We start from the raw sequence: 114,529 nt of genomic DNA, 5'->3' as shown, positions 1-114,529 counted from the left end.
GTTCTTATGCCTCCGCCGTGTCTTGTGCCGGTGCCGAAACCGCCGGTGACGTCTTCTTCGTCCAGTCCGTACAGCAGGAGTGACTATGTCAATTTCCGACCATGCTCACGATCGGATTGTCCTGCCTCCCGGGTTGGAATGGGAAAGGGTGCGCGCGCTGCTGGCCGGCGGCCTCGGTGACCGGGTATTCCGGCTGACGGTGACCCTTCGCGGGCGCAGGGCCGTGCTGGAAGGCGCGGTGTTCTCCGAAGAGGTGAAGGCCGATATCGGGCATCTCGTCGTGCTCAACACGTTCGTGGACGGAATCGACAATCTTCTCGAGGTGACGTCGCCGCTCTATTCCGCCGGTGACGACTTCGACGCTCCGCCGCAACCCGCAACGCTCCCGGAAACCTCCACGGTGACGCGTTACCCCGATATCAGAACCACCGAGGGGACCCCGCTGGCCGGCGACAGTATCGATATCGTCGCCGATCTTCTCGTCTCGGCGTCGAAGACGACCGAAGCGGAGCCGATGGAGTTGGGCTTTCGATCCGACCAGCCGCACCTGGACATCGACGTCGAAATCCATTCCTCACAACTGGATATCCCGGAAGCGCAACGGTTCGCCATCATCAGGGTCCGTCGCGACGGACCCTCGATGCCGGCCTTGTTTTCAGGCCGGGTACGAGAGGACGCGGTCGAGATCGAGGTCAGGTTGATCTTCTCGTTCGCCGGACGTTACAGCGGTTCCGCGACACGAACGATTCCGGTGGGCCGGGCACCGGAAATCAACGGAGAGGAACGTTCCTATACTGTCGGCGGATCGGGTCTTTCGGTCGACAGGTCGGCAAGGCCACCGTCCCTGACGGTCAGGATATTTAACAACGGATCCGCCGACGGCAACTGCGTCTGGTCGTTCGACACGGCGCCCCATCTCCGCCACCTCGGCGTGTCGAACCGGGTTTGCACAAGCGTCCTGGGCCAATCGCCCAAGGATTATTTCACAACCAAGTTCCGCCAATGCCCGATACTCCCTGCCGGAACGCACCAAGGCACCCTAAGAGGTCTCGGCGAGACAATCTGGGGTGCCGTGCCCCAGCAGTTTTCCGAAATCTACAGGCTGGTGCGCGGCGCGGAAGGACCGGAATTCCCGATACAGATCCTGACCGACGAACCTCACGTTCCGTGGGAGCTGATGTTCGTCGGATCCGCGGCGTCGGATGTCGAAGGACATTTGGCGTTGATGCACCCCGTCGCCCGCTGGTCGCTGAACGAAAACGCCGCGCCGGCGAGTTATCGATTCGGCCGGCGCGTATCCTTCGTGCCGCAATATGCCCGTGGAGCGACCCTTCCCGCAGCAGAGGCGGAAGGTCAGTGGCTGGCGACCGAGGTTGACGCCGAGCGAGGCGCTCCCGACTTCGCTTCCTTCATGGGGTTGCTGACCGGCACGTCGGGACATGCGGTCCAACTGGTGCATTTTGCCGGGCATGGCGCGGCGGAAGGCGCACCGAACGAGATCGGCCTTCGCATGCAAGATCATTGGGTACCCGTCGAGCAAATCAACGGGAGCGTGCGCCTGGGAAAGCGTGATGCCCCCCTGTTCGTTCTGAACGCGTGCCAAGTGGGCAACGCCGACCGCGCGTTGGGGGCGGTCACCGGCTGGCCGGCGGCATTGGCCCGGCAAGGATTCGGCGGCGTCGTCGCGCCTCTGTGGTCGATCCAGGATGAGAGCGCCGCCAGTTTTGTCCGCTCCCTATTGACCGGTATCCTGAAGGAAGGCCTGTCGATCGGTGCCGCTTCGCTTGCGGCAAAGAAGGCTAACGCTGCAGCGTCTCCCAGTGCCTACGCCTATGTCATGTACGGGGATGTGATGGCCATTGCGGAAACCTCGCCTACACCTCGATAATGACGGGCTGTTCCACAAGAATTTTCGCTTTTTCGGCCGCGATCCGCGTCTCCGTGAAGAGGTCCGTGCCGGCAGGCGCTTTGAGGCTCACGATCAGGCTGAAAGGCACCTTGCGATCGTAGCGCTTGGCGGCGCCGATTTCGGCCCACCAACCCTTGACCGGGCCGACTGCTATGCCGTCGCGCTCGGCCAATTGGTACGCCGGGCCGCGCCAGATGTCCTGATGAAGGGAGCCCCGGCCGCGTTGACCGGCCCCCATGTCCCACCCGTCGTCGGACGCGCCCGGATCACTGTCCTCCGCCGCGTTGAACCGGGACTGGGCGCTCGAGTGGTCTTCGTTGAACCGCCTCACGTCAAATCGCAGGCGGTGAGAGGCGTATCGATCGTACCGATCCCGCGCGAACGCGTGGGGCTCGGGTTCGATGAAATACGACAAGGTGACCTTGAGCTCAACCTGGGTCTGTCCCAATGCCCTCAGCACACCGATCGGCCAAGGGAGGGTGAAATATTTCATTTCCTTGAGCTTGAGCGATCCGTCGTTCTGGAACGGCTGGAGCTCGTCCTCGATCACCAAAGTCATTTCGTTGTCGGCGCTGGCATAGAGCCGGGGCTGGTTCGGCACGCCCCAACCGTACCGGCCCATGAAGATCGCCTTGGCGGTCGCTTTCTTCGTCTTTGCGGCGAGGGCCTGGTATTGTCGGTTCATGGCTTCGGTCCACTCGGCGCTATGAACCAGCAACCCCCTATAGGATTGCGGCGTAAGCCGTGGATAGTACGACATCAGCCTGGCAAGCAGCCCCGATGCGGCCGCGGTCGCCGCGCTCGTTTCGCCCGTCAGTCCGAGTGGCTGGACCGAGAAATCCTTCGCCGTCGTCAGGACCAGATTGGGGCGAGACGGGTGCGCGAAATACCCGGCGCCTTCCATCGAAAAATTGCCGCCTTCCATTACGATATCGGGCTTGAACGGATGTGGGTCGGGCCAACTTTCGGCGCTTCGTGACGTCGGCGCCATGTCACCGCTCGGCGACACGAGGTCCGGGCCGTCGGTCTTGGTAGTCATGGCCCCCACAGTAATCACGTTGAAGGCCTGTCCGGGCGCCTCGATGGCGAAACGCCGGTTTCGATCCAAATAATCGCCGACCTGATAAGGATGCGTCGGGGTCCTCGGCACATTGCCGGCCGCGACACAGAATAAGCGCGGCTTGCCGTCGTTGTAGGCAAGTTTGTCGATGGTGGCGGATGTCGCGGTGCCGCGCCCGGTGGTCAATTCGCCCCGGGCCGTTTGCGCAAGGCAGAATACGCGCCTGGCCCTCTGCTGCTCCGCCAAGGCGACGCCCCTCTCGATCGCGTCGTGCGCCGGCAACGGAGGCTTGCCTGTGGGAGCCTGAACCACGACCGACTCCAGCCGGGTCCATTGGCCGATCTTGCCCGTGTCGTACATCGGGTGCCCGAGATCGAGGAACTGCGCCACCCCGGCCATCTTAGTGCCGTGCCCGTCATGATCGCCGGTCGCCCAGCTCGCATCAGCCGCGTAAAGCGCACCGGGAGCCACGGAATTCTTCAAGAGGGGGTGGTTGGCATTGAAGCCCGTGTCGAGAATGGTGATGCGAGGGGCATCGGTATCAGGTGGAGCGAGGCGGCCGGCAATATCGTCCACGGCCGCCGCCCGAGCCGGCGGATCCATGTCCAGAAAATCTGAGGAAAGGGCGGAAGCGCTTCTGAGCTCGACGACCGAAGCGCTGGCCTCGATGAGGGACTGGATCTGCTCGGGCGTACCAATCACGTTCTGGACCGCCACCTCGAGGAAGCTCGTCGGATTGCCGTCGAGGACCACTCCCGCGATTTCTGCCGCGGCCGCGAAGTATGCCTGCTGGTCGACCCTGACCCAGACCTCCCACCGAGCCTTGTCCCTTGTCGCCGGTAGCCGGTCGAGTGTGTCGGTCCAATAATCCCTGATGGTCGACGCCCGGATTGTAGCGGCAGTCTCGAACAGCCAGAAATTGTTCGGCTTGTCTCCGTCCTCGTCCCCGTCGTTGTCCCGCCGTTGCCTCGGCTGACCCCTGTCGACCCAGTTTCCGTAGTCTTCCAACTGACTACGGAAGGTTTTCAGGTTCGTCTTGGTCAGGAAGTAGGTCGCGACGTCAGGCCCGACCTTACCGTCCTCTTGAAGCGGTCCTCGTTTGACCGACAGCAGCTTCGAGACCGCAGACGTGGGACGGGAATTGCCAGCAAGAATATCGAAGCCCTCGCGAGCCTCGATGGTGATAGCCGTACCGCGCCGGTTCGCTTGAACTTTGGCGCGGGCTTGCGCCGCTTCGATTTCCACCAATCTGGCGGTGCCGACGTTAAGCGCGGAGGAGAGCTCCTGGGCGTGCAGGTATCTGTTTTGGATCGACGTGATCCTCTCGGGCCCGAAACCACGGGGCGCCTCGAACTTCGCGGGAGCAACACCCAGCCGATGAATATGCAAATGCTTGAAACGACTCATGTCACCCGAACCGAAGTATCCGAGCAACTTTATCGCCAATTGAAAGGATTCGCGTCAATCAGGATGGATAGACTGACGGTCTTCCAGCGCCTGCTTCAACAACTTGGTGCTCAATTCGGCACCATGATCGAGAACTGCGTCGCGCGCTGCGTCGCTGGCGGCCGCCACGAGATCAGCCTGGCTAAGGTCGGCAAGGGCGCCATCGAGCGATTGCCAGTCGATTTTCGCGAGATCGAATTGAAGCAGGTGATTCCGCAATACGCGCCGGGCTTCGTCGACGCTGGGCTTGGCGTAAACGAATGCCGCGTCGAAGCGGCGAAATATAGCCGGGTCGAGAAGCGCCTTGTGATTGGTGGCGGCAATAATGACGCTGCCCGAGTCGTCATCTTCGAGAAATTGCAAAAACGAATTGAGCATGCGGCGCGCTTCGCCGACATCGTTCTCGGCGCCGCGGCGTCCGGCAAGCGCATCAACCTCGTCGAAGAAATACACCCCGCGAGACGTGGACATGGCGTCGAAGATCAGTCGCAGCTTGGAGGCGGTCTCTCCCATGAACTTGGTGATGACGCCATCGAGAAGGATGGTAAACAGCGGTAAGCCAAGCTCAGTGGCCATGGCCGCGGCGGTCATGCCCTTGCCCGTTCCGGGAGGGCCGGAGAAAAGGAACTTGCGCCGAGGTGCCAGGTTCTTCGCTTCCAGGGCTTCATGTTCCCGATGCTCACGCACCGCCCGGGTCAAGCGTCGCGATTGGTCGGCATTAAAAACGAGGTCCGACATCTGTATTTCGGGATACGACGCCCGCACGAGACCGGCGAGCTCGCCGCGCGGTGCAGTGATGGGTGTCGGCTTGGCAGGACGCCCGCGTTCCGCTGCCCTAGCGGCGCTGATGACGGTTTGCAGGTCGCCAGCAACCTTTTTCTTGCCCGAACTCGCGGCGTCGCTCGCGATATGCTCCGCGATCGAAAGAAAGCGGTCGCTGTCGCCCGCGGCATGGCTGCGGATCATGGCGATTAATTGGCTGGTCGAGGTCATGCGCGTCCCCCTATTCCCGAGGCCCGGGCCGGTCAAGCAACAAGTCTAACGCTTGCTGGATTTCCGGAAGCTTTATGGCAAATTCTTGCAATAAATGCAATGCTGCAAGTTTTTCTGCGGACGGGTTGAGCAGCCTCCTAGCGCGCCTCTCCGCATCCTCGGAAAAGCATTGACTTGTCATACTTCTGCTAAGCGTGGACGCACTGATACCGATCATTCCTGCCATTTCGGCAAGCGTGATGCGGTGATCCAGCTTGAACTCGTTGAGCTGACCGACAAGGGATGCGTTCTTGATGTTCTTGGGACGACCGCGCATATGCATTTATTGCATTTAATGGGGTGCGTGCAATCGAAATACGATGACAGGAAAAGAGGCCGAGAAGGGGAAACCCATATTTACGGCGCCGCGTACACACCGAAGTGCCCGGGCGGCAGGTAGACACGAGACGGATGGATTCTTGCCATACGATCAACCGTCTTTAATCACAGTTCACAATGTCCTGCTGGTGAAGGCCGGCGACGATACCTAATAGGGCTGCCGGTTCGGGTATTAAATACCGGTGGGTTCGTTCCTGAGGATACAGAGCTGGCACCACGCTCGTCAGCGCGGCCTATGACCTTCCGCCCGGTTGTCGCTTCGCCCTCGACCCGAGGTCCTGCGGAACTTCACCGGTAAATACCCCAATACGGTGTTCCGGCCCATCGAACTCGACACTGCCGTACCCGTCCGCGTCGCGATGGATCACGACCCCTTCAGTGTTGAGCATGTTGGCGACATCCGGCATCCCGTTCCCCTCAGTGGTGGTCAAGTTCGTTGGCCTCGTGCCAAAGTAGATAAAATCGGGGACGCGGTTCAACATCTGCCTTGGGCACGCCTGTTCCACTAGGGCAGACGACGATACCGAGACTACCGGACCTTCCAGTGGGCACGCTTTTAAGGCGGGTTTAGTGGTGAGACGGCCGACGAAAGTAGCACGCGGACCAAAATCGCATGTCGGCCCATGGGAGCGCGACATGATTTTTGATCGACTGGGTTTGACCGCCACGCACATGGTTAACTCTTACGGGGTCTGCCTTCACGTGCCCCATCGGGTTCCCGCTCACGGCGTCATTTTAGTGGCGTCAGACAGGTCAGTTGCTGTCCTCATCGCGCCCATGTGCGCCATTGAGGATCCGCGTCTGGCGCCTTGGCTGTCTTTGCACGGGATCTACAGGATCGAGGATCCCAGCGGCTCGATCGCCCGGATAGGGGAGGGAAAAGTCATCGACCGGCTCCGCCGACACAGGGCTGCGCCAATGCTCCTGCCGGCCCGCGTCGTGGCGGCGTTTTCGGCCCAAGGTGAGTGGACCGTGCAGGAACGGAAATTTCTTGAGGCCGAATTTGCCCATGCCTGGGTGGCCGAAGGCAACGCCCTGGCGAGCACGACTTTTGACCGCCACCCATACTTCAGGATGAGCCCCGACCAGCGCCATGACCTCTCGCGCGCAGTCGACAGAATACGCGAGCTGGTCTTTCTTGGCGAAATGGTGCTCGACGGCGACGCGGATTTCCGCCCTCTGGCAGCCGATGCGACCGAATGGCCGATCGCGCCGGTCTCTATCCCCGGACCGGCGGACGAGGTGCTCGGCCCGGCGGTCGTCCTGGACCTGGCGCGCGAAGCCCACAATTTCCGGCGTTTCGAGCCCGGCTCGCGCCTGCGCTATGCCGACGGAAGGATAGCCGCCCTCGCAACGGTGCGGGACGGGACCGTCGTGTTGCACCAAGGCTCCAGCGTCTATCTGCAGACATCTCCCGCCGTCGGACAGCGCTACCGGTCGGCGCATGCCCGCTTCCTCGAGGTGGCCAGGGTCGTCGGCAATGCGGAGGTGGGCTTCACCCGCGTTGCTATTGCCGGCAGGACCGCAGCTTCCCTCATCAAAATGGTCACCGCCGGACGCACTCACGTGGCGTCCCGCTGGAGCATCAGCTGACCTGGCGTCCAGGACAGCGCTCCCGAGACAATGGAGATCACCATGGCAAGGCTATCTGACGGTGTCGTCGCTGCCGGTCTACGCGAGTTGGTCAGATTGCGCAGCGGACACATGCCGACCGACCGCGACCTGGAAAACGCGCCGCATCTCTCCGGCTGGGTATTCGGCGAGATGGACGATGGCCATCGGCGCCTTGGTGGCGTCGTGACCGGACATCCAAGGCTTCCGGCGGGTTGGTGTTGGACAAGTATCGTACTCTTCGTCTCGCCGGATCTGCGCTGGGCGCGAACGATCAGCAGGTACTATCGCCTCGGTGAGCCGATGGCCCTCAACAAGGATTAGATGCCCACCTATCCCACCTTGCCGTCGGGGTCCTCGGTACGCGAGCACTCTGGCTTCTCGAGGAAGCGCGGTATCTTGGAAACTGCTGCCAACATCACCTCTGGCCAGGCAGTCCCGTAGGTCTGCCCGACGGTTTTGCTGGCATGGCCATCGATCCGGTCGATGATCTGCTCCTGGACTTCTGCCGCGAGCAAGAAGGACCTGAACAGGTGCCGCCAGGCGTGATTTGGGCGCACTGATTTATCTTTGATACCGACGACCTTGCGTACCCACTCCGCGAGGCGCGAACCGGCCTTTGCATACTGGGGGTTCTCCGCATTCGGGTTGCGAGCCCTTCCCGGATCGTAAAAGAGCGGCTTTCCCTTTCGGCTTTTGACGTATCTCAGGAAACCCATTTCGATCACATGAGGATGAAGAGCGACCTCGCGTGCTTCATTCGTCTTGGTGGAACCGGCCTCAGGCGTAATGCGGATGACCCAGACAAGCTTTCCGTTTCGCGATTTCCTTTCATAGACATCCTCCGACCGCGCCTGAGTGACTTCGTTTACGCGCGCACCGCTATATGCGCACAGCCAAGGAACCCAACGGCGCGCGGCGGCGCCTTCTTCGGTCATACGGGTGCTGACCGGGTCTAGCGTGGCCTTCAGGATCAGCTCGGACTCTTCGAGCGTGAACTCCTTGTCGCGCAGCTGCTTCTTGTTGATTGCCGGTGCATCGATGTCGTCGAAGGGACGGCCGGAAATATAGTCGTTCTTCCGCGCCCAATTCAGTAGGGTACGCGGGTGGGCGATGTCGGCTTGCCAGACCGTCTGCGGTGCGATGCCATCGGCCAGCCGGTGCCTCATCCAGCTCAAAGCGTCGGCACGCGTGACGCGCGAGGGATCGTCGTGGCCCACGAACGTGAAGAAGGCCGAGAGAACGCCTTTTTGGCGCTTGATGGTCTTGGCTGCCGGCGTCTTCGCCAGGAGATAGGCGGCATAGGTTTTGCGCCAATCCGTCCCATTTTCATCCGCAGGCGCCTTCCAGATCGGAAACCTGTCGACTTGGGGATCGGCGCTGAAGTCGCCTTCGGCCCGACGCGCGAGAACGGTATAGGCCTGTGCCTGCGCGATGGCGACTTCGATGTAGAGACGCGTCAGGCTTTCGTGGTCGGTGACGATACCTCTCGCATCGAGAACCTCGCGCACCTGCCCACCGACCATTCGGGCTGCTTGTTGAGCCGGACCGAATGCCCAGCCCGGAATTCGCTTCCGACCCGGCTTGAGGAGACGGTCGGGCAAGGCGGTCTGTATACGATCGAGTTTCTCGCGCCATAGTTTGGCCGGGCCCGGGTCGGCACCATGTTCGGTCATGAGGCCGCGATAGAATTCGCCGGCCAGCGCTATGATGCGCTCCAGCGTCATCGGCTGCTCCCTTGCCGGCTCGGGGACGCTCGGCCGCTTTTGCAGAGCCTCCCAACGGGCCTCGACTTCGGCCGCCGCTTGGGCAAACAGCCGCTTTGCTTCCTTCGGATCCTTGGTGTGGAGGGAAAACTTCTCCTCCTTCTTGCCCAGGATTGCCTGAAGGTGCTCCGGCACTGCCTTGCGGAAATAGTAGACCTTGGACTTGGGGTGCAGAAACGGTGTCGCCATGCGAACGACCATAGCCAACCTCTCCTGAACAAGCCGTAAGTGCCCGGGCACGAGGGTTAGCGCGATCCGACGACGGGTGACAGGCAACCGATGCCGTCCCTTGCGGCGGGCGACGGCGATTCCGCACGTGCCGGAACGTTTCGCCCGCTTCGGCCGAGCGTCTCGATCAAGCCCCCGGCACCGGCTCGGCCGATATCCTGCGCGGGAGAGGGATGCACGCTACGAACGCTGTCTCCCCCATCGGACGGGATACGCGTTTCCTCCGGGCGTACCGACCCGCACTCGTCGCCCGGCCCGAATCGTTCCCCCCGCGAATGGACCGCACCCCTCTGCTACCCAGCATTTCGCCAAGATTTCGCCACATTTTGGCAGCTTGGAAATCCTGTTGCGGCACCGGGTGCAAATGGGCAGGCGGCAAAGCCGTGCCGGAGCTATGCCAACCCACGGGCCAACCCGGAGCGGATCGCGCAAAAAAAACTAGCGTTTCCCGACACTTGGGCGTTGATCGGGCTACTCTTGGCTGCGGCCGGCAGGGTCGCATGGCGACCCGATCGCCGCCAGCCGATGTGGATCGAATGGTCTTTCTTCCTTGTTCGTAGAATTTCGTTCCGCTGCTCCCCGCTGTCCAGCCAGCTGCCGACCCCCGCTCCGCCGGGCCTCTCCTACGCGCCCAAAAGGATTAACAAGGATTCCATCCCGTTCCGTATAATCCTTACTTTCCGGTACGGCTTACCCTTTGTTATCCTTCAACAATCCTTCCGACGGCACCGTTTGCAAACGCCGGATTTCCCGTTGCCGACCCGTACCCGTCCGCCCATGCTTGGGACGAACGAGAAAGGCACGAGGACCAACATGCCCGAACTCCGCATCCCCCGCACGCGCAAGCGCGCCGACGGCACACTCGCACACGTGGCCGATTACATCCCGGCCGACGGCCAGCGCCGCCAGACCGACCAGCAGACCCCCGAGGCAGCCCGTCTCGAAAGCGAGCGCTTCGACAGCCGCGTGCGCCCCGACATCTCGCTCGCAGGCTACCTGCTTCACTATGCCGAAACCCTCCCCGGACACCTCCATCCGGTGACCAGGGACCTCAACAAGCGGCGCCTCGAGCGCTGCGCGCACTTCGCGCCCGCGGTGGCGCTGGCGCACGCAGACAGCAATCACGTCGCGGCAATGGAGCGGGCCATGCGCAAGGCGGGCCTCAGTCGCAGGACCGCGATCGGTTACATCGACACCGCAGGTCCCGCTCTTGAACGGGCACTGGTCGAACGGCGGGTCGAAACCAACATCGTGAAGCGCTATTTCGAGGTGCCCGGCCGCAGCAAAAAGCCTCTCGAGCGCACGCTCGATCCTGTTCCCCACCCCGTCATCGCGCTCGTCGAGCCCGAACTTTGCCCTTACCTACGCCCCGGATTGCTATTGGCAAGGGGCGCCGGACTGTCGTCCCGCGAGGCGGTGGCCCTCAGGCGCACCGACATCGACCTCAAAGCTAGGCAGATCGCGGTGCGCCGCACCATTGTCGTCAATCGCGCCGCTGCCCCTCTCAATCCGGCGACCGTTCGCAACATATACGGTCTTGATCGCGACCTGCTTGAGGAAGTCCTCGCCGCCCCGCAACTCCCAGGCGAACCGGACTGGGTCATCCAGTTGCCGGGCCGATACGGTCCGCGGCAAAGGTGCAGCGTCTACGAGGCGCTCTTACGCGCGGTCAAGACGGCCCAGACGGAGATCGGCGTCGCCAGCCTCGAGACGGAGACGGCTTACCGGTTCGATGACTTCCGCGATCGCTGGGTGGTCGACCGGCTGGGCCAGGATAGTGTCGTCGTCGTCATGGCGATGGCCGGCTATGCGTGGTTTCCGTACTTCGCGCAGCGTTACCGGTCCGCCTTCGTCGATCCCGAAAGCCACCTGCAGATGGAGATGGCGACTGCCGGCATCAACCTTCTGGCCAGCCTCGGGGGAACCCCATGAAAGGCGCCGCTTCGGTCGGCTCCGCAAGTGCCTTGAACAAACCCATGCGCGGCAAGCGCGCCAAACCCTACCCCGCCAACACGGTGGACCCCGAAACCGGCAAGCGGCAACGCATATTCCATGGCACGCGCCAGCAGGCGCGGGTCCGGGCCGCGCGCGACCTCGCCCGTCGTGCGATGCTCGAGGAGAAGCTCGGTGACGTGACGATCGCTTGCGTGGCGGCGGAAATGCGCGCGGGGTATCTCGAGGACGAAGAGGCTCGCCTTATCTACAAGATCGACCGTGCAATGAAACGGATCGGACCGCTCTGCGGCGATATCCTCCTGCGCCGGCTGGACAGGCATGGGGTCAAGAAGTTGGCGGACAAGCTCGAGCTGGCGGCACCGCATCCCGAGACCTTCGCATTTTTTGTGGGCTGGCTCTGCCGCATCATCCGTCACGGTTTCGGCGATCTCGAGCCACCGGTCAGGACGCCGGGCGACATTCCCGGGCGCCGGGTGCGTGGTCCCTATGGCTTGCGCGGGCCCCAGTTCAACGACAAGCCGATCCCCTACGGCCCCGAGATCACCGATCGCCTCGAGAAGTCGTCCGGCGTGCTGCGCATCCTCTTGCATATCCTGCTCCGCTGCGGCCTGCGCATCGGCGAGGCGCTGGCCCTGCGCCGGTGCGATGTCGTCTTCGTCGATGCCGAGGGCAAGGGATGGCTGCACGTGCGCAAGTCCCTCAACGCCGAAGGGAACCGCAAGGACACCAAGACCAAGGCCGGCAAGCGCGACATCCCGCTGCCTGCCGTGCTCGCCGCCGAGCTCAAGGCCTGGTTCGAGGCCTTTCCGGCCGGGCCCATGGACCAGGCGATCACCGACGCGCCCGGGCGCAGGATAGCGCACCGAGAGGCCCGTACGATTCACGACCGCTTCCAGAAAACGCTCGCCGGCCGTATGTTCGGCTTTCATCGCTATCGGGCCGGATGCGTCACCGCCTGGCTCGTGTCCGGCGTCCGGTTGCAGAACATCCAGACCTGGATCGGCCACTCCAGCATCGAGATCACCGTGATGATCTATGCGTCTTCGCTCGCCTTCGCCGACGAGCTGTGGTGGCGCGTACACGAAAAGGGTAAGTATGCGAACTCGCCCGGAGAGCGTGTCCGTCTGAGCCTCGTCATCGGCGGTAAGCCCGAAGCCGACGAAACGGACTATGCTCCGCGCCGGTCCGCGCCGCGCCTCAAGGAGGCGGCCTGACGGACCGGGTTGCCACGCTTTCCGACGATCCATGATGCAGCAGGCGGATGCAGGCGCTGATCCGGGCTTGGCGCCGCGGATATGCACCGCGGTAATCCGACCGGTCGGCGCCGTGACCGAGGCAAGTGGAGCGTAGCGCCCGTGCCGGGATCCAAAAGTCCTCGCAGCTAAAATGTTATCTGCCGCAAAGGCCGGGGACCGTTCCAACGCCGCAGTGCGCACTGAAAATGCTGGTGGGCAAGCGAAAAAGCGACACTCGAGCGCACTAACCATGGCGAGGCGGAACCGCGGGTCTTCGCGCTGGTGACACCCTTTGCTATCGCACCTCGACACGATCGGCAGGTGCGATAATGGCGGACAACAGTGAGTATGAGAGCGATTTTGAGGTCCTCCTTGTGTCGCCAACTGCCAATGGTGTCGATTTCGAGGATCCGAGGTTGGCACTGGCACGTGGTTGCGTCGTACGCTCCATGTCGTCTCGCCAAGCAGCCAAAATACGCGCGACGCCCAATTGCGTCGTCGTGTTTGAGGTCAGGTCGTCCTGGGAAACTTGGATCGGCAAGGCCCTGGCGGAATTGTTCCCCGGTCGCCAGTTGTTTGTCCCGACCATGAATCGAAAGGGCAAGTCCAGTACCGATGATCCCAAACGCCTGGCCGAGGCAATCGCCAAGCGCAGGGGCATCTTCGCCATTGTGCCGGAGGGCATGACCTTTCCCGAGCGCATGGCTCACCTTCCCGATCACCGCATCACCATCATTCCGCCGAACCTGCCGGTGCTGAGAGAGGTTGCAAGGCGATGCCTGATCGGTGACTCGCGGCGCATCAGATGTGTGCCGCCTGAGACCGACCTCGATGCCCTTGCCGCTTGTTTTTCGCCTGGAAGCCCAGTCCGATCAGCGCTAGCGCGGCTCGGGCGCCTGCAGCGGCAGGGCACCGCTCCCAACGAAACAGTGCCGCCGCTTTCATCTGTGCTCGGCCTCGAAGCGGCCAAGGCCTGGGGCATGGATCTCAAGTCCGATATCGCCTCATACCGTGCTGGCGAATTGCCTTTTACGGCGGTCGACGCCGGTGCGGTTCTGGTCGGGCCGCCTGGAGTCGGCAAGACGATGGTCGCTCGGATCATTGCGGTCGAGTGCAAGCTGACCTTCGTCGGGACCTCGATTGGCGAGTTGTTCGCAACCAGCGACGGCGATCTCGGTGCAGTGATCAAGCGGTCGCGGCAAGTGTTTTCGCACGCCCTTGACGTGGCACCATCATTGCTGTTCATCGATGAACTCGATGCGCTGCCAAGTCGTTCGACCCTCAGCGCACGCAACAGGGACTGGTGGACGCCGGTTATTACGGAATTCCTGACCCAACTGGACTCGTCGCTGACCCATCGAGAGGGTGTCGTTGTGCTGGGCGCAACCAACCGCTACGGAGATCTCGACCCGGCATTGGTGCGTCCCGGTCGACTTTCGCGCCTGCTCGAGATTACTGCTCCCTCAACCGAAGACCTCGCCGGCATTTTCCGATACCATCTCGGTCCTGATCTTTTGGACGTGGACCTGCTGCAATTGGCACGCGAAGTCGCCGGCGCGTCGGGCGCGCAAGCGGCCGATTGGGTCAACACCGCCCGCCGCGCCGCGCGAAACGCTGGCCGCACCCTGGCGCACGACGATCTTTGGAACGTGGTCATTGGCCTCGATACAAGGTCACCGGAACATTTGAGGCGGATCGCGGTCCACGAAGCGGGCCATTGTGTTGTCGGCCACCTCATTGGACTGACGCCCGACCATGTCACGATCCGGCGTCGTGGCGACAGGGGCGGAACCACGAGTTTTCTGCCGGCCGAGCCGCCGATGACCCATGCCGATGTCGAGAAAATGGTCATCATGCTGTTGGCCGGCGCCGCGGCCGAAACCGTCCTCTTGGGGGAGCGGTTTCGTTCTCTGGGTTGGGGCGGACCAAGAGGTTCGGACCTTCATCGCGCGACCGAATTGATCACGATTGGTCACGTTGCCCACGGCGCCGGAGAAGCCCTGCTTTGGCGGGCAGCGCCGGACGAGGCGACCGCGCTACTGTCTTCGGACCCGGTTCTGCGGCGGAAGGTCGAGGCAGACCTGCAACGTCTGGCAAAAGCGGCCGAGCATTGGGTGAATTTTCACAAATCCCGCTGCGAACGCCTCGCTGCGCTTCTGCTGGCGGAATGGTCGCTATCGCGGGCAGAACTGGCGCGCATGCTGGATGGAGACGAAGCGTGATTCCCCAATATTCCGCAGCAGCTCTATTTTCCCGCCTCCGGCGCAACTCACCCGGCGTTTCAGTTCAACGTCACCGAGCAGTAGTTTATGGAAATGTAAAGTATTCATCGTTTTCTATAGGTGTTTGCTTACCCTAACTGGTCGGCCTCTTTGCCGTTGGCGCGGCGATGGCCGACCTTCCGCCACCGAGGAGATCGCAAAAAATGTCCATTCCAAGCATTTAGACCAGGCCTAAGCCCGTCATCTCGCTCTGAGCCGGAGCCACCGGCGGAGAGCGCCCGACCTCTTGTTGCTCATGGCTCCGCCCCTGGGAGCAAGGGTCGCCGGCTTGGCATCAGATGCCCGCCGGACAGACGGGACCTGGGTGACGTCACCACAAATCCAATAGTTGGCTCACGGTTGCCGCGTTAGCAGCCGGGCCCTTCTACGCGCGACCCTTTCAGGTGGTCGGCGCATGCGAAAGCACAGGAGTGACCAAATGGACGAACAATACGACCTGGCATCCGATGTTATATGGGGTGCAGCCGCTATCGGGCGCACCCTCGGGATGACCCGCCGCCAAGTTTACCATGCCTGCGACCAGCAGTACCTGCCATTCTTCAAAGTCGGGTCGACAGTGGTCTGTCGGAGGTCGACGATCATGGCCTACATCACCGCCCGCGAGGAAAAGAACGCTTCCATAAAACGCGGGCTATAGCACCTCCGTTTTCCGCACCATGCCGGTTGGCAAGCAACATCCGCCGCCAACCGGTTTATCCTTTCATTTCGAAGGTCAATCCTTGACGGCCAGTTGGTTCGGGCGGCTAATCCTTGGCAGCCCGCGCCGTCGGATCGATCTCCTGGCGAGGCGGGTCAGGCCGTTCCGCAACGCCAATTGCCGGAACGGCCGCTCGAAACGGGTCATCAACACTGCCGCAGGTGCGGCTCCATGGCCCGGCCCTACGACGCCCACGCCGGGACGCACGCTGGGCAGTACTTCGCCAGCCAGGCGCAGCACTTCCCCGTCAAAGATCTGCAAGCGGATTGGATCGAGAACGTTCTGCAGAATGCCCCAGAAGATATTCGGGAAATTCAGGGGCGGTAGGCCGCCCCTCTTGCCTGCTGCTGCGCCGCGATTCTGTGCTTTGACGCAATTCGCCAGTCTTGGAATCGGACACCCACAGCATCACCACGCCGCCAGCTCGATAGGTGACCTGGATCGTGCCATCGACCGTTAGCGCCGAAAGGACGTTGGCGCTGGGCGGAACACTCACACTGGCGGCACATCGACGTGGAGTTGGCCCTTCAGGTACCGGCCAGCACGAAGGGCAGTTGGATGGGCGGCGCTACAGCGCGAATGCCTTCATCTGGGCGACGCCTGGGCCAGCCCTGACGCAAACTTGGTTCTTCAAGCTACAGGCAGCCGTTGCGAGCGGGGCAGTCGCCTCGCTCGCAATTTCTCTTGGGATCGCCCCGGCCTCAACCGTTGTCCCATCGCTGGACCAGAACTCGTCCGAGACATCCTGCCCGACGCCCTGGTCCCTCGAAAACTATGACCTTCGATCCATCCTGCTGAGGACGGCGGGCGTAGTCCTTCAGGAACAACCACCGAGCAGCTTACGCCTCGCGCCATAGAGTTGTCCAAGGGCGCTACTCCACGTGCGTAGCAATCGCCCCAGCGGTAGGTTCGACACCAGCCAGCCAATGCTCTTTGGCGTCTTCGGCTAGCCTGCTGACAGGTTTGGCTAGTCACAGCCACCGTGCAATCGAACACGATCGCCTTCCGCGTCATTGTGCCGCGTGCGTGACCTCAACAAAGAAGAGATGGCAATGGTGACGATCAGAGTGAATGAAACTGATCATACGATCGACGCTGACGAAGGCATGCCGCTGCTGTGGGCCATCCGCGACATCCTTGGTATGACTGGTACCAAGTACGGCTGCGGTATCGGCATGTGCGGCGCTTGCACTGTGCTGATCGACGGTCAGCCGACGCGTTCGTGCGTGACGCCCGCCGACAGTGTTGAAGGGCTTGCGATAACGACCATCGAAGCAATCGAGAACGATCCCGTGGGCCATCGCGTCGTTGAAGCCTGGGTTACAAGCCAGGTGCCGCAGTGCGGCTATTGCCAGTCTGGCCAAGTGATGGCGGCCACCGCCTTGATCAAGCAGATCCCACAGCCGACTGACGAAGACATCATTGCCACGATGACCAACCTTTGCCGCTGTGGGACGTACAACGCAATCGCCGCCGCAGTGCGGCTGGCTGCCAATGGGGCAGCCTGATGAATGCGATCAAGCGGCACATGATCGGCCTCGCGCAGGCGGCTACACGGGTACCAGTCAATCTGTCCCGTCGTGGCTTTCTCGGTGCGTCCATAGGTGCACTAGTGTTGGGTGTTGCATTGCCCGTCCGAGTGACACGCGGCCAAGATGCCCAGGCAATCGAGCCCGGCAAGCGCGTGTCCGCCTTCATTGAGATCCGCGCAGACAACACCGTTCGGCTACAGAGCCCCTACATTGAAGGTGGCCAGGGCATCTACACCGCTCTGGCACAAATCGTTGGCGAGGAACTCGACGTGGATCCGGCAAACTTCGTCGTTGAATCTGCCCCTCCCGGCCCCGACTATCAACTGGGTGGCTTCCGCCTCACTGGAGGCAGTAGCTCGATTCGGTCGAGTTATCAGGCGATGCGAGGCCTTGGCGCGGCAGCGCGCCAGATGCTCCTGCAAGTCGCAGCCGCACGTCTGGACGTGCAGATGGAGGATTTGGCCACGGAGCCGGGCCGGGTACTTCACCGCGCCTCCGGCCGTACTTTCACATACGGGGAACTCATCCCGGATGCTGCTGATCTGCCAGTGCCGGAAAATGTGGCACTTCGCGCCGAATCGGATTTCCGCTGGATCCGCAAGCCAGTGCCCCGCCTCGACGTGCGTGACAAGTCAACGGGCAAAGCCATCTATACCATCGACGTGAAGGTAGATGGCATGCTGTACGCGGCAGTGCAGCATGCCCCCAGGCTCGGCGGGGAGCCTGGCACGATAGCTAACCAGGCCGACGTGGCGGCGATGCCAGGCGTGCATTCCATCCATCGTCTGCCCGGAGCGGTGGCAGTCGTCGCCGATCTTTGGTGGCGTGCTCGTCAAGCGGTTGAGGCGCTGCAAGTCACCTGGACGGAGCCTGCTCCCGACAGGCCGGATGCAATGCCTGCGGACTTTTCAACCGACGGGCTGCGTGGAAGACTTGCTGCCGCGCCCGGGCCGGGTCTGGAAGCTGAGTCCCACGGCGACCCCGCCACAGCTTTAGAAGGTGCTGCGCGGATCGTGGAAGCCACCTACGATGCACCCCTTCTCGCCCATGGCCAGCTCGAACCGCCCACAACGATCGCCCGCTGGAACGAGGACGATACCCTTGATCTTTGGTTGCCAAACCAGATGCCGGATGTGTTCCAGCAGGTGGCAGCAAATGTTGCAGGGATTGCCCAAGAAAACGTTCGGATCCATTCACCCATGCTGGGAGGCTTTTTTGGGCGGCACTTTCTCTACAACAGTGCGAACCCGTTTTCGCAGGCAATCCTCCTCGCCAGGGCCGTCGGGCGTCCGATCAAGCTTATCTGGAGCAGGGAGGAAGAGTTCCTGCGCGACGCGATGCGCCCGCTGGTCGTGGCACGCTTCCGTGCCGGACTCAACAATGCGGACCTGCCCATCGCCATTGACATCGAGGCCATAGGCGACGGTCCGGGGTTTGAGCCGCCGGAAGCGCCAAGAACGTCGGTGTTCGAGGGCTTGGCTGAGAAGCCCTACGCCATCCCCAATCGCCGCGTAGCTCATGTCCGCGTGGCCTACCCGGTTACGCTCGGTTATTGGCGCTCCGTCGGCCATTCTATGAACGGCTTCTTCTACGAGGGCTTCCTCGACGAGTTGGCTGATGCCGGTGGGCGGGATCCCTACGAGATGCGCCTGCAGCTCCTGGCCGAAAGCCCCCGACACCGCTCGCTGCTGGAGGCGGTTGCGGAGCTGTCGGGCGGTTGGACGCGAGGGCCGTTCACCGCAGAAGATGGCAGCCGTCGCGCGCGTGGCGTGGCCATGGCTTCGCCGTTTGGAACAGAGGTAGCCACTATTGCGGAAGCCTCGATCGTGAATGGCGAGGTGATGGTGCACGACGTCTGGGTGGCGATCGACCCGGGCAATATCGTGAACCCTGCGGTTATTGAGGCGCAGGTCACATCATCAGTGGCGATGGGCCTGTCTACGGCGTTGCTGGAAGAGGTGACCTACATCGACGGCATGCCGCAGGCTCGCAATTTCGATCTATATCCGTTCCTCGCGCGCGACCGGATGCCGCGCGTACACGTCCGCATCATCGAGAGTGGCGCGCCCATGGGTGGCATTGGCGAACCCGCAGTTTCCGGCGTGCCGCCAGCAGTCGTCAACGCGGTCGCGGCGCTCACCGGACAACGGATCCGCAGTCTACCACTCTCGAAAGCCCAGTTCGAAGGAACCCTCTAGATGAAACGCTCGTGTTCGACGGCCATGTTGTTGGCCTGCCTCCTGATCAACCCGGCACTGGCCCAGGAAGGCGACGCAGAGAGCGGAAATGCCGTGTACAGGCGGCAATGCGCATCCTGCCATCAGGTAGCCCAGCCGCGAAATGGGGTTGGACCGAACCTGCAAGGCATCATCGGCCGACCGGCAGGAAGTGTCGAAGGATTCAATTACTCGGCCGCCATGCGGGACTCGGGCATCACATGGACGCCCGAAACTCTCGATACCTTCTTGGCGGACCCCAGGGCAATGGTCGCTGGCACGCGCATGATGTTGCGGGTTGCTGACGAGCAGCAACGTCTCGACATAGTCGCGTTTCTGGCCACTCAGGTGGTGCCACAATGAGCTAAGAGGCCGCCCGTCAAACCTGCTTAAACTCTCCGGACAACGGGCCCGATTTGGAGCTGAGCTCAGCATCCCACGCCTGCTGCCGCCACCGCGCTGGGGTCGTGCCTTCCCACGAACGGAAAGCGCGATAGAACGAGTTGGAATCCTCAAACCCCAACAAATAGGCCACCTCGACGATGTCAACGTTAGGCTCCAGCAGCAGCTGGCGCCCGAGCTCCAGCCGAGCCTCCGACAGGAGCTGCCGCAGTGTCCTACCCTCCTCCGCGATACGCCTTTGCAAGGTGCGTTCGCCCATCCCGAGTTCGCGTGCAACATCTCTAAGCTCAGGCCGGCCGCTGGGCAGCAATCTCTTCAGCACGGCCTTGACCTGATCGCTGATCGCGCTCTGGGCCGTGAGTTCAGCGAGTGCCCGATGGAGCGCAGGGCTTAGCATTTCGAGCAGTTCCGGATTGTGGCCCTGGAAGGGGCGGTTCAGATCCTCTCCTTTGATTACCAGGACGCTGCGCGGCGCATCGTAAAGTATCGGACAACCAAGATAGTCCTCACGGATGCCGCTGCCGTCGTCCGGTCGCGCGAGTTCGACGCGCCGGGGAACGATCCGGACGCCGGTGCCTCTGCGGCCAAGCTCCATAAGAGCCGTAAAGGTTATGTCGGTCAGCATGGGCGGCTCGCCCTCGATGGCGTAGAACCAATCAATGGACAGAGCCCAATCGCCGCTATCCTCGAGAATATTCAGCCGCTTCGGGCCGAACAGCGACTTATAGCGGGCGGTTCGCACCAGCCCATCGCGGTAGTCTCGAGCATAATGTGGAGCGAGATTGGATGGCGGGAGCAGCGCGGGGTCGTTTCGAAGGACGGCAATCAACCCTGCCGCCGGCTCCGCGCACAGGTCTTCCGCTGCACGCATCAGTGCGAAGTACTGCGCTGTAGTAACCAGACTTTCCTGGCTGAGGTGCAGCGTTGCCGGCAGCCCTGCCTTGCGCAGTACGACAGCGGGAGAAAGGCCCATGACTTCCATGCCTCTCCAGCTGATACGCAGAACCTTGAACTTGTCTGGAGGAATGCGGACGGGGGTCTGTGACTGTTTGTGCCAAAAAACCAACTCGCACCTCAATATGTTCGCCAGCGAGGTCGAACCGATCGTCAGACCCTCTCGCCCACTTAGACCACTGTGCCGCGCTCAAGGAAAGAAATCAGCCGGTACATCGTAATCTCGAACGACTTCCCCCGCCGCGGGCAATATGGCAGCGGCGGCCAATAGGTGCCTAGCGCCATAATCCCCCGAAAGTTGGACAAGCCCGGCAAGGGCGTGTGCACCGATCGCGATAGGCGGGCCGCGGAGTCCGTCTGCTTCGGTGGCCACGTTGCGGTCCAAGCGCGCAAGCGCCAGAAGGCCCTGTAGGTGGGATGCCGGAATGTGCGGCATGTCCGCCAGGCAGACAAGAAGAGCGTCGGCCCCAGCAGCCAAGGCATGCTGCGCGGCGAGCGCCAGAGAGGTGCCCATGCCCCTCCCGGGCTGCGGGTTGTCGAGCAAGACAAATCCTCGGCTGGAGTAGATCTGCCTGCGCGCGGCCGTGCCCAGCGGGCAGACGGCAATTCGTTGCAGGAGCGGCAGGTTCGCCAGTTCAATCGCGATATGGGCGCCAAGCGGCTGACCATGAAGCGGCTGAAGCAGTTTGTCGGCGCCAAAGCGCCGCGAGCGGCCCGCCGCAAGGACCACACCAATGGTTCTGCTAACCTCGATCAAGTTCAATCCGTGCCATCGCGACTTCGCTCAGGACCGAAAGAGCCAGGACACTGGGGTCCCGTGCATGACCAATCAACCCGATGGGTCCTTTGATGCGGTTAACCTGTTCCTGATCAAGTCCCATAGCCGCAAGCCTATTACGGCGGGTAGCGTGGGACCGGGCGCTTCCCAGCGCTCCCACGTAGAACCCTTCCGCTGTTGCGGCACGCGCCAAAATGGTGTCCTCCCACTCATGTTCGTGGAACAGCAGTACCGTAGCGGTCCAAGCGTCCATGGGCAAATCCCAAGGGTCGTCCGGAGCGGTCAGCAGGTGAGTTCTCGCCCGCAAATGCGACAGCGCTTGCAAGCTGTCTGTGTCGGGCGATGCCAGTACGAGATCGAATTCACCGGCCTCTGCCACCCGGGCCATGACCTCAAACTCGGAACCGCGCCCCACGAGCAAGAGGCGCGTACGGGGGCGGTATGGTCGCAGATAGCGCCCTTCCGACCAGCCACCTTGGACTGGACCCGTGACGATGCTGGCGTGGGAACTGGCTGGGTCGAAGGCGAGAGTGAACGCCTGGCGCCGCTGCAGACACGAAAGCGCATCGCGCAGAAGGAAGGCTTCGGGCCTGACATGTATCAGTAGTTCAACGCCGCCCCCGCAGGGGAAGCGGATGTCGATGAAGCGCGAGCCTCGACCGAATCGCAGAATTGCATCGCGCCGAGCCGCTATTGTTTCCACAACTTCGCTGGCTATGGCTGCCTCAACGCATCCGCCAGAGACATAGCCGACATATCGACCATCCTCGAGGACTGCCATCTGGGTGCCTAATGGCTTGGGTGCGCTACCATCGACGGCGCAAATGGTAACTAATGCCCCCTGAATGCCCTGCTCCTTTGCTTGTGCGAGGAAGGCAAACGGCTCGGCTTCCCGTGACAACTCGAATAGTGAGGCAAACGAAGGACCCGAGCCACCCCTTCCGGTCTGGTACTCCGAGATTGGGCGATGTCGCCTGGGCCAGACGGGGCCCCTTTTGGCCACTATGTCGCTGGTATCCAGTCGCATCGGCAGCCTCCTTGCGCCTACCTGGCGTTTCGTCAGCTTTACAACATGACGCCCTGGCGTGTTGTTGTGACTAGCTGGAGGCGCCAATCAAGCCTGCCGATCGCGACAATCCGCCTCGAAGACCCTTACCGGCTCAAAACGACCTAATGATTGGATATGACTGACATAGAGAAGAGACCATTGCGCGTTGCGCTGTGAGGTGCTCGCGCAGGCGTAGTGCATCGAACTTCCCGATGGCGTCTACTTCACCGATTTCCTTCGCCGTGCGGCCGGAATAGAGCACCAACAGAATTGCGAACCCCGAACGATCATCGCATCGCTCTCTCCACGAAAAATCCGGACGGTCTGACCATTGTCGCGCCGCGCTTCGGCCACCAGCCAAACCTGCGAAACCCAGCCATGCACCCCATTCCCTGGCAACTCTTCAGCCTGAGTGAGCCTGGGCAGGCCATGGCCCAGCTCAATCAGGTAGCGGTATCGACCCTCCCAATCGTCGCGGACGGTTAGGTTTTTAGAAATGTCCCGGAAGACCGTCGGGTCGCTCATGCCGGAATAATCACCCGAGGCTGTCTCCTATCACAGCGCTCTTGAGCCATATTCATCGCGCGCCTCGCAGATCGCACGGTGATGCTCATCCGCCCACCCCACCAGGGTCTTCAAGGGGATGAGAAAAGAGCGTCCCATGTCCGTCAGCGCGTACTCGACGCGCGGGGGCACTTCTGGGTAGAGGGTTCGACGGATAAGGCCATCCTCTTCGAGGTGCTTCAGCGTCCTTGAGAGCATCTGCTTTGAAACGTCGCCAATCGCTCGAGCAAGCTCGCTGAAACGCATCGTTCCATCGGAAAGCGCCGCCAGAACAAGCATACTCCATCGGTCGCCGATGCGATCAAGCACGTCCCTGATTGGGCACGGTTGATCGAACCCATACGGCTCTGGCTTGGCAATTATCTCAGACATTCAGATTCCTTCACCTAGCTGCGAGGTCAATCCCAAGTGACCTGGTAAGGCCACGATGACGTCTTGCGGGTCCCATCCACCTAACATAGCTAGGTCTATAGGTCCACATTGTAGACCTGATCACAATACTGGACCGACGCTGATTTATGCGACGCATTTCGCCGACACCGAATGGGGCCTGACCGGCTCCTGCAGCTCTTTTCGAGCGCTGCCATCGTCGACGAGATCGAAGACTCAAAGCACACGGCCAGCGCCATACCGTGCCCACTGATTTCAAATCAAAAGGAGAAATTCATGTTGAATACTACGAAACTGATCGCCCCCGCAGCCATTGCACTTACCTTGCTAGCGGCTGCCCCCACTTTGGCCGAAACCGGATCGCGCAATCTCGCCGCTGAGGAAGCAAATCGCCAGCTCGTCGTCGATTTTTACACCCAGGTCTTCAATGAGCATGACGTGGTAGGCGCGAGCGAAGTCATCGCTGATGACTACATTCAGCACAATCCGACGGTGGCAACCGGCAAGGCGGCGTTTGTGGAGTTTGCCTCGGGGCTGCTGGCCGCAACCCCTGACGCCAGCGGCCGCATAGTTCGCAGCGCCGCTGAGGGCAACCTCGTCTGGCTGCATGTTCATGCGGCTGGTAACGAGGACGGCACCGGAGGGTTGGCCATCATCGACATCTTCCGTGTGGAAGACGGCAAAATTGCCGAGCATTGGGATGTCTTGCAGCCTGTTCCCGCCGAGGCGGCCAACCAGAACACCATGTTCTGATCCAAATCCAAAATAAGGAACAACAACAATGATCGACGGCCGCACGGCTCCCTACGCCGCTCTAATTATGCGCGTCTGCCTAGGGATATTGTTTCTCATGCATGGCGGACAGAAGTTGTTCGTCTTTGGGCCGGCGGGTACCGCCGGATTTTTCGGTTCGCTGGGGCTACCAGCAGTGTTGGCCTATCTAGTCATTGCGCTGGAAATATCAGCTGGGACCGCGCTGATCCTCGGCGTTTACGCTCGGTTAGCAGCGCTAGCCGGAATTCCCGTACTTCTCGGGGCTATCTTCCTCGTTCATGCACCTTTGGGGTTCTTCTTCTCCAACCCGGGCGGCGGCTGGGAGTTTCCCGCGTTCTGGGCAATCACTTGTCTGGTGCAAGCACTTCTTGGTGACGGCCTTTATGCGCTCAAGCCGACACCAGTGCGCGGACGTTAAGTCAGCCGCTATCAGCATACTGCATTAGCGGGCACAGCCAGGGCGAATTCTCGTCACACCTCGCGCTTTCGCGACGAGGCTCCGCCTTTGTCCGTCGACGCCATCATGGATTCAACGCGGAGATCGTTCTCCCGATTGAAGTCTTAAGCTCGGGTCGCATAGTGCTGAGAACCGGGATTAGTGTCGCTTTGGGTTGCCAGAAGCCGCCGGTCTGCTCTGCGCCTCATTCGGCCGTTCGGTAAGCCCTCGCGAATTCCCGAAAACGGACATTGCCGCACGACCCAACCGACCACCTGATCGGATCGCAGTCGGAAGTCGACCGTCCGCCAGTGGGAAGCGATTCAGAAGTCCCGTGCGACTAACCGCCGCCCCGGCGGATCGGAAGGTTGCGTCGGGCGAGATCGATTTGAATGTTCTACCAGGTCACCCGTGTTAGGAGCGCTGGCGCGCCTTGACCTCTTCAGGCCCGAGGAATGCCAAGACATTGCGCTGGTGGATGGCCTGCGTGTCGGCCGCGTTCAGATTCAACTGGTCGATGCCGCGCAGGGTCTCGCGCACCATGAAGGCGCCGCCTTCGGCGTCGAACGGAAAGTCGCTCGCGAACATGACGTGCGGCACCTTGAAGAATTCCAGGCCGCAGGCCATGGCGGGCACGTCGCCGGACAGCGCGGTGTCCGCGTAGAAATTGCGGAAATACTCGATGGGCGGACGCTTGAGCTGGACGGGCAACAGGTCGGCCTCCTGCCCCCCGGTGCGTGTGCCCATCTGCGCTCCCAGACCTTGGCTGATGCGGCCGGCAAAATAGGGCACCATGCCCCCCATATGATGGGTGAAGACGCGCAGATTGGGGTAACGGTCGAACAGTCCGCTAAAGACGAGGCGCGACATTGCCGCGGTGCTCTCGTAAGGCCAACCGAAACACCACCAGATCTCGAAACGCGACTGCTTCTCGCTGGTGTAGTCGGGGGCATCGGCAGTCCGGGTGGGGTGGAGCCAGATCGCGAGGCCCGTTTTGGCGATAGCTTCGAAGACGGCTTCGAAATCGGGATGGTCGAGCGGGCGGCCCAGAATATTGGTCGGAATCTGAAATCCCCTCGCGCCCAGTTTGACGGCCCGCTCCACCTCGGCGACGGCGGTCTTAGTGTCGAGCATCGACAAAGCCGCGACAAAGCCGACGAACCGGTCAGGGTGCCTGGCCACCAGATCGGCAAGCCCGTCATTGGCAACGCGCGCCGCGTCGGCAGCATCCTTGGGCGCAAAGAGTTCCTCGATCGGGGGAAACGACAAGGTGAGAACCTGACGATATCCGTCGAAACGGTCCATCAGCCAAAACCGTGCGTCGAGATCGTGCAGCGTAGTCAGCGTCAGCCAGCGTTTCATCCGGCCGGTTTCAGAGTGCCCGGCGCGCAGCAAGGCCAGATAGGCGGGCGGCATGATATGGGTCCACGCGTCGATCACTTCATTCATGGTCAAGTCTCTCGAATGCCTTGCACCAGTCGGCGCAGGAAGGGCGGGTTACGGGGCCGGCAGTGCTTGCCGATGGGTCGCGATCAAGCTGCGCCGCGTTCGCTTTTGGGAAGCCAGCTGGTCAGGCGGCGCTCGATGAATTGCACGAGCCCGATGACCAGCAGCGCCACCGCCACGATCACCACGATGACGGCGAGGACGCTCGTGGCGTCGAACCGTCCGCCGGCCTCGGTCACGATCCGGCCGAGCCCGACGACAGCGATGAACATCTCGCCGTTGATCATGCCCGTGACGGCGCGGCTGGCCCCCAGGCGTATGCCGGCCATGATGCCGGGGAGCGCCGCGGGGATCACGATGCGGAAGAGTGCGGTGGTCGGCGATGCACCGAAGGAGCGCGCCATCTCGACCAGGCTCGGCGACACCGCCTTTATCGAGTCGGTCGTCGTGATCATGATAGCGAACGTCGAGTACATGACGATAACGCCGATAATCGACTCCCGCCCGTCCCCGAAGACGGAGAAAAAGACCGGAGCGAACACTAGCGAGGGGGATGTCAGTAAGGCGTAGACATAGACGCTGAACGCGGACTCGACCCGGTGGTACCACCCCATCAGGCCGCCAACGACAAGACCGAGGGTCAGGGACAGGCCGAACCCCAATGCTAGGTTCACGAGGCTCGAGCCGAGGCTATTCAGAATCAGCCCGTCCCCAACCATCTCCCATAGACGCGCCATCACCTTGCTTGCCGGAGGCAGGGAGGCCGCCTCGAAAACACGACCGAGGATTTCCCACACGATCAGGCCGACGGCGAGGCTTACGGCGGTGTCGAGGAGCGGCAGCCGTCGGAACCAGGATAGGCGTTTTCGCTCCACCGCTTGCAGTGCATGGATAGCGGTGTTCTGGTCGGCGGAACCGGCACGGGAAGGAGGCGCGACGGTCATAGGGCATGCTCCCTGGTTGCGACCGAGCGTTCCTCATGCATGGACCGGAGCCGGTTCCAGAGATGCGCAGAGATATCGACATATTCCTTGGACCGCTCGAGCGCGTCGAAGTCCCGTGAGCGCGGACGCGCGATGGGAACGTCGATGATCTCGGCGATACGACCGGGGCGCGCGCTCATCAGGACCACGCGATCGCCAAGCAGCACCGCCTCTTCCATGCTGTGGGTGATGAAAACCACGGTGAGTTCGGTGCGCTCCCAGATGCCGAGAAGCTCTTCCTGGAGCAACCGCCGGGTCTGCTCGTCGACCGCCCCGAAGGGCTCGTCCATAAGGAGCACCTTGGGCTCGACTGCGAGCGCGCGGGCGATCCCGACGCGCTGCTGCATGCCGCCGGAGAGCTCTGCGGGCCGCTTGTTCTCGAAGCCCTTGAGGCCCACCATCTCGATCAGCTCATGCGCTCGCCCCTCACGGTCCCGCTTAGGAACATGGCGCATCTCCAGGCCGAAAGTGACATTCTTCAGGACCGTAGCCCAGGGTAGCAGCGCAAAGTTCTGGAACACCATGGCCCGATCAGGACCCGGCCCCCGCACGGGCTCGCCGGCGACCTCGATGTCGCCCCCGTCCCAGGGGATGAGCCCGGCGATGGCTTTCAGCATCGTCGTCTTGCCGCATCCGCTGGGCCCGAGGACAGTAACGAACTCGCCGGCGCCAATCGTCAGATCGACCGAGTCAAGTGCGTGGACTGTACTGCCGTCAAGGCTGGTGAAGGTCTTGGTCAGTTTGTCGATCGTAATCATCGGGATGCTCCTCGAGCGGTGTGTGTCGACGGGCTGAGCCGCCTTTCGAGCCAGGCCATGAGGTTGACGAGCAACACCGCTTCCAGGACCACGATAATGATCACGGCGTAGAGCGCGCCTGGCTGAAAGAAGCCCCGGAACTTTAGAATGAGTCCGCCAATGCCGACGGACACCATCAGAAGTTCGACGATCACCATGGCCTGGACGGCGCGACCGAGGCCGAGCCGGAGCCCGGTCATGATCGAAGGCATGGCGCCGGGAACGAGCACCCGCTGCCAGATGCGGCGCTCGTCGGCGCCGAAGGAGCGGGCCATCTGGATCAGCGAGGGATCGACCTGGCGGACCCCGGCACGAGCGCTGACGATGATCATTACCACGGCAAAGAGCGTGACCAGGATGACGCGCGAGAGAAGACCAAACCCGACCGAGATGACCAGCAATGGAATGATCGCGGCGAGCGGGGTGACCAGAAGAATGCTCAGGTAGACGTCGAGATAACGCTCAGCCCGGCGGAACCGCCCAAGCAGCAGTCCTACCGGCACGCCAATGACGACGGCGATCGCAAACCCGATGACCATGGCCTGATTGCTGATCCAAAGCGCTTCCCACAGCTCACGCGTAAACAATAGCCGACCGAGATCGACCATCGTTTCGGTAAAGGTTGGGATCAGTAGTCCCTTCGCGAACGTGCCGTAGATCTGCCAGACGGTAGCAAAGACCACGAGGGTAAGCGCGCTGTAGACGACGGGTTGATCCAGGGCGCGGATGAGTGACGCGGAGGGATGATCCGCCCCGGTCCGATCCGCATCGCGGATCGGACCGCTCTGCCAACCGGTGCGCATGGCTTAGCGACCGGTTGAGGCGTTTTGCGAGAAGGTCAAGTCCGCCGCGTCGGCGGCCGACATACCCTCACTGATGACGCCGGCCTCGACAAAGAAGTCGATCGTGTACTGCACGTTCTCCTCGGTGAGCGCCGTCACGTCGAACAGGCCTGCCTCGACGTACTTCTGGGCGGTGCCCGGAAGCGAGGGGGTGACGCTATCGGGGAGGTACTTTTCTACCAGGCCGACCAGATAGGCTGGATCGGCATTGATGCGTTCATGCTCCCCGGCAACCGCGTCGATGAATGCCTGGGCAGCGCCGGGCGATGCCGCGAGGAATTCCGAATTCGCGTAAATCGTCTGCGGGTGGAGATCAGGCAGATCCTTGCTGAAGTCCGCGAGCGGCTCACCGAGGGGCGTTCCGGCCGCCTCAAGGGCGGCGACGTCAGCGAGTTCGAGTGCGGTGGCCGTGATCTCGCCCGCCTGCAGCGCCTGTGCCCGGACGTCCGAGCCCCCAATTACGAGGAACTGGGGCCGCGCCGACCCGCAATTCTCCGCGATCCAGGTTCGGATCATCGCGGTCGCCACCGCGCCCTCACTGAAGATGCCCACCGGCTTGCCGTCGAGGTCCTCACAGCTTTCTATGCCGTCCTGGGCGTAGAAGCCCCATTGGTTACCGACCACGTCCCCGATCAGCACGATTGGGGCACCGCGCTCATGGGCAATGAGAGCAGGACTGGTGCTTTCCGCAGAGATGGCATAGCGCCCCAGGGCCAGGCCCTCGATGGCAAGTTCCGGTTCGGCCAGTTCCACGATCGCGATGTCGTTGCCCGCCTCGCGCATCGCGTCTATGGCGGCGAGCAGCGGAACGGTCGTGATGTCGGGCTCGACCAAGGCCACAGTGAACGTGGCCAGAGCGCTACCCGCCTCCTGTGCCGTCGCGGTGCCTGTCACTATGGAACCTGCCAGCACCATGCCGGCAATCAGGTTATTGCAGTTATTCATAATTTCCTCCCAGATGCGAACGTTTGGTTTGCGGATAGAGATGGATGACCATCTCGACTGGATTCATTTTGCGGCGGCATCGCGCGTCCTCCCCGACGCAGCGAAATCACAGCGCGATACGTACACTCCCGCTCATTTGAATCGCCCGGCCGATATCGGCGGCCGCGGCTGCCGCAGGCCCGATCAGTCGGCTTCTAAAGTCTTCATCGCTGGCACGTGATGCCGGTGCGACGAGGCTGATCGCCGCTAGCGGGTGCCCGTCGCTGTCGCAAACCGGCACGGCTAAAACGCGCAACCCGAGCGTAAAGATGGATTCGCGCAATACGTAGCCGTCCCGGCGCGCCGCCTGGAGCCGAACCGAGAGCTCAGATCGGCTGATGGTGACATCAGAGGCCGCACCGGGACGCGACGGCGCGTTGAAGACCCGCTCAACATCCTGATCCGACATGAATGCAAGCATTGCCTGGCCGATCGCACTCGACGCTGCCGGCACCGTAGTGCCGATTCGGATATCAACGCCGAGTCGCGATATCCCAGCGCGAACGCGTTCGACATAGATGACATCGCCGCCATCGATGACCCCGAGGCTAGCCGCCTCCAGAGTTTCGCCCACCAACTCTCTGAGGATTGGCCGCGCGATATCGCGCAGGTCGGAGCGGGCAATAGCATGAAATCCCAGATCCGCGACCTTGAGAGTCAGCCGAAACATCTTCTCCCGGCGCGAGAGGTATCCCGCAGCCATCAGCGTATTCAGCATCCTGAACGCGGTCCCCGCATCGAGCCCCGTGGCCACCGCAACCTGAGATATTGTCAGTTCTGGGTTTTCTGCCGTGAAGACCTCGAGAACGCGCAGCCCCTTGATCAGCGAAGCGACCAAACTTTTGGATTCTGCGGCTTCGCTCAACATGGTAACTGGCTCCCAATTTTCGGATACCGAAATATTTTTCGTTCTTTAGAATGAGACTCGCTGTGCAGGAATGTCAAGGCGCGACTCGCGCCTATTCGCTACACTGCAGTGGCACGGCGACTTTCGGTGTGCTCCACTAGGAAACCTTCGCGTTCTATATCGAAGATTCGGTGGGCTAATAGATGAGGAAGCCTTTGTGCGCCGAAGCGAGTGGGTGCCGTATTCTTCTGGCGGCACTTCAAAGGCCGTTACCCACTCGACGACCGGACGCGCATACTAGGGATGCTGAGATGCCCGGCAGGATTGCAAAGCCGTCTACGGTGCCGCGCCTGGTCGTTCCAGCAGCCCCTCTAATCCGCATGGTGGTTACTACATGTCGCTCAACATTGCGGCCGGTCTGGCTTTGGCGGCAATAAAAGCTACCCCGATCTGTTACAGCCGTATGGCGGGTTTCAGATGGCGCGCGCGTTGAGAACGGCTACGCCAATATGTCCGGGCATTCATGACCGTCCTCGACCCGCATGTCTCACACGCGGCGAGATGGGGCACGTTGTTCTGACGGTGCTGGCCATGGTGGCGCAGATGGAGCGACGGTTCATCAAGGAGCGGCAACGCGAGAGCATACAACAGGCCAAGGCTCTCGGTCGGTACGCCGGTGGCAAACGAAAGCTAGACCGCAATAGAGGCCGTGAACTGCATGCCGAAGGGATTGGTCCCTCCGAGATCGCTTAACAGATGGGTTGCTCGCGAATGCAGGCCTGTCGCATTCTCGCCGAGACCTGAGTGATCGCCGCTAGACCCAAGCGGCCTAATTGAGAGGGCGACCGAAGAACGGCGGACCGTCCTCCTTCCCAAGGGGCAGGGGCCGCTAGACAATGCAGGCGCGACAGCTCGGTTGCCGGGATCAGCCCTAGAAAGCTGACAAAACCCTCGCGCTCGGTACCGGTGGCTTTCGCGCAGCTAAGTGGGGGATGCCCCGTCCCGAACTGTAGAGGGGACAACCCCATTGTTGACTTATTGGTAGCTGGTTTGACCCGGCTCTAGCGGCGCATCGGGAATTGCGCCAGGGCCCGAGAACGTGGTTTGGCCCGGCTCGGGTGGTGCATCATATGTAGGGGAAGTACTGCTGCAACCGGCAATTACAAAGGCGGAAATTGCCGCGAATGTGAGTAGGCGAAGGTTCTTTTGCATTGAAAAAGGCCTCTTTCTATAAGCATTCCGTACCCCGCTAGTCGTTCAAGCAAATGTGTCAACTGAGGGGCCGTATGCCCTTCGATTGACATTTTACGCGCCGAGCGCCTGGCTATTCGTCGTCCTCAGCGCTGGCGGCGAGACTTGCAAAGCAAGCAGAGAGGTCTGCCGGGGCGCCCAACGTTTCGGCCCATTTTGCAGTTTCGGGTTGCTCTGAAATGGTGGCGAGGCCGCCCCACACATCCTTAAATTGCTTCTTCCCGTCAGCTTCTTCGAAGAACATATAGCCGGGTTCCACCTCAGCAGGTGTGACATAGGCCACACTCCACCGGCCGCTCTGCAAAACGGTGTTGACCTCGATCTGGTCCGGAGTTTCCCCGCCGGCCAACGCGGCAGCGGCGAGGGTCGCATATTCCCGTTTGAGAGCCTCGGTCATCGGCTGCTCGATATTCGCGCAAGCGTCCTGCGCCACAGCCGCTCCGGTGGCCAGGAGGATGGACAAAATCGCCAGACAGGACCGCGACCTGAGAACGATATTTGAACTGAGCATCTCGTCTTCTCCCAATATTTTTGTTATCCCACAGTGGGATAAGCCAAGCCTAAGTTGCTCTTTAACTCTCTTGCAATGCGGGTAATCCCCCAGTGGTGAAGGAAACCCTTCACGCATTGAGCGACAGTTGCACTCGGCATAGTGCGAAATGCCGCAATGCACAAAGATCAGCGTGAATCCGCTAACAGGCGACGAGAGCGAGCAATGTGTTCTCGGCTGCGCTGGCGGTCCTTCGCCAAGGCAGTTTCAAACTCATTGGAGCGATCCATACGCGCTTCCGTGCTTGATCAGAGTTGTGCGCTTTGTACTGTAACGCTCGTAACGTCCAGGCATCTTGGACGGGATGAACGTGGGTATCGGTCATGGCGTGCCTGGCTTGGCTCCGCCCTTGATGCGAGCGGCTTCTCGTTTTTTGTCCTGTCGCTCAGCGACCGTCAGGACGGGATGATGTCGTCTCGGCTGCCGGGACGCGGCTCGATCGCCTCGGTTCCTGCGTCATGCCCCGACCTTGCCGTCAAGCTCGTCCCAGGCACGCAGCTGGTTTTCCGCAAGGCTGACCAGACGCTCACGGTCGAAACTCGGGTCATGCCCGGCATGGACGGTTCTTGCCGGAATCGTCAGGAGACGCTGCAGGGTCCGGCGGTACGCCGCGACATCCGAATGGTGCAGGTTCGAGATGAGCGGGCCATCGTAGAGCGCGTCGCCGGAAAACAGCGTCTGCGTCCGCTCTTCGAACAGGCCGATCGATCCAGGCGAATGGCCCGGGAGATGAAGTATCCGGAACGCCCGGTCCCCGAGATCCACCACGTCGCCGTCCTCGACAGGGACGACCTTCTTGGAAGGACGGATGCAGAAGGATTCGATGTCGAAGTCCGCCGAAGGGATCGCCGTTATGATGGAACCGGACATGTCGTAGCCAGGAATCGGCGGTATGCTGAGACTGCCCATGTTCATTGGCGTGAATCCTTGGGCCGCCAGCGTGAAATCGCCCGTGCACTTGCACAGCCCATCCGCTTCCAGTCTGTGCACGAGGCATTCGTCGAACTCGTGGTGCCCGCCGATGTGGTCGATGTGCGTGTGCGTCGCCACGGCCGTGACGGGCTTGTCGAGGATGTCGCGGGCGAAGGTACGGAGGCTGGATATCCCGAGGCCCGTGTCGATGATCAGGTCCCGGTCACGCCCGCGTACGTGCCAGATGTTGCAGCGGAGAAGCGCGGGGACGTGTGGCTCCCAGATCAGCGTGATGTCGTCATCGAGCTTCGAACACTCGAACCAGTGGTCGGCGACGGTGAAGGACATGACTTAACCTTTCTCGATGGAGCAGCATCGGAGCGCTCCTGGTACGCTCGGGAAGACCCCGAACCTGATTTCAGGATGGCAACTGCCGTCGGCGCAGGAGCCAGTAGGCGATGCCGGACACGGCGAAGCCGACCAGGATGCTGACATCGGCACCAGCGAGGTATCGCTCCGCGAACGGCGACCTGAAGATGTCGGTTGTCGTGCAGGCCAGAGCGGCGACGATGCCGAGCACCCAGCTTGCATATGCATCCCACTTCCATCGAGGGATGCCGCCGGTGGCAAGATCGTCGGCGAAAAGCGGCGCGTCATCGTACCTGCCGCGGCGAAGGAACGTATCCACCACGAAGATGGCACACCACGGCGCGATCCAGACGACCATGAGGGCCAGGAACGCGATGAAGGCACTGGTGAAGTCGTACAGGAAGATGGCGCACGCCGATGCAGCCGTTGCCAGTACCGCATCGAGCAGAACGGCTTTGGAACGTGATGTCCGCAACCCCATCGCGAGCAGGGACATTCCCGAGCTGTAGGTGTTGATGAAGTTGTTGGTGATCGCACCGCCGACGATCAGCACGAGGTAAAGATTGAAGTACCAAGGCGCGAGCAGCGTGCCGAGCCCCGCGATCGGGTCGGTCAGGTCAGCCACGCGGGCTGCGAAATATCCGATCACGGTGATCGTTGTGGCGGGAATGAATGCCCCCAGGAACGTCCAGAATGCGATCGAGGCGCCGCTCGTCGCCTTCGGCAGGTAACGTGCGAAATTCGCCGCGCCGTTCACGTAGCTCAGCGGCATGGAGATCGTCAGGCCAAGCGCGATGAGCATCGTCGGGAGATCGGCACCTTCGGCAGGCGGCAGCGGCGCAGCGGAGGCTGCCCAGTAGATCTGGGGGATGAGGCCAAGCATCACGGCTCCCAAAGCCCAGGTGAGCGCCTGCTGCATGAACAGGATGGTGGCATGTCCGAGAACGCCGATTCCGAAAGTAAATACCGCCAGCCCGAGTAGGAGCAGCGCCTCCATAAGAGGGGAAGGTTCGAAACCCAGCTGTTGGCAAAGGGTGAAAAGGGCGAACGTCGCAAGGACGAGATTGACTGATTCCCAGCCTACGTTGGTCAACCAGGAGAACAGGGACGGAAGCAGGTTCCCCGTCGATCCGAATATCCCCCGGCTGATCGCCAGGGTCGCCGTACCCGCCCTCGCTCCGGGAATGCTTACATAGCCTACCAGCCAGTAGACGGCGTATCCCGCGACGACCACGGTAATCATCTGCGACGGGGTGAGCCCCATGACGACCAGCAGCGATCCCACGATGACGTAGGTCAGGATAACGTTCGCCGCGCTCCAGACGGAGAAAAGGTCAGCTGGACGGCCGGAGCGCTCGGCATCCGGCACGATGTTGATCCCGTTCTGCTCGACTGAGAATGCCTGGTTGGAGTCGACTGCGACCCCCCCGTCTTCGACATGTGCCATCTTAACGTTCCCATGTTATATTTATGACAGTGGAAGCTAAAGTCGGACTTTCTTTCAGTCAATCGTGTTTCATCGGGTCGGAAGGTTGGCGACTCCACTTGAAGTAGAACTGGTCGAGCAATAAGTTCGGCCTGGTTTTGGCTCGTACAGGAAGTTCCCGAAGACGGATGCTAGAGGCAGGAAATTTCCACGTGCGGAAATATGGGGCTCAGTTCCGCAGCCGGCATCCGGAATCCCAAGGAGCCACATGAGCGACGATCCACAAGCGCCGATGCACATGATCGGGCGGCTGGCCCTCGTCGCCGGCGTGACGACCCAGACGATCCGGCTATGGGAGAAGCGTGGTCGGCTGGCATCCGTGAGGACTGGTGCCGGGCGGCGCATGTTCTCGGAAGAGATGCTTCAGCGCGCGGCCGGACTTGCGGCGGAATCCAGGCGCGGCGAGGTGCATGTTCAACGCATGGAGCACAGCAGCCCCGAAACGCTAGAGCTAGCCTCCACTGGCGCGAGAATCCGACAAGCCAGGAGCGCGCGCGGTCTTAGCCAGGCAGCTGCGGCCGACTTGCTCGGAATATCGCGGTCCTTCCTGTCAGCGGTGGAGCGGGGAGCGAGCGGGGTTTCGACCAAGATTCTCGCACGGATGGCAGACGTGTTCGGCATTCCGATGAGTGGGTTCGCGGAAGCCCGTGACCAACAGATGCGTATCATGCGCGTTTCGGAACGGCCGCGCACGACCTTGGCGCACGGCGTCGTCTGGGATGAACTTGCCGCCCCGAACAGCCACGAGATCGAACCCGCTCTCCTTACCGTCCCGGCCGGCGCCGCAAGCGGCGGCGTGTTCGTCCGTCCCGGCGAGATCTTCTTCCTCGTAAAATCCGGATCGCTGTCGTTCTCCTCCGGCGAATTCCTCGAAGAGGTGTTGCTCGAAGAAGGCGACTCCGTTGTGCTGGAAGGGGGAACGCCCTTTTCTTGGCAGAACGACAGCCGCGCGACGACCGTCCTGATCTGGATCGAGTTGGTCCGTCGTTCCTCGAGTGCCCCGTCCGACTGAAAGCTCCCGAGGGCCGCGCGGCGACGCTGCCCATCATGAGCTGCTGGCCGCCGCCGCTGTCCGAGATCTAACCCGTCCAGCGTGACGGAAAAGGGCAGCGCCCCGGCCATCCGCGGGCCAAGAGGATCACGCCGATAGCGAGAAGCGGGAGCGACAGCACCATTCCCATCGTCACCCGTTCGGTGCCAAGCAGGTAACCGATGGCGGCATCGGGCATCCGGAAGAACTCCACGAATATCCGGAACGGGCCACACAGGAGCATGAACGCTCCCGTTGCGACAGGTGCCCTGCGCAAGACACCCAGGCGGTGCGTCAGCAGCCACAGGAGGACGAACATCAGCAGCCCCTCGAGCGCCGCCTCGTGGAGCTGGCTTGGATGCCTGTCGACTAGACCCCACCCGCAAACCTCATCGCCCACGGCATGTCCGGAGGCGCGCCCCAGAGTTCGCCATTTACGAAGTTGGCTAGCCTTCCGAAGAAGAGGCCGAACGGGACGGAGGCTGCGATCAGGTCCATCAGGCTGAAGAGCGGCAGGTTCCGTCTCCTCGAAAACCGGCTCGAACGAAGTCACCGGCCAAATCGTCACCCTCAGCGTCCAGGCTAAGGGCGTACGCATCGTCCCTGACCTGCGCGCCAACGGCAAGAACGCCCCCAGCCACCGGGTCCTCCCTGGTCTGCCGCGCCGAGATCGGCGCCACCTGGTCCAAGCGCTCTAACGAGGGCCGCGACTATCTGGGCCTCGAGCTGGATGATCCGAGCTTCAACGCCCCGATCTATGACGAAGAAGGTGAAACCTTCTCCCTCATCTGGTCCCGCCCCAACGGTCGCCGCGGCGACTGAGGAGCGGCACAAAGGCCCCGACCACAAGGTCGGGGCCTTTCGTACGGGACGATTTAGTCAGCTACATTTGTAAATACTTGTAATTTCTTGGCTACGACGTATTGTCAGAGTCTTGAGCCTCGCCGCATGCAACCGTCGGGCTTGCCATCCAGCCATCGCAAGTCAAATTGCGCAAGAAGAGCAATGGCGCATGGGCTTTTCGCAGGAGGAATTACCGGACGACAATGGCACGAAAATCATTGACGTTCGTTCCGGTCGGCCCGGTGACGAACAAGTCGCCAATCGCCTCGAATGCAGAATACGCGTCGTTGTTGAGCAACGCGGCAACTGGATCAATGCCCTGGCGGCGCATTCGAAGAGCGGAAGTGCCGTCCGCAAAGGCGCCGGCATTGTGTTCCGAACCATCGATGCCATCTGTGTCCGCGGCCAGCGCCGATACACCGGCGACCCCGTCAATACCGATTGCAAATGCCAATAAGAACTCGGTATTTCTTCCACCTCGTCCATTTCCCCGTAGCGAGACTGTGGTTTCACCACCCGACAGCAGCACGGATGGACTGCTAAATGGCCTGCCACTTTGTTGCATTTCTCGCACGAGAGACGCATGGACCGAACCCACCACGCTCGCTTCTCCTTCGGTCGAAGTCGACAGGACATTCGCCACGAGGCCGTGCGCCTTCGCCGCCTCGCACGCTGCATTGATGCTTCCGGCGGCCGAGCCGACCACATGGACCTCGTTGCGGAGGAAACGCGGATCGCTGGTGCTCGGCGCAAGGTTGAGGTCCGACAGCAGCACTTGTTCCGCTGCAGCAGGAAGTTTCACCCGATACAGGGCCGCGAGCTCACGGGCGCGCGCACGATTCTGGTTCATCGGCAGCGTCGGCCCAGAGGCGACAAGCGTAGCATCGTCGCTTGGGATGTCGGAAAGCACCAACGTCACGACCTTGGCGGGATGGCAGGCCAGAGCCAGCCGCCCCCCTTTCACGAGGGAGAATTGGTTGCGGATCAGGTTCATTACGCCGATCGGCGCTCCAGACGCCAGCAACGACCTGTTGATGGCCTTCTCATCCTCCAGCGTAAGCCCGCTCGCTGGCGCAGGCATCATGGCCGACCCCCCGCCGGAGATAACGGCGATGACAAGGTCGTGCTCGGTTAATCCGCGAACCAGTTCGAGGAGGCGTGCAGTGGCATCGAACCCTGCCTCATCAGGGACCGGGTGCGCGGCGTCCATAACCTGGATGCGATCGCACTGCACCGAATATGTCTTACCGGTGATCACCAGGCCTTCCAGCTTACCCTTCCAGACCTCGTCGACTGCTCGCGCCATCTGGCTGGCGGCCTTGCCAGCGCCGATAACTAAAGTTCGCCCGCTTGGGGGCGGCGGAAGGAAACGACAGATCTGCTGCCAAGGTTTGGCTGCACCAACCGCGGCATCAAACATGGCGGCCAGCAAGTCCCTATCGGTGGCCAAGGTTTGCGGTGAAGTGTCATGCCCTCCGGACATTGATTCAAGTCCTGCCGAAATGGTCCAGCGCCGCTTGGGCGACTTCGCGGTCTTGATCTGGCGTGCCCGAGCTGACGCCCACAGCACCGACGACCTCACCCGACACCGTCACCGGCAGGCCACCACCCACCACCATCAACCGACCGCCAATGGCGGAATTGATACCGTATGCTGGAGCGCCCGGCTGACTGGCGGCACCGTATTCATGGGTCGCCTTCTTGGCGGCAGCGGCAGTATAGGCTTTGTCGATTGCGATCGTGATGCTGGTGATCTTGCCACCATCCATGCGCTCGAAGGCTATGAGATTTCCAGCTGCGTCGGTAATGGCGATGCACATTGGCACTCCGATCTCGGCGGAACGCGAACGAGCCCCTTCCAACAAACGGCCAGCGTCATTCAAGTCGAGATTGCTTGTGGTTCTCACGGACATCGCTCCAGATCACATGACGGCGGGCTTGCCGCCTCCTGTCCTAGCTACGGCAAGCGTCGATCAGGCGCGACATGTCGCTGGCATCATTTCCACGATGCGGGAATCCTATTCCGCAAACTTTCACGGGTTCGACGAAGAGGCTAGCTCTATGGCCAGGAGAAGCGATGACGAAATCCAATCCCAAATCAGAGGCGGCCCAGCGATCGGGCAATGTCCAGTCGGTGGACCGCGCCCTGCTGTTGCTCGAGATCCTTGGTGAGGATGCGGAAGGCTATCGGCTCACAGATCTGGCGGCCCGTTCGGGTCTTTCCTTATCGACCGTGCACCGGTTGCTGACCACCCTTGAGGTTCGCCAGTTTGTTCAGTTCGACCAGACCGATGGGCTTTGGCACGTGGGCCGCACGGCCTTCCAGGTCGGGTCTACGTTCGCGCAGCAGAAGAATTTCGTTGCCCCAGCGCTGCCGTTTCTTCGCCAACTGCGAGACCAGACACGTGAGACAGCTAATCTGGGGGTGGCGGTTGATGGTCGGGTGATCTTCCTTGCACAGGTCGAGAGCCGCGAGATCATGCGCGCGATTACCCGGGTGGGAGGAACGACGCCAATGGTCAATTCCGGAATCGGCAAAGCGCTGCTCTCCACCTATTCGGCGGCAGACGTCGCGGCCATCGTGGCTTCTTATGGCATGCACAAGCTGACCCCGAAATCGCTGACGAGGGCGGGCGACCTCAGGGAGAATCTCACGAAAATCCGCGACCAGGGATATTCCGTCGATGATGAGGAATTCCAGCCCGGCCTGCGCTGCATTGCAGCTCCCGTCTACAATCAACAGGGCGAGGCTTTTTGCGCGATCTCCGTGTCCGGATTGGCGCAACGACTCAGTGCCGATCGAGTGCCGGCTGTAGGTCAGTTGATCGCTGAAACCGCACGATCACTTACCGCCGCGCTGGGCGGCCAGGGGCCAGTTGCAATGACACTGGGCGACTGACTTCCATTCAAGCAGGGGCGTAACTCATCATGTCGCAGATTGCCTTTCCCGTTCCAGACCAATCCATTGTCGCGCGCCGGCCTGAAATCATTGCCGGACTGTCCAAGCTTGTTCCTTCGGAATGTCTCATAACCGAGGAGGATGAGCGCCGCGCCTTCGAGACTGATGCGTTGACCTCCTATCGTCGACTGCCGCTCGCTGTTGTTCTTCCGCGGACGACGGAGCAAGTTGCATCGGTTCTGCGGTACTGCCACGAGAACAGCGTCTTTGTGGTTGCGCGTGGTGCGGGTACGTCCTTGGCTGGCGGCGCCATACCTCAGGAAGATGCCGTGGTGATCGGCATTTCTAAGATGAAGAACGTTCTGGAACTCGACCTGTCCAGCAGGACGATCAAAGTGCAAGCAGGCATCACCAATCAGGCGATTAGCGAAGGGTTGGTCGAACATAACTTCTTCTACGCCCCCGATCCATCCTCCCAGCTTGCATGCACCATTGGCGGTAATATCGGCATGAACTCGGGTGGTGCCCATTGCCTTAAATATGGGGTCACCGCAAACAACGTTCTGGGCGTAACTCTGGTCACAATAGAGGGCGAAATCCTCCAGATCGGCAGCGACGCAATGGATAGTGCGGGGCTCGATCTTCTTGGATTGGTGGTGGGCTCGGAAGGTCAGCTCGGCATTGTCACCGAGGCGACCTTACGCATCCTGCCCAAAGCGGAAGGCGCCCGGCCGGTCCTATTCGGTTTTGATACCAGCGAAGAGGCTGGCGCTGCGGTGGCAGCAATGATCGGGGCCGGCATCATCCCCGTCGCCATCGAGTTCATGGATAAGCAGGCAATCGAGATCACCGAAGCCTTCGCGCACGCCGGCTACCCACTCGATGTCGGAGCGCTTCTGATCGTCGAAGTGGAAGGCTCAGACGCAGAGATGGCGTCCACGCTTGAGTCCATCGTTGCCATTGCACGGCAACATCGGGTGAAGGTCATCCGCGAAAGTCAGTCCGCACAGGAAGCAGCTTTGATCTGGAAAGGTCGCAAGTCCGCCTTCGGTGCGACTGGTCGCATTGCGGATTACATCTGCATGGACGGCACGATTCCAACTGGCCGTCTTCCAGAGGTGCTCAAGGGTATAGACGACATCGTTCAACGGCACGGCCTACGCGTGGCCAACGTTTTTCACGCGGGCGATGGCAATCTTCACCCACTCGTCCTGTTCGATATCAACGACCCAGATCAACAGGTCAGGGCAGAAGAAGCAGGTAACGACATCCTGCGCCTATGTGTGGACGTCGGAGGCTGCCTGACCGGCGAACATGGCGTCGGCATCGAAAAGCGGGATCTGATGCCGTTTCAGTTCACGTCCGACGAACTTGAGCAACAGATGCGCATTCGGGCGGTCTTCGATCCAAAATGGCTTCTGAATCCAGCCAAAGTGTTCCCACTCGAAAATCGCTGGATGCCGGAATGACATTTGCTCCGCAAACACAAGACGAAGCAGTCGACATCATTAGGGTCAGCGCTGCACACAAACGGTCGCTAAAAATCGTCGGGGGCGGCACGCGTCAAGCTTTGGGGCGCGACATAGCGGCGGACGATGAGCTCAATGTGTCTGGGCTGAGCGGCATTACCCTTTATGAGCCGGCTGAACTTGTGATGAGCGCCCGGGTAGGCACTCCGCTGGCCTTGATAGAACAGGAACTGCACTCGCGCGGGCAGTTCATGGCATTCGAACCACCAGACTATCGAGGCCTTCTAGGGTCAGAGGGCGTGCCGACTATTGGCGGCGTCTTCGCTACCAACGCTTCCGGGCCGCGACGCGTGGCCAGCGGCGCAGCTCGCGATCACCTGCTCGGCGTTACTCTGATCAATGGCCGGTCGCAACTCATTCGCGCCGGCGGCCGGGTCATGAAGAACGTTACCGGGCTTGATCTTACAAAACTGGTCTGCGGCGCCTATGGGACACTCGGCCTCATGACAGAGGTAACCTTCAAGGTTCTGCCCCAACCGCGGTTCGAGCAGACGTTGGTTGTGCCCACCGAAAGCATCGTTCACGCCATCGCACTCATGACCAGGGCGTTGGGGTCAGCCTTCGAAGTGAGCGGCGCAGCGTTTTGCAACAATTCTGTCCTCCTGCGCCTTGAGGGCTTTATCGAGTCCGTTAGATATCGCACGGGCGCGCTGGCTGGGTTCCTCAAGATCGAAGGCCAAACCATTGAGGCGCAAGAGAGCGCTCAAGCATGGCAGGCGATCAAATCGGTCGGGGCGCTCAAGGCGCAGCAAGATGCTGAGATTTGGCGTCTCAGCGTCGCACCCTCCAAGGCGGCGGGTCTTCTCGGGCTGCTGCCTGAAGACTGCAACGTACTTCTGGACTGGTCAGCGGGGCTCATCTGGGTTGCAAGCGAGGCACCCATCGAACACGCGATGCGACCAGCAGTCGGCGAAGTCGGTGGGCACCTCATGCTGTTCCGCGCTCGCGCTGATCGCCGCCAGGCGGTCTCCCCTTTCCATCCACTGACAAATGGCACCAGGCGCCTGACCCAGGGCCTCAAAGCCAGCATGGATCCTTCCGGGATTTTCAACCCCGGCAAGATGTATAAGGACATCTGATGCAGACCAACTTTAGTGCCACTTTGCTTGAGGACCCGCAAATGGCGGCCTCAGAAAAGATCGTCCGCACCTGTGTTCATTGCGGTTTCTGTACAGCTACGTGTCCCACCTATGTGCTTGGCGGCGATGAATTGGACTCGCCGCGCGGGCGAATTTATCTGATCAAGGACATGCTCGAAGGCGAAAAGCCGGCCAGCGAACAGGTGGTCAAACACGTTGACAGATGTCTTTCCTGCCTCTCGTGCGTGAACACCTGCCCGTCTGGCGTCAACTACATGCACCTGGTGGATCACGCCAGGGAGTATATCGAGCGCACCTACCGTAGGCCCTTGCCGGACCGGGTATTGCGCTGGGTACTGGGCCGCGTTCTTCCCAACCCCCTGCTGTTTCGAGCAGCTATCATGATTGCCCGTCCTTTCCGACCCTTGGCGGACGCCATAGCGCGCTTGCCGGCTGGGGATAGGCTTGCGGCGATGATCAAGCTGGCACCAGACCGGTTGCCACGAAGTGTCAGCGCGAAGGGGTCTTCAATTGCGGTACCCCACAAACGTGTCGTCGTTCTTAAGGGCTGCGCCCAATCCGTGCTGGACCCCGAGATCAACGCGGCGACGGATCGTCTGCTCCGTCGACACGGGGTTGAGACTGTCCCGGTCGGACGGGAAGGCTGCTGCGGCGCCCTCAATCATCACCTGGGACAGACAGCCTCAAGTCACGCTGCCGCGAAGCGCAACATCGACGCCTGGACAGCTGAGATGGACGGCCAAGGACTTGATGCCATCGTCATCACCGCGTCGGGCTGCGGCACGACCATCAAAGACTACGGCTTCATCTTTCGAGACGATCCCGCCTACGCAGAAAAGGCCGCCAGAATCTCGTCAGTCGCCAAAGACATCAGCGAGTTTCTTTCGGAGCTGGAACTCAAGCCTTTGCGAGCAACTGGGCAGGTGGTTGCCTATCATTCGGCGTGTTCCCTGCAGCACGGCCAGCAAGTCAAGGACCCTCCTAAGCGGCTGCTGCGAAGCGTCGGTTTTGTGGTCAAGGACGTGCCTGAGGGTCACATCTGTTGTGGATCCGCCGGCACCTACAATATCTTGCAGCCGGGTATAGCGGCGCAGCTACGAGACCGGAAAATTGCCAACATTGCCAAGATCAAGCCGCAGATCATCGCGGCGGGGAATATTGGTTGTCTCACCCAGATCGGCAGTGCTGCAGGCGTGCCGGTGATCCACACCGTCAAGCTCCTGGACTGGGCCACCGGTGGCCCATTGCCCAAAGAGCTCGAAGGTCTTTAGGACGTTCTGAACTTCGCGATGCGGACACCCGGAACATCGACACGCATGCTGAAGACATCGCCGCAATCGTCCGAGGCATCGTCGGGCCGACGGATACTGGTGAAGTATAGCGTCCTCATGTCTTCACCGCCAAAACAAGGCATGGTGGGACGCTTTACCGGAACGGAAATGCTCTGCAAGAGGACGCCCTCATCGGAGAAGCAATTGAGGCATCCGGCTGAAACACCGGCGCTCCAGTAGCGCCCCGCCTCATCGGTCGCCGCGCCGTCCGGTCGCCCGACCTCCTCGCCAGGTGATGCAATGCGGCGGCGGTTCCTCAGGGTGCCGTCTGAGGGATCGAGATCAAAGCGATCGATCCAGCACTGCTTGGAATCGGAAACGTATAAGGTTGCGCCATCCATCGAGAACGCAAGACCGTTCACCGTTCCCATACCACTCACTTTGGTTTCAAACGTGCCGTCCGATGTGACGCGATAGAGAGCGGCCGACCTACCGTCCTGATGGATGCTTCCGACCCAGTACGCCCCATCAGGGCCGACCTTGCTATCATTGAGGCGATCGCCCGCGACTATTTCGCCGTCCCGTTCTGGATTGACCAAGAAGGTCAGCCGCTCACTTTCCGGATCAAAAAAATGCACACCTGAGACCAGCGCAACAAGATAGCGTCCGTCGTCGGCCACCGCCAAGGACCCGATGCGCTCGGGTAAGGTCCATTGACGCAGCCCGCCGCCACAAGTGTCCAGCGCGTACACCTTGCCGGCATGGATGTCGCACCAGGAAAGGGTCCGACTACCCGGATCCCAGACGGGTGACTCCCCGACGCGACACTGAACACGTGCGACCTTTTCGAAGACTGGCTGCCACTGGGCTTCCACAATACCGCCCTTCACGCATCACTCTGATATCGAACGCGGGTAACCGTGCCGCGCATCGTTGGATCAGCAACCGGCACTGCCGATAGGAGTGCCTTTGTATAGTCGTGCTTGGGAAGGGCGCACACCTCCTCCGTGGGGCCCGTCTCAACGATCCTACCCCGATACATCACCGCAATGCGATCACAGAAGTAGCGGATAACTGAAATGTCGTGACTGATCAGGATGAAGCTGAGGTCCAGCTTATCCTGGAGGTCCAGCAGCAAGTCGAGAACCTGGGTTCGTATGCTGACGTCAAGTGCTGAGGTGGCTTCGTCAGCTATGATGATCTTGGGATTTGGGGCGATCGCACGCGCGATTGAGATACGCTGACGCTGACCGCCGGAAAACGCGTGGGGGTAGCGCGAGGCCGCGGAGGACGGCAGGCCGACAAGGTCCAGCAGTTCGGCAACTCGCGCGTCCATCTGGGCTGCACTGAGGTTCCTCTCGGTGACAAGCGGCTCCGCTATGATCTGACCAACGGTCATTCTCGGGTTCAAAGAAGCGAATGGATCCTGGAACACCATACGAATATCGCGCCAGGGCTGCCGCAGCTGCCGTTCAGGAAGGGTTGCCAGGTCAACTAGCTTTTGCTGACGATCCCGATAAAGAATACGGCCATCGGTGACCGAGTAGATACGCTGCAAGCATCGTCCAAGCGTGGTCTTTCCGGATCCGCTCTCGCCAACGATCCCGAGATTTTCCCCGGCCCTTAGCTCGACGCTGGCGTCGTCGACAGCAACGAGAACGGACTTGCTGCGACCTAGGAACCCGCCAGAGATGGGGAACTCCTTGCGCACCTTATCGGAGATCAGACAGGGTTCACCCAGGGGCTTGTTCTTCCGCATTTCCAACCGTCGGGGAGACGGTTGATCTAGTTCACGCACTGCCTTCAAGAGTCCTTGGGTGTATGGATGCTGGGGAGCCTCAAACAGCGTGAAAGCGTCGCCTTTCTCAACGACCTTTCCGTATCGCATTACCGCGATCTCATCGGCAATCTCCGCCACCACGCCCATATCATGGGTGATGAACAGAACTGACATGTCGCTGGACGACTGCAGCGACTTGATCAAGGCAAGCACTTCAGCTTGAATCGTCACATCGAGCGCCGTCGTAGGCTCATCGGCAATCAGGATACTGGGGTTGCAGGCGAGAGCCATGGCGATCATGGCGCGCTGCCTCATCCCGCCAGAAAACTCAAAGGGATATCGGTCGACTGCGGCTTCCGGGTTGGTGATCTCCACTTTCCTTAGAAGCTCCACGGCACGATCCTTCGCCTCCTTCTTGGAGACTTTTTCGTGTAGCCTGACCACTTCGCCGACCTGATTCCCGATCGTGTGAACCGGCGACAGAGAGCTCATCGGCTCCTGGAAGATCATCGCGATGTCACGACCGCGAATATTTCTTATGGTCTTTGACTTGGGATCAAGCTTGGCCAGATCCACCACTCGATCCGACCCACGGTAAGCGTTGAAGTTAATCTGCCCTTGGACGATGCGGCCGGGGGCATCAACGATCTGCAATATGGACCGCGCCGTGATGCTTTTTCCCGATCCGCTCTCGCCGACCAAACAAAGAGTCTTGCCGCGATACAAATTCAGACTGACGCCGTCTACCGCACGAAATGGCCCTCGCCCAGTGGTGAACTCGGTAACAAGGTCCTTGATTTCCAAGATTGGCAGCTCGGATGGAACGGTTCCTTCGGACATGTCAGTTCCTGTCGTTGGTATAGGGGTCTGCCGCATCGCGCAGGCCGTCGCCAAGGAAATTGAGCGCCAATACCGCCACACAAACCGCGACGCCGGGCGCGAACAACCAAGGCGCCTGGGCGATCGAGCGAATGTTCTGTGCTTCCTTGAGCAAAACACCCCATGATATGATCGGCGGGGTCAGGCCAAGCCCGATAAACGACAGAGCTGTTTCTGCGATGATCATTGCGGGAATGGCGAGCGTCACCGAGGCGATGATATGGCTGGCCATCGATGGCAGCATGTGCCGGAAGATCACCCGGCCCTGGCTGCCTCCGTCCAACCTGGCAGCAATCACAAAATCTTCCATTCGCAGCGAAAGGAACCTGCCACGGACCACGCGGGCGAGTTCTGTCCACCCAACAAGCGAAAGGATGACCGTTATGGCAAAGTAGCGCGTTAAGGGGGGCCAGTCCTGTGGCAGCGCAGCGCTCAACCCAAGCCAGATGGGGATGGTAGGAAGCGAGAGAATGAGTTCGACAACGCGTTGAATTGCCGTGTCTGCAAAGCCGCCGTAATACCCAGAAATGCCTCCAAGAAACACGCCGATTAACAAGCTGAGCGTCACGCCCAGCAGACCAATTGACATTGATATCCGGGAGCCATGGATGGTGCGGCTCAGAACATCGCGGCCCAGCCTGTCCGTGCCCACCAGATAGAAAGTTTCCGTGGGATCGGCGCTGGTGATCAGATGTCGATCAGACCGGATGAAGCCCCACATTGTGTAAGGCTGCCCCTGGCCAAAGAACGACAGGTAGATTTTCCGGTCAGGTTCAGGTTCGTAGGTCGCGCTCAGGGAGATTGGATCGCGCTTGACGACCATTCCCTGTGCGTAGGGGCGAAAAGCCCAGCTTCCGTCTTCATTCCGATCGATAAAATTTATCGCCTGAGGCGGGTGGTAAATGTGTTTCGAAGACGTGGTCTCGGGGTTGAACGGAGCAACGAACTCGGCGAACGCCCCTACCAGATAAAACAACACCACGATGACCAGGCTCACCACTGCTAGCCTGTGTTTGCGGAATGCCTTCCAGGTGAGCTGCCACTGCGACGCCTGGGCGTCTGGGCTCATGTCGATAGCTCGGGGGTCTACAAGGGCAGTCATAGCTATCACCTCAACCGAATACGAGGATCGACGACGGCAAGGAGAATGTCCGATACCAGCATGCCGACAATGGAGAAGCAGCAAAGCAACAGGATGAAAGCGCCCGCCAGGTACATGTCTTGGGCGAGGAGAGCCTGCAGCAAGAGTGGTCCCGCGGTGGGCAGCGAAAGCACGTAAGCAGTGATAACTGCACCTGAGATCAACTGCGGAAACGCCCAGCCAATTGTCGACACAAACGGGTTAAGCGCCACTCGCACAGGATACTTGAGGATGAGCTTCCATTCGGAGAGCCCCTTCGCGCGTGCTGTGACGACGTAGGGTTTACTCAGTTCATCCAGCAGATTGGCGCGCATGATCCGCATGAGGCCTGCGGTTGCGCCGGTACCTAAGATGATCACCGGTATCCATAGGTGCTGCAGAAGGTTGATGAACTTGTCCCAAGACCACGGCGCGTCGCGATATTGCGGCGAGAACAAGCCGGTCACATCGGCACCGAATTGCACCACAGCGATGTACATGAGCACCAGCGCTATAAGGAAATTCGGCAGTGCCAGTCCGAGAAAGCCAATGATCGACAGGACGTAGTCACCGACGGAGTACTTGCGAACTGCCGAATAGATGCCGACCGGAAGCGCGATGCCCCAGGCGAACATCAGGGTCGAAAATTCCAAGATGAATGAGAGACCCAACCGCTCCCAAATCAACCCCGCAACCGGCTGATTCCACTCGAACGACATGCCAAAGTCACCCTGTAAGACACCGCCAATCCAATAGAAATATTGAATGATGAAGGGCTGATCGAGCCCATATCTTGCCCTTAGCGCTGCGAGCCTGGCCTGATCGACCTGATCGCCAGATTCAGCCAGGGTCTGGGCCATGGTCGTCACGTAGTCGCCAGGCGGCAGCGTGATTAGCGCAAAAGCCACCATTGAAGCGGCAAAAAGGAATGGTATCGACCACACGATGCGTCGAAGAACGTAGATAATCAGCATTGGGCTACCGCCTTGTCGAGGTCGGCGCGGCTGCCAGGCCGCGCCGCCTGTTCATCAATTGGTTTTGTAGAACCAAGTCTGAGGAAGGACTGGAGCAGGCGTCGGCCATTCCCAACTATTGGCCATCTCCTCGGGAACATTGACGAGGTCGTTGTTGACGATGCCATAGGTGGTTATCGACTTCGCCACACCGAGCACTTCGAAAGCATCGGCAGCACGCTGGTTCAGCTCGGCGTAGAGAGCTTCGCGCTCTGCAGGAACCGCAGTCGCCCGGATCTTTTCCCAAAGCTCAAGGCGGTCCTTGATATCCTGGGGCGGCTCCTCGCCATTGGCACCCTGACTCTCGTACCATTGCATCCAGGCGATACCCCAACGACTATCCTGGTGAAGGGGCACCATTTTGGTGGGATAGTTCACCAGGGCGCTGCCGTTGTTCGGCCAGACGGCGGCGTCATGATCGTTGGCGACGGTGATCCGGTCGAAAAAGAAGCTGCGCTCCAGCGGATTGACCTTCATTTCCACACCAATCTCGCGCCACTGCGCTTCGATCAGACCCAGGATGTCGACGTGATCGGGCGTGTTGGTGGGAATGACGTCGATCAGGAAGCTGATTTTTCGCCCGCTTGGTAGCGTACGAATACCGTCGTCGCCCCGCTCATAGCCCAACTTATCGAGAAGTTCGTTCGCTCGCGCCGGGTCAAACTCGATAAACTGGGTGGAGAGCTGCTCGTTGTAGTAGGGACCTGCAAAGTCGCCGAGTTGCCACGGTTCGCTTTGACCGAGCAGAACCGTATCTATGATCTCCTGCCGGTTCATGCCCAGGGACAACGCGATGCGGAAATCTTTCTGGTTAAAGAGTTCGCGTAGCTCAGGATCCTTGTGCGTGAGATTGAGATCGACCGTCATGTACTGGCCGCCGCCCGGATTGGCTGCGAACATGTGGTAGTTCCCACGCTCCTGGTTTTCTGCGAGCACAGGCCGATTCGAAATTGAATCAATGTGGCGCAGGCCGAAATCTATGTTGCCGCCGATGACCCCAAGGATCAGGCTTTCAACGTCCTGCGAAACATCAGCGGTGAGGCTGTCCATATAGGGCAACTGATTGCCCTCGGTGTCGACCTGCCAAAAATATGGATTGCGCTCCAGTGTTACCTGTGTCGCTCCGCCTGTGTATGGCGAGCTAATGACCCAGGGGTCCATAGTTGGGCGATCCGGATTGCCCCACCGTGCAGGGATTTCGATGTCGCCGCATTGCTGGCGAAACAGGCTCTGCCAATCGGCGGCGCCGCTTTCTGTCACCAGCGCCTGGACGCCCTCGTTGTAGTCGGGATGATACTGCGAGCAATAGTGCTTGGCATAGAGCACAGGATGCTGACCCAACGGCATGGCAAGATCATAGAGGAAACTACCCGCGGGCGCCTCGAAGTTGAAGCGAACCGTGAGATCATCAATCTTTTCGACCGACAGCGGCTTGCCGCCGGCAAGGTATCTTGGAGGCGTTGGAGCGAAGTCGGCATTGAGAAGGAGATCGTTGACGTTGAAGAGCACGTCGTCGGCGGTAAACGGCTGGCCATCGGACCACTTTAGGCCAGAGCGAAGGCGAAAAGTGAACTGCGTGGCATCCTCGTTTACGTCAAAGCTCTCGGCCAGGTTGGGGACCACGTCGGTAAATGCAGGATCCCAGCGCACCAGGCCCTGCGGACCAACCAGCCGAAGGATATGATTGTGGTCGGAACTGCCGCGTAGGCCAAACCGAAGTTCGCCTCCGTAACTCCCTATTTCGCGAAACGGGCTCACCACCTCGGGTTGATCAGGCAATCGCTCTTGGATCGGTGGCAACTGACCTGCAGCCACTTTGGCGGCCAGGTCGGGCGCTTCCTGAAAATCCTGAGCTTGCGCGCTCATGGCCATAAGCGAGCAGGCCAATACACCGCTAAGAAACGCGGTTCCAAGTGCGTTCATTTAGACCTCCCATTGTGTGAGCAGCGCTGCTTTTCACAGCTGTTGAGCCCAACATATTTACAATTTTGGACAGCATTGCCGCCCTCGCATTGATAGGCTACTTGTTTGCAATAATTTGTAAAGTACTCATGACAAATGCTTCCACGATGTGGAAGTCGTAAGGTATCATCCGGCATTGGGAGGCTTTCACGGCTGTGCCCGCAACCTGATCCGCCGCATCACGAATGGAGACGGACGACCACGACCTCGAAGAGGCCGATATCCGGCAATGAAATGCGGTCAGTGCCGGACGCATCTGGGTGTATGTCCAGTGGTACGCCAGCAACCAGAGCCTCAGCGCTGGCTACGCGCTTCGAGACAAACATTTGCCCGCCTTGCAGGGGGACGTGGGGGCCGAAGCTACGACGGCGCTCACCCGTCTGGTTGACGATGTGTGCAACAAGCGCGCCGCCGGACTCGCCTAGGATGAATTCGCTAGAGCCGGGTATGCTTGCTTTGATTATTGGCTCCGCCAATGGCTCGATCGCCGCGACAAGATAGTCGCGGACCTCTGACGTGCCGAACTCGTAGCAGGTTTGACCGACGGACCATGGGATATGGATAACGGATCCGCGTGTTTCCAACTGGACCATGCCTGGAAACGACGTCGCTTCATGACCGTAGCACTTTTCCGGAGGCCCAAATGGCGCCTGCGGCACAAACACTCCGCTCTTTCGGGCCTTTGGCTTCCAAACGTATCTGGAAAAAGCGCCGAATACTGGAATGAAGGCGTCCGAATATGCGAAGCTGCTAACCGTGGCGTGAACATCACGGGCAATGTAGCTCGACCATAGATCCGCCCCTACGACCGGCGCGCCATTTCGCATCAGGGCCGGCGCGGTTTGCATTTCGATCTCGCCGTTTTCAGTCACGGCGCTTGTCCCAGTCAGTACAACATGGCCACCATGGCGCACGAAGTCGTCCAACATACTTGCAAGGTCAGCACCCACCCTGCCGACGTTGGGGAGAACAATCACTTTGTATCGGCTCAGGGCCTTGAAGGATTTTCCGGGGAGGGCAGTTGCGTCCAGCACGTCAAAGGCAAGCCCATTCTCTCGAAGCGCCGTGTAAATCCCTCTGAACTCTTCTGCATCATTGAGGGCACGTGCGCCCAAGCCAATGGGGTCCGGACGCAGGAGAGCGATTGTGGCCGAGGAAACGAGGTCCTGGTAAAGATGGTAGTGATGTCGATAGAACCGGTTGATCTGCCCCCCCAGTTCCACGGCCGGGTACTGAATCCGGCCTGGCGATCCCATGATATATGTAGATAGGTTCCCGCCACGGGCCATTGCCTGAAGCTGGTACTGCGCAAAGTGCTCAGGCTCCACCCCCGCCATTCGGTAGGGCATGTCCACAAACGTGACACAGTTGACCATGACAGCAACGTCCGGCCAACCGGTCCTATGGGCGCTCACTCCCTCTGAGGTCGCATGCGGCCAGAAATCCGCTCCGAATGAGCTGTTGGCCTCGTAATAAAAGATCGGGGCCCCGCGTTTGAGGATCAGTCCCACGTCCTGCCTGATGTTGTGGATATGGGCCGCAATTTTGAGGTTCAGGTCTTTGATTACCTGATTGCAGAAGCGCAGGTATTCCGCATGGTTGGGATGCGACGGCCCATCTGGATGTTCAAGGCCAGCGCTGAAGCGGCTAAAGCCCTCCTTGCAGGCAGTGCAGTGGCAGACGCCGTGATAGACACGCGCGTAGTCCACATCTGGAAACTTGAACCAGTTGAAAAAGAACCCCGACACGTCGTACCGGGTCAATATCTCGTCGATGACATCGAGAGACCGCTCTTGATAGTAGGGGGCAGATGGACAGGTGCTGTAAAGTGCGTTGAATACCTGTGGCTCGCCAGTCGGCGAAACGAACAGCCACTCCGGATGAGCTGCTGCGATTGACGAAGAGACCTTGGAAAAGTCGCAACGCGCCAGCACCCTTATTCCTCGCCGTTTTGCCGAAATCACAGCATCGCCGATTAGATCGCCGGATGGTCTGTCATCGAGCACCGGGTTGCGCGTCTGGAATGGCAACTCGGTCGGATAAAAGGAATAGATGCCGCCTACGTTGATCAGCCAAGTGTCAGCACCGTAAGCTTCGATGACGTCGAGTGTCGCCTCGACATCCATCGTCGCGTCGATGTCTTGTAAGTTGGTTTGGAAAACCGAAAACGGGCTCGTCCACCAACCCTTTCGCCCGGATGCCAAGCTGAGCTTTTCTTCATGCGTCATGTTCCGCTCCCGTTCGACATTATTCGCCCGAGGGAGCAGGCGACCACGCCAAGAGGGCTGCAAAGAGCGCCGAATGATCCTTTTCACCCAATCCCTGTGCAAGCGCGGCATTCATCAGCTGAGCGGTGGCGGACGTGTTGGGCAGCGCGACCTGGAGGGATCTCGCGGCGTCAGTTGCGAGGTTGAGATCCTTACGATGAAGCTTGAGCTTGAACCCGGGATTGAAGGTGCCATCGATCATGCGCTGGCCGTGCACTTCCAAGATTCTGGACTGCGCGAAACCTCCCAACAGGGCATTGCGAACTTTCGATAGATCGGCGCCAGCATACCTTGCAAAGACAAACGCCTCGGCTACTGCTTCGATAGTCAGGCCGACAATGATCTGGTTTGCGACTTTACAGATCTGGCCGGAGCCCGCGTCGCCCACATGGGTGATGTTCTTCCCCATCTTCTGCAGCAGGGGCAGCGAGCGCTGAAAAATATCTTCACTACCCCCGACCATGATTGAGAGCGTGCCTTCACGTGCGCCAATTTCGCCACCGGAGACGGGAGCATCCAAGTAGTGCGCGCCGGCCTGTGCGACCCTGGCGGCGAATTCTTTTGTGGCTACCGGGGAGATCGAGCTCATGTCGATCAGCACTGACCCGGGTTTGAGCGAGGCGACGATGCCGTCCTTACCAAAGAGGACCTCCTCCACCTGTGGCGTATCGGGCAACATCAAGATCACGAAGTTGGCCTCGAGGGCCGCCTCAACCGCCGTCGGTGCTTCTTTAGCACCAAGCTCTATCAGGTACTGAGACGGCGCTTTTACGCGATGGCACCTTACATCTTCGCCGGATCGTACAAGCCGTTCCGCCATCGGACGGCCCATCGTGCCTAAACCTATGAATGCAACTGACATAGTGGTCCTCCAATTTTGTGAGAAGCTTTTCGGACGCGAAATGTCAGTTGTCAACATTTATCAGATTGACCAGACAAATAATAACATCATGATCCGGCGCTTTGCGCGGCCTCGCTAGCCGCAATGGCGGCCATGTTCACAACCCCGCGGCTGGTGACGGAGGGCGCCAGGATATGGGCCGGCTGGCAGGTGCCCATTAGGAGGGGCCCGACCGGCAGCGCATTGTTGAGCTCCTTGAGCAGGGTCATCGACAGATTGGCCGCCTCCAGATTGGGGAAGATCAGCAGGTTCGCCTCTCCCCTGAGCACCGAATTGGGCACATAGCGCTCGCGCAGGCTTTCGTTGATTGCCAGGTCGCCCTGCATTTCGCCGTCCACCACTAGATCCGGCGCAACCTCCTTCAGCGTCTCGTAGACCACGCGCATCTTCTTGCTCGTCAGCCCGTCGCGCGAACCGAAATTGGAATAGCTGAGGAGCGCTGCCTTGGCGTCGATGTTGAAGCGGCGCAGGTGATCGCGCGCCTGCAGCGTGATTTCGACGATCTCCGGCGCCGTTGGATCGATGTTGACGTAGGTATCGGCGAGGAAGAACACGCCCCGGTTCATCACCAGCAAGGAAAGGGTCGAAAGCTGGCTGGCTTCGGGAGCCAGACCGATCACCGACTGGATATCACGCGCATGCTTGATGAACCGCCCCTGCAGGCCGCAGATCAGCGCATCGGCCTCGCCGCGCCGCACCGCCAGCGCGCCGATCACCGTCGTATTGGTGCGCACGATGGTGCGCGCGGTGTCGGGCGTCACCCCCTTGCGCCCGACCAGATCATCGAAGTCGGCGACATAGTCGCGATAGCGCGGATCGTCCTCGGGGTTGACCACGTCGAAGTCGCGCCCGGCCTTGAGCGTCAACCCGAAGCGTTCGATACGCTGCTCGATGACCGAGGGGCGGCCGATCAGGATCGAGCGGCCGATACCATCCTCCAGCATCACCTGGGTTGCGCGAAGCACGCGCTCGTCCTCGCCATCGGCAAAGGCGATGCGCTTGCCCTGGCCCTGTGCCCGCTCGAACATCGGCTTCATAATGAAACCCGAACGGAAGACGAAGCGGTTGAGCTGGTCACGATAGGCGTTAAAATCGGCGATGGGCCGCGCGGCCACGCCGCTTTCCACGGCAGCCTTGGCCACCGCAGGTGCAATGCGCAGGATCAGCCGCTGGTCGAAGGGGTTGGGGATGAGATAATCCGGCCCGAAAATGGCTGGCACGCCATGGGCGGAGGATTCCAGACCCGGTTCATGCGCGAGCTTGGCAATCGCGTGGGCTGCCGCGGCCTTCATCCCCTCGTTGATCACGGTTGCGCCGCAGTCCAGCGCTCCGCGGAACAGGAAGGGAAAGCAGAGGACGTTATTGACCTGGTTGGGATAGTCCGACCGCCCCGTGCAGATCATCGCGTCGGGCCGCGCTTCCCGCGCCAGTTCAGGCATGATCTCGGGGGTGGGATTGGAGAGCGCCAGGATCAGCGGATTTTCCGCCATGTCCTTCATCATCTCGGGCTTGAGCGCCCCCGCCTTGGACAGCCCGACATAGATATCGGCCCCTTCCATGACTTCGCTCAGCTCGGTCTTGTCGGTGTCCTGGGCAAAGGCACCGCGCCAGCGATCGACATTGTTGTGCCGCGCCTTGGTCACCAGCCCCTTGGAATCAGCGAGCCAGATATTCTCGCGCGTCGCACCGACCGCGATCAGCATGTTCATGCAGGCGATGGCCGCGGCCCCTGCCCCCGACGTCACGATCTTGACCTTGGCAATGTCCTTGCCAACCAGCCGCATCGCATTGATCACCGCGGCAGCGACAATGATCGCCGTGCCATGCTGATCGTCATGGAACACCGGAATATTCATGCGCTCGCGCAGCGCTTCCTCAATCTCAAAGCATTCTGGCGCCTTGATGTCTTCGAGGTTGATACCGCCAAAGCTGGGCTCGAGCGGCGCCACGATCTCGATGAAGCGCCTGGGATCCTCCTCAGAAATTTCAAGGTCGATCGAGTCGATACCGGCGAATTTCTTGAAGAGGACAGCCTTGCCCTCCATCACCGGTTTGGAGGCCAGAGCGCCGATATTGCCCAGGCCCAGCACAGCGGTGCCATTGGAGATCACCGCAACGAGGTTTCCTTTGGCGGTGTATTTATAGGCCGCCTGAGGATCCGCCGCGATCTCTTCGCAGGGAATTGCTACTCCTGGCGAATAAGCCAGCGACAGGTCGCGGGTATTAGCCAGCGGCTTGGTCGCGACGATCTCAAGTTTGCCCGGCCTTGGGAACTCGTGGAAATGCAAAGCGGCGTCGTGCAGTGTCTGGCCCTTATCAATCGACATCGTTCTTCCTCTTCCGGATAGTTATTCCGCCGCCCGCAAACGAGCTTTGGCTTGGCGGCGGCGACGGTGGAGGACGGGCTCGGTATACCCGTTGGGCTGTCGCAGCCCCTCAAGCACCAATTCAAGAGCAGCTTGAAAAGCAATGTTCTCGTCGAATGCTGGAGCCATAGGCACGTAGGATGGATCCGTGGCGTTCTGCCGGTCGACGACCACTGCCATACGCCGAAACGCGTTCTCAACCTCTTCCGTGCTCACCAAGCCGTGCAGCAGCCAATTGGCTATGTGTTGAGCCGAGATGCGCAAAGTGGCGCGGTCTTCCATCAGAGCCACATTGTCCATGTCCGGCACCTTGGAGCACCCCACCCCTTGGTCAATCCACCGAACTACGTAGCCCAGTATGCTTTGGGCATTATTGGCGAGCTCGCGCGCGATGGTTTCCGAGGCCAGATTTTCGCCGTTGAGTAGAGGCATTGTCAGGATAGCGGAGAGCTTCGCCGGCTCGCGATCCTCAATCGCCTTTCGAGCGGTGGAGACGTCTACAGCATGGTAGTGAGTGGCGTGGAGGGTCGCCGCCGTGGGCGACGGTACCCACGCGGTGCTCGCACCCGACTGCGGATGGGCGATCTTGGCAGAGAGCATTTCAGCCATGTCGTCCGGCCTGGCCCACATGCCCTTGCCGATTTGGCCGCGGCCAGGCAAGCCGGCTGCAATTCCTTGATCGACATTGTTGTCTTCGTAGGCGGCAAGCCACGCGCACTGGCGCATTGCCGCCTTTGGGACCACGGCGCCCGCTTGCATGGAAGTGTGAATCTCGTCGCCCGTGCGGTCGAGGAAGCCTGTGTTGATGAAAGCAAGGCGCTGCTTCACAGCCCGGATGCAGGCACGCAGATTGACGGTGGTACGGCGCTCTTCGTCCATGACTCCGAGCTTCACGGTATTGGGCGCAAGCCCTAAGATTGCTTCCACTCGGGCGAACAGAAGGTCGGCAAAAGCCACTTCGGCAGGGCCATGCATCTTGGGCTTGACGACGTATATGCTGCCAGTGCGCGAGTTCCGGATACCTTCGACCTTTTTAAGGTCGTGGAGCGCCGCGGCGACTGTGACCATGGCATCAAGGAAGCCTTCGGGTGTCTCCCGTCCCTGATTGTCAAACACAGCGTCCGTAAGCATCAAGTGGCCGACGTTGCGAACTAGCATCAGACTGCGGCCAGCTAGAACAAGCCCTCGGCCCTCGGGGCCGATATAGGTTCGATCCGGTGAAAGCCGACGCGCGATTTCGCGCCCGTTCTTGAAAAAGCGCTCTTCGAGATCGCCCCGCATGAGACCAAGCCAGTTACGGTAAACGATGATCTTGTCCTCCGCATCAACGGCGGCGACCGAGTCTTCGCAATCCTGGATAGTGGTCAGAGCGGATTCGAGAACAACATCGGCGATGCCTGCAGGATCCTGGCGCCCCACCTCCGTAGAGCGGTCGATTACGATCTCCAGATGCAGCCCATTGTGTCGGAACAGGAGCACCGTGGCAGAGCCTCGGTGGGCGGACCCGCGGAATGCCGCCGGGTCCCGGGGACGTGTAGTCCCTCCCCTAGTCGATATCGTGAGCTTTCCGTCGGTAATGTCATAGTTGACGACATCGGCGTGTCGAGAATTGTCGAGCGGAAGCGCGCTATCCAAGAACGCCTTTACGTGCCCAACCACCTGCGCGCCCCGCTTGGCATTGTAGCCCTCTCCAGCCGCAAGATCGCCGTCGTGAGGAACAGCGTCTGTCCCATATAACGCATCGTAAAGGCTGCCCCATCGGGCATTTGCTGCGTTAAGGGCAAAGCGGGCATTCATCACCGGGACAACTAATTGAGGACCCGCCAAGGAGCCGATCTCCGGATCGACATTGTCCGTCTCTACACTCAGCGGCCCATCGTCTTGGACCAAGTAACCAATCTCAGAAAGGAATGCCGCATACTCCTGGACATCGATACTTCGACCGCGCCGGCTGACATGATACTCGTCTATCCTTTCCTGTAGGCGATCGCGCTCGGCGAGGAGTTCCGCGTTCCGCGGCGCCAGTTCAGTGACCACCCCCGAATATCCGTCCCAGAACCGTTCAGGACCGATGCCCGTGCCCGGCAAGACTTCTGTCTCAATGAAGCTGCAAAGACTTTGGTCCACTTGCAGACCCGCCCGATCAAGATAGTCGCTCACGATACCCTCGCATTTAGGTGTTTGGGCTAGATAGAACTGGCACGGGGTTGGCTTCATCGAACGGTCTGCTTTTTTCCACCATGCGGAAACCCATTGCCATTGTGGGCAGTTCGAGCTGGCAAATTACAAGTATTGACAAATTAAGACATTCGGGATTGATAGGCTTATGCCGCGTGTTGCGGCGAAGTGGCCAGTGGGGCCGCCCGGACGTGCTGCAAGAGGAGTTTCTAATGCCGCCCTATGACGATGGCGTGCGCGCCAAGCTGATGACTATCTCAACCGCGACGCTGACAACTGCCCTCTTTAAGCGCGGCTTCCGCAATACTTTTATCGCGGGAATTGGAATCATTAATCCCGACGCGCCGCGGATGGTCGGCCCGGCATATACCTTGCGTTACATCCCTGCCCGCGAAGATCTCGATCATCTCAAGGTTTTCGAAGATCGGAGCCATCCGCAACGTAAGGGCGTCGAGGAGTGTCCCGAAGGCCATGTCTTCGTGATCGACAGCCGCAAGGACCGTTCTGCGGCGTCAGCCGGTGCCATCCTGGTCACCCGCCTCTTCAAACGAAAGGCCGCAGGCATCGTGACCGACGGCGGCTTCCGCGACACACCCGAAATCGCCAAGCTGCCGTTCCCCGCGTATCACGCGGCGCCCTCGGCCCCGACAAATCTTATCAAGCATCACGCCATCGATCTGAACGTTCCGATCGGCTGTGGTGACGTCGCGGTATTTCCCGGAGACATCCTGGTCGGTGACGGCGAAGGGGTGGTGGTTATTCCGCTCCACCTGGCGCGCGAGATCGCTGAAGAAGCTTTCGAACAGACTGTGTTCGAGGACTTCGTTTATGATAAGGTTGTAGAAGGTTCGTCCATATTTGGTATTTACCCGCCTGATCCGGATGCGCTTCAGGAATTTGCGACCTGGAGGCAGAAGGCAGGCCGCTAGAAAGGATTAAGCATGACGACGTCGGTCTTCGAAACGTCTACTCGAGACACCATGTCAGGTCGATTGAGTGGCGTGGTCTATGACCGTATCGTCGACATGATTGCTAATGGGAGCTTTCCGCTTAACAGCCGACTGCCCACGGAAATGGAACTCTCCAAACGCTTTGCAGCCTCCCGCCCGGTGGTGCGGGAGGCTTTGGAACGTTTGCGCGAGGATGGACTGATCGTGTCGCGGCAGGGCTCTGGCTCATACGTCAAGCGGCGGCCTGAAGCTGACGTATTGCAGTTGGCTCCAGTAGGATCGTTGGCAGACATTCAACGCTGTTTCGAATTTCGAGCCGGTCTTGAACCGGCCGGTGCCGCTCTAGCGGCGCAAAGACGTGATGAGGCGGATTTAGCCAAAATCGACGCGGCCATGCAGGCTCTCGAGCGGTGCCTCACCGAAGGACACCTGGGCGCCGAGGAAGATAGCAACTTGCACGACGAAATCGCCAGAGCCACACACAATCAGTACCAGGTCTCGGTACAAGCCTCCCTGCGCTCGCACGTCATCGCCGGCATGAATGTAACCCGCAGCCTAAGCCTGAGGCGCTCATCGGAGCAGTTGCGAGGCGTCCAGACGGAACATGAGCACATCGTCGACGCTATTCGCAGACAGGATGCCGATGCGGCCTATGCTGCAATGCGTTCGCACGTCCTGAATGCCAGGACGCGCATGTTCGAAGGCATCTAAAGGTCCGTCTCGAAGAAATCTCTTATTTCGCTCGCTCGCAGCGAGCTGAAGCCAATCACCATTCGATGGCAGTAGATTCCACCGGAGCGGAGAAGCCGCGGGGAGAATTCAGGCGTGTTGGGGGTGTTGGGGTAAAGCTGGGTCTCCAGCGCCAGGCCACTGTGTGCATTGTAGACTGCCCCATCTTTCCCTGCCAAGTTCGACCAAGAATTAGCCGTGAACAGTTGCACACCCGGTTGATCGGTCTTGAGGGTAAGGGCGCGTCCGGACAGCGGATCGACCATCCACGCCACCGGCCGAACGATTTCAGGGGCTGTGTTCTGCAAGCAAAGGTTGTGCGCGTAGCCATTACCGGCCGCTGCGATGTTCGCGCCGATTGGCTTTGGCTGCCTGAAGTCGAAGGGCGTTCCTTCCACCGGCGCCAACTGGCCGGTGGGAAGCCCGTCCGGTCCTTTTGGCGTGTACCGCGTAGCAGCGATCTTAAGCAAGTGGGCGTGCACGGAACCACTGCCGTGACCTGCTAGGTTCCAATAGCCGTGGAACAGCATGTTGACGAACGTATCGCAATCGCAGATCGCCTGCATGTCGATACGAAGTTCGAAATTCTCGGTCAGCGTGTAGTTCACCCGGGCCGTCATGGTCCCAGGCCAACCCTGATCGCCATCCTCGCTTACCAGTTCGAGAATGATCGAATGGGGGCCATCGTATGCCCCCTTCCACCAACGTGTTCCGAAGTGCCCGGCGCCACCGTGCATGGTGTGCTCGCCGTCATTCCTGGACAATTGGTACTCGGTGCCGCGGATAGCAATGCGACCATGGCCGATCCGATTTCCATATCGCCCAAGCACGGCTCCCATCGTGCCGCCGCGGGCTGCGTAGTCGGATGCGCGTGAAAACCCGGGTACGACGTCCGCCAGGTCCCCTGCAGCGTCGGGCACAAGGCATCGTTTCAGACGCGCACCGTACTCAATCACTTCGATGGCGAGCCCCCCACGTTGAATTCGGTAAACCTTGTCGTCCTGCATAGCGGCTTGGCCCCATAGACATCACTTGATGTTTACAATTATTGACATATCGAGTGCAATGACCGAAACACATTGAACGTGGTTGAGGAGACTATTCATGACGGAAACGCCCGCTTACGAGACCCTCAAACTGGCCATTGTGGGCGGCTCCGGAAGAGTCGGTACCGCCCTGCGGAAGAAATTGGTGCCGCTGGTTCATTCGATCGTCGTCCTCGGAAGGTCCCGCCCCGAGGACTTGGCGGCCAACGAGACATTCGTCGAAGCCGATATGTCAGAAGTGGACACGATGCGCGCGGCGTTCGAAGGGGTTGACGGAGTCATTCACATGGCGGGCATACCTAAGGAGGCGCCGCTAGAAGACATCGTCCAGGTAAATGTCATCGGTACCAACAACGTGTACGAAGCGGCACGGCTGGCGGGCGTGCCACGCGTGATCCTGGGCTCCAGCAACCATGCCATCGGCTACTATCCAACGGACACGGTTGTTTCTGGGACCTCCCAGATGCGTCCCGACGGACTCTATGGCCTTTCCAAATGTTGGACCGAGCTGGTGGCCGGCCTCTATTATGACAAGTACGGCGTTCGCAGCCTTATCATCCGCATAGGGAACGCCGGCAAGCAGCCCAAGACGGTACGGTCCCTCGAGGTATGGGTGAGCCCGGCGGACCTATGCCAGCTCACATTGATCGGCCTCACGCACCCGGATGTGGACGCGACGACGGTGTTCGGAGTGTCCGCAGGTGGCGGCTCGTGGTGGGACAACTCTGTTGCGACAAAACTCGGTTATGTTCCGAGCGACGTAATCGCGGACCACGCCGCGCCTGAACTTAGCGTCGAGGATGAGAGCGAAGCAGCTACGTTTTACCAGGGCGGGCGCTTCGCGGCGGCGGGTCATGTGGGCGGGCTCAGGAAGCGCTGAGGCCAGGGCGTGGGGCCCTGGCCTTCACGTCAGCTAGCGCCGTTCGCCGGCGGATCTTCATGCAGCGCCGGCGAGGAAGCGAGCAGCGTGCGCGTGTATTCGTGCTGCGGATCGCTGAAGACGGTTTGGGTATCGCCAGCCTCGACGAAGACCCCCTTGTTCATCACGGCAATCTTGCTTGCCACCAGGCGCACCAACGCCAGATCGTGCGAAATGAAGATATAAGCCAGGCCCAGGCGCTCCTGCAGCGACATTAGGACGTTGATGACCTGTGCTTGCACGGACACGTCGAGCGCCGATACGGGCTCGTCCAGGATGAGAATGCGAGGCTGTAGTGCCAACGCGCGCGCGATTGCTACGCGCTGTCGCTGACCGCCCGAGAGCTGATTGGGATAGAGTTCTGCAAAGTGTTGAGGCAGATTCACCTGCTTAAGAAGCTCGGCGATCCGAGTTGGTCTGCCGGATTTGTCGACCAGTTCCGGGTGGATCTCCCATGGCTCGCTAATAAGTGCGGCAACCGTCTTGCGAGGGTGGAGCGAGGCATAGGGGTCCTGGAACACCATGGCGAGGTTTCGGCGCTGCTGACGAAGCTGACCGCCCGTCATGCGAACCAGATCTACCCCTTCATACAGAACCGAGCCGCTATCGGGCTGGATGAGACGAAGCAGCGTACGGGCCAGCGTGGATTTCCCGGACCCGGACTCGCCTACAATCGCTAAGCACTCTCCCGGATTGAGTTTGAAACTAATGCCGCCGACTGCAACAACGGGGCCGTGTTTTGCCCCATTCTTGGGGCCGAAGGTCTTATAGAGGTCTTTGACCTCGAGCAGGGCGGATGCTGTAGCTGGAGTGGTCATTCTGTCGTCCGATCGATTAACCGATGGAGGCCGTCGGCACGATTGCCGACACTGTTTGCGATCCCGAGGAGGGACCGTCGGTCACGAATTCCTCCGGTATGGGCTCGAGGTCGCGCCAGCTCTTGGCGTGTGCAGGATGCGCCGACAGGAGGGCTTTTGTGTACGGGTGCTGAGGCCTCAAAAAAACGTCGTCCGTTGTCCCTTCCTCGACGATCCGACCGTTGTACATGACGACCATTCGGTCTGACACTTCGCGCGCCACTGCCAAGTCATGAGTCACGAAGATCAGGCCCATGCCGGTCTCGGTCTGAAGTTTCTTGATCAACCGCAGGATTCCAGCTTGCACTGTTACGTCTAACGCGGTGGTGGGTTCATCGGCGATGAGAAGCTTGGGTTGCATCCCGACTGCCAACGCAATGCAGATGCGCTGACGCATGCCACCGGAGAACTGATGGGGATAGTCGTTGTATCGGCCTTCGGGATCACGGATACCGACCTGCAGCATCAATTCGATAGCGCGTTCTCTGGCGCGGCCGCGTTGATAGCCGAGACGCACCGTGAGAATCTCGCTCAATTGTGAGCCGACAGAGTAAACCGGATTGAGACCGTCGAGCGCATCCTGAAACACCATCGCGACACCGACGCCACGAATGTCACGGAAATCGTCCTCATTCCGGTCGACGATCTGCTTGCCATCGAACAAAATGCTGCCGCTGACCACTCCCGGCTCATCGACCAGACCAAGTATTGAGCGCCCGAGTACGGTTTTGCCCGAACCGCTCGCGCCCACGAGCGCGACGGACTCGCCCTGTGCGACCGAGAGCGAAACATCGTGTACCGCGGTGACAGAGCGGAATCGGGTCTCGAACGTCACGTTGAGATTGCTTATCTCGAGAAGGTTGGTCATTTGTTCGCCGCCTTACGAGCCTTCGGCTTGCGCGCGAAGAGGATGTTCTGGGTGGGATCTTCAACCGCGCGTAGCCAGTTGGACAGAATGCTGGCCGAAAGCGCGGTCAGCACGATGATCACGCCGGGGAACACTGCGACGAACCAGGCGGTCTTGAGGTAAGTCTTGCCGTCGGCGACCATCATGCCCCAGTCGACATCCGGGCGCTGGAGACCAATACCCAGGAAAGTCAGGCTTGATGCAGCAAGGATAACCATCGCGATCTCCAGCACTGCCAGGGTTCGGATCGTCGGAAAGACCAGCGGAGCGATCTCCTTGGTGATGATACGCCAATGTGAGGCGCCCATCGATCGCGCCACCTCCACGAAGGTGCGTTCCTTGATCTCCACAGTCTGAGCACGCGCGGTCCGCAGGTAGACCGGAATACGGGTGATGCCCAGCACGATGATGACGTTGAACACGCTCGGCTGCAGGATGAAGAGCACGACGAGCGCCAGTAGGATGGACGGAATGGTGTGGAGAATGTCGGCGATACGCAGCAACGCGTTGTCCACCCAACCTCCGAAATATCCTGCAATAAGCCCGATCGCATAGCCGATCGCCGAGGAGATGCCCACAGCGAAAAAGGCGATGACCATGGAGGTTTGAGCGCCCATTGCCAACTGCAGTAGGATAGGCCGACCGAGACTGTCAGCACCGAGGATAAATTCCCAGCCTTTGGCGAACTGGAACGGTGCGTAGAATCGAGACAGCAGGTCCTGCAAGTTGGCTTTCTCTGCCACCAACGCCGGCGCGAATACGGCGACGAGGATTATGAGCAGCAGCCAAATCGCAGAGGCGACCACCATCGGCGAAGCAGTGAACATCTGCCACCGTTCGCTTCGTTCGAACCAGGACAACTTCGTTGGCACAGTGGACTGAGACATGATTGCCTCGCCTTTCATGACAGGCGGACCCGCGGATCCACGACGACGTAGATCAGGTCGATGATGAGGTTGAGCAGGATCACCGCTACGCCGACGACGACGATGCACGCCTGCAGGACCGGGAAATCGCGAGCGAGAACTGCACCGATAATGGCCTTGCCGATCCCGGGGAATGCAAACACCACGCTAACGATGACGGCACCGTTGACCATGCTCGCAGCGATGTCTCCAGCCACTGCGATGATCGGCAGCGCCGCGTTACGCAAAGCGTGGCGATAAAGAATTCTGGTGGACCCGAACCCACGAGCTCGTGCGTTTCGCACGAAGCCTGAGCTTAGAACTTCGATCATGGCGCCACGCGTCACTTGTGTTAGCACACCAATCGGGCCAAGGCTTACGGTAGCTACGGGAAGAATCCAGGACTGCCAGTTCCCCGCGCCCGAGGTCGGGACGAGACGGTAAACGATTGCGAAGACGAGGATGCTCACGAGCGCAAACCAGAACGCGGGAATGCTGCCTGTAATGAGCGTAACGATGGTAATGACGCGATCGACAACACGGAAACGGAACGCCGCGGCAACAGTCCCGAGGATGACTGCAATGAGGACGGATACCGTCATCGCGATCAAGGTAAGCAGCAAGGTCGCCGGCATTTCGCTCAAAGCGGCTTGTAGCGCGGGGCGCTGCTGCCAAACGGACATGCCAAAGTCGCCCCGTACCGCATTGGTGAGGAACACCCAGAACTGCTCGATGAGTGGGCGGTCTAGGCCATAGGCGCGGCTGAAAGAATCCAGTTGTGCCTGCGTAGCGCCTTCGGGGAAGAACAGGTCGATGGGCGACCCGGTGAGCCTGGCCAAGAAGAAAACTAGGACGACCACTCCGAAGACGGTCAGCAGGCCGGACAAAAGGCGACCACGGATGAAGGCAAGCACGGCTTGTACTCCTGATTGGAGGGGTGCCCGGCTTACCGGACACCCAAGAGTCGAAGTGATCAGTCGCTGAAGGTGATGTCGGCGATCCGGATTTCGATGCCGGAAAGCGCGTTCGGCTCGTACTGGATACCTTCGCCGAGCATCATCAGGCGAACCTGCTCGGCGATACCGATCATGGTGCTTTCTTCGGTATACATGATGCGGGCGGCCTGCTGATACAGGCTCGCGCGTTCCTCGCCCTGCGCGGCGTCCGCGGCGAACACCAGACGGTCGATTTCGGGATTGCACGTCGCCGAATTTCGGCCTTCGCAGGTTGCATAGTTACCCGAGAAGCTGAAAGTCGCATCGCCTGAAGTGTTATCATGGGAAAGCATCACGATGCTGCCTTCCTGGTCTTCGGGGAATGGCTGCCGCAAGTAGGTGCGCCAAGCGGTGTTCTCGAGGCTGAGAATGCGCGGGTTCAAGCCGACCGCCTGAAGGTTCTGCGTGATTGCCTGAACGACTTCATCGGAACCGGGGAACAGGTCGGGGCGGGTGACGATGACGAATTCCTGGTCGACGGGCGCACCATCGGCCTTGGCAGCCTCAATCAATTCCTTCGCCTTTTCCGGATCGAACCGCAGGGCGTCAGTTTCATCGAAGCCTGGAATGTAGCCGTTCACCTGAGGCCCGAGCATCTGGTACCAGGGGTTGCCGCCGATACCCATCAGTGCGGTTACGATAGTGTCCCGGTCGATCGCATGGGAAACGGCCTGGCGTACGCGTGGATCCTTGAAGGGTTCCTTGAAGGAATTCGGGCGAGCGATGACAATGCGGTTGTCCTTGTAGGTGACAGTGCGGCCATCATCGGTCGCGTCCTGCGCGCTGATGGCGGTTGCTAGCTGCGCTTCACCCGTCTGGATCATGCCGGCGCGAACCGAAGCCTCTGCGCGATAGACGTAGGTGACGTCCTTTACCTCGGGAACCTCACCCCAGTAACCGTCGAATCGAGTGAGCTTCACGTGCTGGCCCTGGATGCGTTCAACATACTGATACGGACCGGTGCCGACCGGGTTGAGGGACTTTTCTGCGGTCTGCTGCGTCGCCAGGTTGCCGATGTCGGCGTACGAGAGGCGCAACGGCAGAATCGGATCGACCTTGGGAGTGGTAACGCGGAGCGTCAGTTCATCGACGGCTTCGGCTTTCACGGCTTCCGGAAACTGCGTGAGATTGAGACACGCGATCTCCTGACCGTCGATCGTTGCCCCCGGCTGGCTGCGGTTGATGTTTGCTGCAGCCACCTCGGCGGTGAATGGCGAGCCGTCGTGGAACTTCACGTCCGGACGCAACTTGAATTCCCACGTCAGGTCATCAATCTGCTCCCAAGACAGGGCCAACAAGGGCTCGAGCTTGCCATCCACGGGGCTCACATGGGTGAGCGACTCATAGATATTGCCACGAGCGATGTTGGCGTTTTGTGCCGGCTGCGTATCGCAGGCGTCGAGCGAGTCCAACTCGACCGCGAGCGCCACCGTGATACCACGATCGGTTGGGGCCGCCACGGCGGCTTGGGCGATGGCCGTTGTTATTAGGGCGGCCAAGCCTAGGGCCTTGAGCCCTGTAGATATTTTCATGTCGATCCTCCTCATCGAATTCCTGCTATCTGATGGTCAGCCGGCTGGCAGGAATGGCCAGGCTGACCGAAGTCGCTATGCGCGTGGCGTGAAGACGTCCTTCTCCGTCAGCGCGTTTAGCAAAGGTAGGCCAGCGCGATACCTACCGATGTTCTCCACGATCATGTCGATGGAGCGCTGCGTCCGATCAGGCAGCGCTGGCGTCATGTGCGGAGTAATGATCACATTCGGCGCATCCCAAATCGGGGCATCGGCCGGCAGCGGTTCCTTGGTGAAGACGTCGAGACCAGCACCGGCGATCTCGCCGGCTTCCAGTGCTGAAACCAGTGCCACTTCGTCGATCACTGGCCCGCGGGCCATGTTGATGATGAAGGCAGACCTGCGCATGCGCTTGAATTCACGCTCCGAGAACATGTGATAGGTCTCGTCGGTGAGCTGGGTCGCGAGCATGATGACGTCGGCCTGATCGATCAGCATATCGATGGTGTCGCCACGTTCGGCGCTTAACAGGACATCGACGTTTGGTTGATCGGGCTGGCTACTACGGGTGTATGCCACCACCTTCATGTGGAAAGCCTGGCCGAGAAGGGCCATTTCACGACCGGTGTGACCGAGCCCGACGATGCCCAGCGTCTTGCCGGCCAGACCGAGGCGATCGCCATAGTTGGGGATGCCGCGCCAGACATGGGCGGCCTGGTTGGCGAAGAGAGCTCGGCTGTCGAACGTCAATGCCAGCGCAAAGTAGAATCCGTGCTGCGCCAGAGCGGCCGCCGAGCGGCCCGCTGCGCCGGTTACCTTGATGCCTTTGCTGAAGACTTCCGGGCGAGCGGACTTGGTCAGGCCTGAATGGTTGCAATGTACCCACTTCAGTCTGGGAGCCGAGATATACCGATCATCGAGATCACCGGAAATTATGGCCACATCGACGGTCTCGAGTGCCTTTGCAATGGCACCGGCGTCGTTGGGCGCTGCATGGACGAACTCGGCAGGCGACACGGCGGCCTTAACCTGATCCACGAACTCGTCGGCGAAAGGCAGAGTGCACAGGACGCGGTCAATGGTGGGTGCGTTCATGTCATTCGTCCCCCTTGGAAAAGAACTTGGCTCGCTTGATGCGGGTCTGGACGTAGAGGCGCCCTTCGCCGCCCATCTCATCGCGTTCATCCATGGGCTTGGTCGGAACCGAGACATTTCCTGGGCTTGGGTGGTCGGCGACGAATTTCTCGTTAATGTCGCAGCCGAGACCCGGTGCATCGGGAACGGCCAGGAAGCCATTCTCTTGTTCCGGATGCGGCACTATTGTCTGACGACGGCCCGGCCAGTCGTCCTCCATGCGTTCCAGCATCAAGGCGTTGGGGATAGAGGCCATCAAATGCAGCGCCGCATACTCGGCGACAGGACCGAGTGAACCGGAATGGGGGGCCACCATGATGTGGTGGGCCTCTGCCATCGCGGCGATCTTCTTCATCTGCGTGATGCCGCCTGCCCGCCCCGCATCTGGCTGAATCACATCGACCAGATTCCGTTCGATCAGCTCACGCTCGCCGAAGATGCCCGTAACCCGTTCGCCTGCGGCAAGCGGAACGCTCGAGGCATCTCGAATACGCTGATAGCCTTCTATATTGTCGGGAGAGATGGGGTCTTCTAGCCAAAGAATGTTATATGGCTCAAGTGCCCGCGCGAGCTGGACGGCATCCTGGGGCGTCATCCATGGCGGACCATGCACATCTACCGCGATGTCGATATCGTCCCCCAGCAGATCGCGCATCTTGGCGACTTTGCGGACAGGGTCCAGCATGCCGTTGCCGCCGCTCGTCTTGATGGCCATGAAACCGCGTGCCTTGGCAGAAAGCGCAAATTCTTTGCTGTTGGCATGGGTATAGATCTGAACCTTGTCGCGCACCTTGCCGCCCAACAAATTCCAGATCGGTGTTCCCAGGGCCTTTCCCTTGATGTCCCACAGGGCAATATCGATCCCGGTAAGAGCACCACCCCCCACGGTTCCCAGCATGCCATGGCCCATCATGGCCACTTGTAGCTTCTGGGCAATCCGCTCGATATGTGTTGGGTCCTCACCAATAAGGAGAGTCGAAAGGTCCTCAATGGCCTTTTCGACCACCCGTGGCCAACCAGAACATTCACCGATGCCGACAATGCCGGCGTCGGTTTCAATCTTCACGAAAAGCCAGTTTCTGGTTCCAGGCAGTTTCGGAGTGCTACCGTCCGGGGCAGTAACCGGGTTTTTGCTGGGCTTGCCAGAGTTGGCAGGAGCCGCTTGCATTAAAAAGGTGCGTACGCCGGTTATCTTCATCTCAACTCGGGTATGGACGCGCGACGAACTCAGATTAGTTCTGGTTGCGGCGTCTTACCCACCTCCTTCGTTGTAGCCGCGGTCCTCCGCAGCGCTTCGCCTCGGCAGCACCATATTCGTGTGCTTCGGAAATTACAAGTATTTACCAATATGTACAGAAAACGGCAATTTGTTGGGGAGCTCCAGTTTATCGGGCGCTTACGTGTCAGGAGCGGACGGAATCAAAAAGGGGCCGGCTGCAGGTGCAGCCGGCCCCTGTGTCGAGGTAACGCCGTTATTCGTTGAACCGTACGTCCGAAATTCTCAGCTCGAACCCGGATAGAGGATTGGTTTCATAATGGATGCCTTCACCCAGTAGGATCAACCTAGCTTGCTCTGCGATGCCTATGGCGCCGAATTCTTCGGTGTACAAGATCCGTGCCGCATCCTGATACAACGACGCTCGTTCTTCCTCTTTGGCTTCCCCGGCGGCGAGCAGAAGTTCGTCAATTTTGGGATTACAGGTCGCAGAGGCAAAACCCTCACAAGATATGTACTTGGGGAAGCTAAAACTGGCATCGCCCGACTGATTGTCATGCGACACGACCAAGAGGCTTCCCGCCTGATCCGCAGGAAAGGGTTGGCGCTGATAGACCTGCCACACAGAGCCTTCGACGCTCAATATGTTGGGGCGCAAGCCTACTGCCTCAAGGTTCTGAGCAATTGCCTGAACGACCTCTTCGGAATTGGGAAACAATGTCGGCTGGGTGACGAGATTGAACTCAGTTTCGACCGGATGACCGTCGGCCTTCGCGGCTGCGATCAGCTCTTTTGCCAATTCCGGATTGTACGCCAAGGGCTGCTCGTCGAAGTCCGGAATATAGCCGTTCACCTGAGGACCTAGCATTTGGTACCAGGGGCTGCCGGTAAGGCCCATAAGAACGGGAACGATCGTTTCTCGATCAATAGCGAGTGAGACAGCTTGCCTCACGCGGGGGTCCATAAAAGGCTCCTTCTGAGATTGTGGCCGCAAGAAAGCTATACGATTTTCCTTATACGTGACGGTACGACCATCCTCGGTAGCATCTTGAACACTGATCGCGGTGCCAATTTGGGCCTCCCCAGTTGCGATCATCCCCGCGCGGACTGACGGCTCGGCACGGAATACATATGCAACGTCTTTGACTTCGGGAACCTCTCCCCAATAGCCGTCGAACCGAGTCAATCGCACGACATCGCCCTGGACGCGTTCAACGAAACTGTAAGGGCCTGTTCCCACTGGCGACTGCGTCTTGTCTGCACTTTGTTGCGTCGCGAGGCTGCCTACATCCGCGTAGTTGAGACGAAGCGGCAAAATGGGATCGGGCTGTTTTGTAGTGACGCGGACGGTAAGTTCATCCACTGCTTCCGCAATTACGGGATCTGGAAACTGGTCAACGTTCAGGCAGGTGAGCGCGACCCCATCAGCTTCAAAACCAAGTTGACTGCGGTTGATACTTGCTGCTGCTGCACTGGCATTGAAAGAGCTGCCATCATGGAACTTAACACCAGAGCGGAGCTTGAATTCCCAAACGAGATCAGACACCTGTTGCCATGACTCCGCCAAGTTCGGCTGGATGGTTCCATCGACTGGGCTTATTCGCGTGAGGGCCTCGTATACGTTGCCACGTAGAATATTCGCATTCTGCGCGGACTGGGTGTCGCATGTGTCCAGTGAGCCCAAGTCCGTCGGCAGCACCACTGTAATACTGCGGTCTGTCGGCGCCCCAAATGCCACCGATCCTAAACCTGACGTCAAAGCCGCGACTACAGCGGCCAATCTTAGAACAGATCTCATAGTTTCTCCTCCCTATGCCCTCCTACTCGTAGTCACGCTTGACCGGGGGGCGGGCCAAGTCGGACAGTTCACATAGGACGCTCGGCACTCACTTGCTTCCAATCACACGGACCGCGGTCACTGCCGAAGCGGCTGCACTTGTCATCAGGCAGAAGTCCGTCACGGTTGCGGTTTGGGTGCCATAATGGTCAGTCGGCTCCATTCTCGCGGGACAGTGGCGCCGGTCGCTCAACGGTGGATTCAATAGCCACATATCGCTCGGTTCGCGCCGACACCTCGAAGGCCTCAAGAACCTCAAGTACGTGCAGTGCCAACTCACCCGAGGCCCGATGCGCCCTATTCTCGGTTATTGCCAGTGCCATATCCGCGAGCCCGAGGGATCGGTAATTCCCATCTGTGTACGGCTCCTTTACCGGAACGATGTCCCACTCTGGCGCCCGTGGCGTGGCGATTTTGACCTCGCCGCCGAACTTGTTCGGGTCTGGCACAAGCAGGCTCGCGTCGGTTCCATAGATCTCTATCGGCGTGTGTGCATGCTTCGGCACGTCGAAGCTGATTGTGACCGTAACAAGCGCTCCATTTGCGAAGAGCAGGGTGCCCGTTGAGTGAGTGGCTACCTTCACGGGTATCATTTGCCCCAGTCTGGGTTCGGAACGAATGGGACGCTCTGAACGAGGCGTGGAATTGATACCCATGACACGAACGACCGGGCCCAGCAGGTTGACTAGGTCGGTTATGTAATACGGGCCCATGTCGAGCATCGGCCCTCCACCGTGGTCATAATAAAAGCCCGGGTTCGGGTGCCAGTACTCGTGACCAGGACTTGCACAGAAAGCCGTGCCACCTACGATTTGGCCCAATCTTCCGGAGTCGATAACCCTTCTAGCCGCCTGGTGACCTCCGCCCAGGAATGTATCTGGGGCGCATCCAACTCGAAGATGTCTCGCGTTTGCAGCAGAAAGCAGCTTTCTGCCCTCTTCAACGCTGATGCCCAGCGGCTTTTCGCTATAGACATGCTTGCCAGCCGCAAGGCTCTGCAGACCGACCTCGAGATGCGCTTTGGGGATTGTGAGGTTGAGGATGATCTCTATTTCGGGATCAGCGAAAACCTCGTCCATCGAAAGCTGCTTCACGCCAAATTCGGCGGACCGCTTGGCCGCCGCTTCGGGATATTTGTCGGCGATTCCACGGACAGAGATGACGTCGAAATTCTTCAGTGCTTTCAAATAGGCGGCGGAGATGTGCCCCGCACCCACGATGCCGATGCCTACCTGTCTAGTCATACGCCCATCCTTCAAGTTGAGTTGTCGCCAATCTCATCGGTCGTGCACTCGGGCTGGCGTTGAGCCAGTCGCGCGAACGTGCCGGTTCCCTCGTCAATTTGGCTTTGCCGCCCAATTGACTCCCCGGCGAATGATGGTCGACATGTATGGGTTCTCGAATTCCGTGACGCTATGGCCAAGGGTGCAATGGAACACCCGGCCGAGCCCATACAGGCGCTTCCAGACTACCGGCATCACCACGCCCTCGGTCCATGACGCATGTTCTCCCGAGAACGTGGTGGTCGCCAGGACATCCACGGAGGGATCCATGTGCATGTAGTACTGCTCTGACCGGTAAGGGAAATTCGGGGGCAGCCCCTGCATGATCGGGTCACTAGCCTTGGTGACGTCAACGGTGTAGTCGACGATGCCGCCGGGGTGAGCGACCCACTGTCCGCCAACTATGAATTGGTAGTTCACGGAATCCCTGAAAGCATCCGTCATCCCGCCATGGTGACCGCCAAGCCCGACACCTTTTTGGACCGCGTCTGCCAAGTTTTTGGCGGGCTCTTTCTCGATCGCGCTCATGGTAACTATCGGTACGATCAAGCTCAGGTCCACTAGTGCTGGGTCGGATAGCACCTGCGGGTCGGTTTCAACACGCACATCAAAGCCATCTTCCTCGAGCCAACTGCGGTAGATGGAGGCGCATTGTTCGGGATCGTGGCCCGGCCAACCACCCCAAAGTACTAGAGCACGCCGCATCGTCAGACCCTCTCACATTCAGAGCCCCCTCGGAGGGGGCGGATGGTTGGTGCGCAGGCAGTTCTCGTCCAACGAAGCTGCGCGGCAAAGAATCCGCTGGCCCGGCCAAAGCCAAAAGACCAAATTAGCCAAATATTCTTCTATCCTGACTACATTTGACAAATTGAGGTACGATCGTCAAGATATGTCCACTGGACAGCTTGAGGAGGATTTGTCTTGACCAATGTTTGCCCGTCACTCGCGGTGGAGACCCGAAGGTCCCCGAGCCGGAAATTTCTTTGGCGCAGCGTTGCGTCGGTGATCGCGCTTACGGTTCCGATTGGTGCGCTAGCTGTGGAGTTCACTGACGCGCCAGTCCTGCAGGAACTCGTCGCTGCTGGCTCATTGCCGCCCGTGGAAGAGAGGCTCCCGGCCAATCCAGAAGTAATCAACCCACTGGATGAATTGGGCTCATATGGTGGAACGCTTCGCTTCGGTCTTCGTGGAAGCTCCGACCATAATCACATACTGCGGATGGTCTCGAACCAGGGCCTTGTCCGTTGGAACCCAGATTTTTCTGGCATCGTACCTAATCTGGCAGAACGTTGGGAAGTCGACCCCGATGCCAAGGTTTTCACCTTCCACCTTCGTGCTGGCTTGAAGTGGTCCGACGGACAGCCCTTCACCGCCGACGACGTGATGTTCAACATGGAGGATCTCGTTCTTAACGACCAATTCGCCCCAACGCCTTCCCGGTATACGATAAGCGGGGAGCCTGTCGCAGTTGTGAAAGTCGATGATCTCACTGTCCGTTTTACGTTTGCCGCGCCTTATGGGGGATTCTTGAGCGAGTTGGCCGCGCCTCTCGGTCAGCACCCTGTGCTCTATGCCAAGCACTACTGCTCCCAATTTCATCCCGACTACAATGATGACATCGATGCCCTCGTTAAGGAGAACGGACTTACCGACTGGCAAGCCCTATTCCTTCAGAAGTGCGGTGACATCGAGATTCCTGCCCGCTGGGGTAATCCGGATCGGCCCACGATGGATCCTTGGGTGATCGCTACGCCTTACTCAGGCGGCTCGACGTCGGTCACGCTACAGCGAAATCCTTTCTTCTGGCAGGTGGATACGGAAGGCAAACAACTGCCGTACATCGACACCCTATCCGCCGATGTCGCGCAAGACGTCGAAAGCCTTCTGCTTTCTGTAATAGGTGGCAACATCGACTTCGCTCTTCGCCATATTGACGACACGGCCAATCGTCCACTCTTAGCCGAGAACCAAGAGGCCGGCGACTACCACTTGTTCGCCGCGGATCCACTCGGCGGTACGCACATGCTCCTGCAGCTCAATCTTACTCACAAGAACCCGGAGCTGCGTGAACTGTTCAACGAGAAGAACTTCCGAGTAGCCCTGTCGTTGGGCATCGATCGGCAAACAATCATCGACACGGTGTTGCTCGGCGCCAGTGAACCCTGGCAGCAAGGCGACTTCGAAGGCTCCGACTACTATCACGAACAGCTGTCCACCCAGTATCTTCAGTATGACCCCGCGCAGGCCAATGCACTTCTGGACAGCCTGGGTCTAACCCGTGGTGCCGACGGGATGCGAAACTTGCCAAGTGGCAGACCGCTTAGGTTGCAGGTAGACGTCATTCCGACCAACGTTCCGGATCACGTCGATCAGCTTGAATTGATTTCTCAACAATGGGCCGAACTTGGGGTCGATCTCAGCATCAATTCGATTGAACGAACGTTCTTTTTCGAACGAGCTGTAACCAACTACGACCACGACATGGCTGTTTGGCGCGCGGCAGGAACGAATCTAGTCAGCACCCCGGAATACCTGGCACCTGTTCTTCCTGGTCCACTTTGGGCTGTGCCTTGGGGGCAGTGGTACACTACGGGCGGTGCCGAAGGCGAAGAGCCGCCAGAGTCGATCAAGCAAAGGATGCAGCTTTGGGACGACATCCGTAGCACGGCCGACGATGCAGAGCGGGTTCGGCTATTTGCCGAACTATCCCAAGCTGCTGCTGACGAGTTCGAAGTGATTGGCGTTTCCAAAGCTATGGTCAGCTACGGCATCGTGAAGAACAACTTGATCAACGTTCCAGAGACCATGCCGAGTTCGTTTATCTGGGCAACGCCTGGACCTGCGCTTCCGCAGACCTGGTTTTTCAAACCGTAGCCTTGAAGCGGCGAGTGAGGGTTTCTGCCTCGCTCGCCCTATCCTCGGGGCTAACCGGCAGTCGGCCTTGAGGAGTGGGATCTGGCGATCCAGTTCGTCACCGGACGCATCGGTCTCGGTTCGGATAAAGCGGCAGGCGAACCGCGCCAATTGGCGAAGGGGGCGAAAGTTGCCCTGTGCACCCGCATGACATCGTGCGCAAGTCCAAGCCACATAACGGCGTTCTTCACTTGGCGGACACGAACAGCGCGAGTCCATGCAAGCCAAGGGATATCGAGACCGCCACCGCCACCGATGGAAGCATGGCGGTCGCCATCGCTATCGGACCGATGGCCCCTGCCGCGAGGACAGCAAGCGCCATCCCATTCAAGAATTGTGCTGCTGTTCGTTTCACTTCGCGGCTCATGGCGTCTCCTCCGGCTGTCCAAAAAGGATAACCTGGTTGGCGGCGCGGGGGATTTCGCGGATAAGTCCACCTACGAGGGAAGCATGAAAGCCACGGTTGATCGCCTGAGTGCCGAACTGACGAACCGCTATGTTCTTTATCTCGAGACGTTTCTGATCGACCTTTGGAGCGAAGCAGGCAAGATCGAGTTCCGATGTGGCTTCACCTTGCGCTCCGACCATCAGCTCCGCCAGTTTACGCTCAAAGTGCCGGCCCTAGCCAGTGACACCGACGGCGAGCGCGACTTGATCATCGTGATTATCTTTGAGCAGATCGAAGACATGATCGATCAAGCCATTGCCGAACGGCGCGCAGCTACCAACTAATCACTCGCGATATGTGGTGCTGGCTCAGAGGCGCCATGGATCAATTCACGCCACAGCTTTGGCCGTAGATTAAGAACTCGTAAACCATCCACGCCGAGCCCTGTGGATCGCGGGACGCAGTGTTCGAGTGACTCGCCCATTGCTCGCTATATTGCCTTGGGTCCGAGCTTCTTCTGTCGCGCAGAGGCCGCAAAACCGGATCCCTGCGCAGCCCAAGATGCTGCAGGTGACAGGGAGGGCATCGTTCCTGCGGCGGAAACGCTGCTCTCCCGCGCCCCTATTCTTTCGGCTGAGTCTTGCGCTATGATGTGCCATGAGCCGCGTTCCTAACTGTCCACCGAAGCCAGTTTGCGCCCGCCTGGAAGCGACGGCGCTTGGCCTGACGCTTGTGGTTGACACACCCATTCAAAGCAATTCGGCAAGATGGCTGTTGGACGACATCAACCGGCAGGTGGACGAACTCGAGGCGCGGGAGCGCAAAGGTCAAACAAAATAGCTCAATGGCTCGAATCCAGGCTACCCCACTGCGGGCCACACACAATATAACCCGCGAGACGCGACTGGCGGTTTTGAGTTACCGACAGTCGGCTAGCCACCTGCCCGACAGCACCTGTCCCTTGCGTTTAGATTCATGCAAGTGCTCGGTCCCCCCGCGCAGCTCACGGAGCGATTCGTGAACATCAACCATACGTTGACCTGCACCACGTGCGACGGGGATGCAGACGTTCGCTTTGGCCTGTCGAACCGAAGTGTTCAACCGCTTCGCTTTCCCTGTCCACATTGTGGTTCAAGGATCGATGTGACCTTAGAGCTCGGACAAGGCTTCACGTATGACGGAGCAGCGTTGATCGACGAACGGCAGCCCAAAGCCGCCTTTGATAATACGAACCCTTTTGTAGACCTGCACCTGGACTTCCCTGTCTGGCCAGACAAATACGTACCGGGTAACACGCCATTCATGATCGCCGTCTCAAAGGTGAAAGCTGGAACACCAGAGGAGAAAGTCGTCCTTCTGCAACGTCACGGCCACCGCGTGGCGCAATTGGATGCACTGGCGGAATCGAGCGGGGCAATACATCAAGTCATCCGGCTATACCACGGTCGCAACAAGCAGCTCTTCGTCCAACAGGCATCAAGCTTCCTGAAAGAGAAACCACAAACTTCACTTCTTGGCCAAGACCTAAATGCCCTGCTCTATCGCTTCGTATCCAGCGTGTTTGAACCATTCGTGGACATGAACCTGGTTCGACAGCAGGTTGACGGTTTTTTCCGCATCGTCGTCGAATTGGCAGGCAAAGACAGGAACGCTTTCGACGAAATGATGCAGCGCTTTGAGGACACAGGGTTCCTGAAGAACCTACAGAAAGATTGTCTCGATCTTTATCCCGAAATCTTCAATGCAGAACTCGCCCTCCGCGCCGCTTTCTTCCTCGACGTGACCGACGACCAGGGCCGCGGCGTGTCCGCCCGCATATCAACCGCGGACTTCAAATCCTACAAGGACCTCTACAAGGACATCGCTGAGGTATTCGGCAGGCAGCTCATTCTGGTGGCTGCCATCAATAACTTCCAGAAGCGCGGCAAGGCTGACGTGTTTCTCAAGCCCAAGGATGGCAATGCCCTCAGCTCGCTAGATAAGTTTGCGGAGAAGACGTTGTCTGAGAGGTTCAAATATCTAGACGAATGTTGGTATCCCGTTGACGGCGACGCCATCAATAGCGGCGTCCGCAACGCCATCGCGCACTTCCTCACCGAGTACGATGATCTGGCCCAGGAGATTACGTATTTCCCGGAGAAGGAGGGCATTCGCCAGGAGCGTGGAGAAACAATAAGCCTGATCGATTTCATGCGGATGATCTTGCTCCTTTTCCGCCAGTTGCACTCGCTCCACCACTTGATCAAGGCGCTGCTGTACTACGATCTCCTTATTCGCAAGAAGGAGTAGGCGAAGGTCCGCTTTCATGCATTCGTGAAGCATCGTCATTGGCAGAGATGGGGTCGGAAGAGGCCGTCTGCTTCGTCATTAATGATCGGAGATGATAAGCCGTAAGCGAAAAGGCCGGACCCGGCACGGTGGCGCCAGGTGACATTTTCTGTACAACCTTTCTGTACAACTCGCGTCGGCAAACAGGATGGAAACTCGGGCATCTCAGTGTTTCTGGAGATGTTGAGAGGAAGTGGCGGAGAGAGAGGGATTCGAACCCCCGATGGAGTTGCCCCCATGCCGCATTTCGAGTGCGGTGCATTCAACCACTCTGCCATCTCTCCGCGAGATCGTCAGCGGCCCCTAAGGGCGCCCGGTCGACACGGGCGGGCTTATGGCATAGCAAAGCGGCGCCCGCAACAGTCTTGTCGCGGTTGTGCATGAGGTTGGCCGTGCCCGCTATGGCGTTGTTTGTCTATGGAACCCTGCAGGACGCCGATGTGCTGGCTGCCGTGCTCGGCCGCCCGGTTGATATCGCCGCGCTACGCCCCGCCAGCGCCCCCGATTTCAAGGCCGTCGCCTATCCCGGCCGGGTCTATCCCGCTCTGGTCCCCTGCCCCGGCACAACCGCTCCCGGCCTGCTGATTGGCGGCCTCGATCCCCTCGACCTGGCCGTGCTCGACGCCTTCGAGGGCGAGGAATATCGCCGCACGACCATCACCATTGTGCTGGATGAAAACACTATCCAGGCCCAGGCCTATCTGCCCGCAATCCCCATTCCCGCCACCGCACCCGCCTGGTCGCTACACCATTGGTCCACCGCCCACAAACCCCAGGTGATTGCCGGCGAGACCAGTACGGCGCAAAGTTTACGCAGGCGCCTCAGCGCTTTGCTGCCGGGCAAAGCCAGCTAGCTCACAATTGTGTGGCTAGCGAACCCGATGCCTGCGCTTTACGTTGCCTCAACAGCAACAGCGGGATGGAGTTCGAAATGAAGCGTCGTGATCTGGTTGCCGGCATGGCAATCTTGCCGCTCATGCCCTGGGGCGTGACTACGGCTTTCGCGCAAGACAATGGAGCAGGCATGAACGGCGACACCATCCAGACCAGCGCGGGCGATCTCGTCATCCACCCGGTGGACCACGCCAGCCTGGTGCTGGTCCATGGCGACCAGGCGATCTATGTCGACCCCGTCGGCGGCGCCGCCCGCTATGAAGGCCTGCCCGCCCCCACCGCCATTCTGATCACCCACGGCCATGGCGATCATTTCGACATACCCACGCTCGAAGCCATCGCCGCCGACGTGCCGCTTTTGACCAATCAGGACGTCTTCGACAAACTCCCCGAAGCGCTCAAGGCCAATGCCACCCCTATCGCCAACGGCGCCGAAACCACTTTCGCCGGCCTGCCCCTCAAGGCGATCCCCGCTCACAATACAACCGCCGAGCGGATGAATTACCACCCCGTGGGCGTCGGCAATGGCTATCTGCTGACCTTCGGCGACAAGCTCGTCTACGTTGCCGGCGACACCGAACCCACCCCCGAAATGCTGGCGCTGTCCGGCATTGCCGTGGCCTTCCTGCCCATGAACCTGCCCTATACGATGACGGTGGACCAGGCCGCCGAGGCCGTAAACGCCTTCAAGCCTTCCATCGTCTATCCCTATCACTACAATGACAGCGACCTCGACGCCTTCGAGGCCGGCGTTACGGCTGAGGGCGTGGAGGTCCGCCGCCGCGACTGGTACGCCAAAAGCGCTTGAGGCAAGCGGCAAAGCCTGACGAGACGCCTTGACTCTTGGGGCTTTTGCCCCGATAAGCGCCCCCGGAATGCGTGCCGGCTCGTCTGGCGCGCCTCTCTTTATTGAAAAACGCTGCTTGAGGCTGCCTGCCGGTTTACTGCCGGCCCAGTTTGAAGTCCGCAGGACAAGGCTTTCCCTGCGGCGCCGCAAAGCGCGACAGAAAGGGACCAGGCGTTTGACGCTCCTGGTTGAAGAATGACTTTTGCCGTGATCAAAACCGGTGGCAAGCAGTACAAGGTTGCCGCCAACGACGTTCTCAAGATTGAAAAGCTCGACGCCGAAGCCGGCACCATCGTGACCTTCGACCAGGTCCTGATGATTGATGGCGAAGTCGGCGCTCCCCTGATCGAAGGCGCGCTTGTCGCTGCCGAACTGCTTGAAACCCGCAAGCAGAAGACGGTCATCATCTTCAAGAAGAACCGTCGCCACAATTACCGCCGCCGCAATGGCCACCGCCAGCTGCTCTCGACCGTGCGCATCACCGAAATCCTGACCGGCGGCGCCAAGCCGACCATCAAGGCTGCCGGTGTCGCTGCCAAGACCGATAGCGTCGCTGCCGAAAAGCCGGCCAAGGCCGCCGCCAAGACTGCAGCCCCCAAGGCCGCGGCTCCCAAGGCTGAAGCCGAAGCCAAGGCACCGGCCGCCAAGAAGGCTGCCAAGCCTGCTGCCGATTTCACCGACGACATCAAGCTGATTGGTGGCGTGGGCCCCGCGCTGGAAAAGAAGCTGAATGCCGCTGGCATCACCAGCCTCACCCAGATCGCTGCCTGGAAGAAGGCCGACGTCGCCAAGTTCGACGAAGAGCTGGAATTCCACGGCCGCATCGAGCGCGACGAATGGGTTGCCCAGGCCAAGGATCTGGTTGCCGGCAAGCCGCCGCGCGCCAAGATCGACCAGGAAGCCGTGGCCGACAAGGCCGAAGACAAGACGAAGTAAGGATACCTCACCATGGCACACAAAAAAGCAGGCGGTTCATCCCGCAACGGTCGTGATACCGCTGGCCGTCGTCTTGGCGTCAAGAAGTTTGGCGGCGAAGACGTGATCGCTGGCAACATCCTGATCCGTCAGCGCGGCACCAAGTGGCATCCCGGCACCGGCGTTGGCCTGGGCAAGGACCACACCATCTATGCACTGGTCGACGGCAAGGTTGCGTTCCGCACCCGTGCGAAATCGCAAGTTTTCGTCTCCGTCGAGCCGGCAGAGGCCGCCGAATAATCCGGCAGGTCTTGTGAACCCAGCCGGTGACCAGTTCCCCGGCTCGTGTTCCTGACGAGCGAAGTTTCAAGGGGAACCGGTGCGCCGGTTCCCCTTTTCGTTTCCATCAGAGAGCACCAAAATGCACGCCATCCGCACCCAAGCCGTTCTAGTCGCCGTACGAGCCCGCAAAGCCGCCCGTGGCATTGGCCTCTTGTGTCGGGACGGTGCGAGATGACGCCCATTGCAACCGAACGGTTGATCCTGCGCGAGCCAAGTCTTGCCGATGCGCCCTGCTATGCCCTGGGCGTGGGCGAATATGATGTGGCCCGCTTCCTCACCCCCGTGCCCTATCCCTATACTTTGGGCATGGCGATCGATTGGCTGCGCCGGACCGAACCGGCCACCCCCGAGCGCTCCACCTTGATCATCGAATTGCCCGGCAAGGGCCTGATCGGCTGCGTCTCCCTGGTCGGCGAACTCGGCTTCTGGATTGCCCGCCCGCACTGGAACCGCGGCTATGGTACCGAAGCCGCGCGAGCCCTGCTCGATTGGCACTTTGCCGGCACCGACGCGCAGGCCGTGACCTCCAGCGCCCATCACAACAATGCTGCCTCACTCAGCGTGCAGAAAAAGCTGGGCTTTGTGCCCACCGGCACCGAACCACGATTTTCCCAGACCCTGCAGCGCGATGTGGATCACGTGGTAACACAGCTGACACGGCAGGCCTGGACTGGGGGGAAGCGATGATTGACACGTTTAAGCAGGCTTTGCCCGCAACGATCGCAACCGATCGTCTGTTGCTGACTACGCCCGTTCTGGCCCATGTGCCCGAAATGGCCGTGCTGGCCAATAACCAGCGCATCTATCAGGTTCTATCGCGCCTGCCGCACCCCTATGACGAAAGTCATGGGCGCTTTTTCGTCGAGACCATTGCCCGCGGTCCCGAAGAATTCGCCTGGTCCATTCTGCGCGAGGGCGCCTATATCGGCACGATTGGCCTGCATCTGCTGCCCGACAGACTGCCCGAGCTTGGCTATTGGCTGGGTGAACCATTCTGGGGGCAAGGCTATGCCACCGAAGCCGCCCTTGCCGTTGTGGCCGCGGCCAAGGCGACGGGTCTGGTGCCCGCCTTGCGCTCACGCGCTCTGCTCGACAATGCCGGCTCACGCAGGGTCCTGGCGAAAGCCGGCTTTGTCCAAACCGGGGAAGGTCTCGACCCCGACGGCACGCTCAAGGGCGAGCGCATGGCCCTGGTTGAGTTGGAGTTCGCGTCATGACCGCAATGCGCAGCGCCCTGCCCGACCTCATCCGCACCGAGCGGCTGACTTTGCGCGCCCCGGCCATCACCGATCTGCCTGATCTCGTCGCGCTGGCCAATAATTGGCAGGTCGTCGAGCCGACCGCCGTCATGCCCTTTCCCTATTCCGAGGATGACGGCCGCGCTTTCCTCGCAACGATCGGTGATGCCGACACGCCCCGCGCCTATGCCATTGCCAATGGCGATGACCGGTTGATGGGCGTGGTCAGCCTCAAATTCGCCCAAGGCAAATCGCCCGAGCTGGGCTATTGGCTGGGCCAACCTTATTGGGGCAAGGGCTATGCTCCCGAGGCAGCGACCGGTCTTGTGCAGGCAGCGAGCGTGTCCGGCATTGCCGAGATCAATGCCAGGGTGCTGCAAAGCAATGCCGCCTCGATCCGCGTGCTGCAAAAAGCCGGCTTCACCATCGTCGAGCACACCCATAGCGTGGTCGAGCGCCATCGCGGCAAGCCCCTGCTGATCATGGCCTGGAGGGCACAATGATCCCGCGGCTTTATTCATCGCGCTTCGTGCTGCGCCAACCCGAAATGGGCGACGCCGAAGATATCGCGCGCTATCTCAATGATTTCGACGTGGCGGGCAATCTGGCGCGCGTGCCCTTTCCCTATCGCCTCTCCGATGCCAGGGCCTGGCTGCGCACCCGCACGCCCAATCTGCCGGTCGGGGAAACCAATTTCACCATCGAATTGCCCGGCGAAGGTTTTGCCGGCCATGTCGGGTTTCATCGCGGCCCCAAGGGACCTATATTTGGCTATTGGCTGGGCCGGCCCTTCTGGAACCGCGGCATCATGACCGAAGCGGCAACAGCCAGTCTCGACTGGTTTTTCGCCACCACCAACGCGCCGGTGATTTATTCGGGCGTTTTCTATTTCAATGCGGCCTCTTTGGCAGTCCAGCACAAGCTTGGATTTACCGAAACCGGCCGCTCAAGCCTGCTCTGCCTTGCGCGCGGCGCCGAGGTAGAGCATATCGACACAGAATTGACGCAGAGCGTCTGGAAGGCCCGTACACCATGAAATTCCTCGATCAGGCCAAGATCTTTGTGCGCTCCGGCGATGGCGGGGCCGGCTCCGTGTCGTTCCTGCGCGAAAAGTTTGTCGAATTCGGCGGCCCCAATGGCGGCAATGGCGGGCGCGGCGGCGACGTCGTGGTCGAATGCGTCGATGGGCTCAATACCCTGATCGACTATCGCTATCAGCAGCATTTCAAGGCCAGCACCGGCACCCATGGCATGGGCAAGAACCGCACCGGCGCCGATGGCGAACATACCATTCTGCGCGTGCCCGTGGGCACCCAGGTGTTTGAAGACGACAATGAAACCCTCATTGCCGATCTGACCGAAGTCGGCCAGCGCATCGTGCTGCTTTCGGGCGGCAATGGTGGCTTCGGCAATGCCCATTTCAAGACCAGCTCCAATCAGGCCCCCCGCCATGCCAATCCGGGCCAGGTGGGCGTCGAAAAATGGATCTGGCTGCGCCTCAAGCTGATCGCTGACGCGGGTCTGGTCGGCCTGCCCAATGCCGGCAAATCGACATTCCTCGCCGCCGTTTCGGCCGCCAAGCCCAAGATTGCCGGCTATCCCTTCACCACACTCCATCCCAATCTGGGCGTGGTTTCGATCGGCGAGCGCGATTTCGTGTTGGCCGACCTGCCCGGCCTGATCGAGGGCGCCAGCGAAGGCGCCGGCATTGGCGACCGGTTCCTCGGTCATGTCGAGCGCTGCGGTGTGCTGATCCATCTCATCGATGGCACCCAGGACGATATCAAGGGCGCCTACAAGACCATTCGCGGCGAGCTGACCGCCTATGACGAGCGCCTGGGCGAAAAGCCCGAACTGGTTGTGCTCAACAAGATCGATGCCATCGATCCTGACGAGCTGAAGGAAAAGGTGAAGGTTCTGAAAAAGGCCAGCAAGGCCGATGTGCTGCTGGTCTCGGGCGTCACCGGCAAGGGTGTCGATCAGGTGCTCTACGATATTGTCGGCGTTCTCGATGCCGAGAAGGCTGCCAAGGTCGAAGCCGCCCGCCGCAAGATCGAACCCAATTGGGTTCCCTGACAATCCGGATCGAGTTCCAGGCAAATGAACGCCCTAGCGCCCTATAAGCGCCTGACCATCAAGATCGGCTCGGCCCTGCTTGTCGACAAGCAGGGCAGGCTTCGTGCCGCCTGGCTCGCCGATCTGGCGGCCGATATTGCGGCCCTCAAGGCCGAGGGAAGGGAAGTCGTCATTGTCTCCTCCGGCGCCATTGCGCTGGGCCGGGGCCGCCTGGGCCTCGACGCACTGATCCTGACGCTCGAACAGAGCCAGGCCGCCGCCAGCGCCGGCCAGATTGCCCTCAGCCAAGCCTGGGCCGAGGCGCTGGGCCGCCACGGAATCGTCACCGGGCAGATCCTGATCACCCCCAATATTACCGAGGAGCGGCGCTATTACCTCAATGCCCGCACCACGATTGCCACCCTCTTGGGTCTGGGCGCCGTGCCGATCATCAATGAGAATGACAGCGTCGCCACCGCCGAAATCCGCTATGGCGACAATGATCGTCTCTCGGCCCGCGTCGCCACCATGATCGAGGCCGATTGCCTCATTCTGCTCTCCGATATCGATGGGCTCTACACGGCCCCGCCCGCCAAGGACCCTTCGGCCATTCATCTGTCCGAAGTCTCCGCCATCACCCCCAGTATCGAAGCCATGGCCGGGGGCGCGGCAAGCCATCTCTCGCGCGGCGGCATGACCACCAAGGTCGAAGCCGGCAAGATCGCGACCCATGCCGGCACGGCCATGATCATCGCCAAGGGCACTGAGGCCCATCCGCTCAAGGCCTTGACCGAAGGCGCCCGCCACACCTTGTTCCATCCCGCCCGCAGCCGGGCGCAGGCCCGCAAGCGCTGGATCATGGGCACGCTGGCCGTCGCGGGAACCCTGCAGGTCGATGCCGGCGCGGCCAAAGCCCTGCTGACCGGCAAATCGCTGCTGCCCATCGGCGTCACCAAGGTTTCCGGCGATTTCGAGCGTGGCGACACCATTGCCGTGACCAATCCCGACGGCATGGAAATCGCCCGGGGCCTAGCCGGTCTCGATAGCGACGAAGCCCGCCTTGTCATGGGCAAACGCAGCGATGCCGTGATCGAAATTCTGGGCGCCGGCAATCGCGCCGCCCTTGTGCATCGTGACAATCTCGTGCTGGTAGGCAGCCAAGAGGAGACCAGCAGTGAGCGCGCTTGAAGCCGGCAAATCGCTGAACGAGATCATGGCCGAGCTGGGCCGCAATGCCCGCATGGCCGCGCGCCAGCTCGCATTGGCCACGTCCGAGCAGAAACGCACCGCGCTGCTGACCGCGGCCGGCGCCATCAATGCCCATCGCAAGGCAATCCTCCTCGCCAATGCCAAGGACATGGACGCCGCCCGCACCAAGGGCATTTCCAAGGCCTTTCTCGACCGGCTCGAACTCAATGATGCCCGTATTGACGGCATTATCGACGCGGTCAAGACCATTGCCGAACTGCCCGATCCCGTCGGCGCCAAAATTGCCGAATGGGACCGGCCCAATGGCCTGCATATCGAGCGCGTCCGCACCCCGCTCGGCGTCATCGGCGTGATCTTTGAATCACGCCCCAATGTCACCGCCGACGCCGGCGCGCTCTGCATCAAATCGGGCAATGCCGTCATCCTGCGCGGCGGCAGCGACAGCTTCCATTCCAGCCGCGCCATTGTCGATTGCATGCTCGATGGCCTGCATCTGGCGGGCCTGCCCGTCGAATGCGTCCAGCTCGTCCCCACCACCGACCGCGCCGCCGTGGGCGAAATGCTCAAGGGGCTGGATGGCGCCATCGACGTCATCGTGCCCCGTGGCGGCAAGACCCTGGTCGCCCGCGTGCAGGACGAAGCCCGCGTGCCGGTCTTCGCCCATCTCGAGGGGATCGTGCATGTCTATATCGACAAGTCGGCCGATCTCGAAAAAGCGGTGAGCGTCACCCTCAATGCCAAGATGCGTCGCACCGGCGTTTGCGGCGCCGCCGAGACCCTGCTCGTGCATCGCGACGTGGTCGCTACCCATCTCAATCCCATTCTTGACGCCTTGATGGCAAAGGGGTGCGAAATACGCGGCGATGCTATCGTCAATGCTAACAGTCCGTTAACCAAAACGGCCACTGAAGCGGATTGGCGCACCGAATATGAGGACGCCATTATCTCGGTAAAGGTGGTCGACAGCATCGACGAGGCGATCGCCCATATCGAAAACTATTCGAGCCACCACACCGAAGCGATCATCACCGAAGACCTTGAAGCCGTTGAGAAATTTTTCAACGAGATCGACAGCGCCATCCTTTTGCACAACGCCTCCACCCAATTCGCCGATGGCGGCGAATTCGGTTTCGGCGGCGAAATCGGCATCGCCACCGGCAAAATGCACGCCCGCGGCCCAGTCGGCGTCGAACAGCTCACCAGCTTCAAATATCGCGTCCGCGGCAACGGTCAGACGAGGCCTTAGCCCCTTTTGACCCTCCGCGCTCCGCTCCGTATTTCCGGCATTACCGAGCTGCCTCCCTCCGCGGCCGGCATGCGCATCGGCCTGTTTGGTGGCAGCTTCAACCCCATTCACGAGGGCCATCGACTGGTCATCGAAGAGACCCTGCGCCGCCTGCAGCTCGACGCTGTCTGGGTCATGGTGACGCCGGGTAACCCACTGAAAAACCACGCTGAACTCGCGCCTCTGGCCGATCGCGTTACCGCCGCGCGGGCGCTCCTCACCGACCCGCGCGTCCGCGTCACCGGCTTTGAAGCGGCCTATGGCTTCACCTATTCCTGGCAGACCATCCGCTTCCTCACCAAGGCCATGCCCGACCGCCGCTTCGTCTGGATCATGGGCGCCGACAACCTGGTAGACTTCCACCGCTGGGAACGCTGGCGCGATATCGCCGCCATGCTCCCCCTGGCCGTCTATGTCCGCCCCGGCTCCTCCCGCCTCGCCCCAGCCTCCCGAGCCGGCATCGCCCTGGGCCGCTACCGGGTCGATGAAGAGGATGCCAGCCGCCTCGCCAGCATCCCGCCACCGGCCTGGGTCTACCTCCACGGCCGCCAATCGCCCCTGTCTTCTTCGGCAATAAGAGCACGGCGCCGTCGTGAAACTGCAAAGTGAGCGGCCTACCTTGCGAAAACCGCGCTAAAAGCGCATATTGGCAAAGTGTGATTAAACTCACCAATCAAGGAACTGATTGCTTGCCGTTTGCAAAGACGCCTGCACATTCCGATCAACAACCAAGGATGCTGACCCCACGCATGACCCATGCACGAGCATGGGCGGAAGGCCATTGCTGATGGCCGCGCTGCCCGAGAACACCTCTGCCCACGCCGAGGCCCCCCATTCCGCCCCGGAACGCCCGATGATCGATGTCATCCTTGAATGCCTTGACGATGCCAAGGCCGAGGAAATCGTTGCCGTCGATATTACCGGCAAATCCTCGCTGGCCGACCACATGGTGGTTGCTTCCGGCCGTTCGCAGCGCCATGTCGGCGCCGTGGCCGACCAGTTGGTCAACGCCCTGCGCGATGCCGGCCATGGCAAACCGCGCATTGAGGGTCTGCCCCATTGCGATTGGGTTCTGGTCGATGCCGGCGATGTCATCGTCCACATCTTCCGCCCCGAAGTGCGCGAGTTCTACAACATCGAAAAGATGTGGCAGGCCGACTTCGCCGCCGACGCCCACTAAGCGTCTGGCATGCGGGTAACAATCGTGGCTGTCGGCCGAATGAAGGCCGGGCCCGAACGGGAAATGGTGGCGCGCTATCTTGATCGCGCCATCGGCGGCGGCAAGCCGCTGGCCTTGACCGGCTTCGATGTTATCGAACTGACCGAATCCCGTGCCGGCTCGTCGGCCAGCCGCAAGGCCGACGAAGCCAAAGCCCTGCGCGCCGCCTTGCCCGATGGCATTGTAGTAGCGCTCGATGAACGCGGCAAAGCCATTGGCTCACAAGCCTTCGCCCACCAGATCGGCCGCTGGCGCGATGATGGCCGCCCCGCAGCCAGTTTCATCATCGGCGGCGCCGACGGGCTCGATCCCGCCTTCGTTGCGGCGGCCGATCTCGTCCTGAGCTTTTCCCCCCTCACCTGGCCGCACCAGCTGGTCCGCATCATGCTGGCCGAACAGCTCTACCGCACCACCACCATCCTCTCCGGCCACCCCTACCACCGCGGCGATTGAAATGGACCATTGGATGGCCTATTTTAATGGCGATCGCGATGGAGACGCCAAATGGATATCGCCCTGTCTGATGCCAAGGCACAGCTGACCGACCTCGTCCGCCGCGCGGAAGCCGGCGAAGAGATCGTGTTGACGCGCCATGGCGCGCCCGTCGCACGAATTGCCGCCATCAAGCCGCAGCTATCGCCGGAACAAAAAAAGGCCCGGATCGACGCCATCCGCGCATCGGTTCGCACCGTGCCGGGTGATGGCGTATCGGCCGCCCGCAGCCAGGATTTTCTCTACGATGAATCCGGCCTGCCCAAGTGATCGTCGTCGATACCTCAGCCCTGTTGGCCATTCTAAAGAATGAGCCAGACGCCGATGCCTGCCAGCGCGTGCTGGAAACGACGGCCACAATCCTGATTGCCGCCTCAACGCTCACCGAGGCCATGATTGTTGCAGGGCAAAAAGGGCTACTTGCCGGTCTCACGGCCCTATTGGACGATATAGCGGTCGAATGTATCCCACTGTCAGAAGTGGGTGCCAGGCAGGCGGCTGCCGCCTATGCCATCTGGGGCAAAGGCATCCATCCCGCCGGGCTCAATTTCGGGGATTGCTTTGCCTATGCCCTGGCCAAGCAACGCAATTGCCCTCTCCTGTTTGTTGGCAATGACTTCAGCCAGACCGACATCGCCAGCGCGATCTGATCCCCCCGCAAAATCACGACATGGTTAAGCAGAGTTAACCTCTGGTTTTCCGGGGCTTTGCTATGGTGCCCCGATTGATTCGGGCGCCTGGCGCCGCTGCTGGAGATGTCATGGCAAATCTGCCAGGCAAGAGGATGGGCAACAAACCGGCATGGGCGCTGGCAGCACTCGTGCTGACGGCGATGCCCTCGCTGCCCCTGCTCGCCCAGACCCAGACACCGCCTACCGCCCCGGCCGAAGCCCCTGCTGTCCCCTCGGCAACGGCTGAGCCAGCAAACCCGGCTGGTCCTCCGCTTGCGCCCGCTGCCGATCCAGACCCCGCCGCCGCGCAAACCGATCTCGAGGCCGTAGAAGCCTCGATCGCGCTCAGCCAGGAGCGCGTCGATGCACTCAAGGCCGAAATTGCCGAGATGGAAGGCGACCGTACCAAGCAGAACGCCGCCCTCATCGCTGCCGCCCAGCGCGTCAAGCTCGCTGAGATTGAAGTCGCCGATATCGAGGAACGGCTCTCGACCCTCATCGTTTCCGAACTCGAAGTGCGCGGCCGGCTCGATGGCTCCAATGCCGAGATCGCCAATGTGCTGGCCGCCCTCGAACGCATTTCGCTTAATCCCCCGCCCGCGTTGATCGTCGACCCTGACGATGCTCTGGGTTCAGCCCGTAGCGCCATCCTGATCTCGGCCATCGTGCCGCAATTGCGCGCCAAGGCCGACGCCGTCACGGCCGATCTCAAGCAACTCAACGACATCAAAGCATCTGCCCTCGCCGAGGAAGCCACCCTCAAGGCCAATTTCTCCGTGCTCGAGGAAGAACAGCTCCGCATCGCCACGCTGATCGCTGCCCGCAAGCAGGGCATCGATGTCCGCTCGAGCGAATTGGCCGCCCAGGAGGCCGAGGCCGTGGCGCTCGCCGCCCGCGCCACCACGCTCAAGGACCTGATCGATAGCCTCTCCGCCCGGGCCAATGCGGTGCAGACACCATCTGCACCCACCGATCCCAACGCCGTCACCATGACGCCCGAGCAGATCCGGGTGGCCCTGGCCAATAGTGCCCGCACTGAGCCCGCCATGCCCTTTGCCAATGCCAAGGGCTATCTCACCATGCCGGCCAATGGCGTCAATGTGGTCGATTATGGCGCCGGCGACGGCTTCGGCGGCATTTCGCACGGCATCTCGGTAGTCACTCGTGCCGAGGCGCAGGTGGTGGCTCCGGCCGATGGCTGGGTGCTATATAAAGGCCCCTACCTCAATTACGGCCAAATCATCATTCTCAATACCGGGCAGAACTATACGACGCTCCTGGCAGGGCTCGATGCGGTCAGCGTCGATATCGGCCAGTTCGTGCTGATGGGGGAACCCCTTGGCACAATGGGATCACGCACAATTGGGCGTACCGTAACCACCAATGCTGGCAACTCCCAGCCGACCCTTTATATTGAACTGCGACAAAACAACGAGCCCCTCGATCCGACCGGATGGTGGGCGACCCCGACACAGAGTGGATAGAACCCTCATGCGCTTTCCGACCATCCGCGCCGCTGCCTTGACTTTGGCGCTGCTGCTGCCTGCATCGACCCTGTTCGCGCAGGAAACCGCCCCGGCCCCCGCCGAGGAAGCTCCGGTTCCCGCCGAGCAGGCTCCCGACCAGGCACCGGCCGATCCGGCGCCGGGTGGCGAACAGCCCGAACCCACGCCCGAGGAAAAGGCTGAAAAGCCGCGCGATCCGCTGGAGGTCTATGCCGATCTCAATCTGTTCGGAGAAATTTTCGACCGCATCCGCGCCGAATATGTCGATGCCCCCGATGAGCAGGAGCTGATCCGCGCCGCCATTCAGGGCATGCTGACCTCGCTCGATCCCCATTCGGGTTATCTGCCGCCCGCCGATTACGACGAAATGCGCGAGGACACCTCGGGCGAATTCGGCGGCCTGGGCATCGAAGTCACCATGGAAGACGGCATCGTCAAGGTCGTCTCCCCGATCGACGATACCCCCGCCGCCAAGGCCGGCATCCTCGCCAATGACCTGATCGTTGCCATTGACGGCGTCTCGGTCCAGGGCATGGTGCTCGACGACGCCGTCGCCAAGATGCGCGGCCCGCTGGGCACCTCGGTCAAGATCACCATTGCCCGCGAAGGCGTGCCCGATCCGCTGGAATTCGAGCTGACCCGCGCCACCATCGCCATGCGCGCCGTGCGCTGGTCCATGGAAGGCGGAGCAGCCGAAGGCGAGGGCGATGTTGCCGTGCTGCGGCTGTCGCGCTTCTCCGAACAGGCCTTTGTCGGCATCCAGCAGGCCATCAAGGACATCTATGCCGAGCGCAAGGACGTGCCGCCCAAGGGCATCATCCTTGATCTGCGCAACAATCCGGGTGGTCTGGTCGATCAATCGGTCTATGTCGCCGATGCCTTCCTCAAGCAGGGCGCGGTCGTGCTGACCCGTGGCCGTGTTCCCGAGGAAAGCGCCCGCTATGACGCCCAGCCCGATGCGCTCGATGCGCAGCTGGCCGATGTGCCGCTGGTCGTGCTGATCAATGGCGGTTCCGCCTCGGCCTCCGAAATCGTCGCCGGCGCCCTGCAGGACCATAAGCGCGCCACCGTGGTGGGCACGCGCTCCTTCGGCAAGGGTTCGGTCCAGTCGATCATTTCGCTGGGCCCCGACGGCGCCATGCGCCTGACCACGGCGCGCTATTACACGCCGAACAACCGCTCCATCCAGGCGCTGGGTATCACGCCCGATATCGAAATCAAGCAGACCGTCCCGGCTGAATTGCAGGGTCGTGACGAGATCATCGGTGAAGCCGGGCTGGCCGGGCACATCACGGTCGAGGGCCAGGAAGAAACCACTGTCGGCTCGTCGGTCTATGTGCCGGCCGAGAAGGCGGACGATGCCCAGCTGCAATATGCCATTCGCCTGATCGACGGCGAGGAGACCAACGCGGCCTATCCGCCCAAGGCGGAATGAGCCTGGCTTCCATGCTATGACATTGTGGGGCGGGACGGCTGATTCGCTGTCCCGCCCCATGGCTTTTCATGCGGGACTTTTCGATGGCCAATGATCTCAGCACGCCGCTGACCGGCCGCAAGCGCCAGCCCGGGCAATCCGGAGGCGGCTTTCCTGTGGCGCGGGTGTTGTTTGCCATCATCGCGTTGATCGGCATCGGCTTGGTGCTGCGCCTGATCCTCGCCAATGATCCCAATGGCGGCCGCCCCAGCCAGGAAGTGGCCATCACCTCGACCGGCAATTCCAATCAAGTGGCCAACGCGGTAGCCACCGGGCCGGCCACCATCACCGCCGATCCCCAGCAATATCCCGCCGGCAGCACCATTTCCACGACCGGCGCCGGCGCGCCCGCCAGTACAAGCCAGCCTGACGCTTTCGGCGCCCTGCCCGATCTCAGCGAAGAAACCGCCAACGGCCCCATTCCGCGTATTGCCAGCGATGGCCGTACACCCTTTGCCACCTATTCGCGGCCCAGCACGGCGCCCATGGGCCTGCCCAAGGTGGCCATCATCGTCAGCGGGCTGGGCATTAACGAGCAGGGCTCGCTCGACGCCATCGAACGCCTGCCGCCCGATGTCACGCTGGCTTTCGCTCCCTACGGCAAGACGCTGAACAATAGTGTGGCAGCCGCCCGCAGCAGCGGCCACGAAATCCTGCTCGAAATTCCGCTTGAGCCCTTCGATTACCCGCAGAACGATCCCGGCCCGCAGACGCTGCTGACCGGGGAGACCCCGCGCGCCAATCTCGACAAACTGTTCTGGCTCATGGCCCGTTTTGGCGGCTATGCCGGGGTGATCAACAATATGGGCGCCCGCTTCACCGCCTCTGCGGCCGATTTCTCGCCCATCATGGAAGAGCTTGGCGCCCGCGGACTGGGCTATATCGATGATGGCTCATCCAATCGTTCGGTCGCCCCGCAGCTGGCGGCGGGCAACAAGGTGCCGTTTTCGCGCGTCGATGCGATGATCGACGCCAATCCCTCCCAGCAATCCATTCTCGCAGCGCTTACCAGCCTTGAGGCCAAGGCGGTGGAGAACGGTCACGCAATTGGTATTGTCAGCGCCCTGCCCATATCGGTAGCGGCGGTCGCCGAATGGGCGGCCGCCCTAGAAAGCAAGGGGCTCGTGCTGGTGCCCGCCAGCGCCCTGATGAAACAAGCAGAGTAAAATGTGATGACCAAGGCCCTAGACCGCCAAGCCATGCCCTATCGCGACTGCGTCGGCGTCGCTGTTTTCAATCATGAGGGCAATGTCTTCATCGGCCGCCGCAAGCCTGAGGACGATCCCGAGGATTCTGCCGAACGCGGCGCCCCCTGGCAAATGCCGCAGGGCGGCATCGACAAGGGCGAGGACCCACTGCGCGCCGCCCTGCGCGAGCTACACGAGGAAACCAATATCACTGCCGTAAGCCTGCTCGCCGAGGCGCCCGAATGGATTTATTACGATCTGCCCGACGATGCGCTGGGCATTGCCCTCAAGGGCAAGTATCGCGGCCAGCGCCAGCGCTGGTTTGCCTTCGCCTTTACCGGCCAGGATAGCGAAATCGACGTCGAAACGCCCGGCGGTGGCAAATACCCGGCCGAGTTCGACGCCTGGCGCTGGGAAAAACTGACCCGCACGCCAAGCCTGATCGTGCCCTTCAAGAAGGACGCCTATGACAAGGTCGTGGAAGCCTTTGCCGACATTCCCCAGCGTTTCACCCACGCATAGACTGGCGCCATGAAAACCATCGGTCTGATCGGCGGCATGAGCTGGGAATCCACCGCCCACTATTATCGCGTGCTCAACCAGGAGACCGCCACCCGCCTTGGTGGTCTCCACTCCGCGCCGCTGATCGTGCATTCGGTGGATTTCGCCCCCATTGCCGAGATGCAATCGGCCGGCGACTGGGACGGCGCGGGCCGCCAATTGGCCGAGATCGCCAAGGGGCTGGAACGCGCCGGTGCCGAAATCATCGGGCTGGCCACCAACACAATGCATGTCGTGGCTTCAGCGATCACGGCTGATCTGTCCGTGCCCTTCATCCACATCGCTGACCCCACCAGCGACGCGCTGCTGGCCGATGGCCTCACGACGGTGGGTCTGCTGGGCACGCGCTTCACCATGGAAATGGGTTTTTACCGCGATCGCCTGACCGCACGCGGCATCACTTCGCTGATCCCCGAAGTCGACCGCACCAATCTCAATGGCATCATCTACGAAGAACTATGCCGGGGCATCGTGCGCGAGGAATCCCGCCGCACCTATATCACCGCCATCGAACGCCTCGCCGCCCGTGGCGCCGAAGCCGTCATCCTGGGCTGCACCGAAATCGGCATGTTGATCGATGATTCCGTCAGCCCGCTGCCGACATTCGACACTACGGACCTGCACGCCAAGGCACTGGTAACAGCGGCTCTGGCCTAGGCGGCGCGGCGGCTGCCCTGTTCGGCCGCCGGCTTGCTCAGCACGAACACATCCACCAGGCCATCCAGACTCTGCGCCTGCGCCTCGGTCTGCTCGATCGCCGCATTGATCTCCTCGACCAGCGCCGCGTTGTGCTGGGTCATTTCATCGAGCGTACGCACGGCCGTCGACACTTCATCGATGGACGACGCCTGCTCGCCGCTCGCCTGGGCAATGGCCTCGACCAGTTCGCTATTGGCCCGCACCGCATCCAGCATCATCTGCAAGCGGCTCGCTGCATCCGAGACCAGCCCCGAGCCGCCGCGCACCTCATTGGCCGACTGCTCGACCAGTGCTTTGACATCCGCCGAAGCCCCGGCCGCCGACTGCGCCAACCGCCGCACTTCGACCGCCACCACCGCAAAGCCACGCCCCGCCTCCCCAGCCCGCGCCGCTTCCACCGAAGCGTTTAGCGCCAGAAGATTGGTCTGGAAGGCAATGTCATCGATCATGCCGATAATGTTGGAAATCTTGGCCGAGGATTGGGTGATCCGCTCCATGGCCGCATTGGCATTGCTCATCACCGTGCCGCTTTCGGCCGCCGTGAGCGCCACAGCGCGAGCCTTGCCCGCCGCATCGCGGGCCATGCTGGCATTGCCCGCCACGGTGCCCGCCAGCGCCTCCATGGCCGCCGCTGTCTGCTCGATGGTTGCGGCCTGCCGCGTCGTGCGTTCGGACAGGTCATTGGCCCCCGACAGGATTTCCCCCGTCGCCAGCCGCAGCGCGCGCGAGGTCTGCTGCAATTGCCCCACCACTTCGGCAAAGCGCGAGACCGTGCCGTTAAGTGCATGACGCAGATCTTCAAACTGCGGCTCGAACGGCACATCGATACTGGCCGTCAGATCGCCCTCCGCCAATTGTGCCAACCCCGCCCCCACAGCAGCCACAGCCTGCTTACGGGCCGTCACATCGGTGGCAAATTGCACGATCTTGTAGGGCACGCCATCGACGCCCACGATGGGGCTGAAGGTGCTCTGGATCCACACTTCGCGGCCGTCGCGTGTGCGGCGGCGATATTCGCCCGCCTTGAACTGTCCGGCGGCAAGATCGAGCCAGAATTGCCGATAAGCCATCGACGCAGGATCAACGCCAAACAGGAACAGCGCATTGGGCTGCCCTAGCACCTCCTCGCGCTGATAGCCCACCAGATCGAGAAAATTCTGGTTGGCCGCCAGGACCTCGCCCTCTAGCGAAAATTCCGCCACCATTTGCGACATGGAAATCGCGTTGAGCTGGCCGGTGTGGTCGGCCGCTTCCGCCAGATGCCGGCCCGTTTCGGCGCCCAGTTCGGCGACGCGCTGCCCATTGCGGCGGAACACCTCCACCGCCTTGGCCATGGCGCCGATTTCATTGCGCCGCTCGGTGTAGGGCACTTCGGCATCGAGCTCGCCGGACGCGATGGCATTCATCACCGCCGACAGCCGCGGAATGGGCCGGGTCAACAGCCGCGACAGCAGCAGCGCCAGCGCCCCAATCACCAGCAGCACGGCCCCACCGACCGCCAATAGCATAGTCAGCGAACGCCCCACCACCGCCTCGATCGGCGCGCGATCGACCGCCACCATCAGCGCCCCGATCACCGTGCCATCGGCCATGGTGATCGGCTGATGCAGCAGGAAATAGCCTGTGCCCTCGATAATGGCTTCGCTGTGGACAGCCTGGTTGGCCATCATCGAGGCAAACAGCGGCGTTCCGGCGACGATGGGTGTATCCAGCCGCTCGCCACTGCCCTGCACAAGACTGGTCGTGCCGGTCACGAAATCAGGGCTGACTTCCGTGTTGTACACATAGATCGACACATCTTGTCCTGTCACGCGGGCGATAGTGTTGATGACATCATTGGTGCGGAACCGCGGCATGGATCGCATCACGAGACCCGTCACATTGCCCGTCTCGTCCGCCACCACTTCGAGGCTGGGCAGATTGACCTGCAGGATTTCCGCGCTGATCCGGGTCGCGCTGGCGACTTCCTTGGCCGCATCCTCGCTGGCCGAATTGGAGAGGCTGATGAACAATCCCACCAGAACTGCCAGCACGGCGATGGCAATTGAGCCGATCGCCATGGCGGCAATGGCAAATGTCAGTCGCAGATGACCCAGAGCAGCGCCCATGAAATACCCCCAAATATCAGCGTTCCAGCCTGGCCGGAATGCCGCTTCGACAGCAGAGTGGCGGCAGTTTATTAATCGCGCGTTTAAATATGCATAATTCTCAATGCTATCAAAGACTTGCCTATATTTTGAGCAAGAACAGCTAAACTTGACCCGCAAAACAAAACAGCCGCCTCCAGGGGAGACGGCTGCTGAGAATTGCGCGAGCACTCTATCGCTGTAACCGCCGGAGGCCCGGCAGACGCGGCTTAATGAATATGCGTACCGTTGATCTGGCCGGCTTCGATGGCCAGGTTCAGCAGGCCATTGACCAGAACCTGCGCATAGGACTTGTCATCCGGCGTCTGGGCGCGGGCGAGTTCTTCCTCAGCAGCCCGAATTTCGGCCTGCAGGTCGCCCTTGTCGAATTCATGGAACGGAGAGGCCTCTTCGGCCAGGATCGTCAGCCCTTCGGTGGACACGTCGGCAAAGCCGCCGCGCACGAAATACACCTTGGACGTACCATTGGTCTCGGTCACGGTGATGAAGCCGAGACGCAGCGTGGTCATGAACGGGGCATGATCGCTCATCACGGTGAAATAGCCTTCCGTGCCCGGAACGGTGACCGAGGTCACGACTTCCGACAGCACCAGCCGCTCGGGCGAAACGATCTCGATCTTGAGGCCTTCAGCCATTTTTTTGGTCCCTTAGCGGAGCGAACCCATCACTGGGTTTGGGCAGCGGGCCCGTCGCGAACGACGAGCCCAAGTGGCAAAAATCAAGCAGCCTGTGCGGCCAGCTTCTGCGCCTTCTTGACGGCATCTTCGATGGTGCCGACCATGTAGAAGGCAGCTTCCGGCAGGTGATCATATTCACCATCGACCAGGCCCTTGAAGCCCTTGATGGTGTCTTCGAGCTGCACGAACACGCCCGGCGAACCCGTAAAGGCTTCGGCCACGTCGAAGGGCTGGCTCATGAAGCGCTCGATCTTGCGGGCGCGGGCCACGGTCAGCTTGTCTTCTTCGCTGAGCTCGTCCATGCCCAGGATGGCGATGATGTCCTGCAGCGCCTTGTACTTCTGCAGCACTTCCTGCACCCGGCGGGCGATGAAGTAATGCTCTTCGCCGACCACGTTGGGGTCGAGGATACGCGAGTTCGAAGCCAGCGGGTCCACGGCCGGGTAGATACCCTTTTCCGAGATGGCGCGGTTGAGAACGGTGGTCGCGTCGAAGTGGGCGAACGAGGTCGCCGGCGCCGGATCGGTCAAATCGTCGGCGGGCACATACACGGCCTGCACCGAAGTGATCGAGCCCTTGTTCGTGGTGGTGATGCGTTCCTGCATCTGGCCCATATCGGTGGCCAGCGTCGGCTGATAACCCACGGCGGACGGAATGCGGCCCAGCAGAGCTGACATTTCGGCGCCAGCCTGGGTAAAGCGGAAAATGTTGTCCACGAAGAACAGCACGTCCTGGCCCTGGTCACGGAACTGCTCGGCAATGGTCAGGCCGGTCAGCGCCACGCGGGCACGCGCCCCGGGGGGCTCGTTCATCTGGCCGAACACGAGGGCGCACTTGGAACCAGCGGCCGAACCACCGTTTTCATGCGGGTCCTTGTTCACGCCCGATTCGATCATTTCGTAGTAAAGGTCATTGCCTTCACGGGTGCGCTCGCCAACACCGGCAAACACCGAATAGCCACCATGCGCCTTGGCGACGTTGTTGATCAGTTCCTGGATCAGCACGGTCTTGCCCACGCCGGCGCCGCCCATCAGGCCGATCTTGCCGCCGCGAGCATAGGGAGCGATCAGGTCCACGACCTTGATGCCGGTGACCAGAACCTGAGACTCCGGATTCTGCTCGGCAAAGGAGGGAGCCTCCTGGTGGATTTCGCGCCTGGCTTCGCCCGAGATCGGACCGGCTTCGTCGATCGGCTCGCCGATGACGTTCATGATGCGGCCCAGGGTGGCTTCGCCAACCGGAACCGAGATGGCGGTGCCGGTGTCGATCACTTCAGCGCCACGCACCAGACCTTCGGTCGTATCCATGGCGATGGTGCGCACGGCGTTTTCGCCCAGGTGCTGCGCCACTTCCAGAACCAGACGCTGGCCGTTATTGGTGGTTTCGAGTGCGTTCAGAATCGCGGGCAAATGACCGTCGAACGTGACGTCCACGACGGCGCCGATGATCTGCGATACGCGGCCGGCCTTTTTCTCTGCCATTTGCTTCGTCCTTCGCTAGGGTGCTTAGAGCGCTTCCGCGCCCGAAATGATTTCGATGAGTTCTTTGGTGATCTGGGCCTGGCGCTGGCGGTTATAGCTCAGCTGCAGCTTGCCGATCATTTCGCCGGCGTTCCGCGTCGCATTGTCCATGGCGGACATCTGCGCGCCATAGAACGAGGCGCCATTTTCGAGCAAAGCGCGGAAGATCTGCACGCTGATATTGCGCGGCAGCAGGTCTTCGACAATGGCTTCTTCGCTCGGCTCGTATTCATAGGGCACGGTGGAGGCAGCACTTGCACCTTCCCCCTCGGCCTTTTCGATTTTTGCCGGGATGATCTGCAGCGCCGTCGGCACCTGGCTGATCACCGAGTTGAACTTGGCAAAGAACAGCGTTGCCACGTCGAACTCGCCGGCAGCGAACAGGGCCTGCACCTTTTCCGAGATCAGCGCCGCCTGGGCGAAGCCGATCGTCTTGATCTCGCGGAAGCTGACCGTCTCGATGATGAGATTGGGATATTGGCGCTTGAGAATATCATTGCCCTTGCGGCCAACGGTCAGGATCTTGACCGTTTTGCCTTGGCTGAGCAGCTTGGCGGCGTGGTCGCGCGCCAGACGGGCGATGGACGAATTGAAGCCACCCGCCAGCCCGCGCTCGCCGGTCGCAACCACCAGCAGATGCACCTGGTCCTTGCCGGTTCCGGCCAGCAGCACCGGAGCGCCCGACTGACCTTCATAGACCGATGCCAGGCTCGCCAGCACCTTGCCCATGCGCTCGGCATAGGGACGAGCGGCCTCGGCGGCATCCTGGGCACGGCGCAGCTTAGCCGCCGCAACCATCTGCATGGCCTTGGTGATCTTTTGCGTCGATTTGACCGAATCGATCCGGTTCTTGAGGTCCTTTAGCGACGGCATCTGCCTATCGTCTCCTTGGGCCTTGAAGCGCGACCGGCGAACCGGTCACGCGCCAGACAACGTTATTAAGCCGCGTAGGTCTTCTTGATCTCGTCGAGCGCCGACTTGAGCTTGGCACGGGTGTCGTCGCTCAGCGCCTTCTCGGTCGCGATCGTGGTGAGAATGGCGGCATGCTTGCCACGCAGAGCGCTCAGCACGGTCTTCTCGAAATCGGCAACCTTGTTGACCGGAATGCTATCGAGATACCCATTGGCGCCGGCAAAGATCACCGCAACCTGTTCTTCCGTCTTGAGCGGGGAGAACTGGGGCTGCTTGAGCAGCTCGGTCAGGCGCGCACCACGGTTCAGCAGGCGCTGGGTCGAGGCATCCAGGTCCGAGCCGAACTGGGCGAAAGCGGCCATTTCGCGGTACTGCGACAGCTCACCCTTGAGGGAGCCCGCAACCTGCTTCATCGCCTTGACCTGAGCGGACGAGCCCACGCGGCTCACCGACAGACCGACGTTCACGGCAGGGCGGATACCCTGGAAGAACAGGTTGGTCTCAAGGAAAATCTGGCCGTCAGTGATCGAGATCACATTGGTCGGGATATAGGCCGACACGTCATTGGCCTGGGTCTCGATCACGGGCAGCGCGGTCAACGAGCCGGAGCCATGGGCTTCGTTCATCTTGGCGGCGCGTTCGAGCAGGCGCGAGTGCAGATAGAAAACGTCGCCCGGGTAAGCTTCGCGGCCCGGCGGACGGCGCAGCAGCAGCGACATCTGACGGTAGGCAACAGCCTGCTTGGTCAGATCGTCATAGGCGATCACGGCATGCATACCATTGTCGCGGAAGAACTCGCCGATGGCGCAGCCGGTGAACGGAGCAATGTACTGCAGCGGCGCCGGATCGGATGCCGTCGCGGCAATCACGATCGAATAGGGCAGTGCGCCCGATTCTTCGAGCTGCTTGACGAACTGGGCAACTGTGGACCGCTTCTGCCCGACAGCGACATAGATGCAGTAAAGCTTGTCGGTGTTCGAAGCGTTGGCATCGTGGGCCGGCTTCTGGTTCAGGAACGTGTCCAGAATGATGGCCGACTTGCCGGTCTGACGGTCGCCAATGATCAGCTCGCGCTGGCCACGGCCGATCGGGATCAGCGCGTCGATGGCCTTGAGGCCCGTCGACATCGGCTCATGCACCGACTTGCGCGGCAGAATGCCGGGAGCCTTCACGTCAACGCGGCGGCGTTCGGTATATTCGATCGGGCCCTTGCCATCGATCGGATTGCCCAGGCCATCGACGACGCGGCCAAGCAGGCCCATGCCGACGGGGGTATCAACGATCGAGCCGGTCCGCTTGACGACATCGCCTTCCTTGATGGCGCGGTCATTGCCGAAGATCACGACGCCGACATTGTCGGTTTCGAGATTGAGTGCCATGCCCTTGACGCCGCCCGGGAACTCGACGAGCTCACCGGCCTGCACATTGTCCAGACCATACACGCGGGCAATACCGTCACCGACGGAGAGCACCTGACCGACTTCGGAAACCTGGGCTTCCTGGCCGAAATTCTTGATCTGGTCCTTGAGGATCGCAGAGATTTCCGCGGCTTTGATGTCCATTTATCCGACCTCTTTCATGGCGATCTTCATCGCGGTCAATTTCGTCTTGAGCGAAGAGTCGATCATCTGCGATCCGACCTTCACCTGAAGGCCCCCGATCAGCGAGGTATCGACGAACTGGTTGAGCGTAACGGTCTTGCCGATCCTGGCCTTGAGCGTTGCGGCCAGCGATTTCACCTGCTCGGCGGTGAGCGGCGCAGTCGAGGTCACATCGGCAGACACTTCGCCACGCGCCGCGGCAGCCAGCTCGCGGAAGCCAGCAATGATGGCATCGAGCGCGAACAGCCGGCCATTCTTGGCCACAAGGCGCAGGAAATTGGCGATCAGGTCGCTGGTCTTGGCCTTGGCCAGCAATGCGTCAAGCGCATGCGCCTTGGTATCGGCGGTTATCACCGGCGAGCGCAGGAAACGGGAAAAATCCTGGCTTTCCCCGATCAGGCGGGAAACGTCGGACAAGGATGTCTCAACGGATGCCAATTGGTTCTCGCTCTGGGCGAGATCGAACAACGCCGACGCATATGGCCGCGCGATCTGGGTAAGCACTGAATTCTGCGCTGCCAATGCCGCATCACCCTCTTGGTTGCCTGCCTGACGATCCGCCCCATTTCATGTCGAGAAACCGGGCGGTCGTTGACGCTTGTTCTTATCTGGAAAAGGAGCCGTCCGGAGACCCCTTTAAGGTCGCGCTGGCTCTAGCACAAGGCCCAAGCGCCACGCAAGGCTTGGCGGCGCGATTCAAAGGCGGCGAAAATGTCGCAGGGTACAACGTTCCACGGCAAGCCTACCGCGACCGTCTCCCTAAAACCTAAGCCGACTTCTTCTGGTTCTTCAGACTTTGCGCCAAAACGGCATTCATCCGTGTCTGCCAGCCCGGGCCACCGGCCTTGAATCCATCCACCACATCAGGGTCCAGCCGCAGGCTGACCGAAACCTTGGGCGCCTCGGATTTCGGGCGGCCAGGCATGGGCAGCCCGCGCTCGGCAAAAAATTGCTTTGCAGGGATGGAGCGCCGCATAGCCTCCTCGGTCAATTCAGGATTTTCTTCGTCCGGAACGCCATAGATGCGCTCACTCTTCCTTTTTGCCATAGCGCCTATGTTCCTTCCTGTTGAACGGCCGAATACTGATTACTCGGATCGCCGCTACGCGAAACGTGAAAACAATCGAATAACCCTGGCCGTCCGCAGCAACACCGCGTGCAAGGAAGCGAGCCTCGCCGTAGTCGGTCCGGTCATCGCGCTCAATTATTGCATCAGACCAGTCAAAGGTCCTGACAAGCTCAAAGTCGACACCGTGCTTGGCGCGATTGCTTGAATTCTTCGCCTCGTCCCATTCGAAATCCATCGAGCCCCCTCAATGTAGTCGTCTGAACGCGTTTCGTCAATTTTCGTATATACAAAAATTACATAAAGCTCATCGGGTCGATATCCACCTGGACCCGCAGATTGCCGGTGACCTTTTCAGCTGAGCTGAGCCAGAAGCGGACATAGCCGGAGAGATCGAAATCCTTGCCGGATTGCGCCAGCAGCCGCACACGATGGCGGCCGCGGATGATGGCGACGGGGGCGTCGGCCGGGCCGAACAGCTTTACGCCCTCGGCCATCGGGGCGGCCGATAGCAGGCGTTTGGCAAAACCCATCGCCGTGTCGTGTTCATTGGCTGAGACGATCAGCGCCGCCAGGCGCCCGAATGGCGGCAGCCCACCCGCTTCGCGCGCCATCAGTTCATGGGTATAAAACGCCTCGCGGTCGCCCGTCACCATGGCCCGCATCACCGGATGATCGGGGTGATAGGTCTGCAGGAACGCCTTGCCGGTCTTGGAGGCACGTCCTGCCCGCCCGGCCACTTGCGTCAATATCTGATAGGTCCGCTCCGCCGCGCGCGGGTCGCCATGCGCCAGGCCCAGATCGGCATCGAGCACGCCAACCACCGAGAGCTTTTCGAAATGGTGACCCTTGCTGACCAGCTGGGTGCCGATGATCAGATCATATTCGCCCCGCTCGATCTCGCTGAAGCGCTCGCGCAATTGGGCATTGGAACCCATATCGGAAGAGAGAATCACCCGCCGCGCATCAGGAAACCGTGCCGCCGCCTCCTCGGCCACCCTCTCAATGCCCGGCCCCACCGCAATCAGCGTATCTTCTTCGCCGCAGGCGCTGCAGGTCTTGGGCGTGCGCACTTCATGCCCGCAATGATGGCACATCAGCACGCCCCGGAAGCGATGCTCCACCATCCAGGCCGAGCAATCCGGGCATTGATATTGATGCCCACAGGCGCGGCACAGCGTCAGCGGCGCGTAACCACGCCGGTTGAGGAACAGCAATGCCTGCTCGCCTCGATCCAGCGCCGCGAACACTTCGCGCGCCAGCACCGGGGCGATCCACTGCCCCTTTTCCGGCCCGTCGATCCGCATGTCGATCGCGGTGATATTGGGCATGGAAGCCTCGGCAAAGCGCGAGGTCAGCAGCACATGGGCATAGCGGCCGATATTGGCATTGTTGCGTGTTTCGACTGATGGCGTGGCCGAACTCAGCACCACCCGCGCGTTGGCCAGATGCGCCCGCACAATGGCCATGTCGCGGGCATGGTAATTGACCCCGTCGGACTGCTTATAGGCCCCGTCATGCTCCTCATCGAGCACCAACATGCCCAGCTCGCGAAACGGCAGGAACAGCGCCGAGCGTGCCCCCACCACGGCCCGCACACTGCCATCAAGCACGCCACGCCATACCTTGGCCCGCTGCACCGGCGTCATGTCCGAGTGCCACTCAGCCGGCCGCGTGCCGAAGCGCTTGGTGAAGCGGTCCAAAAATGTGTGGGTCAGCGCAATTTCGGGCAGTAGAATCAGCGCCTGCCGCCCGGCGCGCAACGTGTCGGCTACCGCTTCGAAGAACACTTCCGTCTTGCCGCCGCCGGTCACCCCATCGAGCAAGGCCACCCCGAACGCATTGGCATCAAGCGCCACGATCTGCTCCAGCGCCGCGCGCTGCTCGGGATTGAGCGTAATCGCCGCGCCATCGGGGTCCGGCGGCAAAACGATGGGCGGCGCCGCCACTTCCAGGCGTTCAATGGCGCCGGCCCGCTCCAGCCCCTCGATCACCGAGGGCGAAACCCCGGTGGCGCCAACCAGCGCGGCCTTGGGCCAGGCCATGTCGTCCATCAAGGCGTCGAGCACCCGCAACCGCGCCGGCGTCAGCTTTTCCGGCTCCAGCCCGGTGCGGCGGAAGGCGACAATTGGCTTGGGCGCATCCAACGCTTCGGTGGATCGCAGCACGGCGCGCAGCACCTGGCCGGGCGCGGCCAATGTATAGCGCGCCACCCATTCGACCAGCTTGAGCAATTCCTCGCTGAGCGGGGGCACGTCATAGACCATGGCGATATCGCGCAGCCGATTATGCGCCACCAAGTCCTTGGGCGGCCCCCAGACCACGCCCAGCGTCAGCCGCGGCCCCAGCGGCACGGCCACGATCGAGCCGCGCGTGACGCTCATATGGGCGGGCACGCGATAGCTATAGGGGCCCTCGACGGCCACCCCCACCATGACGGCAACGATGTCTGGACGTATCTCCATTTGTGCTTGTTCTGTTCGCATCCCAGCGATCCCGGTGCAAGTGATTCTGCGGCCAGCTTGGACTGCTGACAGGCCCTGTCAGGGGGCGGGCGCATTCTGTCTTCCCAAGCACAGGAGGATATCATGACCCAGATGATCGATCGGGTGCCCCTATCTGAGGACATCGTCACCATCGCCAAGCGCGCCAGCCTTTATCAGCTGCTGCTATCGGCATTGCAGCGCCAGAAGCGGGTGCAGGAATTGCCGGGCCATCTCTACAATGACCTGGGCATACCGCCCAGCCAACGCCCTGATTTCACGCCGCACTGCCGGTGATGACCCAATCGGATGAGGGGACCCGTCCCATGCAGGCCTCCCAATGGCCCCCTCATCCGCCCCTTTTCATTGGCTACAATTTTCTAACCGCCACGCGCTAAACTCCCGGCATGGTCGATTCTGCCTTTGCCACCGACGAGTTCATGCGCGCCCAGATCGCCGCCTGGCAGCGCGAGCTGGCTTCGGTCCGCCGCCTCGCCGAAAACACGCTTGAGGCCTATAGCCGCGACCTCGACCAATTCCTGCAATTCCTCGCCGGTCATGCCGGTGGCCCGGTAACCTTGGGCACTCTCAAGGACTTGCGTGGCGCCGATATCCGCGCCTTCATGGCGCAACGGCGCAATGAAAGCCTGGGATCGCGCTCGCTGGCCCGGGTGCTGTCGGCGCTCAAATCCTTCTTCCTTTTTCTCGAACGCGAAGGCGTGCTGGCGACCGAAGCGCTCAATGTCATCCGTACCCCCAAACAACCCAAGTCGCTGCCCAAGGCGCTGACTGTGCTCGAGGCGCGGCGTACCATTACCACCACCGAGGAAATGGAAGAGCGCCCCTGGGTCGCCGCCCGCGACATGGCGGTGCTCTCGCTCTGCTATGGCGCAGGGCTGCGTATTGCCGAGGCTTTGGCGCTGACCCGGTCCGACCTCGAATCGCAGACTTTGCGGGTCACCGGCAAGGGGGGAAAGATTCGCATGGTGCCGCTGATCGAGGCGGTGCGGAAGTCGATTGAGCTCTATCTCGAGCTTTGTCCGTTCAAATCCTGGCCGGAGGAGCCGTTGTTCCGGGGGGTCAAGGGTGGGGTGCTGTCGCCCCGGCTGATCCAGCTGCGCGTTGCCCAATTGCGCGGCGCCCTGGGCCTGCCGCCTTCGGCCACGCCGCATGCGCTAAGGCATTCTTTTGCAACGCATTTATTGGGCCGGGGCGGCGATCTGCGGGCCATCCAGGAACTGCTCGGCCATGCCAGTCTGTCCTCCACCCAGATCTATACCGCGGTCGACACCGACCGCCTGCTCGAGAGCTATCGCAAGGCCCACCCCAGGGGGTAATTGGTGCACGGACTGTTAGCGTCGACGTAGCATTTGGTGCGAACGGTTATCGGAAAACCCGCCTTGCCAGCCGCAACAGGCAGCGCTACCAAACGGCTCATGCACTCGTCCGCCACCATCATTCTGCTTGGTCTTTGGCTTTCTGGCTCCCCTGGGGTCCGGAACGAGCGCTGACATCCAGCCCTTCGTCGCACCGGCCCGCCTTTCAGGCTCCGGTGTTGCTTGAGGCGGGTCTTTTTGGAACCGCCTCCCATGTCCGCTGCCTCTTCATCTGCCCCATCCGCCAATGACCCCTTGGGCTATGCCTTTGCCGTGGCCGGCGCCGTGCTGTTTGCCACCAAGGGCATTTTCATCAAGCTCGCCTATGCCCAGGGCACCACGACCGAAATGCTGCTCTCCCTGCGTATGATCGTGGCGCTGCCGGTGTATCTGGTCATTATGGTGGGTCTATTGCGGCGCGAGGAGAACTTGCGGGCTTCGCTCAGCTGGCCCGTGGTGCTGACCAGCATGGCCGTGGGCATTCTGGGCTATTATGTCTCGAGCTATCTCGACTTTTTAGGGCTCAATTACCTGACCGCCCAATATGAGCGGCTGGTGCTGTTCACCTATCCCTTTTTCGTACTGTTGTTCGGCGTCTGGTTCTTCGGCGACCGCATGGTCTGGGGCGTGGTACCGGCCATGCTGGTGTCTTATGCCGGGCTGCTGGTGATCTTCGGCTGGAATCTCGCGCTGAACCCGGATGGGCTGGTGACTGGCACGCTCCTGGTGCTGGGCTCAGCCATTACCTTTGCGCTCTACCAGCACCTGGCCAAAAGGCAGATGCTCAAGCTGGGCTCGGGCCTCTTCACCTGCATCGCCATGTCCACCGCCGCGCTTTGCGCCATCGGGCAGAACCTGATCATCGCCGGGCCACAGAGCTATCTGACGCTGTCGCCTCAAATCTGGACCTATGGCCTGGCTCTGGGCGTGCTGGGCACCGTGCTGCCCTCATTCCTGATGAATGCCGGCATGGCGCGCATCGGGGCGCGCGCCACCTCCTCGACCGGCGCTTTCGGGCCGATCGTCACCATCATCATCGCCGTCATCGTGCTGTCCGAACCCTTCACCATTTTCCATGCCCTGGGCACGGCTCTGGTGTTGCTCGGCTCGGTATTGTTCACAAGAGCTGAACGCCGGGCGCGCAATCGGCAGGACTAAAACGCTGTCGGCTGCCGCAAAGCCGCTATATTGTGCAGCCACCACTGGCGGCCATACCTTCGGAAAGGGACACCGATGCAAACTTACAAGCGGTTGCTGGGCGCGACCACATTGGGGCTGATTCTGGCTGCAGGGCTTGCCGCACCAGCCTTTGCCCAGAAGCTCGACAACAAGACCGGCCCCAGCACCCTCACGACGACCGCGGCCGGCGACATCGATTTCGGTGATGATTCGAGCGAATGGGCCAATGACGGGGAATGCGACGATCCGCGATTCTCCGGCACCGGCAGCGCCGCCGAACTGGTCGATGCCGATATCCGCAAGGACGCCACCGATTGCCGCGCCGCCTTTGCCGCCGGCACCGTGACGCTGGTCGAAGCGGGCAGTACCCCGGCCGATATAACCATTGCCAGCCCGATCGATGCCATCGACTTTGGCGATGACAGCAGCGAATGGGCCAATGATGGCGAATGCGACGACCCCCGTTTCAAGGGCGAAGGCAGCGCCGAGGAATTGCTCGATGAGGACATCCGCAAGGATGCTACCGATTGCAAGGCGGCCTATGAAGCGGGCACGGTGAGCCTGGCTGACGATAATTCCAACGCCAATGCCACCACCACCGACACGCCAGCCACCGGTACCGACACGCCTGCCACAGCTGCCGAGATCGATTTCGGCGATGATTCCAGTGAATGGGCCAATGACGGGGAATGCGATGATCCGCGCTTTTCCGGCACCGGCAGCGCGGTCGAACTGCTCGACGCCGATATCCGCAAGGACGCCACCGATTGCAAGACTGCCTATGACGCTGGCACCGTGACCTTCAATGGCGATAGCGCCGGCAGCAGCGCCACCAAGGTCGATATTTCCGAGATCGACTTTGGCGACGACACCAGTGAATGGGCCAAGGACGAGGAATGCGATGATCCGCGCTTCTCGGGCACCGGCGCGGCTTCGGAAATGCTGGACGACGACATCGGCCACGACGCTACCGACTGCAAGGCTGCCTATGCCGCCGGGACCGTGAGCTTCGATCCCGATGGCACCGCCGCCACCAGCGCGAGCCCGGCTTCCACCGAGTTCGACTATGGCAGCGACACCTCCAAATGGGCCAATGACGGGGAATGCGACGATCCGCGCTTTGTCGGCGAAGGCACCAACAAGAAGCAGCTCTACGAAGACCAGATGGCCGACGCCACCGATTGCAAGACGCTGGAAGCGGCCGGCAAGGTGCAGATCCGCGAGGTCTACCAGCCCAGCTACGCAGCCGGCGCGCCCTATGACAGCTCGGAAATCGAGTTTGGTGACAACACGTCGAGCTACGCCAATGACGATCAGTGCGACGACCCGCGCTTTGAAGGCCCCGGCGCTGCCATCACCCTGCTCGACAGCGACCTCGAGCACGACGCCGACGACTGCAAGACGGCGTTTGAGGCTGGCTTGATCGTGCTGAGGGAAGACGACGGCATCTAGGTTTTTTGGATTCGATCTCAGGCGGCGGGGCAAAAGCTCCGCCGTTTTTGTTTGGTGTTCGCGTAGTCGTGGCTACGCTTTATCGCCCAACAGCCCTTTGTGGGTCTTGTGAGAACGCGCGCCATCACCGCTCTCCCTCGGGCTCGACCCGAGGGCCATTCGCTGCTTGTGCCGGGTTGCGGGCGGCCCTCGGGTCGAGCCCGAGGGAGATGCGGTGGGTTGGGATGATTCAGACAAAGCCGCTTCCATCCAGGGCGCCATTCCGGCACCGGCCGGGATTCAGGTCCGCGGCGCCTCATTTGCATCCAGCACGGGGATGACCTTCAGCATGGATTCCGGCCGGCGCCGGAATGACACTGTGGGTGATGTGAGTTCAAGATGAACTGCGCGCCCCAAAACAAAAGGCCCGCGGGAATACCCACGGGCCTCATCATCTCAGACGGCGAAAAATTACGCAGCGACCTTGCGTTCCACCATCATCTTCTTGATTTCGGCGATGGCCTTGGCCGGGTTGAGCCCCTTGGGGCAGACCTTGGCGCAGTTCATGATCGTGTGGCAGCGATAAAGCTTGAACGGGTCTTCCAGGTCATCGAGCCGTTCCTGGGTGGCCTCATCGCGGCTGTCGATCAGCCAGCGATAGGCCTGTAGCAAGGCGGCCGGCCCCAGATATTTCTCGCCATTCCACCAATAGGACGGGCACGAGGTGGAGCAGCAGGCGCACAGGATACACTCGTAGAGCCCATCGAGCTTGGCGCGCTCGGGCACCGACTGCGTCCATTCCTTGGTCGGCGTGGGCGACGTGGTCTTGAGCCAGGGCTCGATGGCGCGGTGCTGGGCGTAGAAATTGGACAGGTCCGGCACCAGATCCTTGACCACCGGCATATGCGGCAGCGGGTAGATCTTGATGGGGCCCTTGGAGTCATCCATGCCCTTGGTACAGGCCAATGTATTGAGCCCGTTAATGTTCATCGAACACGAGCCGCAAATGCCTTCGCGGCAGCTTCGGCGCAGCGTCAGCGTAGGATCGACCTTGTTCTTGATCCAGAGCAGACCATCCAGGATCATCGGGCCGCAATCGTCCAGATTGACGAAATAGGTATCGATGCGCGGATTGGCATTCTGGTCGGGGTCGTAGCGATAGATATGGTATTCGCGCAGGCGCTTGGCGCCCTCGGGCTTGGGCCAGGTCTTGCCCTTCTGAGGCCGGTCGGCCTTGGGGAGCATCAATTCGACCATGGGTCGCTCTTCCTTCTCAACACGACGCCGCTCAACCCGGCGCGATAGTCAGTTCAATAATTCGGCTTACAGATCTGGTTCGATTTGGCGACATAGGCATTGTAGGCGACGTAATCGCCTTCGGCCGGGGAGCCACCCTTCATCGATTTGATCACCACGCCCATGAAGCGCTCATCGATCAGCGTCATGGCCGCATCGGCCTTGCAGGAGCAAAGGGTCTCATTGCTCGCGATACCCATGCAGACCTGGTAAAATTCGTTTTTCTGCGCCGGGGTGGGCGCCGCGGCAAATGCCGGTGCCGCCGCAGCCAGGACCATCGCGATAACCAGCCCCGGCGCGCGCATCAATAAACGCGTGCCTTGGGCGCGATCTTCTTCAGATCAATCCCGCCTTCGCTTTCGGGGGTCAGCGGATCAAGGATCACCGGCCGGTAGCTCAATTCCACCGCGCCATTATCGACATTGATCTTGGCCAGCGTGTGCTTGCGCCATTCCTTGTCGTCGCGATTGGGGAAATCCTCATGCGCATGGGCGCCGCGGCTTTCGTGGCGGGCTTCGGCGGAGACCACCGTGGCGATGGCGCAGGCCATCAGGTTTTCCAGCTCCAGCGTTTCCACCAGATCCGAATTCCAGATCAACGAGCGGTCGGTGACCTTGACGTCGGGCAGGCGCGCATAGATTTCGCTCATCGCCGCAACGCCATTCTTGAGCGACTGGTCGGTGCGGAACACGGCGGCGTCGGCCTGCATGGTGCGCTGCATTTCGTCGCGCAGCTTGGCGGTCGATTGGCTGCCATTGGCATGGCGCAGGCGATCGAAGCGGGCGAGGATTTTGGCGTCTTCGGCCGCATTGATGGCCGGCACGGGGCTCGCCTTATCGATCACCTTGCCGGCGCGAATGGCGGCGGCGCGGCCGAACACCACAAGATCGGTGAGGGAATTGGAACCCAGCCGATTGGCGCCATGCACCGAGGCACAGGCGGCTTCGCCCACGGCCATCAGGCCGGGCACGATGCGGTTGGGGTTGTCGGGCGTGGGGTCGAGCACTTCGCCATGATAATTGGCGGGAATGCCACCCATATTATAGTGCACGGTGGGCAGAACCGGGATCGGCTCGCGGGTCAGATCGACACCGGCAAAGATTTTTGCCGATTCGGTAATGCCCGGCAGCCGCTCATGCAGCACCTTGGGATCGAGATGATCGAGGTGCAGATAAATGTGGTCCTTGTTCGGACCGACACCCCGACCTTCGCGGATTTCGAGCGTCATGCAGCGGCTCACCACGTCGCGCGATGCCAGATCCTTGGCATTGGGGGCATAGCGCTCCATGAAGCGCTCGCCTTCCGAATTGGTCAGATACCCGCCCTCGCCACGCGCGCCTTCGGTGATCAGCACGCCCGCGCCATAAATGCCGGTGGGGTGGAATTGCACGAATTCCATATCCTGTAGCGGCAAGCCAGCCCGCGCCACCATGCCATTGCCGTCGCCGGTGCAGGTATGAGCCGAGGTGGCCGAGAAATAGGAGCGGCCATAGCCGCCGGTGGCCAAGACGACCAGCTTGGCGCGGAAGCGATGCAGCGTGCCGTCATCGAGCTTCCAGGCGATCACGCCCTGGCATTCCCCATTCTCGCCCATGATCAGGTCGAGCGCAAAGTATTCGATATAGAATTGCGCATTGTTGCGCAGGCTCTGGCCGTAAAGCGTGTGCAGGATCGCGTGGCCGGTGCGGTCGGCGGCGGCGCAGGTGCGCTGCACCGGCGGGCCATCACCGAATTCGGTCATGTGGCCGCCAAACGGGCGCTGATAGATTTTGCCCTGCTCCGTGCGGCTGAACGGCACGCCGTAATGCTCGAGCTCATAAATGGCCGCCGGGGCTTCGCGCGCCAGATATTCCATGGCGTCATTATCGCCCAGCCAGTCCGACCCCTTGACGGTGTCGTACATGTGCCATTGCCAGCTATCGGGGCCCATATTCTGCAAGGAGGCGGCAATGCCGCCCTGTGCCGCCACGGTATGGCTGCGGGTTGGGAAGACCTTGGTGATGCAGGCGGTGTTGAACCCCTGCTCGGCCATGCCCAGGGTCGCCCGGAGGCCGGCGCCGCCGGCGCCCACCACGACCACGTCGAATTCGTGGTCGATGAGTTCATAAGTGGAAGCCATCAGGCACTAACCCCAGAAGACGAGCTTGAGAATGGAAATCACGCCGATCAGACCCACGGCGAGGCAGAACAGCGTATTGAGCAGCATGGCCAGCCGATAGGTGGCGCCCGCCAGATAATCTTCCAGCGTGTCGCGCATGCCATTGCGCATATGCACGGTGACCACGGCGAGCAGCACGGCAAAGGGAATGCCGACGAAGCCATTGCCGATCAGCGACACCATATCGGCCCGATCCTGGCCGGCCAGGCGCACCACGATGAAGACCAAAAAGCCAATGAACAGCACATTGATAGCGCCGGTCACCCGCTGGGTAATGAAATGGCGGGTCGAGGCTTTGGCATCGCCATATTTGGTCTTGGGATTGGCAATGATGTCCCGGGTGATCACTTGTTCACGCATCAATGCACCCACACAAAAACGGTCCAGACCAGCAGGGTCAGCGCAATCGAGGCCACCAGATTGGCCCAGGCAAGCGCCTCGCGCTGGCCCGGCTCCATCATCTCGATGAAATCCCAGACGAAATGGCGCAGGCCCCCCAGCATGTGGTGGAACAGCGACCAGGAATAGGCAAACAACACCAATTGGCCGAACCAGCTGCCATAGATGGCATTGACCACATTGAGCGGCTCGGGTCCGATGGCGGCGGCGGCCAGCCACAGCACCAGCAGGGCCGAGCCCACATAATTGGCAATGCCCGTCGCGCGATGCGCGATCGACATGGCCATGGTGATGGTCCAGCGATAGATTTGCAGATGCGGAGAAGTGGGGCGGGAGCGAACCGTCATGGAGTCTTCCTGGAGCCGTCCTGAACGCGCGGAAGGGACCGCTGTAGTTTGGAATGGTTCAAGACTTCTAGCCTCCCCGCATGACAATTCAAAGCCCCCCAGAGGTCAACTTTTGGCGCATTGCGCACTTTGTTCGTATATCGCCCACGGTGTTCGGAGGGCGACGGAATCGGAGGTGTGCTGTTGGGCCAGAAAAGCTGTTCGGGGCAACTATCAGGCCTTGGGCGGCCAAGCGCGGGCGCAAAAAAATCCCGCCACGATTGTAACTCACGCCCGATGCTGTGCCCGGCATAGCCTTTCCGCATCACCGCCGCCGCAAGCGGGGAAGGCAATGGAAGGAGCGCAGGATGACACAGACAGCAACACGCACGATGGGTTCGCCGGCTGGCGAGGCAATTGCCCTGCTCGCCTATGCGGCGGCTCCGGTCTTCGGCCTCATGGCGGGCCTATCCGCCCTTGATACATCGGGGATGGCGATCTGCTCGGGCGCCGCCATGCTGCCGATCCACGACATGGCCCTGATGTATCTGCTGATGGGCGTCTTTCACCTGTCGCCCTGGCTCAAGCTGCTCTTTGCGCAGCGCCGCGACACAGACCTTTCCCAAACCCAAGGAGAATGACGATGCACCATATGGTTGTTTCACACGATGACTGGCTGGCCGCCCGCCGGGACTTTCTCAAGGCCGAGAAGGAGCTGACCCATCTGCGCGACAAGCTCGCCCGCGAGCGGCTGGCTCTGCCCTGGGAGCGCATGGACAAGGACTATGTGTTCGACACCTTGGCTGGCCCGCGCAGCCTGGCCGAGCTGTTCGAGGGCCGCTCGCAGCTGCTGGTGCAGCATTTCATGTTTGCGCCGGGTTGGACGCAAGGCTGCCCGAGTTGTTCCTTCATGGCCGACCATACCGATGGCATGAACCTGCATCTGGCCAATCACGACGTCACCATGGTCGCCGTCTCGCGCGCCCCGCTGGCCGATATCGAGCGCTATCGCCAGCGCATGGGCTGGCAGTTCACCTGGGTGTCCTCATTTGGCAGCACGTTCAATTACGATTTCCGGGTGAGCTTCACGCCGGAGGAAGTTGCCAGCGGCCATATCGACTACAATTTCGGGCAATGGCAGGAAACCGGCGAGGAATGGCCCGGGGTCACGGCCTTTTACAAGGACG

At 60.7% G+C, this 114,529-nt stretch carries 107 protein-coding genes, 1 tRNA gene and 4 pseudogenes (2 of these 112 running past the window's edge); 54 read left to right on the top strand and 58 right to left on the bottom strand.

From position 1 onward, the window contains the following. Positions 1-83 carry the final stretch of a lipase/acyltransferase domain-containing protein gene (locus ACI3KW_RS12190; RefSeq protein ID WP_404848296.1) on the top strand. Its footprint begins 1,366 nt before the window's first position, so 83 of the gene's 1,449 nt are visible here — the last part of the coding sequence; its start codon lies off the left edge, out of view; its stop codon occupies positions 81-83. A gap of 2 nt (positions 84-85) precedes the next feature. Then, a complete protein-coding gene (locus ACI3KW_RS12185) occupies positions 86-1,888 on the top strand; it encodes a CHAT domain-containing protein (RefSeq protein WP_404848295.1) in 1,803 nt (600 codons plus the stop codon). Here the strand turns inward: ACI3KW_RS12185 and ACI3KW_RS12180 are convergent. Genes ACI3KW_RS12180 through ACI3KW_RS12170 form a run of 3 tightly spaced genes read right to left on the bottom strand, consistent with a single transcriptional unit; the run spans position 1,875 to position 5,724 of the window. Continuing rightward, positions 1,875-4,376 (bottom strand): S8 family peptidase, encoded by a 2,502-nt coding sequence (locus tag ACI3KW_RS12180; protein WP_404848294.1) that lies wholly within the window; start codon positions 4,374-4,376, stop codon positions 1,875-1,877. The two genes, ACI3KW_RS12185 and ACI3KW_RS12180, sit on opposite strands and share 14 nt — an antisense overlap. Positions 4,377-4,430: 54 nt before the next feature. Next, a complete protein-coding gene (locus ACI3KW_RS12175) occupies positions 4,431-5,408 on the bottom strand; it encodes an AAA family ATPase (RefSeq protein ID WP_404848293.1) in 978 nt (325 codons plus the stop codon). 10 nt (positions 5,409-5,418) lie between these two features. Next, a complete protein-coding gene (locus ACI3KW_RS12170; RefSeq protein ID WP_404848292.1) occupies positions 5,419-5,724 on the bottom strand; it encodes a hypothetical protein in 306 nt (101 codons plus the stop codon). Positions 5,725-6,422: 698 nt separating this feature from the next. On the opposite strand from ACI3KW_RS12170, the gene ACI3KW_RS12165 reads away from it, so the two are divergent. Further along, a complete protein-coding gene (locus ACI3KW_RS12165) occupies positions 6,423-7,379 on the top strand; it encodes a hypothetical protein (protein WP_404848291.1) in 957 nt (318 codons plus the stop codon). A 42-nt stretch (positions 7,380-7,421) separates the two neighbouring features. Continuing rightward, positions 7,422-7,721: a DUF6634 family protein gene (locus tag ACI3KW_RS12160; RefSeq protein ID WP_404848290.1), complete on the top strand. Its 300-nt coding sequence runs from the start codon at positions 7,422-7,424 to the stop codon at positions 7,719-7,721. Positions 7,722-7,729: 8 nt separating this feature from the next. Here the strand turns inward: ACI3KW_RS12160 and ACI3KW_RS12155 are convergent, their stop codons facing one another. Then, positions 7,730-9,364, bottom strand: coding sequence for a DUF6538 domain-containing protein (locus tag ACI3KW_RS12155; protein ID WP_404848289.1), 1,635 nt, complete (start codon positions 9,362-9,364; stop codon positions 7,730-7,732). 840 nt (positions 9,365-10,204) lie between these two features. Here ACI3KW_RS12155 and ACI3KW_RS12150 point away from each other — a divergent pair. The 4 genes from ACI3KW_RS12150 (at position 10,205) to ACI3KW_RS12135 (ending at position 15,501) form a co-directional block, all read left to right on the top strand. Beyond that, positions 10,205-11,323 (top strand): hypothetical protein, encoded by a 1,119-nt coding sequence (locus ACI3KW_RS12150; RefSeq protein ID WP_404848288.1) that lies wholly within the window; start codon positions 10,205-10,207, stop codon positions 11,321-11,323. After that, on the top strand, positions 11,320-12,561 hold the full coding sequence (locus ACI3KW_RS12145) for a site-specific integrase (protein WP_404848287.1): 1,242 nt from the start codon (positions 11,320-11,322) through the stop codon (positions 12,559-12,561). The genes ACI3KW_RS12150 and ACI3KW_RS12145 overlap by 4 nt, the downstream gene beginning before the upstream one ends. A 350-nt stretch (positions 12,562-12,911) precedes the next feature. Further along, on the top strand, positions 12,912-14,804 hold the full coding sequence (locus ACI3KW_RS12140; RefSeq protein ID WP_404848286.1) for an AAA family ATPase: 1,893 nt from the start codon (positions 12,912-12,914) through the stop codon (positions 14,802-14,804). A 478-nt stretch (positions 14,805-15,282) separates the two neighbouring features. Further along, positions 15,283-15,501 carry a DNA-binding protein gene (locus ACI3KW_RS12135; RefSeq protein WP_404848285.1) on the top strand — a complete coding sequence of 73 codons (219 nt, stop codon included), beginning with the start codon at positions 15,283-15,285 and terminating at the stop codon, positions 15,499-15,501. Between the two features lie 75 nt (positions 15,502-15,576). Here the strand turns inward: ACI3KW_RS12135 and ACI3KW_RS12130 are convergent, their stop codons facing one another. Next, a complete protein-coding gene (locus ACI3KW_RS12130; RefSeq protein ID WP_404848284.1) occupies positions 15,577-15,822 on the bottom strand; it encodes a hypothetical protein in 246 nt (81 codons plus the stop codon). Positions 15,823-16,613: 791 nt separating this feature from the next. Between ACI3KW_RS12130 and ACI3KW_RS12125 the strand changes: the two genes are divergently transcribed. From ACI3KW_RS12125 to ACI3KW_RS12115, 3 genes are read left to right on the top strand one after another with little or no spacing between them, the layout of a single operon-like run. Further along, entirely contained in the window at positions 16,614-17,069 is a 456-nt protein-coding gene (locus tag ACI3KW_RS12125) for a (2Fe-2S)-binding protein (protein ID WP_404848341.1), read from the top strand. Next, complete coding sequence (locus ACI3KW_RS12120) at positions 17,069-19,291, top strand: molybdopterin cofactor-binding domain-containing protein (protein ID WP_404848283.1); 2,223 nt, start codon at positions 17,069-17,071, stop codon at positions 19,289-19,291. The genes ACI3KW_RS12125 and ACI3KW_RS12120 overlap by 1 nt, the downstream gene beginning before the upstream one ends. Next, positions 19,292-19,672 carry a c-type cytochrome gene (locus ACI3KW_RS12115; protein ID WP_404848282.1) on the top strand — a complete coding sequence of 127 codons (381 nt, stop codon included), beginning with the start codon at positions 19,292-19,294 and terminating at the stop codon, positions 19,670-19,672. It begins immediately after the preceding gene. Positions 19,673-19,688: 16 nt separating this feature from the next. Here the strand turns inward: ACI3KW_RS12115 and ACI3KW_RS12110 are convergent, their stop codons facing one another. The 5 genes from ACI3KW_RS12110 to ACI3KW_RS12090 form a co-directional block, all read right to left on the bottom strand. After that, the gene (locus tag ACI3KW_RS12110) at positions 19,689-20,693 is read right to left on the bottom strand and encodes an AraC family transcriptional regulator ligand-binding domain-containing protein (protein ID WP_404848281.1); all 1,005 of its coding nucleotides are present in this window, start codon (positions 20,691-20,693) and stop codon (positions 19,689-19,691) included. A 162-nt stretch (positions 20,694-20,855) separates the two neighbouring features. Next, entirely contained in the window at positions 20,856-21,422 is a 567-nt protein-coding gene (locus ACI3KW_RS12105) for an NTP transferase domain-containing protein (protein WP_404848280.1), read from the bottom strand. Beyond that, complete coding sequence (locus ACI3KW_RS12100; RefSeq protein ID WP_404848279.1) at positions 21,409-22,470, bottom strand: XdhC family protein; 1,062 nt, start codon at positions 22,468-22,470, stop codon at positions 21,409-21,411. The genes ACI3KW_RS12105 and ACI3KW_RS12100 overlap by 14 nt, the downstream gene beginning before the upstream one ends. Before the next feature lie 240 nt (positions 22,471-22,710). After that, positions 22,711-23,016 (bottom strand): SufE family protein, encoded by a 306-nt coding sequence (locus ACI3KW_RS12095; protein ID WP_404848278.1) that lies wholly within the window; start codon positions 23,014-23,016, stop codon positions 22,711-22,713. A gap of 30 nt (positions 23,017-23,046) precedes the next feature. Continuing rightward, positions 23,047-23,427, bottom strand: coding sequence for a winged helix-turn-helix transcriptional regulator (locus ACI3KW_RS12090; RefSeq protein ID WP_404848277.1), 381 nt, complete (start codon positions 23,425-23,427; stop codon positions 23,047-23,049). A gap of 171 nt (positions 23,428-23,598) precedes the next feature. Between ACI3KW_RS12090 and ACI3KW_RS12085 the strand changes: the two genes are divergently transcribed. Next, a complete protein-coding gene (locus tag ACI3KW_RS12085; protein WP_404848276.1) occupies positions 23,599-24,198 on the top strand; it encodes an ester cyclase in 600 nt (199 codons plus the stop codon). 28 nt (positions 24,199-24,226) lie between these two features. Beyond that, positions 24,227-24,637 (top strand): DoxX family protein, encoded by a 411-nt coding sequence (locus tag ACI3KW_RS12080; protein ID WP_404848275.1) that lies wholly within the window; start codon positions 24,227-24,229, stop codon positions 24,635-24,637. A gap of 432 nt (positions 24,638-25,069) precedes the next feature. Here the strand turns inward: ACI3KW_RS12080 and ACI3KW_RS12075 are convergent, their stop codons facing one another. The 6 genes from ACI3KW_RS12075 to ACI3KW_RS12050 all read right to left on the bottom strand — a co-directional run bounded on the left by ACI3KW_RS12075 (position 25,070) and on the right by ACI3KW_RS12050 (position 30,575). Beyond that, entirely contained in the window at positions 25,070-26,104 is a 1,035-nt protein-coding gene (locus ACI3KW_RS12075) for an amidohydrolase family protein (RefSeq protein WP_404848274.1), read from the bottom strand. 83 nt (positions 26,105-26,187) lie between these two features. After that, entirely contained in the window at positions 26,188-27,045 is an 858-nt protein-coding gene (locus ACI3KW_RS12070) for an ABC transporter permease (protein ID WP_404848273.1), read from the bottom strand. Further along, entirely contained in the window at positions 27,042-27,848 is an 807-nt protein-coding gene (locus ACI3KW_RS12065) for an ABC transporter ATP-binding protein (RefSeq protein WP_404848340.1), read from the bottom strand. Before ACI3KW_RS12065 ends, ACI3KW_RS12070 begins: the two co-directional genes overlap by 4 nt. Beyond that, entirely contained in the window at positions 27,839-28,684 is an 846-nt protein-coding gene (locus tag ACI3KW_RS12060; protein ID WP_404848272.1) for an ABC transporter permease, read from the bottom strand. Before ACI3KW_RS12060 ends, ACI3KW_RS12065 begins: the two co-directional genes overlap by 10 nt. 3 nt (positions 28,685-28,687) lie before the next feature. After that, positions 28,688-29,668: an ABC transporter substrate-binding protein gene (locus ACI3KW_RS12055; protein WP_404848271.1), complete on the bottom strand. Its 981-nt coding sequence runs from the start codon at positions 29,666-29,668 to the stop codon at positions 28,688-28,690. 106 nt (positions 29,669-29,774) lie between these two features. Further along, positions 29,775-30,575: an IclR family transcriptional regulator gene (locus ACI3KW_RS12050; protein ID WP_404848270.1), complete on the bottom strand. Its 801-nt coding sequence runs from the start codon at positions 30,573-30,575 to the stop codon at positions 29,775-29,777. 331 nt (positions 30,576-30,906) lie between these two features. Here ACI3KW_RS12050 and ACI3KW_RS12045 point away from each other — a divergent pair. Both ACI3KW_RS12045 and ACI3KW_RS12040 read left to right on the top strand, forming a co-directional pair. Then, positions 30,907-31,066 (top strand): annotated as a pseudogene (locus tag ACI3KW_RS12045) (mandelate racemase); the annotation flags it as partial. 5 nt (positions 31,067-31,071) lie between these two features. Beyond that, positions 31,072-31,307: pseudogene (locus ACI3KW_RS12040) on the top strand (recombinase family protein); the annotation flags it as partial. 571 nt (positions 31,308-31,878) lie between these two features. On the opposite strand, the gene ACI3KW_RS12035 reads toward ACI3KW_RS12040, so the two are convergent. From ACI3KW_RS12035 to ACI3KW_RS12025, 3 genes are all read right to left on the bottom strand, one after another. Further along, positions 31,879-32,316 carry a hypothetical protein gene (locus ACI3KW_RS12035; protein ID WP_404848269.1) on the bottom strand — a complete coding sequence of 146 codons (438 nt, stop codon included), beginning with the start codon at positions 32,314-32,316 and terminating at the stop codon, positions 31,879-31,881. A gap of 495 nt (positions 32,317-32,811) precedes the next feature. Beyond that, positions 32,812-33,615 carry an MBL fold metallo-hydrolase gene (locus tag ACI3KW_RS12030; RefSeq protein ID WP_404848268.1) on the bottom strand — a complete coding sequence of 268 codons (804 nt, stop codon included), beginning with the start codon at positions 33,613-33,615 and terminating at the stop codon, positions 32,812-32,814. 70 nt (positions 33,616-33,685) lie between these two features. After that, complete coding sequence (locus ACI3KW_RS12025; protein ID WP_404848267.1) at positions 33,686-35,083, bottom strand: purine-cytosine permease family protein; 1,398 nt, start codon at positions 35,081-35,083, stop codon at positions 33,686-33,688. Between the two features lie 247 nt (positions 35,084-35,330). Here ACI3KW_RS12025 and ACI3KW_RS12020 point away from each other — a divergent pair, with 247 nt between their 5' ends. Further along, positions 35,331-36,134, top strand: coding sequence for a helix-turn-helix domain-containing protein (locus tag ACI3KW_RS12020; RefSeq protein WP_404848266.1), 804 nt, complete (start codon positions 35,331-35,333; stop codon positions 36,132-36,134). A gap of 67 nt (positions 36,135-36,201) precedes the next feature. On the opposite strand, the pseudogene ACI3KW_RS12015 reads toward ACI3KW_RS12020, so the two are convergent. Then, positions 36,202-36,650 (bottom strand): annotated as a pseudogene (locus tag ACI3KW_RS12015) (prolipoprotein diacylglyceryl transferase family protein). 62 nt (positions 36,651-36,712) lie between these two features. Here ACI3KW_RS12015 and ACI3KW_RS12010 point away from each other — a divergent pair. Further along, positions 36,713-36,974, top strand: a pseudogene (locus ACI3KW_RS12010) (DUF736 domain-containing protein). Between the two features lie 211 nt (positions 36,975-37,185). Here the strand turns inward: ACI3KW_RS12010 and ACI3KW_RS12005 are convergent. Together ACI3KW_RS12005 and ACI3KW_RS12000 are read right to left on the bottom strand one after the other, a co-directional pair. Further along, positions 37,186-38,478 (bottom strand): glycerate kinase, encoded by a 1,293-nt coding sequence (locus ACI3KW_RS12005; protein WP_404848265.1) that lies wholly within the window; start codon positions 38,476-38,478, stop codon positions 37,186-37,188. A 4-nt stretch (positions 38,479-38,482) separates the two neighbouring features. After that, positions 38,483-38,908, bottom strand: coding sequence for a heme-binding protein (locus ACI3KW_RS12000; protein ID WP_404848264.1), 426 nt, complete (start codon positions 38,906-38,908; stop codon positions 38,483-38,485). Positions 38,909-39,072: 164 nt separating this feature from the next. Here ACI3KW_RS12000 and ACI3KW_RS11995 point away from each other — a divergent pair, with 164 nt between their 5' ends. Genes ACI3KW_RS11995 through glcF form a run of 4 tightly spaced genes read left to right on the top strand, consistent with a single transcriptional unit; the run spans position 39,073 to position 43,794 of the window. Continuing rightward, the gene (locus ACI3KW_RS11995) at positions 39,073-39,894 is read left to right on the top strand and encodes an IclR family transcriptional regulator (RefSeq protein WP_404848263.1); all 822 of its coding nucleotides are present in this window, start codon (positions 39,073-39,075) and stop codon (positions 39,892-39,894) included. Between the two features lie 26 nt (positions 39,895-39,920). Continuing rightward, on the top strand, positions 39,921-41,363 hold the full coding sequence (locus ACI3KW_RS11990) for an FAD-linked oxidase C-terminal domain-containing protein (RefSeq protein ID WP_404848339.1): 1,443 nt from the start codon (positions 39,921-39,923) through the stop codon (positions 41,361-41,363). Beyond that, positions 41,360-42,502, top strand: a complete 1,143-nt coding sequence (gene glcE, locus ACI3KW_RS11985) for a glycolate oxidase subunit GlcE (RefSeq protein ID WP_404848262.1) — start codon at positions 41,360-41,362, stop codon at positions 42,500-42,502. Before ACI3KW_RS11990 ends, glcE begins: the two co-directional genes overlap by 4 nt. After that, on the top strand, positions 42,502-43,794 hold the full coding sequence (gene glcF, locus ACI3KW_RS11980; protein ID WP_404848261.1) for a glycolate oxidase subunit GlcF: 1,293 nt from the start codon (positions 42,502-42,504) through the stop codon (positions 43,792-43,794). Before glcE ends, glcF begins: the two co-directional genes overlap by 1 nt. On the opposite strand, the gene ACI3KW_RS11975 is transcribed toward glcF, so the two are convergent. The 9 genes from ACI3KW_RS11975 to ACI3KW_RS11935 all read right to left on the bottom strand — a co-directional run bounded on the left by ACI3KW_RS11975 (position 43,791) and on the right by ACI3KW_RS11935 (position 58,299). Then, complete coding sequence (locus ACI3KW_RS11975; RefSeq protein ID WP_404848260.1) at positions 43,791-44,684, bottom strand: SMP-30/gluconolactonase/LRE family protein; 894 nt, start codon at positions 44,682-44,684, stop codon at positions 43,791-43,793. The genes glcF and ACI3KW_RS11975 overlap by 4 nt on opposite strands. Next, the gene (locus tag ACI3KW_RS11970; protein WP_404848259.1) at positions 44,681-46,414 is read right to left on the bottom strand and encodes an ABC transporter ATP-binding protein; all 1,734 of its coding nucleotides are present in this window, start codon (positions 46,412-46,414) and stop codon (positions 44,681-44,683) included. Before ACI3KW_RS11970 ends, ACI3KW_RS11975 begins: the two co-directional genes overlap by 4 nt. A gap of 1 nt (position 46,415) precedes the next feature. Next, positions 46,416-47,555, bottom strand: a complete 1,140-nt coding sequence (locus ACI3KW_RS11965; RefSeq protein ID WP_404848258.1) for an ABC transporter permease — start codon at positions 47,553-47,555, stop codon at positions 46,416-46,418. A gap of 5 nt (positions 47,556-47,560) precedes the next feature. Then, entirely contained in the window at positions 47,561-48,547 is a 987-nt protein-coding gene (locus ACI3KW_RS11960; RefSeq protein ID WP_404848257.1) for an ABC transporter permease, read from the bottom strand. Between the two features lie 54 nt (positions 48,548-48,601). Further along, complete coding sequence (locus ACI3KW_RS11955) at positions 48,602-50,509, bottom strand: ABC transporter substrate-binding protein (RefSeq protein ID WP_404848256.1); 1,908 nt, start codon at positions 50,507-50,509, stop codon at positions 48,602-48,604. 218 nt (positions 50,510-50,727) lie between these two features. Continuing rightward, on the bottom strand, positions 50,728-52,776 hold the full coding sequence (locus tag ACI3KW_RS11950; RefSeq protein ID WP_404848255.1) for a beta-galactosidase trimerization domain-containing protein: 2,049 nt from the start codon (positions 52,774-52,776) through the stop codon (positions 50,728-50,730). Between the two features lie 19 nt (positions 52,777-52,795). After that, positions 52,796-53,734, bottom strand: a complete 939-nt coding sequence (locus tag ACI3KW_RS11945) for a 2-hydroxy-3-oxopropionate reductase (protein ID WP_404848254.1) — start codon at positions 53,732-53,734, stop codon at positions 52,796-52,798. Positions 53,735-53,763: 29 nt separating this feature from the next. Next, entirely contained in the window at positions 53,764-56,043 is a 2,280-nt protein-coding gene (locus ACI3KW_RS11940) for an NADP-dependent malic enzyme (RefSeq protein WP_404848253.1), read from the bottom strand. A 21-nt stretch (positions 56,044-56,064) separates the two neighbouring features. Beyond that, positions 56,065-58,299, bottom strand: a complete 2,235-nt coding sequence (locus ACI3KW_RS11935; RefSeq protein ID WP_404848252.1) for a malate synthase G — start codon at positions 58,297-58,299, stop codon at positions 56,065-56,067. 173 nt (positions 58,300-58,472) lie between these two features. On the opposite strand from ACI3KW_RS11935, the gene ACI3KW_RS11930 reads away from it, so the two are divergent. Next, positions 58,473-59,189 carry a ribonuclease activity regulator RraA gene (locus tag ACI3KW_RS11930; RefSeq protein ID WP_404848251.1) on the top strand — a complete coding sequence of 239 codons (717 nt, stop codon included), beginning with the start codon at positions 58,473-58,475 and terminating at the stop codon, positions 59,187-59,189. Between the two features lie 12 nt (positions 59,190-59,201). Then, positions 59,202-59,921: a FadR/GntR family transcriptional regulator gene (locus ACI3KW_RS11925; protein WP_404848250.1), complete on the top strand. Its 720-nt coding sequence runs from the start codon at positions 59,202-59,204 to the stop codon at positions 59,919-59,921. On the opposite strand, the gene ACI3KW_RS11920 is transcribed toward ACI3KW_RS11925, so the two are convergent. Next, positions 59,918-60,946, bottom strand: coding sequence for an aldose epimerase family protein (locus ACI3KW_RS11920; protein ID WP_404848249.1), 1,029 nt, complete (start codon positions 60,944-60,946; stop codon positions 59,918-59,920). The genes ACI3KW_RS11925 and ACI3KW_RS11920 overlap by 4 nt on opposite strands. Before the next feature lie 97 nt (positions 60,947-61,043). On the opposite strand from ACI3KW_RS11920, the gene ACI3KW_RS11915 reads away from it, so the two are divergent. Then, on the top strand, positions 61,044-61,865 hold the full coding sequence (locus tag ACI3KW_RS11915) for an NAD-dependent epimerase/dehydratase family protein (RefSeq protein ID WP_404848248.1): 822 nt from the start codon (positions 61,044-61,046) through the stop codon (positions 61,863-61,865). A 29-nt stretch (positions 61,866-61,894) separates the two neighbouring features. Here the strand turns inward: ACI3KW_RS11915 and ACI3KW_RS11910 are convergent, their stop codons facing one another. The 10 genes from ACI3KW_RS11910 to ACI3KW_RS11865 all read right to left on the bottom strand — a co-directional run bounded on the left by ACI3KW_RS11910 (position 61,895) and on the right by ACI3KW_RS11865 (position 73,254). Next, on the bottom strand, positions 61,895-62,722 hold the full coding sequence (locus ACI3KW_RS11910) for an ATP-binding cassette domain-containing protein (RefSeq protein ID WP_404848247.1): 828 nt from the start codon (positions 62,720-62,722) through the stop codon (positions 61,895-61,897). Between the two features lie 16 nt (positions 62,723-62,738). Further along, positions 62,739-63,629, bottom strand: a complete 891-nt coding sequence (locus tag ACI3KW_RS11905) for an ABC transporter ATP-binding protein (RefSeq protein WP_404848246.1) — start codon at positions 63,627-63,629, stop codon at positions 62,739-62,741. Beyond that, positions 63,626-64,555 (bottom strand): ABC transporter permease, encoded by a 930-nt coding sequence (locus ACI3KW_RS11900; RefSeq protein WP_404848245.1) that lies wholly within the window; start codon positions 64,553-64,555, stop codon positions 63,626-63,628. Before ACI3KW_RS11900 ends, ACI3KW_RS11905 begins: the two co-directional genes overlap by 4 nt. 14 nt (positions 64,556-64,569) lie before the next feature. After that, on the bottom strand, positions 64,570-65,487 hold the full coding sequence (locus tag ACI3KW_RS11895) for an ABC transporter permease (RefSeq protein ID WP_404848244.1): 918 nt from the start codon (positions 65,485-65,487) through the stop codon (positions 64,570-64,572). 59 nt (positions 65,488-65,546) lie between these two features. Beyond that, complete coding sequence (locus tag ACI3KW_RS11890) at positions 65,547-67,100, bottom strand: ABC transporter substrate-binding protein (protein WP_404848243.1); 1,554 nt, start codon at positions 67,098-67,100, stop codon at positions 65,547-65,549. Between the two features lie 75 nt (positions 67,101-67,175). Next, a complete protein-coding gene (locus tag ACI3KW_RS11885; protein WP_404848242.1) occupies positions 67,176-68,174 on the bottom strand; it encodes a D-2-hydroxyacid dehydrogenase in 999 nt (332 codons plus the stop codon). A 1-nt stretch (position 68,175) separates the two neighbouring features. Then, complete coding sequence (locus tag ACI3KW_RS11880; protein ID WP_404848241.1) at positions 68,176-69,411, bottom strand: mandelate racemase/muconate lactonizing enzyme family protein; 1,236 nt, start codon at positions 69,409-69,411, stop codon at positions 68,176-68,178. Between the two features lie 274 nt (positions 69,412-69,685). Further along, positions 69,686-71,227 (bottom strand): ABC transporter substrate-binding protein, encoded by a 1,542-nt coding sequence (locus ACI3KW_RS11875; protein ID WP_404848240.1) that lies wholly within the window; start codon positions 71,225-71,227, stop codon positions 69,686-69,688. Between the two features lie 188 nt (positions 71,228-71,415). Then, positions 71,416-72,510, bottom strand: coding sequence for a Gfo/Idh/MocA family protein (locus ACI3KW_RS11870; RefSeq protein ID WP_404848239.1), 1,095 nt, complete (start codon positions 72,508-72,510; stop codon positions 71,416-71,418). A 93-nt stretch (positions 72,511-72,603) separates the two neighbouring features. Beyond that, entirely contained in the window at positions 72,604-73,254 is a 651-nt protein-coding gene (locus ACI3KW_RS11865; protein ID WP_404848238.1) for a ThuA domain-containing protein, read from the bottom strand. A 216-nt stretch (positions 73,255-73,470) separates the two neighbouring features. Here ACI3KW_RS11865 and ACI3KW_RS11860 point away from each other — a divergent pair, with 216 nt between their 5' ends. Next, the gene (locus tag ACI3KW_RS11860) at positions 73,471-75,423 is read left to right on the top strand and encodes an ABC transporter substrate-binding protein (RefSeq protein ID WP_404848237.1); all 1,953 of its coding nucleotides are present in this window, start codon (positions 73,471-73,473) and stop codon (positions 75,421-75,423) included. Between the two features lie 226 nt (positions 75,424-75,649). On the opposite strand, the gene ACI3KW_RS11855 is transcribed toward ACI3KW_RS11860, so the two are convergent. Further along, positions 75,650-75,829, bottom strand: a complete 180-nt coding sequence (locus tag ACI3KW_RS11855; RefSeq protein ID WP_404848236.1) for a hypothetical protein — start codon at positions 75,827-75,829, stop codon at positions 75,650-75,652. Positions 75,830-75,912: 83 nt separating this feature from the next. Here ACI3KW_RS11855 and ACI3KW_RS11850 point away from each other — a divergent pair, with 83 nt between their 5' ends. Next, positions 75,913-76,194, top strand: coding sequence for a hypothetical protein (locus tag ACI3KW_RS11850; protein WP_404848235.1), 282 nt, complete (start codon positions 75,913-75,915; stop codon positions 76,192-76,194). A 673-nt stretch (positions 76,195-76,867) separates the two neighbouring features. Continuing rightward, on the top strand, positions 76,868-78,139 hold the full coding sequence (locus tag ACI3KW_RS11845) for a hypothetical protein (RefSeq protein ID WP_404848234.1): 1,272 nt from the start codon (positions 76,868-76,870) through the stop codon (positions 78,137-78,139). Between the two features lie 233 nt (positions 78,140-78,372). Here ACI3KW_RS11845 and ACI3KW_RS11840 read toward each other — a convergent pair. Then, positions 78,373-78,462 (bottom strand) — tRNA-Ser (locus ACI3KW_RS11840). A gap of 117 nt (positions 78,463-78,579) precedes the next feature. Between ACI3KW_RS11840 and ACI3KW_RS11835 the strand changes: the two genes are divergently transcribed. From ACI3KW_RS11835 to ACI3KW_RS11735, 21 genes are all read left to right on the top strand, one after another. Then, positions 78,580-79,032: a gamma-glutamylcyclotransferase family protein gene (locus ACI3KW_RS11835; protein ID WP_404848337.1), complete on the top strand. Its 453-nt coding sequence runs from the start codon at positions 78,580-78,582 to the stop codon at positions 79,030-79,032. A gap of 77 nt (positions 79,033-79,109) precedes the next feature. Next, positions 79,110-79,880, top strand: a complete 771-nt coding sequence (locus tag ACI3KW_RS11830) for an MBL fold metallo-hydrolase (protein WP_404848233.1) — start codon at positions 79,110-79,112, stop codon at positions 79,878-79,880. A gap of 234 nt (positions 79,881-80,114) precedes the next feature. Further along, on the top strand, positions 80,115-80,855 hold the full coding sequence (locus ACI3KW_RS11825; protein ID WP_404848232.1) for a 50S ribosomal protein L21: 741 nt from the start codon (positions 80,115-80,117) through the stop codon (positions 80,853-80,855). Positions 80,856-80,867: 12 nt separating this feature from the next. Further along, complete coding sequence (gene rpmA / locus ACI3KW_RS11820; RefSeq protein WP_113119972.1) at positions 80,868-81,134, top strand: 50S ribosomal protein L27; 267 nt, start codon at positions 80,868-80,870, stop codon at positions 81,132-81,134. A 213-nt stretch (positions 81,135-81,347) separates the two neighbouring features. Further along, positions 81,348-81,863, top strand: a complete 516-nt coding sequence (locus ACI3KW_RS11815) for a GNAT family N-acetyltransferase (RefSeq protein WP_113119973.1) — start codon at positions 81,348-81,350, stop codon at positions 81,861-81,863. Further along, positions 81,860-82,393, top strand: a complete 534-nt coding sequence (locus tag ACI3KW_RS11810) for a GNAT family N-acetyltransferase; N-acetyltransferase (protein WP_404848231.1) — start codon at positions 81,860-81,862, stop codon at positions 82,391-82,393. Before ACI3KW_RS11815 ends, ACI3KW_RS11810 begins: the two co-directional genes overlap by 4 nt. Continuing rightward, positions 82,390-82,917: a GNAT family N-acetyltransferase; N-acetyltransferase gene (locus tag ACI3KW_RS11805; protein ID WP_404848230.1), complete on the top strand. Its 528-nt coding sequence runs from the start codon at positions 82,390-82,392 to the stop codon at positions 82,915-82,917. The genes ACI3KW_RS11810 and ACI3KW_RS11805 overlap by 4 nt, the downstream gene beginning before the upstream one ends. Next, on the top strand, positions 82,914-83,450 hold the full coding sequence (locus ACI3KW_RS11800; protein ID WP_113119976.1) for a GNAT family N-acetyltransferase: 537 nt from the start codon (positions 82,914-82,916) through the stop codon (positions 83,448-83,450). Before ACI3KW_RS11805 ends, ACI3KW_RS11800 begins: the two co-directional genes overlap by 4 nt. After that, positions 83,447-84,490 carry a GTPase ObgE gene (gene obgE, locus ACI3KW_RS11795; RefSeq protein WP_113119977.1) on the top strand — a complete coding sequence of 348 codons (1,044 nt, stop codon included), beginning with the start codon at positions 83,447-83,449 and terminating at the stop codon, positions 84,488-84,490. Before ACI3KW_RS11800 ends, obgE begins: the two co-directional genes overlap by 4 nt. A gap of 24 nt (positions 84,491-84,514) precedes the next feature. Then, positions 84,515-85,657 carry a glutamate 5-kinase gene (gene proB / locus ACI3KW_RS11790; RefSeq protein ID WP_404848229.1) on the top strand — a complete coding sequence of 381 codons (1,143 nt, stop codon included), beginning with the start codon at positions 84,515-84,517 and terminating at the stop codon, positions 85,655-85,657. Positions 85,658-85,682: 25 nt separating this feature from the next. Further along, the gene (locus ACI3KW_RS11785) at positions 85,683-86,924 is read left to right on the top strand and encodes a glutamate-5-semialdehyde dehydrogenase (RefSeq protein ID WP_404848336.1); all 1,242 of its coding nucleotides are present in this window, start codon (positions 85,683-85,685) and stop codon (positions 86,922-86,924) included. A 6-nt stretch (positions 86,925-86,930) separates the two neighbouring features. Further along, the gene (locus tag ACI3KW_RS11780) at positions 86,931-87,572 is read left to right on the top strand and encodes a nicotinate-nucleotide adenylyltransferase (protein WP_404848228.1); all 642 of its coding nucleotides are present in this window, start codon (positions 86,931-86,933) and stop codon (positions 87,570-87,572) included. Between the two features lie 178 nt (positions 87,573-87,750). After that, entirely contained in the window at positions 87,751-88,143 is a 393-nt protein-coding gene (gene rsfS / locus ACI3KW_RS11775) for a ribosome silencing factor (protein WP_262171118.1), read from the top strand. A 9-nt stretch (positions 88,144-88,152) separates the two neighbouring features. After that, positions 88,153-88,635 carry a 23S rRNA (pseudouridine(1915)-N(3))-methyltransferase RlmH gene (gene rlmH / locus ACI3KW_RS11770; RefSeq protein WP_404848227.1) on the top strand — a complete coding sequence of 161 codons (483 nt, stop codon included), beginning with the start codon at positions 88,153-88,155 and terminating at the stop codon, positions 88,633-88,635. A gap of 51 nt (positions 88,636-88,686) precedes the next feature. After that, positions 88,687-88,944: a type II toxin-antitoxin system Phd/YefM family antitoxin gene (locus ACI3KW_RS11765; RefSeq protein ID WP_404848226.1), complete on the top strand. Its 258-nt coding sequence runs from the start codon at positions 88,687-88,689 to the stop codon at positions 88,942-88,944. Beyond that, entirely contained in the window at positions 88,941-89,324 is a 384-nt protein-coding gene (locus tag ACI3KW_RS11760) for a type II toxin-antitoxin system VapC family toxin (protein WP_404848225.1), read from the top strand. Before ACI3KW_RS11765 ends, ACI3KW_RS11760 begins: the two co-directional genes overlap by 4 nt. Before the next feature lie 110 nt (positions 89,325-89,434). Beyond that, positions 89,435-90,829, top strand: coding sequence for a murein hydrolase activator EnvC family protein (locus ACI3KW_RS11755; protein WP_404848224.1), 1,395 nt, complete (start codon positions 89,435-89,437; stop codon positions 90,827-90,829). A gap of 7 nt (positions 90,830-90,836) precedes the next feature. After that, on the top strand, positions 90,837-92,285 hold the full coding sequence (locus tag ACI3KW_RS11750; RefSeq protein WP_113119984.1) for a S41 family peptidase: 1,449 nt from the start codon (positions 90,837-90,839) through the stop codon (positions 92,283-92,285). Positions 92,286-92,368: 83 nt separating this feature from the next. Continuing rightward, a complete protein-coding gene (locus ACI3KW_RS11745) occupies positions 92,369-93,490 on the top strand; it encodes a divergent polysaccharide deacetylase family protein (protein ID WP_404848223.1) in 1,122 nt (373 codons plus the stop codon). Between the two features lie 6 nt (positions 93,491-93,496). After that, the gene (locus ACI3KW_RS11740; RefSeq protein ID WP_262171111.1) at positions 93,497-94,033 is read left to right on the top strand and encodes an RNA pyrophosphohydrolase; all 537 of its coding nucleotides are present in this window, start codon (positions 93,497-93,499) and stop codon (positions 94,031-94,033) included. A 9-nt stretch (positions 94,034-94,042) separates the two neighbouring features. Further along, positions 94,043-94,729 (top strand): aspartate/glutamate racemase family protein, encoded by a 687-nt coding sequence (locus tag ACI3KW_RS11735; protein WP_404848222.1) that lies wholly within the window; start codon positions 94,043-94,045, stop codon positions 94,727-94,729. On the opposite strand, the gene ACI3KW_RS11730 is transcribed toward ACI3KW_RS11735, so the two are convergent. The 9 genes from ACI3KW_RS11730 to ACI3KW_RS11690 form a co-directional block, all read right to left on the bottom strand. Continuing rightward, positions 94,726-96,879: a methyl-accepting chemotaxis protein gene (locus ACI3KW_RS11730; RefSeq protein ID WP_404848221.1), complete on the bottom strand. Its 2,154-nt coding sequence runs from the start codon at positions 96,877-96,879 to the stop codon at positions 94,726-94,728. The two genes, ACI3KW_RS11735 and ACI3KW_RS11730, sit on opposite strands and share 4 nt — an antisense overlap. A gap of 248 nt (positions 96,880-97,127) precedes the next feature. Next, the gene (locus ACI3KW_RS11725; RefSeq protein ID WP_113119989.1) at positions 97,128-97,553 is read right to left on the bottom strand and encodes a F0F1 ATP synthase subunit epsilon; all 426 of its coding nucleotides are present in this window, start codon (positions 97,551-97,553) and stop codon (positions 97,128-97,130) included. 83 nt (positions 97,554-97,636) lie between these two features. Further along, positions 97,637-99,076, bottom strand: a complete 1,440-nt coding sequence (gene atpD / locus ACI3KW_RS11720) for a F0F1 ATP synthase subunit beta (protein ID WP_113119990.1) — start codon at positions 99,074-99,076, stop codon at positions 97,637-97,639. 24 nt (positions 99,077-99,100) lie between these two features. Further along, on the bottom strand, positions 99,101-99,988 hold the full coding sequence (locus ACI3KW_RS11715; RefSeq protein WP_113119991.1) for a F0F1 ATP synthase subunit gamma: 888 nt from the start codon (positions 99,986-99,988) through the stop codon (positions 99,101-99,103). Positions 99,989-100,053: 65 nt separating this feature from the next. Further along, positions 100,054-101,589, bottom strand: coding sequence for a F0F1 ATP synthase subunit alpha (gene atpA / locus ACI3KW_RS11710; protein WP_035097095.1), 1,536 nt, complete (start codon positions 101,587-101,589; stop codon positions 100,054-100,056). Continuing rightward, a complete protein-coding gene (locus ACI3KW_RS11705; RefSeq protein WP_404848220.1) occupies positions 101,590-102,150 on the bottom strand; it encodes a F0F1 ATP synthase subunit delta in 561 nt (186 codons plus the stop codon). It lies immediately after the preceding gene. 244 nt (positions 102,151-102,394) lie between these two features. Then, positions 102,395-102,676 carry a BrnA antitoxin family protein gene (locus ACI3KW_RS11700; RefSeq protein WP_404848219.1) on the bottom strand — a complete coding sequence of 94 codons (282 nt, stop codon included), beginning with the start codon at positions 102,674-102,676 and terminating at the stop codon, positions 102,395-102,397. Continuing rightward, entirely contained in the window at positions 102,657-102,932 is a 276-nt protein-coding gene (locus tag ACI3KW_RS11695; RefSeq protein WP_113119994.1) for a BrnT family toxin, read from the bottom strand. The genes ACI3KW_RS11700 and ACI3KW_RS11695 overlap by 20 nt, the downstream gene beginning before the upstream one ends. A gap of 58 nt (positions 102,933-102,990) precedes the next feature. Then, the gene (locus ACI3KW_RS11690) at positions 102,991-105,159 is read right to left on the bottom strand and encodes a primosomal protein N' (protein WP_404848218.1); all 2,169 of its coding nucleotides are present in this window, start codon (positions 105,157-105,159) and stop codon (positions 102,991-102,993) included. A gap of 123 nt (positions 105,160-105,282) precedes the next feature. Here ACI3KW_RS11690 and ACI3KW_RS11685 point away from each other — a divergent pair, with 123 nt between their 5' ends. The 4 genes from ACI3KW_RS11685 to ACI3KW_RS11670 all read left to right on the top strand — a co-directional run bounded on the left by ACI3KW_RS11685 (position 105,283) and on the right by ACI3KW_RS11670 (position 109,184). Further along, entirely contained in the window at positions 105,283-105,474 is a 192-nt protein-coding gene (locus tag ACI3KW_RS11685) for a hypothetical protein (RefSeq protein ID WP_404848217.1), read from the top strand. Positions 105,475-105,584: 110 nt separating this feature from the next. Next, the gene (locus ACI3KW_RS11680) at positions 105,585-106,514 is read left to right on the top strand and encodes a tyrosine recombinase XerC (protein WP_404848216.1); all 930 of its coding nucleotides are present in this window, start codon (positions 105,585-105,587) and stop codon (positions 106,512-106,514) included. 252 nt (positions 106,515-106,766) lie between these two features. Then, the gene (locus ACI3KW_RS11675; protein WP_404848215.1) at positions 106,767-107,711 is read left to right on the top strand and encodes a DMT family transporter; all 945 of its coding nucleotides are present in this window, start codon (positions 106,767-106,769) and stop codon (positions 107,709-107,711) included. A 75-nt stretch (positions 107,712-107,786) separates the two neighbouring features. Then, complete coding sequence (locus tag ACI3KW_RS11670; RefSeq protein WP_404848214.1) at positions 107,787-109,184, top strand: hypothetical protein; 1,398 nt, start codon at positions 107,787-107,789, stop codon at positions 109,182-109,184. A gap of 450 nt (positions 109,185-109,634) precedes the next feature. Here the strand turns inward: ACI3KW_RS11670 and ACI3KW_RS11665 are convergent, their stop codons facing one another. Genes ACI3KW_RS11665 through sdhC form a run of 5 tightly spaced genes read right to left on the bottom strand, consistent with a single transcriptional unit; the run spans position 109,635 to position 113,363 of the window. Continuing rightward, complete coding sequence (locus tag ACI3KW_RS11665) at positions 109,635-110,420, bottom strand: succinate dehydrogenase iron-sulfur subunit (protein ID WP_404848213.1); 786 nt, start codon at positions 110,418-110,420, stop codon at positions 109,635-109,637. A gap of 53 nt (positions 110,421-110,473) precedes the next feature. Further along, positions 110,474-110,737: a hypothetical protein gene (locus tag ACI3KW_RS11660; RefSeq protein ID WP_404848212.1), complete on the bottom strand. Its 264-nt coding sequence runs from the start codon at positions 110,735-110,737 to the stop codon at positions 110,474-110,476. Positions 110,738-110,763: 26 nt separating this feature from the next. After that, positions 110,764-112,578 carry a succinate dehydrogenase flavoprotein subunit gene (gene sdhA, locus ACI3KW_RS11655; protein WP_404848211.1) on the bottom strand — a complete coding sequence of 605 codons (1,815 nt, stop codon included), beginning with the start codon at positions 112,576-112,578 and terminating at the stop codon, positions 110,764-110,766. Between the two features lie 6 nt (positions 112,579-112,584). Then, positions 112,585-112,977: a succinate dehydrogenase, hydrophobic membrane anchor protein gene (gene sdhD / locus ACI3KW_RS11650; protein ID WP_404848210.1), complete on the bottom strand. Its 393-nt coding sequence runs from the start codon at positions 112,975-112,977 to the stop codon at positions 112,585-112,587. After that, positions 112,977-113,363, bottom strand: coding sequence for a succinate dehydrogenase, cytochrome b556 subunit (gene sdhC, locus ACI3KW_RS11645; protein WP_404848209.1), 387 nt, complete (start codon positions 113,361-113,363; stop codon positions 112,977-112,979). Before sdhC ends, sdhD begins: the two co-directional genes overlap by 1 nt. Positions 113,364-113,710: 347 nt before the next feature. On the opposite strand from sdhC, the gene ACI3KW_RS11640 reads away from it, so the two are divergent. Beyond that, positions 113,711-113,983, top strand: a complete 273-nt coding sequence (locus tag ACI3KW_RS11640) for a hypothetical protein (RefSeq protein WP_404848208.1) — start codon at positions 113,711-113,713, stop codon at positions 113,981-113,983. Between the two features lie 2 nt (positions 113,984-113,985). Continuing rightward, a protein-coding gene (locus ACI3KW_RS11635) for a DUF899 domain-containing protein (protein WP_404848207.1) crosses the window boundary here: on the top strand, positions 113,986-114,529 show its 5' portion. Its footprint extends 149 nt past the window's final position; only the first 544 of its 693 coding nucleotides appear in the window; the start codon lies at positions 113,986-113,988; its stop codon lies off the right edge, out of view.

Source organism: Devosia sp. ZW T5_3, from assembly GCF_044987315.1.
In the GTDB taxonomy this organism is placed as follows: Bacteria; Pseudomonadota; Alphaproteobacteria; order Rhizobiales; family Devosiaceae; genus Devosia.
Note: the sequence above shows the minus strand (reverse complement) of the source record. Positions and strands in the feature narration are given on the sequence as shown.

Coding starts and splice junctions, on each gene's coding strand:
- ACI3KW_RS12185 (WP_404848295.1), top strand. CDS start 86: ATGTCAATTTCCGACCATGCTCACGATCGGATTGTCCTGCCTCCCGGG.
- ACI3KW_RS12180 (WP_404848294.1), bottom strand. CDS start 4,376: ATGAGTCGTTTCAAGCATTTGCATATTCATCGGCTGGGTGTTGCTCCC.
- ACI3KW_RS12175 (WP_404848293.1), bottom strand. CDS start 5,408: ATGACCTCGACCAGCCAATTAATCGCCATGATCCGCAGCCATGCCGCG.
- ACI3KW_RS12170 (WP_404848292.1), bottom strand. CDS start 5,724: ATGCGCGGTCGTCCCAAGAACATCAAGAACGCATCCCTTGTCGGTCAG.
- ACI3KW_RS12165 (WP_404848291.1), top strand. CDS start 6,423: ATGATTTTTGATCGACTGGGTTTGACCGCCACGCACATGGTTAACTCT.
- ACI3KW_RS12160 (WP_404848290.1), top strand. CDS start 7,422: ATGGCAAGGCTATCTGACGGTGTCGTCGCTGCCGGTCTACGCGAGTTG.
- ACI3KW_RS12155 (WP_404848289.1), bottom strand. CDS start 9,364: ATGGTCGTTCGCATGGCGACACCGTTTCTGCACCCCAAGTCCAAGGTC.
- ACI3KW_RS12150 (WP_404848288.1), top strand. CDS start 10,205: ATGCCCGAACTCCGCATCCCCCGCACGCGCAAGCGCGCCGACGGCACA.
- ACI3KW_RS12145 (WP_404848287.1), top strand. CDS start 11,320: ATGAAAGGCGCCGCTTCGGTCGGCTCCGCAAGTGCCTTGAACAAACCC.
- ACI3KW_RS12140 (WP_404848286.1), top strand. CDS start 12,912: ATGGCGGACAACAGTGAGTATGAGAGCGATTTTGAGGTCCTCCTTGTG.
- ACI3KW_RS12135 (WP_404848285.1), top strand. CDS start 15,283: ATGGACGAACAATACGACCTGGCATCCGATGTTATATGGGGTGCAGCC.
- ACI3KW_RS12125 (WP_404848341.1), top strand. CDS start 16,614: ATGGTGACGATCAGAGTGAATGAAACTGATCATACGATCGACGCTGAC.
- ACI3KW_RS12120 (WP_404848283.1), top strand. CDS start 17,069: ATGAATGCGATCAAGCGGCACATGATCGGCCTCGCGCAGGCGGCTACA.
- ACI3KW_RS12115 (WP_404848282.1), top strand. CDS start 19,292: ATGAAACGCTCGTGTTCGACGGCCATGTTGTTGGCCTGCCTCCTGATC.
- ACI3KW_RS12110 (WP_404848281.1), bottom strand. CDS start 20,693: ATGGAAGTCATGGGCCTTTCTCCCGCTGTCGTACTGCGCAAGGCAGGG.
- ACI3KW_RS12100 (WP_404848279.1), bottom strand. CDS start 22,470: ATGCGACTGGATACCAGCGACATAGTGGCCAAAAGGGGCCCCGTCTGG.
- ACI3KW_RS12095 (WP_404848278.1), bottom strand. CDS start 23,016: ATGAGCGACCCGACGGTCTTCCGGGACATTTCTAAAAACCTAACCGTC.
- ACI3KW_RS12090 (WP_404848277.1), bottom strand. CDS start 23,427: ATGTCTGAGATAATTGCCAAGCCAGAGCCGTATGGGTTCGATCAACCG.
- ACI3KW_RS12085 (WP_404848276.1), top strand. CDS start 23,599: ATGGGGCCTGACCGGCTCCTGCAGCTCTTTTCGAGCGCTGCCATCGTC.
- ACI3KW_RS12080 (WP_404848275.1), top strand. CDS start 24,227: ATGATCGACGGCCGCACGGCTCCCTACGCCGCTCTAATTATGCGCGTC.
- ACI3KW_RS12075 (WP_404848274.1), bottom strand. CDS start 26,104: ATGAATGAAGTGATCGACGCGTGGACCCATATCATGCCGCCCGCCTAT.
- ACI3KW_RS12070 (WP_404848273.1), bottom strand. CDS start 27,045: ATGACCGTCGCGCCTCCTTCCCGTGCCGGTTCCGCCGACCAGAACACC.
- ACI3KW_RS12060 (WP_404848272.1), bottom strand. CDS start 28,684: ATGCGCACCGGTTGGCAGAGCGGTCCGATCCGCGATGCGGATCGGACC.
- ACI3KW_RS12055 (WP_404848271.1), bottom strand. CDS start 29,668: ATGAATAACTGCAATAACCTGATTGCCGGCATGGTGCTGGCAGGTTCC.
- ACI3KW_RS12050 (WP_404848270.1), bottom strand. CDS start 30,575: ATGTTGAGCGAAGCCGCAGAATCCAAAAGTTTGGTCGCTTCGCTGATC.
- ACI3KW_RS12035 (WP_404848269.1), bottom strand. CDS start 32,316: ATGCTCAGTTCAAATATCGTTCTCAGGTCGCGGTCCTGTCTGGCGATT.
- ACI3KW_RS12030 (WP_404848268.1), bottom strand. CDS start 33,615: ATGTCCTTCACCGTCGCCGACCACTGGTTCGAGTGTTCGAAGCTCGAT.
- ACI3KW_RS12025 (WP_404848267.1), bottom strand. CDS start 35,083: ATGGCACATGTCGAAGACGGGGGGGTCGCAGTCGACTCCAACCAGGCA.
- ACI3KW_RS12020 (WP_404848266.1), top strand. CDS start 35,331: ATGAGCGACGATCCACAAGCGCCGATGCACATGATCGGGCGGCTGGCC.
- ACI3KW_RS12005 (WP_404848265.1), bottom strand. CDS start 38,478: ATGTCCGGAGGGCATGACACTTCACCGCAAACCTTGGCCACCGATAGG.
- ACI3KW_RS12000 (WP_404848264.1), bottom strand. CDS start 38,908: ATGTCCGTGAGAACCACAAGCAATCTCGACTTGAATGACGCTGGCCGT.
- ACI3KW_RS11995 (WP_404848263.1), top strand. CDS start 39,073: ATGACGAAATCCAATCCCAAATCAGAGGCGGCCCAGCGATCGGGCAAT.
- glcE (WP_404848262.1), top strand. CDS start 41,360: ATGACATTTGCTCCGCAAACACAAGACGAAGCAGTCGACATCATTAGG.
- glcF (WP_404848261.1), top strand. CDS start 42,502: ATGCAGACCAACTTTAGTGCCACTTTGCTTGAGGACCCGCAAATGGCG.
- ACI3KW_RS11970 (WP_404848259.1), bottom strand. CDS start 46,414: ATGTCCGAAGGAACCGTTCCATCCGAGCTGCCAATCTTGGAAATCAAG.
- ACI3KW_RS11965 (WP_404848258.1), bottom strand. CDS start 47,555: ATGACTGCCCTTGTAGACCCCCGAGCTATCGACATGAGCCCAGACGCC.
- ACI3KW_RS11960 (WP_404848257.1), bottom strand. CDS start 48,547: ATGCTGATTATCTACGTTCTTCGACGCATCGTGTGGTCGATACCATTC.
- ACI3KW_RS11955 (WP_404848256.1), bottom strand. CDS start 50,509: ATGAACGCACTTGGAACCGCGTTTCTTAGCGGTGTATTGGCCTGCTCG.
- ACI3KW_RS11950 (WP_404848255.1), bottom strand. CDS start 52,776: ATGACGCATGAAGAAAAGCTCAGCTTGGCATCCGGGCGAAAGGGTTGG.
- ACI3KW_RS11945 (WP_404848254.1), bottom strand. CDS start 53,734: ATGTTGACAACTGACATTTCGCGTCCGAAAAGCTTCTCACAAAATTGG.
- ACI3KW_RS11940 (WP_404848253.1), bottom strand. CDS start 56,043: ATGTCGATTGATAAGGGCCAGACACTGCACGACGCCGCTTTGCATTTC.
- ACI3KW_RS11935 (WP_404848252.1), bottom strand. CDS start 58,299: ATGAAGCCAACCCCGTGCCAGTTCTATCTAGCCCAAACACCTAAATGC.
- ACI3KW_RS11930 (WP_404848251.1), top strand. CDS start 58,473: ATGCCGCCCTATGACGATGGCGTGCGCGCCAAGCTGATGACTATCTCA.
- ACI3KW_RS11925 (WP_404848250.1), top strand. CDS start 59,202: ATGACGACGTCGGTCTTCGAAACGTCTACTCGAGACACCATGTCAGGT.
- ACI3KW_RS11920 (WP_404848249.1), bottom strand. CDS start 60,946: ATGCAGGACGACAAGGTTTACCGAATTCAACGTGGGGGGCTCGCCATC.
- ACI3KW_RS11915 (WP_404848248.1), top strand. CDS start 61,044: ATGACGGAAACGCCCGCTTACGAGACCCTCAAACTGGCCATTGTGGGC.
- ACI3KW_RS11910 (WP_404848247.1), bottom strand. CDS start 62,722: ATGACCACTCCAGCTACAGCATCCGCCCTGCTCGAGGTCAAAGACCTC.
- ACI3KW_RS11905 (WP_404848246.1), bottom strand. CDS start 63,629: ATGACCAACCTTCTCGAGATAAGCAATCTCAACGTGACGTTCGAGACC.
- ACI3KW_RS11900 (WP_404848245.1), bottom strand. CDS start 64,555: ATGTCTCAGTCCACTGTGCCAACGAAGTTGTCCTGGTTCGAACGAAGC.
- ACI3KW_RS11890 (WP_404848243.1), bottom strand. CDS start 67,100: ATGAAAATATCTACAGGGCTCAAGGCCCTAGGCTTGGCCGCCCTAATA.
- ACI3KW_RS11885 (WP_404848242.1), bottom strand. CDS start 68,174: ATGAACGCACCCACCATTGACCGCGTCCTGTGCACTCTGCCTTTCGCC.
- ACI3KW_RS11880 (WP_404848241.1), bottom strand. CDS start 69,411: ATGAAGATAACCGGCGTACGCACCTTTTTAATGCAAGCGGCTCCTGCC.
- ACI3KW_RS11875 (WP_404848240.1), bottom strand. CDS start 71,227: ATGAGATCTGTTCTAAGATTGGCCGCTGTAGTCGCGGCTTTGACGTCA.
- ACI3KW_RS11870 (WP_404848239.1), bottom strand. CDS start 72,510: ATGACTAGACAGGTAGGCATCGGCATCGTGGGTGCGGGGCACATCTCC.
- ACI3KW_RS11865 (WP_404848238.1), bottom strand. CDS start 73,254: ATGCGGCGTGCTCTAGTACTTTGGGGTGGTTGGCCGGGCCACGATCCC.
- ACI3KW_RS11855 (WP_404848236.1), bottom strand. CDS start 75,829: ATGAGCCGCGAAGTGAAACGAACAGCAGCACAATTCTTGAATGGGATG.
- ACI3KW_RS11850 (WP_404848235.1), top strand. CDS start 75,913: ATGAAAGCCACGGTTGATCGCCTGAGTGCCGAACTGACGAACCGCTAT.
- ACI3KW_RS11835 (WP_404848337.1), top strand. CDS start 78,580: ATGGCGTTGTTTGTCTATGGAACCCTGCAGGACGCCGATGTGCTGGCT.
- ACI3KW_RS11830 (WP_404848233.1), top strand. CDS start 79,110: ATGAAGCGTCGTGATCTGGTTGCCGGCATGGCAATCTTGCCGCTCATG.
- ACI3KW_RS11825 (WP_404848232.1), top strand. CDS start 80,115: ATGACTTTTGCCGTGATCAAAACCGGTGGCAAGCAGTACAAGGTTGCC.
- rpmA (WP_113119972.1), top strand. CDS start 80,868: ATGGCACACAAAAAAGCAGGCGGTTCATCCCGCAACGGTCGTGATACC.
- ACI3KW_RS11815 (WP_113119973.1), top strand. CDS start 81,348: ATGACGCCCATTGCAACCGAACGGTTGATCCTGCGCGAGCCAAGTCTT.
- ACI3KW_RS11810 (WP_404848231.1), top strand. CDS start 81,860: ATGATTGACACGTTTAAGCAGGCTTTGCCCGCAACGATCGCAACCGAT.
- ACI3KW_RS11805 (WP_404848230.1), top strand. CDS start 82,390: ATGACCGCAATGCGCAGCGCCCTGCCCGACCTCATCCGCACCGAGCGG.
- ACI3KW_RS11800 (WP_113119976.1), top strand. CDS start 82,914: ATGATCCCGCGGCTTTATTCATCGCGCTTCGTGCTGCGCCAACCCGAA.
- obgE (WP_113119977.1), top strand. CDS start 83,447: ATGAAATTCCTCGATCAGGCCAAGATCTTTGTGCGCTCCGGCGATGGC.
- proB (WP_404848229.1), top strand. CDS start 84,515: ATGAACGCCCTAGCGCCCTATAAGCGCCTGACCATCAAGATCGGCTCG.
- ACI3KW_RS11785 (WP_404848336.1), top strand. CDS start 85,683: ATGGCCGAGCTGGGCCGCAATGCCCGCATGGCCGCGCGCCAGCTCGCA.
- rsfS (WP_262171118.1), top strand. CDS start 87,751: ATGGCCGCGCTGCCCGAGAACACCTCTGCCCACGCCGAGGCCCCCCAT.
- rlmH (WP_404848227.1), top strand. CDS start 88,153: ATGCGGGTAACAATCGTGGCTGTCGGCCGAATGAAGGCCGGGCCCGAA.
- ACI3KW_RS11765 (WP_404848226.1), top strand. CDS start 88,687: ATGGATATCGCCCTGTCTGATGCCAAGGCACAGCTGACCGACCTCGTC.
- ACI3KW_RS11755 (WP_404848224.1), top strand. CDS start 89,435: ATGGCAAATCTGCCAGGCAAGAGGATGGGCAACAAACCGGCATGGGCG.
- ACI3KW_RS11750 (WP_113119984.1), top strand. CDS start 90,837: ATGCGCTTTCCGACCATCCGCGCCGCTGCCTTGACTTTGGCGCTGCTG.
- ACI3KW_RS11745 (WP_404848223.1), top strand. CDS start 92,369: ATGGCCAATGATCTCAGCACGCCGCTGACCGGCCGCAAGCGCCAGCCC.
- ACI3KW_RS11740 (WP_262171111.1), top strand. CDS start 93,497: ATGACCAAGGCCCTAGACCGCCAAGCCATGCCCTATCGCGACTGCGTC.
- ACI3KW_RS11735 (WP_404848222.1), top strand. CDS start 94,043: ATGAAAACCATCGGTCTGATCGGCGGCATGAGCTGGGAATCCACCGCC.
- ACI3KW_RS11730 (WP_404848221.1), bottom strand. CDS start 96,879: ATGGGCGCTGCTCTGGGTCATCTGCGACTGACATTTGCCATTGCCGCC.
- ACI3KW_RS11725 (WP_113119989.1), bottom strand. CDS start 97,553: ATGGCTGAAGGCCTCAAGATCGAGATCGTTTCGCCCGAGCGGCTGGTG.
- atpD (WP_113119990.1), bottom strand. CDS start 99,076: ATGGCAGAGAAAAAGGCCGGCCGCGTATCGCAGATCATCGGCGCCGTC.
- ACI3KW_RS11715 (WP_113119991.1), bottom strand. CDS start 99,988: ATGCCGTCGCTAAAGGACCTCAAGAACCGGATCGATTCGGTCAAATCG.
- atpA (WP_035097095.1), bottom strand. CDS start 101,589: ATGGACATCAAAGCCGCGGAAATCTCTGCGATCCTCAAGGACCAGATC.
- ACI3KW_RS11700 (WP_404848219.1), bottom strand. CDS start 102,676: ATGGCAAAAAGGAAGAGTGAGCGCATCTATGGCGTTCCGGACGAAGAA.
- ACI3KW_RS11695 (WP_113119994.1), bottom strand. CDS start 102,932: ATGGATTTCGAATGGGACGAGGCGAAGAATTCAAGCAATCGCGCCAAG.
- ACI3KW_RS11690 (WP_404848218.1), bottom strand. CDS start 105,159: ATGGAGATACGTCCAGACATCGTTGCCGTCATGGTGGGGGTGGCCGTC.
- ACI3KW_RS11685 (WP_404848217.1), top strand. CDS start 105,283: ATGACCCAGATGATCGATCGGGTGCCCCTATCTGAGGACATCGTCACC.
- ACI3KW_RS11680 (WP_404848216.1), top strand. CDS start 105,585: ATGGTCGATTCTGCCTTTGCCACCGACGAGTTCATGCGCGCCCAGATC.
- ACI3KW_RS11675 (WP_404848215.1), top strand. CDS start 106,767: ATGTCCGCTGCCTCTTCATCTGCCCCATCCGCCAATGACCCCTTGGGC.
- ACI3KW_RS11670 (WP_404848214.1), top strand. CDS start 107,787: ATGCAAACTTACAAGCGGTTGCTGGGCGCGACCACATTGGGGCTGATT.
- ACI3KW_RS11665 (WP_404848213.1), bottom strand. CDS start 110,420: ATGGTCGAATTGATGCTCCCCAAGGCCGACCGGCCTCAGAAGGGCAAG.
- ACI3KW_RS11660 (WP_404848212.1), bottom strand. CDS start 110,737: ATGGTCCTGGCTGCGGCGGCACCGGCATTTGCCGCGGCGCCCACCCCG.
- sdhA (WP_404848211.1), bottom strand. CDS start 112,578: ATGGCTTCCACTTATGAACTCATCGACCACGAATTCGACGTGGTCGTG.
- sdhD (WP_404848210.1), bottom strand. CDS start 112,977: ATGCGTGAACAAGTGATCACCCGGGACATCATTGCCAATCCCAAGACC.
- sdhC (WP_404848209.1), bottom strand. CDS start 113,363: ATGACGGTTCGCTCCCGCCCCACTTCTCCGCATCTGCAAATCTATCGC.
- ACI3KW_RS11640 (WP_404848208.1), top strand. CDS start 113,711: ATGACACAGACAGCAACACGCACGATGGGTTCGCCGGCTGGCGAGGCA.